At 63.9% G+C, this 111,196-nt stretch carries 103 protein-coding genes and 1 tRNA gene; 40 read left to right on the plus strand and 64 right to left on the minus strand.

Annotated elements, in window-relative coordinates; all coding sequences use genetic code 11:
- The first annotated feature begins 396 nt into the window (after nt 1-396).
- The 4 genes from AWB81_RS16500 (at nt 397) to AWB81_RS16515 (ending at nt 4,076) form a co-directional block, all read left to right on the plus strand.
- Nucleotides 397-1,611, plus strand: coding sequence for a DUF2863 family protein (locus AWB81_RS16500; protein WP_062637212.1), 1,215 nt, complete (start codon nt 397-399; stop codon nt 1,609-1,611).
- A gap of 216 nt (nt 1,612-1,827) precedes the next feature.
- Nucleotides 1,828-2,640: a LuxR C-terminal-related transcriptional regulator gene (locus tag AWB81_RS16505; RefSeq protein ID WP_062637215.1), complete on the plus strand. Its 813-nt coding sequence runs from the start codon at nt 1,828-1,830 to the stop codon at nt 2,638-2,640.
- A 78-nt stretch (nt 2,641-2,718) separates the two neighbouring features.
- On the plus strand, nt 2,719-3,393 hold the full coding sequence (locus AWB81_RS16510; RefSeq protein WP_062637401.1) for a hypothetical protein: 675 nt from the start codon (nt 2,719-2,721) through the stop codon (nt 3,391-3,393).
- 125 nt (nt 3,394-3,518) lie between these two features.
- Entirely contained in the window at nt 3,519-4,076 is a 558-nt protein-coding gene (locus AWB81_RS16515; RefSeq protein ID WP_062637217.1) for a BspC domain-containing protein, read from the plus strand.
- Between the two features lie 90 nt (nt 4,077-4,166).
- Here AWB81_RS16515 and AWB81_RS16520 read toward each other — a convergent pair whose 3' ends face one another.
- Nucleotides 4,167-5,321 carry a M14 family metallopeptidase gene (locus AWB81_RS16520; RefSeq protein WP_062637219.1) on the minus strand — a complete coding sequence of 385 codons (1,155 nt, stop codon included), beginning with the start codon at nt 5,319-5,321 and terminating at the stop codon, nt 4,167-4,169.
- Between the two features lie 133 nt (nt 5,322-5,454).
- Nucleotides 5,455-6,234, minus strand: coding sequence for a peroxide stress protein YaaA (gene yaaA / locus AWB81_RS16525; RefSeq protein ID WP_062637221.1), 780 nt, complete (start codon nt 6,232-6,234; stop codon nt 5,455-5,457).
- A 56-nt stretch (nt 6,235-6,290) separates the two neighbouring features.
- Here yaaA and AWB81_RS16530 point away from each other — a divergent pair, with 56 nt between their 5' ends.
- Entirely contained in the window at nt 6,291-6,806 is a 516-nt protein-coding gene (locus AWB81_RS16530) for a putative toxin-antitoxin system toxin component, PIN family (protein WP_062637223.1), read from the plus strand.
- A 41-nt stretch (nt 6,807-6,847) separates the two neighbouring features.
- Nucleotides 6,848-8,029: a pyridoxal phosphate-dependent aminotransferase gene (locus AWB81_RS16535; protein WP_062637225.1), complete on the plus strand. Its 1,182-nt coding sequence runs from the start codon at nt 6,848-6,850 to the stop codon at nt 8,027-8,029.
- A 42-nt stretch (nt 8,030-8,071) separates the two neighbouring features.
- Here the strand turns inward: AWB81_RS16535 and AWB81_RS16540 are convergent, their stop codons facing one another.
- On the minus strand, nt 8,072-8,719 hold the full coding sequence (locus AWB81_RS16540; RefSeq protein ID WP_062637228.1) for a glutathione S-transferase family protein: 648 nt from the start codon (nt 8,717-8,719) through the stop codon (nt 8,072-8,074).
- A gap of 108 nt (nt 8,720-8,827) precedes the next feature.
- Here AWB81_RS16540 and AWB81_RS16545 point away from each other — a divergent pair, with 108 nt between their 5' ends.
- The 6 genes from AWB81_RS16545 to AWB81_RS16570 all read left to right on the plus strand — a co-directional run bounded on the left by AWB81_RS16545 (nt 8,828) and on the right by AWB81_RS16570 (nt 15,116).
- Nucleotides 8,828-10,363: a 3-hydroxyacyl-CoA dehydrogenase gene (locus tag AWB81_RS16545; RefSeq protein ID WP_062637230.1), complete on the plus strand. Its 1,536-nt coding sequence runs from the start codon at nt 8,828-8,830 to the stop codon at nt 10,361-10,363.
- 3 nt (nt 10,364-10,366) lie between these two features.
- The gene (locus tag AWB81_RS16550) at nt 10,367-11,155 is read left to right on the plus strand and encodes an oxepin-CoA hydrolase, alternative type (RefSeq protein ID WP_062637232.1); all 789 of its coding nucleotides are present in this window, start codon (nt 10,367-10,369) and stop codon (nt 11,153-11,155) included.
- Nucleotides 11,152-11,877, plus strand: coding sequence for a histidine phosphatase family protein (locus AWB81_RS16555; RefSeq protein WP_062637235.1), 726 nt, complete (start codon nt 11,152-11,154; stop codon nt 11,875-11,877). The genes AWB81_RS16550 and AWB81_RS16555 overlap by 4 nt, the downstream gene beginning before the upstream one ends.
- 68 nt (nt 11,878-11,945) lie before the next feature.
- Entirely contained in the window at nt 11,946-13,052 is a 1,107-nt protein-coding gene (locus tag AWB81_RS16560) for a phosphotransferase (RefSeq protein WP_062637237.1), read from the plus strand.
- A gap of 24 nt (nt 13,053-13,076) precedes the next feature.
- On the plus strand, nt 13,077-14,303 hold the full coding sequence (locus AWB81_RS16565) for an acyl-CoA dehydrogenase family protein (RefSeq protein ID WP_062637239.1): 1,227 nt from the start codon (nt 13,077-13,079) through the stop codon (nt 14,301-14,303).
- Between the two features lie 123 nt (nt 14,304-14,426).
- Nucleotides 14,427-15,116: a glutathione binding-like protein gene (locus AWB81_RS16570; protein ID WP_062637241.1), complete on the plus strand. Its 690-nt coding sequence runs from the start codon at nt 14,427-14,429 to the stop codon at nt 15,114-15,116.
- Between the two features lie 22 nt (nt 15,117-15,138).
- On the opposite strand, the gene AWB81_RS16575 is transcribed toward AWB81_RS16570, so the two are convergent.
- From AWB81_RS16575 to AWB81_RS16710, 28 genes are all read right to left on the minus strand, one after another.
- A complete protein-coding gene (locus AWB81_RS16575; protein WP_062637243.1) occupies nt 15,139-15,600 on the minus strand; it encodes a MaoC family dehydratase in 462 nt (153 codons plus the stop codon).
- Nucleotides 15,597-16,055, minus strand: a complete 459-nt coding sequence (locus AWB81_RS16580; protein WP_062637245.1) for a MaoC family dehydratase — start codon at nt 16,053-16,055, stop codon at nt 15,597-15,599. Before AWB81_RS16580 ends, AWB81_RS16575 begins: the two co-directional genes overlap by 4 nt.
- A gap of 24 nt (nt 16,056-16,079) precedes the next feature.
- Nucleotides 16,080-17,198 (minus strand): acyl-CoA dehydrogenase family protein, encoded by a 1,119-nt coding sequence (locus AWB81_RS16585; RefSeq protein WP_062637247.1) that lies wholly within the window; start codon nt 17,196-17,198, stop codon nt 16,080-16,082.
- Between the two features lie 10 nt (nt 17,199-17,208).
- Nucleotides 17,209-18,405 (minus strand): acyl-CoA dehydrogenase family protein, encoded by a 1,197-nt coding sequence (locus tag AWB81_RS16590; RefSeq protein ID WP_062637249.1) that lies wholly within the window; start codon nt 18,403-18,405, stop codon nt 17,209-17,211.
- Between the two features lie 56 nt (nt 18,406-18,461).
- Nucleotides 18,462-18,914 (minus strand): DUF1178 family protein, encoded by a 453-nt coding sequence (locus AWB81_RS16595; protein ID WP_062637250.1) that lies wholly within the window; start codon nt 18,912-18,914, stop codon nt 18,462-18,464.
- 214 nt (nt 18,915-19,128) lie between these two features.
- Nucleotides 19,129-19,728: an NUDIX domain-containing protein gene (locus tag AWB81_RS16600; protein ID WP_062637251.1), complete on the minus strand. Its 600-nt coding sequence runs from the start codon at nt 19,726-19,728 to the stop codon at nt 19,129-19,131.
- Between the two features lie 39 nt (nt 19,729-19,767).
- Complete coding sequence (locus AWB81_RS16605) at nt 19,768-20,100, minus strand: DUF2818 family protein (protein ID WP_062637252.1); 333 nt, start codon at nt 20,098-20,100, stop codon at nt 19,768-19,770.
- On the minus strand, nt 20,100-21,572 hold the full coding sequence (nuoN, locus tag AWB81_RS16610; RefSeq protein ID WP_062637253.1) for an NADH-quinone oxidoreductase subunit NuoN: 1,473 nt from the start codon (nt 21,570-21,572) through the stop codon (nt 20,100-20,102). The genes AWB81_RS16605 and nuoN overlap by 1 nt, the downstream gene beginning before the upstream one ends.
- Nucleotides 21,573-21,597: 25 nt before the next feature.
- Complete coding sequence (locus AWB81_RS16615; protein ID WP_062637256.1) at nt 21,598-23,088, minus strand: NADH-quinone oxidoreductase subunit M; 1,491 nt, start codon at nt 23,086-23,088, stop codon at nt 21,598-21,600.
- A gap of 13 nt (nt 23,089-23,101) precedes the next feature.
- The gene (gene nuoL, locus AWB81_RS16620; protein ID WP_062637258.1) at nt 23,102-25,180 is read right to left on the minus strand and encodes an NADH-quinone oxidoreductase subunit L; all 2,079 of its coding nucleotides are present in this window, start codon (nt 25,178-25,180) and stop codon (nt 23,102-23,104) included.
- Nucleotides 25,181-25,197: 17 nt separating this feature from the next.
- Nucleotides 25,198-25,503 (minus strand): NADH-quinone oxidoreductase subunit NuoK, encoded by a 306-nt coding sequence (gene nuoK / locus AWB81_RS16625; RefSeq protein WP_007588140.1) that lies wholly within the window; start codon nt 25,501-25,503, stop codon nt 25,198-25,200.
- Between the two features lie 20 nt (nt 25,504-25,523).
- On the minus strand, nt 25,524-26,213 hold the full coding sequence (locus tag AWB81_RS16630) for an NADH-quinone oxidoreductase subunit J (protein ID WP_062637260.1): 690 nt from the start codon (nt 26,211-26,213) through the stop codon (nt 25,524-25,526).
- Nucleotides 26,214-26,413: 200 nt separating this feature from the next.
- Nucleotides 26,414-26,902: an NADH-quinone oxidoreductase subunit NuoI gene (gene nuoI, locus AWB81_RS16635; RefSeq protein WP_062637266.1), complete on the minus strand. Its 489-nt coding sequence runs from the start codon at nt 26,900-26,902 to the stop codon at nt 26,414-26,416.
- A gap of 18 nt (nt 26,903-26,920) precedes the next feature.
- Nucleotides 26,921-27,985 (minus strand): NADH-quinone oxidoreductase subunit NuoH, encoded by a 1,065-nt coding sequence (gene nuoH, locus AWB81_RS16640; protein ID WP_062637268.1) that lies wholly within the window; start codon nt 27,983-27,985, stop codon nt 26,921-26,923.
- Entirely contained in the window at nt 27,986-30,322 is a 2,337-nt protein-coding gene (gene nuoG / locus AWB81_RS16645; protein WP_062637269.1) for an NADH-quinone oxidoreductase subunit NuoG, read from the minus strand.
- A 33-nt stretch (nt 30,323-30,355) separates the two neighbouring features.
- The gene (nuoF, locus tag AWB81_RS16650) at nt 30,356-31,678 is read right to left on the minus strand and encodes an NADH-quinone oxidoreductase subunit NuoF (RefSeq protein WP_062637272.1); all 1,323 of its coding nucleotides are present in this window, start codon (nt 31,676-31,678) and stop codon (nt 30,356-30,358) included.
- Nucleotides 31,675-32,160, minus strand: a complete 486-nt coding sequence (gene nuoE, locus AWB81_RS16655; protein ID WP_062637273.1) for an NADH-quinone oxidoreductase subunit NuoE — start codon at nt 32,158-32,160, stop codon at nt 31,675-31,677. The genes nuoF and nuoE overlap by 4 nt, the downstream gene beginning before the upstream one ends.
- A 148-nt stretch (nt 32,161-32,308) precedes the next feature.
- Entirely contained in the window at nt 32,309-33,562 is a 1,254-nt protein-coding gene (locus AWB81_RS16660; RefSeq protein WP_062637276.1) for an NADH-quinone oxidoreductase subunit D, read from the minus strand.
- 9 nt (nt 33,563-33,571) lie between these two features.
- The gene (locus tag AWB81_RS16665; protein ID WP_062637278.1) at nt 33,572-34,174 is read right to left on the minus strand and encodes an NADH-quinone oxidoreductase subunit C; all 603 of its coding nucleotides are present in this window, start codon (nt 34,172-34,174) and stop codon (nt 33,572-33,574) included.
- Between the two features lie 19 nt (nt 34,175-34,193).
- Entirely contained in the window at nt 34,194-34,673 is a 480-nt protein-coding gene (locus tag AWB81_RS16670; RefSeq protein WP_006052903.1) for a NuoB/complex I 20 kDa subunit family protein, read from the minus strand.
- Nucleotides 34,674-34,734: 61 nt separating this feature from the next.
- Nucleotides 34,735-35,094 (minus strand): NADH-quinone oxidoreductase subunit A, encoded by a 360-nt coding sequence (locus AWB81_RS16675; protein ID WP_062637281.1) that lies wholly within the window; start codon nt 35,092-35,094, stop codon nt 34,735-34,737.
- Nucleotides 35,095-35,267: 173 nt separating this feature from the next.
- Nucleotides 35,268-35,352 (minus strand) — tRNA-Leu (locus tag AWB81_RS16680).
- Nucleotides 35,353-35,478: 126 nt separating this feature from the next.
- Complete coding sequence (secG, locus tag AWB81_RS16685; RefSeq protein ID WP_062637283.1) at nt 35,479-35,844, minus strand: preprotein translocase subunit SecG; 366 nt, start codon at nt 35,842-35,844, stop codon at nt 35,479-35,481.
- 77 nt (nt 35,845-35,921) lie between these two features.
- Nucleotides 35,922-36,695: a triose-phosphate isomerase gene (gene tpiA / locus AWB81_RS16690; protein WP_062637286.1), complete on the minus strand. Its 774-nt coding sequence runs from the start codon at nt 36,693-36,695 to the stop codon at nt 35,922-35,924.
- A 172-nt stretch (nt 36,696-36,867) separates the two neighbouring features.
- A complete protein-coding gene (locus AWB81_RS16695) occupies nt 36,868-37,893 on the minus strand; it encodes an NAD(P)H-quinone oxidoreductase (RefSeq protein WP_062637288.1) in 1,026 nt (341 codons plus the stop codon).
- A gap of 160 nt (nt 37,894-38,053) precedes the next feature.
- Complete coding sequence (pnp, locus tag AWB81_RS16700) at nt 38,054-40,192, minus strand: polyribonucleotide nucleotidyltransferase (RefSeq protein ID WP_062637290.1); 2,139 nt, start codon at nt 40,190-40,192, stop codon at nt 38,054-38,056.
- 323 nt (nt 40,193-40,515) lie between these two features.
- A complete protein-coding gene (gene rpsO, locus AWB81_RS16705) occupies nt 40,516-40,785 on the minus strand; it encodes a 30S ribosomal protein S15 (RefSeq protein ID WP_062637292.1) in 270 nt (89 codons plus the stop codon).
- A gap of 209 nt (nt 40,786-40,994) precedes the next feature.
- Nucleotides 40,995-42,212 (minus strand): branched-chain amino acid ABC transporter substrate-binding protein, encoded by a 1,218-nt coding sequence (locus AWB81_RS16710; protein ID WP_062637403.1) that lies wholly within the window; start codon nt 42,210-42,212, stop codon nt 40,995-40,997.
- 333 nt (nt 42,213-42,545) lie between these two features.
- Between AWB81_RS16710 and AWB81_RS16715 the strand changes: the two genes are divergently transcribed.
- The 3 genes from AWB81_RS16715 (at nt 42,546) to AWB81_RS16725 (ending at nt 45,589) form a co-directional block, all read left to right on the plus strand.
- Nucleotides 42,546-43,070, plus strand: coding sequence for a hypothetical protein (locus AWB81_RS16715; protein WP_062637294.1), 525 nt, complete (start codon nt 42,546-42,548; stop codon nt 43,068-43,070).
- A gap of 212 nt (nt 43,071-43,282) precedes the next feature.
- A complete protein-coding gene (locus tag AWB81_RS16720) occupies nt 43,283-43,942 on the plus strand; it encodes a carbonic anhydrase (protein ID WP_062637297.1) in 660 nt (219 codons plus the stop codon).
- A gap of 78 nt (nt 43,943-44,020) precedes the next feature.
- On the plus strand, nt 44,021-45,589 hold the full coding sequence (locus tag AWB81_RS16725) for a SulP family inorganic anion transporter (protein ID WP_062637298.1): 1,569 nt from the start codon (nt 44,021-44,023) through the stop codon (nt 45,587-45,589).
- Between the two features lie 48 nt (nt 45,590-45,637).
- Here the strand turns inward: AWB81_RS16725 and AWB81_RS16730 are convergent, their stop codons facing one another.
- From AWB81_RS16730 to AWB81_RS16755, 6 genes are all read right to left on the minus strand, one after another.
- Nucleotides 45,638-47,179 carry a 2-isopropylmalate synthase gene (locus tag AWB81_RS16730; protein WP_062637301.1) on the minus strand — a complete coding sequence of 514 codons (1,542 nt, stop codon included), beginning with the start codon at nt 47,177-47,179 and terminating at the stop codon, nt 45,638-45,640.
- Between the two features lie 342 nt (nt 47,180-47,521).
- The gene (pssA, locus tag AWB81_RS16735) at nt 47,522-48,388 is read right to left on the minus strand and encodes a CDP-diacylglycerol--serine O-phosphatidyltransferase (RefSeq protein WP_062637303.1); all 867 of its coding nucleotides are present in this window, start codon (nt 48,386-48,388) and stop codon (nt 47,522-47,524) included.
- A gap of 45 nt (nt 48,389-48,433) precedes the next feature.
- Complete coding sequence (locus AWB81_RS16740) at nt 48,434-49,078, minus strand: phosphatidylserine decarboxylase (protein WP_062637305.1); 645 nt, start codon at nt 49,076-49,078, stop codon at nt 48,434-48,436.
- 116 nt (nt 49,079-49,194) lie between these two features.
- Nucleotides 49,195-50,241 (minus strand): ketol-acid reductoisomerase, encoded by a 1,047-nt coding sequence (gene ilvC, locus AWB81_RS16745; RefSeq protein WP_268811753.1) that lies wholly within the window; start codon nt 50,239-50,241, stop codon nt 49,195-49,197.
- 39 nt (nt 50,242-50,280) lie between these two features.
- Nucleotides 50,281-50,772, minus strand: coding sequence for an acetolactate synthase small subunit (gene ilvN, locus AWB81_RS16750; protein ID WP_035939651.1), 492 nt, complete (start codon nt 50,770-50,772; stop codon nt 50,281-50,283).
- A 114-nt stretch (nt 50,773-50,886) separates the two neighbouring features.
- Entirely contained in the window at nt 50,887-52,650 is a 1,764-nt protein-coding gene (locus AWB81_RS16755) for an acetolactate synthase 3 catalytic subunit (RefSeq protein ID WP_062637309.1), read from the minus strand.
- A 386-nt stretch (nt 52,651-53,036) separates the two neighbouring features.
- Between AWB81_RS16755 and AWB81_RS16760 the strand changes: the two genes are divergently transcribed.
- The 10 genes from AWB81_RS16760 (at nt 53,037) to AWB81_RS16805 (ending at nt 60,527) form a co-directional block, all read left to right on the plus strand.
- Nucleotides 53,037-53,600 carry an RNA polymerase sigma factor gene (locus AWB81_RS16760; RefSeq protein ID WP_062637311.1) on the plus strand — a complete coding sequence of 188 codons (564 nt, stop codon included), beginning with the start codon at nt 53,037-53,039 and terminating at the stop codon, nt 53,598-53,600.
- Nucleotides 53,597-54,037: a DUF3619 family protein gene (locus AWB81_RS16765; protein ID WP_062637313.1), complete on the plus strand. Its 441-nt coding sequence runs from the start codon at nt 53,597-53,599 to the stop codon at nt 54,035-54,037. The genes AWB81_RS16760 and AWB81_RS16765 overlap by 4 nt, the downstream gene beginning before the upstream one ends.
- An 18-nt stretch (nt 54,038-54,055) precedes the next feature.
- Nucleotides 54,056-54,820: a DUF3106 domain-containing protein gene (locus AWB81_RS16770; protein ID WP_062637315.1), complete on the plus strand. Its 765-nt coding sequence runs from the start codon at nt 54,056-54,058 to the stop codon at nt 54,818-54,820.
- A gap of 5 nt (nt 54,821-54,825) precedes the next feature.
- Nucleotides 54,826-55,341, plus strand: a complete 516-nt coding sequence (locus AWB81_RS16775; protein WP_062637316.1) for an RDD family protein — start codon at nt 54,826-54,828, stop codon at nt 55,339-55,341.
- Nucleotides 55,342-55,464: 123 nt separating this feature from the next.
- Nucleotides 55,465-56,421: a UDP-2,3-diacylglucosamine diphosphatase gene (locus AWB81_RS16780; RefSeq protein WP_062637317.1), complete on the plus strand. Its 957-nt coding sequence runs from the start codon at nt 55,465-55,467 to the stop codon at nt 56,419-56,421.
- Nucleotides 56,422-56,483: 62 nt separating this feature from the next.
- On the plus strand, nt 56,484-57,515 hold the full coding sequence (locus tag AWB81_RS16785; protein ID WP_062637318.1) for a glycosyltransferase family 4 protein: 1,032 nt from the start codon (nt 56,484-56,486) through the stop codon (nt 57,513-57,515).
- Nucleotides 57,512-58,219, plus strand: a complete 708-nt coding sequence (locus AWB81_RS16790; RefSeq protein ID WP_235025818.1) for a diacylglycerol kinase — start codon at nt 57,512-57,514, stop codon at nt 58,217-58,219. Before AWB81_RS16785 ends, AWB81_RS16790 begins: the two co-directional genes overlap by 4 nt.
- 146 nt (nt 58,220-58,365) lie before the next feature.
- Nucleotides 58,366-59,097: a TetR/AcrR family transcriptional regulator gene (locus AWB81_RS16795; protein ID WP_062637319.1), complete on the plus strand. Its 732-nt coding sequence runs from the start codon at nt 58,366-58,368 to the stop codon at nt 59,095-59,097.
- Complete coding sequence (locus tag AWB81_RS16800) at nt 59,097-59,681, plus strand: LOG family protein (RefSeq protein WP_062637407.1); 585 nt, start codon at nt 59,097-59,099, stop codon at nt 59,679-59,681. The genes AWB81_RS16795 and AWB81_RS16800 overlap by 1 nt, the downstream gene beginning before the upstream one ends.
- Nucleotides 59,682-59,780: 99 nt before the next feature.
- On the plus strand, nt 59,781-60,527 hold the full coding sequence (locus AWB81_RS16805; protein WP_062637320.1) for an SDR family oxidoreductase: 747 nt from the start codon (nt 59,781-59,783) through the stop codon (nt 60,525-60,527).
- A 9-nt stretch (nt 60,528-60,536) separates the two neighbouring features.
- Here AWB81_RS16805 and AWB81_RS16810 read toward each other — a convergent pair whose 3' ends face one another.
- The 6 genes from AWB81_RS16810 to sugE form a co-directional block, all read right to left on the minus strand.
- Nucleotides 60,537-61,130 (minus strand): DUF924 family protein, encoded by a 594-nt coding sequence (locus tag AWB81_RS16810; protein ID WP_062637408.1) that lies wholly within the window; start codon nt 61,128-61,130, stop codon nt 60,537-60,539.
- Between the two features lie 14 nt (nt 61,131-61,144).
- Nucleotides 61,145-61,876 (minus strand): alanyl-tRNA editing protein, encoded by a 732-nt coding sequence (locus AWB81_RS16815; RefSeq protein ID WP_062637322.1) that lies wholly within the window; start codon nt 61,874-61,876, stop codon nt 61,145-61,147.
- An 82-nt stretch (nt 61,877-61,958) separates the two neighbouring features.
- Nucleotides 61,959-62,366, minus strand: coding sequence for a group II truncated hemoglobin (locus AWB81_RS16820; RefSeq protein ID WP_062637324.1), 408 nt, complete (start codon nt 62,364-62,366; stop codon nt 61,959-61,961).
- A 22-nt stretch (nt 62,367-62,388) separates the two neighbouring features.
- Nucleotides 62,389-64,896, minus strand: a complete 2,508-nt coding sequence (locus tag AWB81_RS16825) for an ABC transporter permease (protein ID WP_087135027.1) — start codon at nt 64,894-64,896, stop codon at nt 62,389-62,391.
- Nucleotides 64,897-64,967: 71 nt separating this feature from the next.
- Entirely contained in the window at nt 64,968-65,603 is a 636-nt protein-coding gene (locus tag AWB81_RS16830; RefSeq protein ID WP_062637328.1) for a DUF4126 domain-containing protein, read from the minus strand.
- Between the two features lie 242 nt (nt 65,604-65,845).
- On the minus strand, nt 65,846-66,166 hold the full coding sequence (gene sugE, locus AWB81_RS16835; RefSeq protein WP_062637329.1) for a quaternary ammonium compound efflux SMR transporter SugE: 321 nt from the start codon (nt 66,164-66,166) through the stop codon (nt 65,846-65,848).
- 475 nt (nt 66,167-66,641) lie between these two features.
- Between sugE and AWB81_RS16840 the strand changes: the two genes are divergently transcribed.
- Both AWB81_RS16840 and cydB read left to right on the plus strand, forming a co-directional pair.
- Nucleotides 66,642-68,084: a cytochrome ubiquinol oxidase subunit I gene (locus AWB81_RS16840; protein ID WP_062637331.1), complete on the plus strand. Its 1,443-nt coding sequence runs from the start codon at nt 66,642-66,644 to the stop codon at nt 68,082-68,084.
- A gap of 33 nt (nt 68,085-68,117) precedes the next feature.
- Nucleotides 68,118-69,122, plus strand: a complete 1,005-nt coding sequence (cydB, locus tag AWB81_RS16845; protein WP_062637333.1) for a cytochrome d ubiquinol oxidase subunit II — start codon at nt 68,118-68,120, stop codon at nt 69,120-69,122.
- A 19-nt stretch (nt 69,123-69,141) separates the two neighbouring features.
- On the opposite strand, the gene AWB81_RS16850 is transcribed toward cydB, so the two are convergent.
- From AWB81_RS16850 to AWB81_RS16860, 3 genes are all read right to left on the minus strand, one after another.
- Nucleotides 69,142-69,624 carry a hypothetical protein gene (locus AWB81_RS16850; protein ID WP_062637335.1) on the minus strand — a complete coding sequence of 161 codons (483 nt, stop codon included), beginning with the start codon at nt 69,622-69,624 and terminating at the stop codon, nt 69,142-69,144.
- A 38-nt stretch (nt 69,625-69,662) separates the two neighbouring features.
- A complete protein-coding gene (locus AWB81_RS16855) occupies nt 69,663-70,226 on the minus strand; it encodes a peroxiredoxin (protein WP_062637337.1) in 564 nt (187 codons plus the stop codon).
- 71 nt (nt 70,227-70,297) lie between these two features.
- A complete protein-coding gene (locus AWB81_RS16860) occupies nt 70,298-71,578 on the minus strand; it encodes an EAL and HDOD domain-containing protein (protein ID WP_062637339.1) in 1,281 nt (426 codons plus the stop codon).
- A 473-nt stretch (nt 71,579-72,051) separates the two neighbouring features.
- On the opposite strand from AWB81_RS16860, the gene AWB81_RS16865 reads away from it, so the two are divergent.
- Nucleotides 72,052-73,977: a putative bifunctional diguanylate cyclase/phosphodiesterase gene (locus tag AWB81_RS16865; RefSeq protein WP_062637341.1), complete on the plus strand. Its 1,926-nt coding sequence runs from the start codon at nt 72,052-72,054 to the stop codon at nt 73,975-73,977.
- A gap of 195 nt (nt 73,978-74,172) precedes the next feature.
- Nucleotides 74,173-75,645 (plus strand): HDOD domain-containing protein, encoded by a 1,473-nt coding sequence (locus AWB81_RS16870; RefSeq protein WP_062637343.1) that lies wholly within the window; start codon nt 74,173-74,175, stop codon nt 75,643-75,645.
- 686 nt (nt 75,646-76,331) lie between these two features.
- On the opposite strand, the gene AWB81_RS16875 is transcribed toward AWB81_RS16870, so the two are convergent.
- Nucleotides 76,332-77,999, minus strand: coding sequence for a methyl-accepting chemotaxis protein (locus AWB81_RS16875; protein WP_062637345.1), 1,668 nt, complete (start codon nt 77,997-77,999; stop codon nt 76,332-76,334).
- 363 nt (nt 78,000-78,362) lie between these two features.
- Here AWB81_RS16875 and AWB81_RS16880 point away from each other — a divergent pair, with 363 nt between their 5' ends.
- Nucleotides 78,363-79,604, plus strand: coding sequence for an MFS transporter (locus AWB81_RS16880; RefSeq protein WP_062637347.1), 1,242 nt, complete (start codon nt 78,363-78,365; stop codon nt 79,602-79,604).
- An 81-nt stretch (nt 79,605-79,685) separates the two neighbouring features.
- Here the strand turns inward: AWB81_RS16880 and AWB81_RS16885 are convergent, their stop codons facing one another.
- The 5 genes from AWB81_RS16885 to AWB81_RS16905 all read right to left on the minus strand — a co-directional run bounded on the left by AWB81_RS16885 (nt 79,686) and on the right by AWB81_RS16905 (nt 85,655).
- Nucleotides 79,686-81,584 carry a propionate--CoA ligase gene (locus AWB81_RS16885; RefSeq protein WP_062637350.1) on the minus strand — a complete coding sequence of 633 codons (1,899 nt, stop codon included), beginning with the start codon at nt 81,582-81,584 and terminating at the stop codon, nt 79,686-79,688.
- Nucleotides 81,585-81,646: 62 nt separating this feature from the next.
- On the minus strand, nt 81,647-82,147 hold the full coding sequence (locus AWB81_RS16890; protein WP_062637351.1) for a hypothetical protein: 501 nt from the start codon (nt 82,145-82,147) through the stop codon (nt 81,647-81,649).
- Nucleotides 82,144-82,395 (minus strand): hypothetical protein, encoded by a 252-nt coding sequence (locus AWB81_RS16895; RefSeq protein ID WP_062637354.1) that lies wholly within the window; start codon nt 82,393-82,395, stop codon nt 82,144-82,146. The genes AWB81_RS16890 and AWB81_RS16895 overlap by 4 nt, the downstream gene beginning before the upstream one ends.
- Nucleotides 82,396-82,536: 141 nt before the next feature.
- Nucleotides 82,537-83,283, minus strand: a complete 747-nt coding sequence (locus AWB81_RS16900) for a 5'-methylthioadenosine/adenosylhomocysteine nucleosidase (protein ID WP_062637356.1) — start codon at nt 83,281-83,283, stop codon at nt 82,537-82,539.
- A gap of 2 nt (nt 83,284-83,285) precedes the next feature.
- The gene (locus AWB81_RS16905) at nt 83,286-85,655 is read right to left on the minus strand and encodes a UvrD-helicase domain-containing protein (RefSeq protein ID WP_062637358.1); all 2,370 of its coding nucleotides are present in this window, start codon (nt 85,653-85,655) and stop codon (nt 83,286-83,288) included.
- 196 nt (nt 85,656-85,851) lie between these two features.
- Between AWB81_RS16905 and AWB81_RS16910 the strand changes: the two genes are divergently transcribed.
- A complete protein-coding gene (locus AWB81_RS16910; protein WP_062637360.1) occupies nt 85,852-88,719 on the plus strand; it encodes a valine--tRNA ligase in 2,868 nt (955 codons plus the stop codon).
- Nucleotides 88,720-88,784: 65 nt separating this feature from the next.
- On the plus strand, nt 88,785-89,666 hold the full coding sequence (gene galU, locus AWB81_RS16915; RefSeq protein WP_062637409.1) for a UTP--glucose-1-phosphate uridylyltransferase GalU: 882 nt from the start codon (nt 88,785-88,787) through the stop codon (nt 89,664-89,666).
- A gap of 83 nt (nt 89,667-89,749) precedes the next feature.
- Here the strand turns inward: galU and AWB81_RS16920 are convergent, their stop codons facing one another.
- The 4 genes from AWB81_RS16920 to AWB81_RS16935 are packed head-to-tail and all read right to left on the minus strand — an operon-like array spanning nt 89,750 to nt 92,929.
- Complete coding sequence (locus tag AWB81_RS16920) at nt 89,750-89,977, minus strand: sulfurtransferase TusA family protein (protein ID WP_062637362.1); 228 nt, start codon at nt 89,975-89,977, stop codon at nt 89,750-89,752.
- Between the two features lie 51 nt (nt 89,978-90,028).
- The gene (locus AWB81_RS16925) at nt 90,029-91,060 is read right to left on the minus strand and encodes a Gfo/Idh/MocA family protein (protein WP_062637364.1); all 1,032 of its coding nucleotides are present in this window, start codon (nt 91,058-91,060) and stop codon (nt 90,029-90,031) included.
- The gene (gene iolG, locus AWB81_RS16930) at nt 91,057-92,061 is read right to left on the minus strand and encodes an inositol 2-dehydrogenase (protein WP_062637366.1); all 1,005 of its coding nucleotides are present in this window, start codon (nt 92,059-92,061) and stop codon (nt 91,057-91,059) included. The genes AWB81_RS16925 and iolG overlap by 4 nt, the downstream gene beginning before the upstream one ends.
- Nucleotides 92,051-92,929: a MurR/RpiR family transcriptional regulator gene (locus tag AWB81_RS16935; RefSeq protein ID WP_062637369.1), complete on the minus strand. Its 879-nt coding sequence runs from the start codon at nt 92,927-92,929 to the stop codon at nt 92,051-92,053. Before AWB81_RS16935 ends, iolG begins: the two co-directional genes overlap by 11 nt.
- Nucleotides 92,930-93,135: 206 nt before the next feature.
- On the opposite strand from AWB81_RS16935, the gene AWB81_RS16940 reads away from it, so the two are divergent.
- The 7 genes from AWB81_RS16940 to iolB all read left to right on the plus strand — a co-directional run bounded on the left by AWB81_RS16940 (nt 93,136) and on the right by iolB (nt 101,923).
- Nucleotides 93,136-94,185, plus strand: a complete 1,050-nt coding sequence (locus AWB81_RS16940; protein WP_062637371.1) for a sugar ABC transporter substrate-binding protein — start codon at nt 93,136-93,138, stop codon at nt 94,183-94,185.
- 159 nt (nt 94,186-94,344) lie between these two features.
- Nucleotides 94,345-95,508, plus strand: coding sequence for an ABC transporter permease (locus tag AWB81_RS16945; RefSeq protein ID WP_062637373.1), 1,164 nt, complete (start codon nt 94,345-94,347; stop codon nt 95,506-95,508).
- 16 nt (nt 95,509-95,524) lie between these two features.
- Nucleotides 95,525-96,313, plus strand: a complete 789-nt coding sequence (locus AWB81_RS16950) for an ATP-binding cassette domain-containing protein (protein WP_062637375.1) — start codon at nt 95,525-95,527, stop codon at nt 96,311-96,313.
- Between the two features lie 10 nt (nt 96,314-96,323).
- Entirely contained in the window at nt 96,324-98,303 is a 1,980-nt protein-coding gene (locus tag AWB81_RS16955) for a bifunctional 5-dehydro-2-deoxygluconokinase/5-dehydro-2-deoxyphosphogluconate aldolase (RefSeq protein ID WP_062637377.1), read from the plus strand.
- The gene (gene iolD / locus AWB81_RS16960) at nt 98,300-100,204 is read left to right on the plus strand and encodes a 3D-(3,5/4)-trihydroxycyclohexane-1,2-dione acylhydrolase (decyclizing) (RefSeq protein WP_062637379.1); all 1,905 of its coding nucleotides are present in this window, start codon (nt 98,300-98,302) and stop codon (nt 100,202-100,204) included. Before AWB81_RS16955 ends, iolD begins: the two co-directional genes overlap by 4 nt.
- 10 nt (nt 100,205-100,214) lie before the next feature.
- A complete protein-coding gene (gene iolE / locus AWB81_RS16965) occupies nt 100,215-101,120 on the plus strand; it encodes a myo-inosose-2 dehydratase (protein WP_062637381.1) in 906 nt (301 codons plus the stop codon).
- Nucleotides 101,117-101,923 carry a 5-deoxy-glucuronate isomerase gene (gene iolB / locus AWB81_RS16970; protein WP_062637383.1) on the plus strand — a complete coding sequence of 269 codons (807 nt, stop codon included), beginning with the start codon at nt 101,117-101,119 and terminating at the stop codon, nt 101,921-101,923. The genes iolE and iolB overlap by 4 nt, the downstream gene beginning before the upstream one ends.
- 749 nt (nt 101,924-102,672) lie before the next feature.
- Here iolB and AWB81_RS16975 read toward each other — a convergent pair.
- The 8 genes from AWB81_RS16975 to AWB81_RS17010 all read right to left on the minus strand — a co-directional run bounded on the left by AWB81_RS16975 (nt 102,673) and on the right by AWB81_RS17010 (nt 109,946).
- Nucleotides 102,673-103,392, minus strand: coding sequence for an ABC transporter ATP-binding protein (locus tag AWB81_RS16975; RefSeq protein ID WP_062637411.1), 720 nt, complete (start codon nt 103,390-103,392; stop codon nt 102,673-102,675).
- Complete coding sequence (locus tag AWB81_RS16980) at nt 103,389-104,138, minus strand: ABC transporter ATP-binding protein (RefSeq protein ID WP_062637384.1); 750 nt, start codon at nt 104,136-104,138, stop codon at nt 103,389-103,391. The genes AWB81_RS16975 and AWB81_RS16980 overlap by 4 nt, the downstream gene beginning before the upstream one ends.
- Nucleotides 104,135-105,256 (minus strand): branched-chain amino acid ABC transporter permease, encoded by a 1,122-nt coding sequence (locus tag AWB81_RS16985; protein ID WP_062637386.1) that lies wholly within the window; start codon nt 105,254-105,256, stop codon nt 104,135-104,137. The genes AWB81_RS16980 and AWB81_RS16985 overlap by 4 nt, the downstream gene beginning before the upstream one ends.
- Nucleotides 105,249-106,172 (minus strand): branched-chain amino acid ABC transporter permease, encoded by a 924-nt coding sequence (locus AWB81_RS16990; protein ID WP_374730496.1) that lies wholly within the window; start codon nt 106,170-106,172, stop codon nt 105,249-105,251. The genes AWB81_RS16985 and AWB81_RS16990 overlap by 8 nt, the downstream gene beginning before the upstream one ends.
- A 29-nt stretch (nt 106,173-106,201) precedes the next feature.
- Nucleotides 106,202-106,639 (minus strand): acyl-CoA thioesterase, encoded by a 438-nt coding sequence (locus tag AWB81_RS16995; RefSeq protein WP_062637390.1) that lies wholly within the window; start codon nt 106,637-106,639, stop codon nt 106,202-106,204.
- A gap of 3 nt (nt 106,640-106,642) precedes the next feature.
- Nucleotides 106,643-107,791, minus strand: coding sequence for a 4-hydroxybutyrate dehydrogenase (gene gbd / locus AWB81_RS17000; RefSeq protein WP_062637393.1), 1,149 nt, complete (start codon nt 107,789-107,791; stop codon nt 106,643-106,645).
- 106 nt (nt 107,792-107,897) lie between these two features.
- Nucleotides 107,898-108,929 (minus strand): threonine aldolase family protein, encoded by a 1,032-nt coding sequence (locus AWB81_RS17005; RefSeq protein WP_062637395.1) that lies wholly within the window; start codon nt 108,927-108,929, stop codon nt 107,898-107,900.
- Between the two features lie 99 nt (nt 108,930-109,028).
- Entirely contained in the window at nt 109,029-109,946 is a 918-nt protein-coding gene (locus AWB81_RS17010) for a LysR family transcriptional regulator (RefSeq protein ID WP_062637397.1), read from the minus strand.
- A gap of 98 nt (nt 109,947-110,044) precedes the next feature.
- On the opposite strand from AWB81_RS17010, the gene AWB81_RS17015 reads away from it, so the two are divergent.
- A partial coding sequence (locus AWB81_RS17015; RefSeq protein ID WP_062637400.1) for a YbfB/YjiJ family MFS transporter occupies nt 110,045-111,196 on the plus strand: 1,152 nt, incomplete at its 3' end.

A 111,196-nucleotide genomic window follows, 5' to 3' on the forward strand; every position in this document is an offset into this window, starting at 1 on the left:
CAGCAGCTCAACTACCGCCACCACCGCTTCCGTTCTGCGTCGCTGCATCAGCAGCAGAGAAACGAGATTATGAAGAACGTTTCGCTTTTCGTCAACAGATTTTTTTAACTACCGAACCCGCCAACCTCGTCGCATCGCCCGTCCTGCAAGGCTCTGCGGCTCACGTACCGCGCTTCCTTCCCGCGTCCCTCGCCACTCATCGAGCAGCGAAGGAACGGAATTCTAGTGCCCACCTGCGCGTTGCGCAAGCGCTTTTTCAAAGAATTTTAACTTGCCCTCTCACCGCGGTACGAGCGGCCAGCCAATAGCTGGCCATGCCGGTCACGGCAGGCCGGTAAAAGCAGCCGCATAGCGACTACAATTAAAGGTTATCCGCCCCTGATCATTCCAATACATATGCGCTCGCGAATCGCCAAACGCCTTCCCCCGGATGCCGACAAGCTCGTCGGCCTCGCACTCGCATTGTTCGCGTCGGGCAGCCGCATCGAGGATCGTTTCTGGGAGACGCGTCTCGATGCGCTCCTCGCGAAGATCGTGCGCAACGGCAATCAGACGACGCTCGACGCCGCGCTCGACCATCTGCAGCAAAACCATCCCGATGCGTACGGCGCGCTCGCCGACATGGCCGAGACGCACAGCGAGTCGTTCGCGCTCGACCTCGACGGCGTGCCACACGAGGCGTTGCTGATCGCGGCGCCGGTGCTCGCCTGGACGCGCTATGCGATTCCGTCGGGGCCGCTAAAAAGCGATGTCGCCGATGCGCTGCGCACGCAGATGCAGGCGCACGTGCTGGCCGCCAGCGCGCGCGTCGCAGTGGCGCCGTACCTGTACAGCATCGATCAGTTGCCGCGCCATCACATCGACACCGCGCGGCTCGCGCAGCAACTCATGCAAACCGCGCTGGGCGGCCCCGCCGCGCGCCTGAACCTGTCCGATCTGCCCGAAACGTCGCCGATTCTCGCCGATCCGCGCTTCCTGCTCGCAGTCGCCGTCGTGCCGACGGGCGCGCCGCTCTTTCGCTGGCAGGAAGATGAAAACGGCGGCCGCATCGAGCGCGGTCAGTGTCTTGAACAATGGGCGGCGCAAGGCGGGCCGAACTTCGCCGCCATCCTCCCCGGCTGCGAATTCGAATGCCTGCTGCCGGACGCCTATTACTCCGCCTGCCGCGATGCCGACGAGCAAGTCCGCCCGCACACCGTGCGCACGGCCGTCCGCTACCTCTTCGACACGCTCGGCGCAGCGCCTCAGGAATTGCGCGCGGTAATCGCCGGCTTCGGCGAGCGGCGCATCGACGAATATCGCGTCGGCTTCACGCGCCGCGGCAGCAATGACGTGATCTACGGCGTGGTCTGGCCGCTCTATGGCCGCGAAAACGGCGAGATCGGCATGGAAGACGAGGCCGTGGACCTGGAAGGCGCCGACGGCCCGGTCGAGGAAATCGTTGCGTTGCTGAAGAAGGCGGGCGTGTCCGACGTGCGTCGTCACGCCGGCCGCTTCGAACCGGAATATTGCGATGACTGCGGCGTGCCGCTCTACGCCGATCCCCTCGGCGAGATCGTTCACGCCGAAATGCCCGAGGACGCCGAACCGGCGCAGCCGCACTTTCATTGACCTTCGAACACGGCCACGGCCGACTCGCTGTACGAAAAGCCCCGCGACCGCGGGGCTTTTCTTTTTCCGCCGCGGATGTGCATTTGGCCTATTCCTTCTGGACAGGGCGCCAAAACGGCCGCTTTTTGTCACCATTGATCCGGCGATGCGTTGATCGTCGCCGGACGGCCTTCTGAGAGCAGGTCGCGTGGAACCATAACCATAAAAGAGGCGCATATGAAAGTCACATTGATCAATTCCGACGCGGAGCGGCGCGCAGGGCTCAAGACGCTGCTGCGACACATCGACCGTCACGGCCACTTCAACGAAGCCAAGGACTGGCGACAGGCGCGGCACGCCATCGAGCGCCTCGATCCGGATCTGATCGTGATCGACTGGCAGGAGAACATGAAGCCCGCCGATCTGCATGACCTGCTGCGCAGTTGCCCGGGCATTCCGGCCGCCGTCGTGGTCGACGACGCCTCGGGCGGCCACGCGCGGCGGCTCCTCATGGCGGGAGCGCTCGGCGTGGTGCCGAGGAGTCTCGATCCGCAACTGCTGGTCCGGGCACTGGAGATGGTGTTGCTCGGCGGTCACTATGTGCCGGCGGGCGCGCTCGATCCGGATCTCGCCGTCGAATTCGCCCCGCGCCGCTTTCCCGAACCCGTGAAGCTGCTGCGAAGCGCCGGGCGCTGCACCACGCTTTCGCCGCGTCAGCAGCAGATCATGCGCTGCGTTCACATGGGCAATACGAACAAGGTCATCGCGAAGACACTCGGCATCAGCGAAGGCACAGTCAAGATCCATCTGGCAAGCATTTTCCAGCAGCTCGGCGCCGTGAACCGCGCTGCCGCGGTCGCGATCTACAACGGCTGGCAGAACGGCTGCCTCGAAGTCCTGCGTCCGGAAGACAACGGCCGGGTCCGTCCCGCACTCGGTGAACCCGGCCCGGTGCCGTTGCGCACCGCGAACGCGCGTTACTCCGATCCCGCCGAGAACGATTCGCAACTCCTGCTTGCAGCCGAGCCCGAGAAGCCCTTCGGACGATGACGCAGAGTGTGGCAGATCTGTCGCGACGAGCCCCTCGCAGGCGCACACGTTTCACGCGCAGCGAGTAATATGCGGTTCATGGGGTTCTTCTATACACCGCTTCCGCTTTGGCTTGCATCCGGTGGCTGGATCGTCGCCGCGGGGTTGCTCGCGCTCGCGTTCATGCAAAGGCCCTTCCGGCGCCTGCAGGACGCCACGCTCCAGCATGTGTGGCTCGGCATCATCGTGGCCGTGACCGTGCTGTGGGCGTGCAACGCCTGGTTCGATGACGGCCCCGTTATTCATCTGCTCGGCGCCACGCTGATGGTCACGCTGTTCGACTGGCAGCTCGCGCTCATCGGCATGGCGGCGACGACTGCGCTCGCCGCGGTCGTACTCGACGCCTCCTTGCTCACCGCGCCCATCACCTATTTGTTGTTCGGCGCATTGCCGGTCGGCATCTCGACGCTGCTCGAGCGCGCGAGCAACGCGTGGCTCCCGCGCAATCTCTTTACCTTCATCATCGGCCACGGCTTCATCGTTTCCGCGATTGCGGTCGCTGCCGCCTGTGGGGCGATGGTGCTGTTCGAGATGGGACTCGCGGGCAAGCCGTTCCCGATCCCGCCCGCCTTCATCCGCGGCTCGCTGTTGCTCTGTGCCGGCGAAGCCCTCTTCACCGGTCTGCTCACAATCCTGATCTCGGTTTACAAGCCCGCCTGGATCACGACCTACGACCTCCGGCGCTATCGTCTCGACCGCGGACCGCGCGTCTGAGCGGCTCCGTTGCAGCCTTTGCCCGCGCACTCCGCAGGCAGGGCGCTGCGCGAATTGCGATAAGATGGAACTCCTTCCCCTCGCAAGGCATCTTACGTGCCTGTGTCTCTCTTGCGCCTAACTTGATGGAAAGTAACCACGCACCGCGCCGACTGCTTCGGCTCGTCGGCCGGTTGGCGGTATGCGCATCGATCGCATGCACCGTCACCGCCTTTGCCGACACGCTCGACGAACGCAACGAACTCGTCCACCACTTCGTTACCGATTTCCAGGCCAACCCGCTGATCGCCGATTGCGCCGCGCACGGCAGCTTCGTCGCGAGCACGTCGACGGCGTTCGACCACGTCGAGTTCCCGGCCACTTCCTTCGATGCCTCGCATTCCACGCTCGTTCCATGGAACGATTCCTTCGACAACCACAAGCAGCGCGTGAAGGTCGACAATGTGGTGACGGTCGAAGGCCTCGGCGTGAGCAAGGGCGGTGACGGCGATCCGGCCACGCTGAAGTTCCGCTGCGGCTATGTGGGCAGCCAGATGCTCGCGTTCGGCTGGAACGATCCAGTGCCGCCGGCCAAGGCGCGCGCGGAGCCGCGCTCCTCGAAGGGCAAGCACGGCACGAAGGGCAAGTCCAAATCGAAGGCGGCGAGTTCGTCGAAGAAGACAACCGCCAAGAAGAAGAACTGAAGACAACAGCCGCGCAAAAGCGCAAGGGCGTGATCACCGTGCGGTGATCACGCCCTTTTCGCTGACGCTGCGGCTCGCTGCGCCGGAAGATCAGAACGCCTCGATGTGCCGCAGGATCGCATGCAACATCGACGCGCCCAGCGCCGCGCTGCGCTCGCCGTTCCAGCCGACGCGCTCGTCGGGCAGATTGGCATTGTCCTTGAACGGCATTTCGAGTGTCAGCGACAGGCATCCGTACTCGTTGCCGACGTACTTCGACGCGAGCTTCAGCGCATCCGTCTGATACTTGCTCGACTCGTAGCCGTGCACGTCCTGGAAATCCGGGCTCGCCTGCTTGAAGAATTCGATGAACGCCGCCTGTTCCTTCGCCTGCTTTTCGGTAAATCCCGGCAGCATCTCCGAACCCGCCACGAAGACGTATGGAATGGCTTCGTCGCCGTGGATATCGAAGAAGAGATCGCAGCCTATCGCCTCGATCGCCTCGCGCACGCACAGCACTTCCGGACTGCGCGCTGCGTCCGGCTCCATCCATTCGCGATTCAGGTTCGCGCCCGCCGAGTTGGTGCGCAGGTTGCCGAGCACGCTGCCGTCCGGGTTCATGTTCGGCACGATATGAAACACGGCCTGGTCGAAGAGCTTGCGCGCGACCGGGTCGCCGGCCCAGTCGCCCCAGCCCGCGAGCCGCTTGACCAGCCCTTCGACGAACCACTCCGCCATCGTCTCGCCCGGATGCTGGCGCGCGATGATCCAGATATTCTTCTTCGGCGCCGCAACGTCCGCGCCCGGCACGCCGAGCGTGAGCAGCGACATCGGCCGGCCCTGCACCGTCTGGCCGATCTCGGTGAGCGTCGCGTGGGGCATCTGCTGGACCGCGCCGAGAAACTCGGAGTGGCGCTCCTCGCTGTACGGCTCGAAATACGCGTAGTAGATGCGGTCGAAATCCGGCGTGTGATCGATCGTCATCACGCGGCCGTCGTAGCTCGTCGACACGCGGAACCAGTTCACACGATCGTAGCTCGCCACCGCCTGGTAGCCGCGCCAGCCCTCCGCGAACGCGCATTCTGCGGCGTTCTCGAAGGTCATCACGAGGCGCTCGTCACGCGCACCCGAGACGCGAAAGTAGAACCACTGCGCGAATTCGGCGTGGCTGTCGGGGCGCACGCGCAGGCGGATGTCGCCGGGATTGTCGGCGGACAGGACGACGATCGCGCCGGCGTCGAAGTTGCTCGTAATCGAAATACTCATGACTTTTCCTTTGTCGACCAGAGTTGGCACTTCAGTGCCTTACTCTGGTCCCATGCGAGTTGCGGTCGACCAGAGTTGGCACTTCAGTGCCTTACTCTGGTCCCATGCGAATTGCGGTTCGATGAATCGCCATTCACTCGGCGATACGCCGGCGAAACACATACGTCTCATCGTTCGACGCCTTCCGGTCGAACGCGTAGCCTTCGCTGTCGAAGGCCTTCAGCGCCTCGGGCTCGTCGATGCGATTTTCCACCGCATAGCGCGCCATCATCCCGCGCGCACGTTTCGCGTGGAAGCTGATGATCTTGTAGCGCCCGCCTTTCCAGTCCTCGAAGACGGGCGAAATCACGGGCGCGTCCAGCAGTTTCGGCTTCACCGACTTGAAGTATTCCTCCGACGCGCAGTTGATCAGCACGCGCGCGCCGCGCTGCTTCTTCAGTTGCGCATTGAGCGCTGCCGTGATCCGCTCGCCCCAGAACGCGTACAAATCGCGTCCGCGCGCGTTCGCGAATTTCGTGCCCATTTCCAGCCGATACGGCTGCAGCAAATCGAGCGGCCTCAGCAAGCCGTACAGCCCGGACAGCACCCGGACGTGACTCTGCGCATAATCGAGATCGCTCGCCGACAGCGTCTTCGCCGCGAACCCTTCGTACACGTCGCCGTTGAAGGCGAGCATGGCCTGCTTGGCGTTGTCCGTGCCAAAACGCGTCGACCAGTCCGCGTAACGCTGGAAGTTCAGAAGCGCGAGCGGGTCGGAAATGTGCATCATCGTGCCGATCTGCTGTGGCGAGAGCTTCCTCAGGCCATCGATCAGTTCGGCCGCATCGTCGATGAATTCGGGGAGCGTGTGCTTCTTGACATGCGGCGGGGTCTCGTAGTCGAGCGATTTGGCTGGCGAAAGAACGATTATCATGGAGGCTCGCCGGCGCACCGCCGACGATCAAGGACACAAACCCCAGATTGTATCGAATGGAAAATTCCCCCGCGCTGCCCGCGCTCCGCGAGATCGCGCCCGTCCCAGTCGTGCTGGATTCGAATGTGTGGATCGACATCCTCGTCTTCGACGATCCGGCCGCGCGGCCGATCCGCACCGCGCTCGAAGCGCGCACCATCGAAGCGCTGATCGACGCGCGCTGTCTCAACGAACTCACACGCGTGCTCGACTATCCGCAGTTCGTGCGCATGGCCGTCGACAAGGCCGCCGCGCTCGACACGATCGCGCGGCTGTCGCAACTCGTCGCGCCCGCGCCGCCCGCGGACGAACGGTCGCTGCCGAAGTGCCGCGACCGCGACGACCAGAAGTTCCTCGAACTCGCGCACGCGTCGAAGGCGGAATGGCTCGTCTCGAAGGATCGCGCGCTGCTGAAGCTCGCGCGTCGCACCGCGCGCGACTTCGGTTTTCAGATCGCCCAGCCCGCGCCGTTCGTCACAGCCCTTGCCGCCACGCTCGAAACGCAAGGACTCACCGAATCCGCCGCTGTTTAAAATAGACGCCGACCGCTCAAGCCCGCACACGCCAAGCCACCATGAACGCCACGCACGAACTTACGCAAACGCCCGCCGAACTGAGCTTCCCTTCGCGCCTGCCGCACGTCGGCACGACCATCTTCACCGTGATGAGCGCGCTCGCCACGCAAAAAGGTGCGGTCAATCTCGGTCAGGGCTTCCCCGATTTCGATTGCGATCCGCGCATCGTCGATGCCGTCGCCCATGCGATGCGCGACGGTCACAACCAGTATCCGCCGATGGCCGGCGCGGCGCCGCTGCGCCAGGCGATCGCCGCGAAGATCGACAGCCTCTATGGCCGCCAGTACGACGCCGACCGCGAAATCACCGTGACCGCCGGTGCGACGCAGGCGCTGCTTACCGCGATCCTCTGCTGCGTGCACCCGGGCGACGAAGTCATCGTGATCGAGCCGATGTACGACAGCTACGTGCCGTCGATCGAACTCGCGGGCGGCAAGCCGGTGTTCGTGTCGCTGGAAGCGCCGGACTACGCGCTGCCCTTCGACAAGATCGCCGCCGCGATCACGCCGAAGACGCGCCTTCTGATGATCAACACGCCGCACAATCCGACGGGCCGCGTCTGGCGCGAAGCCGACATGCGAAAGCTCGAGGAGATCGTGAGCGGCACGAACGTGCTGATCGTTTCCGACGAAGTCTACGAACACATGGTCTACGACAGCGCGCCGCACGAGAGCGTCTCGCGCTATCCGGAACTGGCGAAGCGCAGCTTCGTCGTGTCGAGCTTCGGCAAGACGTTTCATGTGACGGGCTGGAAGATCGGCTACGTGGCCGCGCCGACCGCGCTCACCGCCGAGTTCCGCAAGGTGCACCAGTTCAACGTGTTCACCGTGAATACGCCGATGCAGGTGGGCCTCGCGCAGTATCTCGGAGACCCGGCGCCCTACATGAATCTGCCCGCCTTCTACCAGAAGAAGCGCGATTTCTTCCGCGCGGGCCTCGCGAACACCCGCTTCAAGATGCTGCCCTGCGACGGCACCTACTTCCAGTGCGTCGACTATGCGGGGATCAGCGACCTGCCCGAGGCCGAGTTCGCCCAATGGCTCACGAGCGAGATCGGCGTCGCGGCGATTCCGGTGTCGGCGTTCTATCACGAGAGCCACGAATCCGGCGTCGTGCGCTTTTGCTTCGCGAAGAAGGAAGAGACGCTGCAACTCGCGCTCGACCGCCTCGCCAAGCTCTGACCCGAGGCGCCGATGATGCGGGTGTCGCAATCGAACGCTCCATCACCCGCGCTTCTGCGCCTCCATATAAGCGAGCCGGTCCGCCGTCACCTTCTGCGCGGCCGGCCGCTCACCGATCTTCTTGCCGTGCGTCTTCCAGTCGATGCCGGCATCGAGCAGGAAATCCCTTCCATACACTGCCTTCGTCGCCAGACCGACGAGCGGCAGGCTCACGAACCCGCACACATCGGCGATACTGAAGGCCGGACCCGCGACGTAAGGCGCGAATTTCGCGATCCGCGCGAAGCCGGCGATGTGCCGGTTGAGCAGCTTCTCGACGCGCGATTTCGTGTAGTCGGTCACGGTGCCGCCGAAGAACGCCTGCTTGTAGAGATCGCGCGCGACGAGTTCGAGATGCAAGTCGATGAACATGGCCAGTTCGCGCTCCTTCGCGGCCCGGTAAGGATCGGCGGCAAAGATGGGCGTGTCGGGATGCGCGCTCGCCAGGTACTCGACGATCACCTGCGATTCGCAAAGCGGCCCCGCGTCGGTTTCGATATAGGGCACCTTGCCAAGCGGCGAGCGCGCGAGCGTCGCTTCGTCCTGGGCAAAACCGGCGCCAACTTCCTCGAACGGAATGGCATGCTCCAGCAGGACAAACTTCACCTTGTTGAAGTAATTGGACAGCGGAAACCCGTACAGCCTGATCATGCGATATCTCCTTTGTTCGTCGCTCGCGTTCTACATCGCTGGACCTGAAACATCTCATAAAAATGCACGACCGTGCTAATCTAATCGCATCAGGAGTCGACCCGTACCATGAGCTTTCGCGATTTTCAGGTTGAGACAATCGGCATCGTCGGCAGCGGCGCGATGGGGCGCGGCATCGCGCAGATCGCGGCGCAAGGCGGCCTGACCGTGCGTCTCTTCGATACCAACCCGCAAGCCGTCGCCGCGGCCCGCGACCATCTCTCCGACACCCTGACCAAACTCGCCGCAAAAGGCAAGCTGAAGGAAGCGGACGCGCATGCCGCCCTCGCCCGCGTCCACGCCGCCGCGCAGACAAGCGACCTGGCGGACTGCGACGTGGTGATCGAGGCGATCGTCGAGAAGCTTGAAGTCAAGCGCGAACTCTTTCGCGAACTCGAAGCCGTGGTCGGCGAGCGCTGCATTCTGGCGTCGAATACGTCGTCGCTTTCCATCACCGCGATCGCCGCGGGCTGCGCGCATCCGGAGCGCGTCGCGGGCTTTCACTTCTTCAACCCGGTGCCGTTGATGAAGGTCGTCGAAGTGATCGACGGCCTGCGCGGCGATCCGGGCGCCGGCGACGCGCTGATGGAACTCGCGCGCCGCATGGGCCACACGCCGGTGCGCGCGAAGGACATGCCCGGCTTCATCGTGAATCACGCCGGACGCGGGATGAATACCGAAGGCCTGCGCATCGCGAGCGAGGGCGTGGCGAGTTTCGTCGACGTCGACCGCATCATGCGCGAGCAGGCGGGCTTCCGGCTCGGACCGTTCGAACTGCTCGATCTGACCGCGCTCGACGTCTCGCATCCGGTGATGGAGTCGATCTATCACCAGTTCTATGAAGAGCCGCGCTTCACGCCCTCGCCGATCACGGGCACCCGGCTCGCGGGCGGGCTGATCGGACGCAAGGCGGGTGAAGGCTTCTACAAGTACGTCGATGGCAACAAGCAGATGCCGGAAGAAGCGCCCGCGCCGACCGGACTGCCGCACCGCGTCTGGATCAGCCGTGTTTCGCACAGCGCGCGCGAGCAGGTGCTGAAGCTGATCGCGAAATCGGATGCAGCCGTTCACATCGACACCGGCAATACGCCCGCGCCGGATTCGCTGATCGTCGTGACGCCGCTCGGCTTCGATGCGACCACGGCCGCCGTCGCCGAGAATCTCGATGCGACGCGCGTCGTCGCCGTCGATACGCTGTTCCCGCTCGACTCCGTCGCGCGCCGCACGATCATGACGACGCCCGCGACCTCGCACGTCATGCGCGACGCCGCGCACGCGGTCTTCGCCGCCGACGGTGTGCCCGTCACGGTGATCCGCGATTCGACCGGCTTCGTCGCGCAACGCGTGGTGGCGACGATCGTCAACATCGGTTGCGACATCGCGCAACAGCGGATCGCGTCGCCGCAAGACATCGATCTCGCCGTGACGCTCGGCCTCGGCTATCCGAAAGGGCCGCTCGCACTCGGCGACGCGCTCGGCGCGAAGACGATCCTCGCGATCCTGCGCAACATTTACAGCGTGCTCGGCGATCCGCGCTACCGGCCCTCGCCGTGGCTCGCGCGCCGCGCGCAGCTCGGTCTTTCTCTCACCCACAGCGAGGATTAAGCGATGAGCGCCGAACTCCTGACCGATCGTCCCGCAGGCAGCGACACCACGCTGGTCCTCAAGCTGTCGAACCCCGGCGCGAAGAACGCGCTGCATCCCGACATGTACGCCGCCGGCATCGAGGCGCTCAACACCGCCGAGCGCGACTCGTCCGTGCGCGCGATCGTGCTGACGGGCGCCGACAACTTCTTCTGCGCGGGCGGCAACCTGAACCGGCTGCTGGAAAACCGCGCGAAGGACCCGTCCGTGCAGGCGGAGAGCATCGACCTGCTCGGCGAATGGATCAGCGCGATCCGGGCATCGTCGAAGCCGGTGATCGCGGCGGTCGAGGGCGCGGCGGCGGGAGCGGGCTTTTCGCTCGCGCTCGCGTGCGACCTGATCGTGTCTGCCGACGACGCCAAGTTCGTGATGTCCTACGCGCGCGTCGGCCTGACACCGGACGGCGGCGGCTCGTGGTTCCTCTCACGCGCGCTGCCGCGCGCGCTCGCAAGCGAAATCCTGCTGGAAGCGAAGCCAATCGGCGCGGTGCGTCTGCACGACGTCGGCGTGATCAACCGGCTGACGCGACGCGGCACCGCGCTCGATTCGGCTGTCGCCTGGGCCGACGATCTCGGCAGCATGTCGCCGAAAGCGCTTGCGCGCATCAAGTCGCTGATCGCCGCCGCCGACGTGCAGCCGCTCGCCGCGCATCTCGATGCCGAGCGCGACAGCTTCGTCGATTCGCTGCATCACGGCGATGCGCTCGAAGGCATCAGCGCGTTCCTCGAAAAGCGCCAGCCGAACTACAAATGAGCGTCTATCAATTGCCGAAACGCCGCCGCATCTTTCTGATGCGTCACGGCGACGTCACCTATTTCGACGACACCGGCCGCGCAATCGATCCGGTCAGCGTGCCCCTGAACGAACGCGGCCGCGAGGAGGCGAGCGCGGCCGGCCGCGAGTTCGCGGGAGAAGGCGTGCGGTTCGATCGCGTGATCGCGAGCGGCCTGCCGCGCACGGTCGAAACCGCGCGGCGCGTGCTGGATGAAACCGGCCAGTCCGTCGACATCGAAATCTGGCCAGAATGGGAAGAGATTCGCGGGGGTCATCTCAAGAATCTCTCGACCGAGGACATCGAGCGCGCGTTTCTCTCAGTGTTCGACGGCGTCGTACCGGAAGAGACGCAGTTTCTCGGCGGCGAGACGATCGGGCAACTGCTCGACCGCACGCTCCCCGCGATAACGCGCCTGCGCGAAGACACGCACTGGGACACCGTGTTGCTCGTGCTGCACGGCGGCGTGAACCGCGCGCTGCTTTCGCATGCAATCACGGCGGCCGGGCGCACGTTCTTCGGGCATCTGTCGCAGGCGACGGGCTGCATCAACGCGCTCGACGTCGGCGAGAAACCGGGCGACTGGGTCATCCACGCGATCAACCATTCGCCGCCCTCGCCGCTTCACACCGGCGTGCGCAACACGACGATGGAATTGCTCTATGCGCAGTTCCTCAAGTTCAAGACGAATCTCATGAAGTGATATCGGAAATTCGGTCTGCTCACACAGCATCCTGAAGATGCGGAGCGGATCGTCAAACGGAGGAGACAATGTCAGAAAGCGCCGGCCACGAGCCGCAGGATTACTCCGCGTTCGAAGGCACGCGGCCCGTCAACGAGCGTTCGGGCTTCGATGCCGATGCACTCACCGCGTGGCTCGCCGCGCACGTCGACGGTTTCGAAGGACCGCTCGCCATCGAGCAGTTCGCGGGCGGCCAGTCCAATCCCACCTACAAGCTGAACACGCCCGCGCGTAGTTATGTAATGCGCTCGAAGCCGGGGCCGGTCGCAAAGCTGCTGCCGTCCGCGCATGCGATCGAGCGCGAATATCGCGTGATGGATGCGCTGGCGCAAACCGATGTCCCCGTTGCGAAGATGGTCGCGCTTTGCGACGACGAAAGCGTGATCGGCCGCGCGTTCTACGTGATGGAGTTCATCGAGGGCCGCGTGCTGTGGGACCAGTCGCTGCCCGGCATGACGCCATCGGAGCGCGGCGCGATCTACGACGAGATGAATCGCGTGATCGCGGCGCTGCATTCGGTCGAGCCGGCCTCAGTGGGTCTCGCCGATTACGGCAAGCCCGGCAACTACTTCGAGCGTCAGATCGGGCGCTGGAGCAAACAGTACGTCGCCTCCGAAACGGAGCCGATCGAGGCGATGAACCGGCTCATCGACTGGCTGCCGAAGCATATTCCGCGCGGCTCGTCCGTGGCGAGCGAACGTGTCTCGGTCGTGCACGGCGACTATCGCCTCGACAACCTCATCTTCCATCCGACCGAGCCGCGCGTGCTCGCCGTACTCGACTGGGAACTGTCGACACTCGGCGATCCGCTCGCCGATTTCGCCTATCACTGCATGGCGTGGCACGTCGACCCGTCGCAGTTTCGCGGCATCGCCGGCCTCGACTGGGCCGCGCTCGGCATCCCCGACGAAAAGGCCTATGTCGCGCGGTATTGCGAGCGCACCGGCTTCACCATCGAAGGCGACTGGAATTTTTATCTCGCTTACAACATGTTCCGCATCGCCGCGATCCTGCAAGGGATCATGAAGCGCGTCACGGAAGGCACAGCATCGAGCGCGCAAGCCGTCGATGCCGGCCGGCGCGCGAAGCCGATGGCCGAACTCGCATGGGTTTATGCGCAGAAAGTCGGCGCCTGAGCGACATCAGAGACAAGGAATCGCATGAATTTCGACTACACACCGAAGGTTCAGGAATTGCGCGAGAAACTGCTGGCATTCTTCGATGCGCACATTTATCCGAACGAGCGCGTGTTCATCGACGAGATGGCGGCCAATCGCGCGAACGGCAACGCGTGGATTCCGACGGAACTCATCGAAACGCTGAAGGAAAAGGCGCGCGAAGCCGGACTGTGGAACCTGTTCCTGCCGGCATCCGGGCGCGGCGCGGGACTCACGAATCTGGAATACGCGCCTCTGTGCGAGATCATGGGGCGCGTGCCGTGGGCGCCCGAGGTGTTCAACTGCAATGCGCCCGATACGGGGAACATGGAAACCATCGAGCGCTACGGCAGTGAAGAACAAAAGCTGCAATGGCTCGAACCGCTCTTGCGCGGCGAGATCCGCTCGGCGTTCCTGATGACCGAGCCGGAAGTGGCTTCGTCGGATGCGACGAACATCCAGTGCAGCGTCACGCGAGATGGCGACAGCCATGTGATCAACGGCCACAAGTGGTGGTCGTCGGGCGCGGGCGATCCGCGTTGCAAGGTCTACATCGTGATGGGCAAGACCGACCCCGACGCGCCGAAACACCAACAGCAGTCGATGATCCTCGTTCCCGCCGATGCGAGCGGCATCACCGTGCGTCGGCCGCTGAACGTATTCGGCTATGACGACGCGCCGCACGGCCACATGGAGATCACGCTCGATAACGTGCGCGTACCGGCATCGAACATCCTGCTCGGCGAGGGACGCGGCTTCGAGATCGCGCAAGGCCGGCTCGGGCCGGGACGCATTCATCATTGCATGCGGCTGATCGGTCTCGCGGAACGCGCGCTCGAACTGATGGCGAAGCGCACGCTCGCGCGTGTCGCGTTCGGCAAGCCGCTCGCGCAGCACGGCGTGACGCAGGAGCGCATCGCCGAGGCGCGCATCATGATCGAGCAGGCGCGCCTCCTCACGCTGAAGGCGGCCTACATGATGGACACCGTCGGCAACAAGGGCGCGCGCGGCGAGATCGCGATGATCAAGGTAGTCGCGCCGAACGTCGCGTGCCAGGTGATCGACTGGGCGATTCAGGCGCACGGCGCGGCCGGCATCTGCGACGACTTTCCGCTCGCGTATGCGTATGCGTCGGCGCGCACGCTGCGTCTCGCCGACGGCCCGGACGAAGTGCATCGCAATGCCATCGCGAAGCTCGAACTCTCGCGGTACATGGAGCCGCATGGCTGAACGCGCTGGCGGGCCGGTTCTGCACGTCGCATCGAAACATGATCTAATTTTTCGCGTGCCTTTGCGGTGGCCGCGCATATAAGGCGGCCGCCCGAATCATCCAACGTGATTGAAGGAGCGGAAATGATCGACGTCTATAGCTGGGCCACGCCCAACGGCCACAAGATCCACATCATGCTTGAGGAGACGGGCCTCGAATACCAGGTGCACGCCGTCGATATCGGCGCGGGCGACCAGTTCGCGCCTGAATTTCTCGCGATCAGCCCGAACAACAAGATCCCGGCGATCATCGATAACGACGGCCCCGAAGGCAAGCCGCTCGCTCTGTTCGAATCGGGTGCGATTCTCGTCTATCTAGCTGAGAAGACCGGAAAGTTCCTGCCCGCCGATCCCGTCGGCCGGTACACGACGCTGCAATGGCTGATGTTCCAGATGGGCAGCATCGGACCGATGCTCGGACAGACGCACCACTTTCGCAATTACGCGCCGCAGCAGATCGAATACGCGGTGAACCGCTATACGAACGAGGCGAAGCGCCTGTACGGCGTGATGGACAAACAGTTGGGCGTCACGCGCTATCTCGCGGGCAACGAATACACGATCGCCGATATCGCCACGTTTCCGTGGACGCGCTCCTGGCAGAACCAGGGCATCGTGCTCGACGAATTCCCCAACGTGAAGCGCTGGTTCGATGCGATCGCGGAGCGTCCGGCGGTGAAACGCGGCGTCGAAGTGCTGGCGTCCGAACGCAAGCCGTTCACCGACAAGGAAAAGGAAGTCCTCTTCGGCGCAACGCAGTACGCCAAGCATTGAGCGCAGTCGGCGCGCGCTCCGTTCAGAAGTAGTGGCGCGTGATGAACTCCGCCACGCAGGCCGGACGCTCGGCACCCCGCCGCTCGACGGTCACGAGCCAGATCACCTGCACGCCGTCCTCCTCGACATCGACGACTTTATCGATGGCGAATGTCGCGCGCAGCATCGATCCCGCCGGCACCGGCGCCATGAATCGCACGCGGTTCATCCCATAGTTCACGCTCATTCGCGCGTCGAGCGGCACGCATCGGTCGAGCCACATCGGCACGAGTGCGAGCGTCAAAAAACCATGCGCGATGGCGCCGCCAAACGGCGATTCGCGCCGCGCGCGCTCCGGATCGACGTGGATCCATTGATGATCGCCGGTCGCATCAGCGAAAAGGTTCACGCGCGTCTGGTCGATCTCCGTCCACTCGCTCTCGTAGCGCGCGCTGCCGGTTGCTGCGTGAAAATCCGTGGCGCTGCAAAGGCGCGCTGGACTCATCGGCTCGCCGCCGGATTTCGCAATCCGAAGAGCGCTGCAGAATCGACGGTCAGCACGAGCTCGCCGTTCTGGTTGTGCGCTTCCCAGCGCGTCGAGACGATGCCGCGATCCGGCTTGCTCGCCGAGACGCGCTTGTCGAGCACGCGCACGGTGAGCCGCACCGTGTCGCCGACGCGCACCGGCTTGAGCCAGCGAATGTTGTCGAGGCCGGGCGAACCCATCGACGTGGAATCGCGCAGCATGTCGCGCACGAGAATGCCCATCATCGCAGAGCACGTGTTCCAGCCGCTCGCGACGAGGCCACCGAAATGCGACGCTTTTCCGGCTTCCTCCGAAACATGGAAAGGCTGCGGATCGTAGCGCTCCGCAAACTCGACGATCTCTTCGCGCGTGAAAGTATGCGCGGAGAGCGTCACCGCGGAGCCGACTTCGAAATCTTCATAGCTGTATGTCATGCATGTCTCCTCGTAAATCAAGGCTCAGATGTCAGTGTCCGCGAAAGACGGCAGCGACGCAAAGCGCGCGAGATGGTGATCGACGTCGCCGAGCGTCGTTTCGATGATCGACAGGCGCTTGAACCAGTGCGCCGCCGCGACTTCGTTCGTCACGCCCATGCCGCCGTGAAGCTGCACTGCCTGCTGGCCGACGAAGCGAGCCGCCTGTCCGACGCGCGCCTTCGCCGCAGAAATCGCCTGACGACGCACGTCCGGGTCCGGGCTCGCGTAACGCGCGGCCGCGAGATAGGTGATCGAGCGCGCCTGCTCGGCGTGGATCAGCATCTCGACCATGCGGTGCTGCAGCGCCTGAAAGCGCGCGATCGGCGTGCCGAACTGCTGGCGGTCTTTCGTGTAGTCGACGGTTGCCGCGTTCAGCGCGTCCAGTGCACCGAGCGCTTCCGCACATAGCAGAAATGTCGCGTAGTCGGCGATCTGCTCGAAGGTCGCCGCGCCAGTGTGTGCGTCGCCCAGGCGCGTGGCCGGGGTATCGGCAAACTTGAGCGTCGCGGCGCGCAGCCCGTCGATCGTACGGTAGCCGGTGACATCCGCGTTCGCGGCGTCGCGTGCGATCACGAAGAGCGCGACTTCGCCGTCGAGCCGTGCCGGCACGATCCAGAAGTCGGCCTCCGCGCCGTGTTGCACGATCGACTTTTCGCCCGTCAGCACAAACGCGTCGCCGTCCGGGCGCGCCGTCGCGCGGATGTCGAACAGGTCGTAGCGAGCGCGCGGCTCGTGGAACGCCACCGCCAATTTGATCTCGCCTTGCGCTGCGCGCTCCAGCAGGGCGTTCTCATTCGGCGCGGCCAGCCGCAGCGCCTCGATGCCCACCGCCGTCGCCCAAAATGGCTCGACGACGAGCGAACGCCCCAGTTCCTGCATGACGACGAGCATGTCGAAGGCGCCGCCGTCGAAACCACCCTGCGCTTCCGGCACCGGCAACGCGGTCAGTCCAAGCTCGGCAAACGCGCGCCAGTGTTTTCCATCGACGCCCGCCTCGGACGCGACGATCTTCTGCCGCGCATCGAAGCTGTATTCGTTGTCGAGATAGCGACGCAACGCATCGCGAAGCTGTTGCTGTTCGTCCGTGAAATTGAAGTCCATGCGCCGCTCCTCACAGTCCCAGCATCATCTGCGCGATGATGTTCTTTTGAATTTCGTTCGAGCCGCCGTAGATCGACGTCTTGCGGAAGTTGAAGTAGTACGCGGCGAGCGGCGCGGCATCGTCGTCGCCGGCTGCGCTGTGCGCGCGCTCGCCTTCGAGATACGCCGGATCGAACGCGGCCGCCTGCGGACCGACCGCCTCGACCATCAACTCGGTCAGCGCCTGCTGGACTTCGGTGCCCTTGATCTTGAGCATCGACGCTTCCGGGCCCGGTCCGCGCCCTTCTGCCTCGCTCGCGACGACCCGCTGCACCGTGACTTCCAGCGCCATGAGTTCGATGTCGAGCGCGGCGACCTTGGCGGCGAACACCGGATCGCGCAGCAGCGGCTTGCCGTTTTTCGTCTGGTCGAGCGCGAGGCGCTTGAGAAAGATCAGCTCGCGTTTCGACTGCCCGACGCGCGCGATACCCGTGCGCTCGTGGCCGAGCAGATACTTCGCGTAGGTCCAGCCGCGGTTCTCGTCGCCGACCAGGTTTTCGACCGGCACTTTCACGTCTTCGAAGAACACTTCGTTGACTTCGTGATCCTCGTCGAGCGTGATGATCGGGCGCACGGTGATGCCCGGCGTCTTCATGTCGATCAGCAGGAACGAGATGCCCTCCTGCTTTTTCGCGGACGGATCGGTGCGCACGAGGCAGAACATCATGTCGGCGTGCTGGCCGAGCGTCGTCCAGGTCTTCTGGCCGTTGACGATGTAGTGATCGCCGGCACGCTCCGCCCGCGTTCTCAGCGAGGCGAGATCGGAACCGGAACCGGGCTCCGAGTAGCCCTGGCACCACCAGTCGGAGCCATCGAGGATACGCGGCAGATACCGGGCCTTTTGCGCGGCGGTGCCGTATTTCATCAGGACCGGCGCGACCATCGACACGCCGAACGGCAACACGCCCGGCGCGCCGGCGCGGGCGCATTCCTCGTCCCAGATGTGGCGCTGGGTCGCGTCCCACCCAGGGCCGCCGTATTCTTCAGGCCACGCGATCACGGACCAGCCGCGCGCGCCGAGCAGCTTGTGCCAGCTCGCGTAGTCGTCGCGATTGAGTCGTTTGTGATTGAGTACCTTGTCCCGCAGCGGGTGCGGCAGGTTGGCTTCGAGCCAGTTGCGGATCTCGGCGCGAAAAGCGTCGTCCGCGGGGGAGTAGTTCAGGTCCATGCGCGTCTCCTTTCATGGCCCGCATGGGCCACGCGAGAGACACCGCGCGACGAACGTTACTGCAGCGGTTCTTTCAGTGCGGCCGGAACGGGCAGCGGCATCACATCAATGCCTTCTTCGAGCAACGCGTGCGCATCTTCGGGCGTGGCGACGCCCCGAATATTGCGCGCCGGCGCTTCGTTGTAATGCATGCGCCGCGCTTCCTCGGCAAAACGCTCGCCGACGTTCTCAGACTTTTCAAGGACCTCGCGCAAAAACCGCAGCGCACGGGCCTGGATTGCGTTTGCATCGGGCGCGGCGCTGTTCGCTTGCGGCTGCGAAGGCGCGCTCACATTCCGACTCGACGACAGATTCAGGCGGGGCGCCGACGGCATGCGGCTCACCTCGACTGTCGAGCAGACCGGACATGCGACCAGTCCGCGCGACAACTGCGATTCGAACTCTTCGGTTGAAGCAAACCAGCCTTCAAAACGATGTTCGTGTGAGCACTTTAAATCGAGGACCTTCATGCTGATCGGGAGCTTTGCTGGAGTTTATCGCAAAAACGCGCTTTGTGAACGATCGTTCGTTAAGCGCGAATCAGGGACGCCGCCTGTCATGAACCGGCAGGGTGAAGGAATGATTTTAGCCCTTCGGCCCTTTCCCTGCCGGCGTGCGACCTGAAGATAAAAAAACGGCCGGGAAAACCTGCCCCGGCCGCTTCTCGTTCACACATTCAAAAGCTCATCCGCCGATCGGATCGCCGAGCTTCCACTCGCCCGACAGGATCTTCTCCAGCCAGAACACGCCGATGATCGTCTTCACGTCGCTGATGCGACCGCTCTTCACCCAGTCAGCAAGTTGCGTCTGATCGGCAATGAAGGTTTCGAGGAACTCGCCGTCGTCGAGCTTGCGTTCGCCTTCGATCAGGCCGCGCGCGAGATAGAGATCGATGAATTCAGTCGAATACGAAATGACCGGGTGGATGCGAGTCAGGAAAAACCATTCGCGTGCTTCATATCCGGTCTCTTCCTGCAGTTCGCGCTTTGCACACGTCAGTTCGTCTTCGTTCGGATCGATCTTGCCGGCAGGGAATTCGACCAGCACCTTGCCGATCGGATAGCGGAACTGACGTTCAAGCAGCACGCGGCCGTCGTCGAAGAGCGGCAGGATCATCACCGCGCCCGGATGCTCGACGAATTCGCGCGTCGCGTGCTTGCCGTCGGGAAGTTCGACCGTGTCGCACTTGACCGTGAGGAATTTGCCTTCGTGCAGCGTGACGCTTTCGACCGTCTTTTCGATCAGGCCGTCGTCGCTATCGGGAAAGGAGGAATGATCAGCCATCGTGCGCCCTATGCATAAGAGCCGCGACAGCGTGCGCTGTCAGCGGTGTTTGACGAGGTATTGATACGTGAAGCCGGGAAACGCGAGCACGACGAACAGGCTGAAGGTGATGGCGTAAAACTGCCAGCCCTGTTCGAATCGATTGCCCGCGCGCGCCTCGAGCATAAAGCCGAGCGCGCCCACGACAAAATAAAGGACGATCAGCTCGGCGATACGTATCCACGCGCTCTTCTTCGCCGCCCTTCGCCGTGCCCTGCTGGCGGACTGGACAGCGAGCGGAATGGGTACGACGGCGAAAAGACGCTGGTTCAGGAACGGAACGTTGGCGCCCACGAGCGCCAACAACACGATAAACCAGCCCGCAGCCGACATCAGAACGAGAGCGTATGCGTAATGGCCGTCAGACACGCCGACATCAGCGGACCAGGAACGAGGCCGAGCACGAGCACGGCGAGGCCGTTGAATGCGAGCAGACCGCGATTCAATCCGCCGGCGACGATCGGCGATGCGTCCTGCGGTGCGTCAAAGTACATCAGCTTGACGATGCGCAGGTAGTAGAACGCGCCAACCAGCGACGTCATCACGGCCAGCACGGCAAGCCATGTGAGGCCGGCGTTCATCGTTGCTTCGAGCACGGCGAGCTTCGCGTAGAAACCGACCGTCGGCGGAATGCCGGCGAGCGAGAACATCATCACCATCATCACAAACGCAAACACCGGACTGCGCTGGTTGAGGCCCTTGAAGTCGTCGAGCGTTTCGGCTTCGAAGTCGCGGCGTGCCAGCAGCATCACCACGCCGAACGTGCCAAGCGTCGTCACCATGTAGATGATGCTGTAGAACATCGCCGAGCTGTACGCACCGGCTGCGCCCGTCAGCTTGCCGTCGACGACACCCGCGAGCAGGCCGAGCAGCACGAAGCCCATGTTCGAGATCGCCGAATACGCCAGCATCCGCTTGATGTTCTTCTGCACGATACCGGTGACGTTGCCGACGATCAGCGACAGCGCCGCGAGGATCACCAGCATCTCCTGCCAGTCCACAGCGAGCGGCAAGAGGCCCATCACCAGGAAGCGCAGGCCCCACGCAAACGCCGCGACCTTCGGGCCGCCGCCGGTGAGGAGCGTCATCGCGGTCGGCGCGCCCTGATAGACGTCCGGCACCCACATGTGGAACGGCACCGCGCCCATCTTGAACGCCACGCCGGCCACGACGAAGATCACGCCGAAGAGCAGCACTGCGTCGTTGATATGGCCCGAAGCGATCGCCTTCAGCACTTCGTTCAGATCGAGCGAACCGGTCGCGCCGTAGAGCATCGAGATGCCGTAGAGCAGGAAGCCCGATGCGAGCGCACCCAGCACGTAATACTTCATCGCCGATTCGTTCGACTGCGGCGCATCCTTGCGCAGCGCGATGACCGCATACAGCGACAGCGACATCAGTTCGAGGCCGAGATACAACATCAGGAAGTTGTTGCCCGAGATCATCACGCACTGGCCGAGCAGCGAAAACAGGCCAAGCAGGAAGAAGTCGCCGCGGAACAGGTCGCGGTCTTCCAGATACTTCTTCGAGTAGATGATCGACACCGCGTAGCCCAGGCACACCACCGCCTTCATCGCGCTCGCGAACGAATCGACGACGTACATGCGCGAGAAGAAGTAATGCGGCACCGGATCGAGGGCAACGAACGCGAACCACACGCCGACGACGAGCGTCGACACCACGGAAATCAGGTAAGTGACGCGACGGCTCGGCACGCCGAAGATCGTGTCGTTCAACCAGGCCATGACGATCGCCAGCATCAGGATCGTGTCGGGCAACAGGGCACTCATAGGGGCGTTTTGCATGATCTTTTAATTCCTCCGCACGACGTTACTGGGTGAGCGGCAGCTTCGACTGCGCGACGTGGGAGAGCAGGTTTGCCACGGATTCGTGCATCACATCGGTGAATGGCTTCGGATACAGGCCCATGTACAGCGTGAAGATGGCGAGCACGGCAAGCATCAGAATTTCGCGCTTGTTGATGTCCGTCAGCTTGGCAACGTGATCGTTCGCGATCGCGCCGAAGTGCACGCGCTTGTACATCCACAGCGTGTACGCCGCGCCGAGAATCAGCGTGAAGGTCGCGAGGAAACCGATCCAGAAGTTGTACTTCACCGCGGCCAGGATGACCATGAACTCGCCGACGAAACCCGAGGTGCCCGGCAGGCCGCAGTTGGCCATCGCGAAGAGCATCGAGAACGCGGCGAACTTCGGCATTGTGTTCACGACGCCGCCGTAATCCGCGATCTGGCGCGAGTGGACGCGGTCGTACAGCACGCCGATCGCAAGGAACATGGCGCCCGACACGAAGCCGTGCGAGATCATCTGAATGATCGCGCCTTCGACGCCGAGCTGGCTGAAGATGAAGAAGCCGAGCGTGACGAAGCCCATGTGCGCGATCGACGAATACGCCACCAGCTTCTTCATGTCCGTCTGCACGAGTGCGACGAGGCCGATGTAGATCACCGCGATCAGCGAGAGCGTGATGACGACAGGCGAAAGGAAGTGGCTAGCATCCGGCGCGATCGGCAGCGAGAAGCGCAGGAAACCGTAGGCGCCGAGCTTCAGCATGATCGCGGCCAGCACGACGGAGCCGCCCGTCGGCGCTTCCACGTGGGCGTCCGGCAGCCAGGTGTGAACCGGCCACATCGGCACCTTTACGGCAAACGCCAGGAAGAACGCGATGAACAGCAGCACCTGCGGCGTGAAGCCGATCTTCGCGGCCTGCCACGTGGCGAGGTCGAACGTGTGCGTCTGCATGTAGAGATACAGGAGCGCGATCAGCATCAGCAGCGAGCCCATCAGCGTGTACAGGAAGAACTTGAACGCCGCGTACACGCGGTTCGGCCCGCCCCACACGCCGATGATGATGTACATCGGGATCAGCGTCGCTTCGAAGAACACGTAGAACAGCATGCCGTCGGCGGTCGAGAACACGCCGACCATGATGCCCGACAGGATCAGGAACGAGGCGAAGTACTGCCCGACACGCTCGGTGATGACTTCCCAGCCGGCGATCACGACGATCACCGTGATCAGCGCGGTCAGCACGACAAACCACATCGAGATGCCGTCCACGCCGAGGTGGTAAGTGATGTTGAAGCGTTCGATCCAGTTCGCCTGTTCGACGAACTGGAGCGCGGCTGTCGACGAATCGAAGCCGGTGATGAGCGGAATCGTGACGAGCAGCCCGAGGATCGAGCCGATCAGCGCGATCCAGCGCGCGGGCGCCGGGTTTTTATCGGAGCCAACAGCCAGGACCAGGAGGCCGAATACAATCGGCAACCAAATCGCGACACTGAGAATCGGAAAAGAGTGCATAGGGTCCCTCGCCTTATTTGCCGCCGAGCGTTACAAACAGGGTCAAGAGCCCCAACATGCCGATAATCATGGCGAACGCGTAGTGATAGATGTAACCGGATTGAAGGAAGCGGATCACGCCGGCAAACCAGCCGACGAACCGCGCACTGCCGTTGACGATGCCGTCGATGACGGCCACGTCGCCCTCCTTCCAGAGGCCGCGGCCGATCACCACCGCGCCCTTCGCGAAGACGACTTCGTTGATCTTGTCGAAGTAGTACTTGTTGTCGAGCAGCGTGTAGATGCCCGAGAAGCGCTGGCGGATCTTGCCCGGCAAGTCCGTGCGCTTGAGATACAGGAACCACGAGACCACCACGCCCGCGAGCGCCAGCCAAACCGGCAGGCCCGACACGGAATGCACGCCCATCGCAGCCCAGCCGTGGAATTCCTCGGCCATCTCGTGCAGCGCCGGGTGGTTCTCGGCGATGTAGATCACCTTGTCGAACACCACGCCGTGCTGGAAGAAGTCACCGAACAGCATCGGACCGACCGCGATCGCGCCGATCACCACCGACGGAATCGCCAGCAGAACGAGCGGCAACCAGACTACCCACGGTGTTTCGTGCGGTTCGTGTGCGTGACCGTGGTCGTCGTGGCCATGGCCGTGATCGTCATGTCCGTGACCGTGGTCGTCGTGGCCGTGCGCCGCGGCTTCCGCGCCCATCGGCGATTCGGGATGCTTCGGACCGCGGAAGCGCTCTTCGCCGTGGAAGACCATGAAATACATGCGGAACGAGTACAGCGCCGTGACGAACACGCTCGCCACCACCGCAAAGTATGCGAAGCCCGAACCCGGCAGATGCGAGAGTTTCACCGCATCGATGATCGAGTCCTTCGAATAGAAGCCCGAGAAGAACGGCGTGCCGATCAGCGCAAGCGATCCGATCAGCGACGTGATCCACGTGATCGGCATGTACTTGCGCAGACCGCCCATGTTGCGCATGTCCTGGTCGTGGTGCATGCCGATGATGACCGAACCCGCGCCGAGGAACAGCAGCGCCTTGAAGAACGCGTGCGTCGCGAGGTGGAACACCGCGACCGGATACGCCGACACGCCGAGCGCGACCGTCATGTAGCCGAGCTGCGAGAGCGTCGAATAAGCCACTACGCGCTTGATGTCGTTCTGCACGACGCCGAGGAAACCCATGAACAGCGCCGTGATCGCGCCGATCACCGTGACGAACGAGAGAGCCGAATCCGAGAGTTCGAAGAGCGGCGACATGCGCGTCACCATGAAGATACCGGCCGTCACCATGGTCGCCGCGTGGATCAGCGCGGAGATCGGCGTCGGGCCTTCCATCGAATCCGGCAGCCAGACGTGCAGCGGAAACTGTGCCGACTTGCCCATCGCGCCGATGAAGAGGCAAATACAGGCTACCGTCAGGAGGCCCCAGTCCGTGCCGGGGAAGCTCATGCCCGCGAGCTTGGTGCCTTGCGCGAAGACATCGCCGTAGTTCAGCGAACCCGCGAACGCCAACAGGAGGCCGATGCCGAGCAGGAACCCGAAGTCGCCGACGCGGTTCACGATGAACGCCTTCATGTTCGCGTAGATCGCGCTTTCGCGGGTGTAGTAGAAGCCGATCAGCAGGTACGACACGAGACCCACTGCTTCCCAGCCGAAGAAGAGCTGCAGGAAGTTGTTGCTCATCACGAGCACCAGCATCGAGAACGTGAAGAGCGAGATGTACGAGAAGAAACGCTCGTAACCGTCGTCTTCGGCCATGTAGCCGATCGTGTAGATGTGCACCATCAGCGAGACGAAGGTCACGATGACCATCATCATCGCCGTCAGCGAGTCGACCAGGAAGCCAACTTCCATCTTCAGCGAGCCGACGTTCATCCATTCATAGATGGTGCCGTTGAAGCTCGCGCCGTGCATCACCTGCAAGAAGACCATCGCGGAGAGCACGAAGGAAATCGCAACGCCGAGAATGGTGACGCGGTGCGAGTTCATGCGCCCTACCGCTTTCCCGGCGAGCCCGGCGATCAGCGAACCGACTAGCGGTGCCAGCGGAATCGCGAGCAGCAGGTTTTCATTGAGTGTCGTGGACATAACAGCCTAGCCTGAATTTAACCTTTGAGCTGATCGAGATCCTCGACGTTGATCGTGTCGAGGCTGCGGAACAGGGTCACCAGAATCGCGAGACCGATCGCCGCTTCGGCGGCGGCCACGGTCAGCACGAAGAACACGAAGATCTGGCCGTGCACGTCGCCGAGATAGTGCGAGAAGGCGACGAAATTGGTGTTCACCGCGAGCAGCATCAGTTCGATCGCCATCAGGATGATGATCACGTTGCGGCGGTTCAGGAAAATCCCGACGATGCTGATCGCGAACAGGATCGCGCCGAGCACGAGGTAATGGGCAAGACTCAACATTTTCTTTCTCTCCTTCTCGCTCAGCCCTTGTTGTCGACCGTGCCCGCACCGGCGTTGCCGGTCACGGGAGGATTGGTCGACGCGTCGGGCGCTTCCTTTTCCGACTTCATCTTGACGATACGAACGCGATCCGAAGCGCGCACCTTGACCTGCTCGCTCACCGTCTGACGCTTGTTGTCCTTCTTTTCGCGGATGGTCAGCGCGATGGCCGCGATGATCGCCACCAGCAGGATCAGACCCGCGATTTCGAACGCGAAGATGTAGTCCGTGTAGATGACCTTGCCGATCAATCCGGTGTTCGACATCACCGCGCCGCCACCGACACCCGCGCCCGACGTCACGTCGTGCACCGGCGCGACCGTCGCGCCGTAGCCGTGCCACAGAATCAGCGCGGTCTCGATGATGATGATTGCGCCGACGATGCTCGCAATCGGCACGAACTTCCTAAAGTCGCGATGCAATTCGTCGAGGTTGATGTCGAGCATCATGACCACGAACAGGAAGAGCACCATCACGGCGCCGACGTAGACCAGAACCAGCAGGATCGCGAGGAATTCGGCCTGGAGCAGCATCCAGATCGCGGCCGCGTTAAAAAACGCGAGCACGAGGAACAGCGCGGATGCCACGGGATTGCGCGAAGTGATCACCTTCAGCGCCGACACGGTCAGCAGCAGCGCGAAGATATAGAACAGTACGGTCGTGAATTCCATGATTACCGGTTCATCGTTAGGCCATCATCAGGCATTGTGTTTGGACACGGGCGCTTCGTTGTTGCGTTGCTCGTTGCTTCGCCGCGATGCTTTGGAACGTGCAGGTGCAGACTCAGCGCGCGTGCCGGAACAGCAGGTGTATTCGATTCGAGCGGGGACTCGTTGTGATTCTTCCCCGCTCCATGCGCATCAACGCATCATCAGCGATAAGGCGCGTCTGCCGCCTTCGATGCCGCGATTTCCGTTTCGTAACGGTCGCCGACGGCCAGCAGCATGTCCTTCGTGAAATACAGGTCGCCGCGCTTCTCGCCGTGGTACTCGAGAATGTGCGTTTCGACGATCGAATCGACCGGGCAGCTTTCCTCGCAGAAGCCGCAGAAGATGCACTTGGTCAGGTCGATGTCGTAGCGCGTCGTGCGGCGCGTGTTGTCGGCGCGCGTTTCGGATTCGATCGTAATCGCGAGCGCCGGGCACACCGCTTCGCACAGCTTGCATGCGATACAGCGCTCTTCGCCGTTCTCGTAGCGGCGCAACGCGTGCAGGCCGCGAAAACGCGGGGAGATCGGCGTCTTCTCTTCCGGGAACTGCACGGTGATCTTGCGCTGGAACGTATAACGTCCGGTCAGCGCGAGGCCCTTGAGCAGTTCGGTCAGAAAGAAGGTCTTAAAAAAATTCTGAATTGCGGTCATGGTTATTTCATCCGCCCTTTATTTCCAGATGTTCAGCGGTGACATGATCCAGAAGCCGACCACCACCACCCACACCACCGACACCGGCAGGAACACCTTCCAGCCGAGACGCATGATCTGGTCGTAGCGGTAGCGCGGGAACGTCGCACGCGCCCAGATGAACACCGACAGCAGGAAGAAAATCTTCAGCACGAACCAGAACACGCCCGGGATGAAGTGCAGGAAGCCGAACGGCGCGTCCCAGCCGCCGAGGAACAGCGTCGTCGCGATCGCCGAAATCACGATCATGTTGATGTACTCGGCGAGGAAGAAGAGCGCGAACGCCATGCCCGAGTAATCGATCATGTGACCCGCGACGATTTCCGATTCGCCTTCCACCACGTCGAACGGGTGGCGGTTCGTTTCGGCGATGCCCGAGATGAAGTACACGACGAACATCGGCAGGAGCGGCAGCCAGTTCCACGACAGGAAGTTGACGCCGAAGCCCGCGAAAATGCCGCGCTGTTGCGACGTCACGATGTCCGACAGATTCAGCGAACCCGCGACCATCAGCACGACGACGAGTGCGAAACCCATCGAGATTTCGTACGACACCATCTGGGCCGCCGCACGCATCGCGCCGAGGAACGCGTATTTCGAATTTGACGCCCAGCCGGCAAGAATCACACCGTACACGCCGATCGACGAAATCGCCATCACATAGAGCAGGCCGGCGTTGATGTTGCCGAGCACGGCTTCGGCCTGGAACGGAATCACCGCCCACACGGCGAAAGCCGGGACCACGGTCATGACCGGCGCGATCAGGTAGATCCACTTGCTCGCCTGCAGCGGCTGAATCACTTCTTTCAGCAGCAGCTTCAGCACGTCGGCGATCGGCTGCAACAAGCCCATCGGACCGACGCGGTTCGGCCCGATACGCACGTGCATCCAGCCGATGAGCTTGCGTTCCCACAGGATCAGGTACGCCACGCACAGCAGGATGACGACGGAGACCACCAGGATGCGGACCAGCGCCCACACCGTCGGCCATGCGACGCCGAGAATCTGCGTGCCGCCCGCGTTGATCGTATCGAACAAGCCCATTTACGCCTTCTCCACTACCAGTTCACCGAACAAGCCGCCGAGCGCGGCGCCAGCCGTCGTACCCGCCGACACGCGGACCACCGTTTCCGCCAGATTCGCATCGCGAACCGCCGGCAGTACCACCGACAGGCCGCCTTGGGAGATGCGCACGGCATCGCCGTTTTTGAGGCCGAGCCGGTCGAAGAGCGACGTCGGCAGGCCGGCGACGTTCGCGTCGCGAGCCGCCGCCGTCAGATGCAGCGATTCGGCGCGGCGCGACAGCGCGTCGGCGTGATAGATCGGCACATCTGCGAGACGCTCGAACTGGCCTTGCCCTGCCGACACCGCCGTCTTGCGCTGCGGCGCGACGCTCGTCTTGTTCGACAGACGCACGCTCAGGTCGCCCGTACCGAGCGCGGCGTTGCGCACTTCTTCGGCCGTATCGAAGTCGAAACCCGGCAAACCGAGCACGCTGCCGAGCACGCGCAGCACCTTCCAGCCCGGACGCGCCTCGCCGAGCGGACGCACGACACCGTTGAACGACTGCGCAGTGCCTTCGGCATTGACGAACGTGCCGGACGTTTCCGTGAACGGCGCGATCGGCAGGAGCACGTCGGCGTATTCGGTGCCGTGCTTGAACGCCGACAACGCGACGACCATCTCCGCCTGCTTGAGCGCGGCGAGTGCCTGCGCGGGGTTCGCCGTATCGAATTCAGGTTCGACGTTGAAGAGCACGTAGCCCTTGCGCGGCTGTTCGAACACTTCGCGCGCGTTGAGACCGCCCTCACCCGGCAATGCATCGACGAGATGCGCGCCGACCGTGTTGGCCGCTTCCGTGAGGAAGCCGAGCGTGGCGCCGGTGCTGTCGGCAATCCACTGAGCCACCGCTTGAATCTGTGCGAAGTCGGGATGCTGCACGGCGCTGTTGCCGAGCAGGACAACGCGCTTTTCGCCGGCCGACAGCGATGCTGCCACGTCCTTCGCAGCCGCCGACACTTCGCGGCCCGCGAACGCTTCCGGCAACGCGACGCCGCGCGCTTCCGCGACAGCGGCCGCGATGGCTGCGAGCTGGTCGAGCCATGCCGACGGCGCGGCGACCATGCGATGCGCGGCCGGAATCAGCGAGTCGTCGTTGCTGGCGTGCAGGAACGTGAGCTTCGCGCCGCTCTTCGCGGCCTGACGCAGACGCGCGGCAAAGAGCGGATGATCGCGACGCAGGAACGAGCCGATGATGAACGCGGTATCGATCATCGACAGATCGGCGATCTTCACGCCGAGCCACGGCGCACCGACGCCGGCCGGCGCCGAAAAGTCGCTCTGACGCAGACGGAAATCGACGTTCGGCGAGCCGACGCCTTCAGCGAACTGCTTCAGCAGATGCAGTTCTTCGATCGAGCTATGCGGCGTCGCCAGAGCGGCGATCGCGTTCGCTCCGTGATCGGCCTTGATGCCCTTGATGCCCTTCGCTACGTATTCCAGCGCCGTCTGCCAGTCGGTTTCGATCCACTGGCCGCCCTGCTTCAACATGGGCGTGGTCAGGCGCTCGGCGCTGTTGAGCGCTTCGTACGAGAAGCGATCCTTGTCCGAAATCCAGCATTCGTTGATGGCTTCGTTTTCCATCGGGAGAACGCGCATCACGCGGTTGTTCTTCACCTGGACGACGAGATTTGCGCCAACCGAATCGTGCGGGCTCACCGACTTGCGGCGCGACAGCTCCCACGTCCGCGCGCTGTAGCGGAACGGCTTGCTCGTCAATGCGCCGACCGGGCACAGGTCGATCATGTTGCCCGACAGTTCCGAATCCACCGTCTTGCCGACGAACGACGTGATCTCCGAATGCTCGCCGCGGCCCAGCATACCGAGTTCCATCACGCCCGCGACTTCCTGGCCGAAGCGAACACAACGCGTGCAGTGAATGCAGCGCGTCATTTCTTCCATTGAGATGAGCGGGCCGACGTTCTTGTGGAACACGACGCGCTTTTCTTCGTTATAGCGCGACTGCGACTTGCCGTAGCCGACGGCCAGATCCTGCAACTGGCATTCGCCGCCCTGATCGCAGATCGGGCAGTCCAGCGGGTGATTGATCAGCAGGAATTCCATCACGGACTGCTGCGCCTTCACGGCCTTGTCGGACGTCGTGCGCACGATCATGCCGGCGGAAACCGGTGTCGCACAGGCGGGCACGGCCTTCGGCATCTTTTCGACTTCGACGAGGCACATCCGGCAGTTCGCCGCGATCGACAGCTTCTTGTGATAGCAGAAGTGAGGAATGTACGTATCGACCTTGTGCGCAGCCTGGATCACCATGCTGCCTTCAGGCACCTCTACTGTCTTGCCGTCAATTTCTAGTTCAACCATGATGGGGAATGGTCCTTAACCTTTATCGCGCCTTCACGCGGTAAGCGCTTCGGACGCCGCATGGTGCGCGTGTCCGCCGACGAGACAATGCTTGTGCTCGACGTGATATTCGAATTCGTTCCAGAAGTGCTTCAACATGCCGCGCACCGGCATGGCGGCTGCGTCACCGAGGGCGCAAATCGTGCGGCCCATGATGTTTTCGGCAACCGAGTTCAGCAGATCCAGATCTTCCTTGCGGCCGAGACCGTGTTCGATACGATGCACGACACGATAGAGCCACCCCGTACCCTCGCGGCACGGCGTGCACTGACCGCACGACTCCTCGTAATAGAAGTACGACAGGCGCAAGAGCGAACGCACCATGCAGCGCGTTTCGTTCATGACGATCACCGCGCCCGAGCCAAGCATCGAGCCGGCTTTCGCGATCGAATCGTAGTCCATGTCGGTGGCGAGCATCATGTCGCCCGGTACGACCGGCGCCGATGATCCACCCGGAATCACCGCCTTGACCGACTGCCCGCGCACGCCGCCGGCGAGTTCCATCAGAGTCGAGAACGGCGTGCCAAGCGGAATCTCGTAGTTGCCCGGACGATTCACGTCGCCAGAAACCGAGAAGATCTTCGTGCCGCCGTTGTTCGGCTTGCCCATCTCCAGATAATTCTGGGGACCCACTTCGAGCAGGAACGGAACGGCTGCGAACGTCTCGGTGTTGTTGATCGTGGTCGGCTTGCCGTACACGCCGAAGCTCGCCGGAAACGGCGGCTTGAAGCGCGGCTGACCCTTCTTGCCTTCGAGAGATTCGAGCAGCGCGGTTTCTTCGCCGCAGATGTAGGCGCCGTAGCCGTGATGCGCGTAAAGCTCGAACGAGAAACCCGAGCCCAGGATGTTCGCGCCGAGATACCCGGCCGCGCGCGCTTCTTCGAGCGCCGCTTCGAACACCTTGTAGACTTCCCAGATTTCGCCGTGGATGTAGTTGTAGCCAACGGAGATGCCCATCGCATATGCGCCGATGGCCATGCCTTCGATCAGCGAATGCGGGTTCCAGCGCAGGATGTCGCGGTCCTTGAACGTACCCGGCTCGCCCTCGTCCGAATTGCAGACGAGATACTTCTGCCCCGGAAACTGGCGCGGCATGAAGCTCCACTTGAGGCCGGTCGGGAAGCCCGCGCCGCCGCGGCCGCGCAGACCCGACGCCTTCACATCGGCGATCACCTGCTCGGGCGGAATTTTTTCTTCGAGGATGCGGCGCAACTGCTTGTAGCCGCCGCGCGCGACGTAGTCTTCGACATGCCAGTTCTCGCCGTTCAGGCCGGCCAGAATCAGCGGTTTGATGTGACGATCGTGGAGAGACGTCATTTCGAAAGTTCCTCGATCAACTGGTCGATCTTCTCGCGGCTCATGAAGCTGCACATGCGATGGTTGTTCACCAGCAGCACCGGCGCATCGCCGCACGAACCGAAGCACTCGCCTTCTTTCAGCGTGAACTTGCCGTCAGGCGTGGTTTCGCCGAAGTCGATGCCGAGCTTCTGCTTCAGATACTCGGCGGCGCTGTCGGAACCGCCGTCCGGACCGAGCTGGCACGGCAGGTTCGTGCAGAGCGTGATCTTGTGCTTGCCGACGGGCGAGGTCTCGTACATCGTGTAGAACGTCGCGACTTCCTGCACGGCGACCGCCGGCATGCCGAGATAGTCGGCGACGAACTGCATCAGTTCGGGCGACAGCCAGCCGTGCTCTTCCTGAGCGGTAGCCAGCGCCGACATCACGGCGGACTGCTTCTGCTCCGCAGGATATTTGGCGATCGCACGATCGATTTCTTTCAGGCCTTCAGCTGAGATCATTTTCAGACACGACTCTTTCAATTCCTACCGAACGGAAACCTGCCGCGCCCTTCTTGTTGCGGCAGACCTGGCGTCCTGCTGTTGCTTGTTCGCCTGGCACGCGCGGCGTTGGTATCAGCGCGCGTCTTGCCAGACGACCGAATGTGGATCAGCGATCGATCTCGCCGAACACGATGTCCTGCGTACCGATGATCGTCACTGCGTCGGCGATCATGTGGCCACGCGCCATTTCGTCGAGCGAAGCAAGGTGCGCGTAACCGGGAGCACGAATCTTCAGGCGATAAGGCTTGTTCGCCCCGTCCGACACGAGATAGATGCCGAACTCGCCCTTCGGATGCTCGACGGCGGCGTACGTTTCGCCTTCGGGCACGTGGAAGCCTTCCGTGAAGAGCTTGAAATGGTGAATCAGCTCTTCCATGTTGGTCTTCATGCCGACCCGCGACGGCGGCGCGACCTTGTGATTGTCGATCATCACGGGGCCGGGATTCTTGCGCAGCCACTCAATACACTGTTTGGCGATCCGCGTGGATTGACGCATTTCCTCGACACGCACGAGATAGCGGTCATAGCAATCGCCATTCACGCCGACCGGAATATCGAAATCCATCTGGTCATACACTTCGTACGGCTGCTTCTTGCGCAAATCCCACTCGATACCCGAGCCGCGCAGCATTGCGCCCGTCATGCCGAGCTGCATCGCGCGCTCCGGGCTGACCACGCCGATGCCCACGAGCCGTTGTTTCCAGATGCGATTGTCGGTAAGAAGCGTTTCGTATTCGTCGACGCAACCCGGGAAGCGCGCAAAGAAGTCGTCGAGGAAGTCGAGGAGCGAACCCTGGCGGGTTTCGTTCATCTTCGACAGCGCCTTCGCATTGCGGATTTTCGACGCCTTGTATTGCGGCATTGCGTCAGGCAGATCGCGATAGACGCCGCCCGGCCGATAGTACGCCGCGTGCATCCGCGCGCCGGACACTGCTTCGTACACGTCCATCAGGTCTTCGCGCTCGCGGAACGCGTACAGAAACACCGCCATCGCGCCGACGTCGAGTGCGTGCGAGCCGATCCACATCAGGTGGTTCAGCACGCGCGTGACTTCGTCGAACAGCACGCGGATGTATTTCGCGCGCACCGGCACGTCGATGCCGAGCAGCTTTTCGATTGCCAGCACATAGCCGTGCTCGTTCACCATCATTGACACGTAGTCGAGACGGTCCATGTAGGGCACGGACTGGATGAATGTCTTCGTTTCGGCGAGTTTTTCGGTCGCGCGATGCAACAGGCCGATGTGCGGATCGGCGCGCTGGATCACTTCGCCGTCGAGCTCGAGCACGAGGCGCAGCACGCCGTGCGCTGCCGGGTGCTGCGGGCCAAAATTGAGCGTGTAGTTCTTGATCTCTGCCATGGCGTTCTCTTAGTGTTTCAGACCGCCATAGCGATCTTCGCGAATCACGCGCGGCGTGATTTCGCGCGGTTCGATCGTCACTGGCTGGTAGACCACGCGCTTCTCTTCCGGGTCGTAGCGCATCTCGACATAGCCCGACACCGGGAAGTCCTTGCGGAACGGGTGACCGATAAAACCATAGTCGGTAAGAATGCGGCGCAGGTCGGGGTGGCCTTCGAACACGATGCCATACAGGTCGAACGCCTCGCGCTCGTACCAGTTCGCCGACGACCACACGTCGACGACCGACGGCACGATCGGCACTTCGTCGTCCGGCGCGAACACGCGCACGCGCACGCGCCAGTTGTTCGAGATCGAGAGAAGATGGAGCACGGCGGCGAAACGCGGGCCTTCGTAGGCGCCTTCACCGTAAGTCGAGTAATCGACGCCGCACAGGTCGACCATTTGTTCGAAGCCGAGCTTGCGATCGTCGCGCAACTGCAGCGCCACTTCCGCATAGTTGCTCGCCTTGACGACGATCGTCAGTTGCCCAAGCGCCTCGGTGATGCTCTGGAGACGGTCGCCAAACGCCGCCTCGAGGTTCGCTTTTAGGGTCTCGAGTTTGCTTGCCATAGTTGGGGAGGCTCAGGCCTTATTGACGGGCGATGGTGTTCGTGCGGCGAATCTTCGCTTGCAGCTGAATCACGCCGTACACCAGCGCTTCCGCCGTCGGCGGACAGCCCGGCACGTAGACGTCGACCGGAACAATCCGGTCGCAGCCGCGCACGACCGAATACGAATAGTGATAGTAGCCGCCGCCGTTCGCGCACGAACCCATCGAGATGACCCAGCGCGGCTCGGCCATCTGGTCGTAGACCTTGCGCAGCGCGGGCGCCATCTTGTTGCACAGCGTGCCAGCAACGATCATCACATCCGACTGGCGCGGGCTCGGACGAAACACTACGCCGAAACGGTCGAGGTCGTAGCGGGCAGCGCCCGCATGCATCATTTCGACCGCGCAGCACGCGAGACCAAACGTCATCGGCCAAAGGGAGCCGGTGCGCGTCCAGTTGATCAGCTTGTCAGCCGTGGTGGTGACAAACCCTTCCTTCAAGACCCCTTCGATACTCATTTGCTTTCCACTCCAGATGAGCAGCCAGCCAAAGCTGCCCATGAATCCGGTGATTTAACTGTCATTCCCAGTCGAGACCGCCCTTTCTCCAGATGTAGGCGAAGCCGAGCAAAAATTCGAGCAGAAAAATCATCATGGCCATGAAACCTGGCCATCCGATATCGCGCAGGGCGACGCCCCACGGGAACAGGAAAGCGGTTTCAAGGTCGAAAATAATGAACAGAATAGCCACGAGATAGTAACGCACATCAAATTTCATACGCGCGTCTTCGAAAGCTTCGAAGCCACATTCGTACGGTGCGTTCTTTTCGGTGTCAGGCTTGTTGGGACCGAGGATCTTGCCGATGCTGACCAACGCTATGCCTAAACCAGTGCCCACCAGGAGGAACAACAAGACGGGGTAATAGGGTGCGAGGTTCAAGGCTATCCTCAAATCGGTTGGGTCAGTTGATTGATACGGGTGCTTCAGCCGGGACAGACCACCCGGTCGAGAATTTCACTTCGGATCGCTCACGAACACAATCAGATCGTAAGCGTACTCCAGAAGTGACAATGCCAGCCGAAGCGATGCATGCGGCTGGCATTGGATAACTTTGGTGCCGACGGCGAGACTCGAACTCGCACAGCTTTCGCCACTACCCCCTCAAGATAGCGTGTCTACCAATTTCACCACGTCGGCACTGTCCTGCAATCCGGGAAAACAACCTCTAATTGCCGCGAATCGCTTCAAGACTTGAATTATAACTTGGTGCTACGGATTGTTCAACGCACAAAAAGCGAATTTCGCGAAAAATTTATTCTGGCCTTATTTCGGCACGTCCGCGCCCGGCGCCGACGAAGCAACAGGCGCCGATGCCGGTGCCGAAGCCGCAACGGAAGCAGAAGCGGGCGCAGTCGCCGCACCGCCCAAGACGCCTGCCGAAGCTTGCGGCTTGTAGCTGCCGAGGTAAGTCAGTGCCAGCGTCGAGATGAAAAACACGGCCGCGAGGACGGCTGTCGTGCGCGACAGAAAATTCGCCGAACCGGTTGCGCCGAACAGGCTGCCCGATGCACCGCTACCGAAAGCGGCGCCCATGTCCGCGCCCTTGCCATGCTGCAACAACACGAGGCCGATCACGCCCAACGCCGACAACAACTGGACGACGATGATCAAAGTCTTCAAATACAGCATTTCCACTCACCTGGATCTTTAATGTTGACGCGACACCGATGCGTCGCGCTTCCTGCATTCCCGCGTCTTGCGCCGGCTCAGTTGGACACATCCTGTGCCGCCTGGCAGATCGCCAGAAAATCTTTCGATTTCAACGACGCGCCGCCAATCAGCCCGCCGTCGATATCCTGCTGTGCGAACAATTCCTGAGCATTGTCCGGCTTCACGCTGCCGCCGTAGAGCAACGGGACGCCAACTGCCGAAACGCTCTTCTCCGCGAGCTTCGCGCGAATGAACGCGTGCACGGCCTGAGCTTCGTCGGCGCTTGCGCTCTTGCCCGTGCCGATCGCCCAAACCGGCTCGTAGGCGACCACGATCTTCGCCGCCTGCTCGTCGGACAGCACGAGAAGAACCGCTTCGAGTTGCGTGCCGACGATCTGCTCCGTCACGCCGGTTTCACGCTGCTCAAGCGTCTCGCCGACGCATACGATCGGCGTAAGTCCTGCTTCGAGCGCACGCTGCGCCTTCACGGCGACGAGATCCGAACTTTCGCGATGATACGCGCGACGCTCCGAATGACCGACGATCGCGTAACTCGCACCGAAGTCGGAAGCCATTTCCGCGGAGACCTCGCCGGTGTACGCGCCCGTCGCATAAGCCGACACGTCCTGCACACCCCACGCGACGACCGATCCGCTCAGCAATGCCTGCGACTGCGGCAAATACGGACACGGCACGCAAACTCCGACTCGCACGCCCTTCTGCAAAGCCGACGCACCGGATGCTACTTCGGTCAGCAGCGCGCCGTTCTGCGCGAGCCGGCCGTGCATTTTCCAGTTCCCGACTACCAGTTTCGCTCGTTGTTTCGACATAAGTCTCGCCGCTCGGCAGCGTCGCCGCTGCGTTCTTGGTATGGTTTTCGGTGTGCGCGCCAGTCCGACGAGGAAGGCGCGCCGCGCAAATCGCCTGCAGAACATGCGATTTTACTGTGTCGCGGCGAACCCGGTCAAACCGGCACGATTTTCGCCGGCTGTTCGCTGGCGCTTACGCGCTTTGACTCCAGTCGAGCACGATCTTGCCCACGTGCGTGCTGCCTTCCATCAACTCATGCGCCGCCGCGGCCTGATCGGCGGGAAAAACCTGATGGATGACCGGCTTGATGCGCCCCGCCTCGATTTCCGGCCAGACGCGCTCCTTCAGTTGCGCCGCGATCTTTCCCTTGAACGCGACCGGGCGCGGACGCAGCGTAGAACCGGTGATCACCAGACGCCGGCGCAGGACGTCATTCAGATTGATCTCGGCCTTCGCGCCGCCGAGCAGCGCTATCACGCAGACGCGTCCGCCATCGGCGAGCGCCTTCAGCTCGCGCGGCAGATAGTCGCCCGCGACCATGTCGAGAATCACGTCGACACCGCGATCGTTCGTCAGCGACTTCACCACTTCGACGAAATCTTCGGTCTTGTAGTTGATCGCACGCTCGGCGCCGAGCGCCTCGCATGCGCGGCACTTCTCGCCGGTGCCCGCCGTCACGAACACGCGATGACCGAGCGCCTTCGCGATCTGGATTGCCGTCACGCCGATCCCGCTCGATCCGCCCTGGATCAGGAGCGTCTCTTCCGCGCCGTTTTCGCCCGTGCCGAGATGCGCGCGCTCGAAGACATTGCTCCAGACGGTGAAGAAGGTTTCCGGCAGCGAAGCCGCTTCGATATCGGAAAGACCTTTCGGCGCCGGCAGGCATTGCTCGGTCGGCGCAACCGCGTATTCCGCATAGCCCCCGCCCGCGAGCAGCGCGCACACGCGATCGCCCTTCTTCAGGCCGAACGGATTGTGCTTCGGATCGAACGCGTCCTCGCCTGCATCGACGATTTCGCCCGCCACTTCCAGCCCCGGCAGATCCGAAGCGCCCGGCGGCGGCGCGTAGCCGCCCTTGCGCTGAAATACATCCGGGCGGTTCACGCCGGAGGCCGCGACCTTGATCAGCACCTCGCCCGACTTCGGCGCCGGCATCGGGCGCTCGCCCAGTTTCAATACTTCGGGTGCGCCAAATTCAGTGATTTCGATCGCCTTCATCTGCTTCCCCTGAGGTCGGATTCGTCGGTGGTTTCTTAACCGGATGGAACTGCGGACTCAAGCCAAGCTTAATCCACACTGCCATCGAGTCACGCAAAAAAACGAGGCAAAAAAACGGCCGGTTCGCGAAAACGCGACCGGCCGTCGAGACATTACCGCATCAGTGCTGCGGCTGCGTCGGTTCCGTTTGCGCGGCGCCTTCGTTCAGGAGCGCCTTCGCCGACAAACGCACGCGACCCTTCTCGTCCGTCTGGATGACCTTCACGCGCACGACCTGACCTTCCTTCAGATAGTCGTTGATGTCCTTCACGCGCTCGTTGACGATTTCCGAGATGTGCAGCAGACCGTCCTTGCCCGGCAGGATGTTCACGATCGCGCCGAAATCGAGCAGCTTGAGCACCGGACCTTCGTAGATCTGTCCGACTTCCACTTCCGCCGTGATGTTCTCGATGCGCTTCTTCGCTTCGGCCATGCCTTCGCTGCTCGTGCTCGCGATGGTCACGACGCCATCATCCGAAATGTCGATCGTCGTGTTCGTTTCTTCCGTCAGCGCGCGGATCACCGAACCGCCCTTGCCGATCACGTCGCGGATCTTTTCCGGGTTGATCTTGATCGTGATCATGCGCGGCGCGTAGTCCGACAGCACCGTGTTCGTGCCCGGCACAGCCGTGGTCATCTTGCCGAGGATGTGCATGCGGCCTTCCTTCGCCTGCGCGAGCGCAACCTGCATGATTTCCTTCGTGATGCCCTGGATCTTGATGTCCATCTGCAGCGCGGTCACGCCTTGCGCCGTGCCGGCCACCTTGAAGTCCATGTCGCCGAGGTGATCTTCGTCGCCGAGGATGTCGGTCAGAACCGCGAACTTGTTGCCTTCGAGGATCAGGCCCATCGCGATGCCCGCGACGTGCGCCTTCATCGGCACGCCCGCGTCCATCAGCGCGAGACAGCCGCCGCACACTGATGCCATCGACGAAGAACCGTTCGATTCCGTGATTTCCGACACCACGCGGATCGAGTAGCCGAATTCGTCGGCGGACGGCAGGCACGCGGCCAGCGCACGCTTCGCCAGACGGCCGTGGCCGATTTCACGGCGCTTCGGCGAACCGACGCGGCCCGTTTCGCCGGTCGCGAACGGAGGCATGTTGTAGTGGAGCATGAAACGCTCGCGGTACTCGCCTTCGAGCGCGTCGATGTTCTGTTCGTCGCCCTTCGTGCCGAGCGTCGCGACGACGAGCGCCTGCGTTTCGCCGCGCGTAAAGAGCGCCGAGCCGTGCGTACGCGGCAACACGCCCGTGCGGATTTCGATCGGGCGCACCGTGCGGGTGTCGCGGCCGTCGATACGCGGCTCGCCGTTCAGGATCTGCGAACGGACGATCTTTGCTTCGATGTCGAACAGCACGTTGCCGACCGTCGCCTTGTCGGCGGCGACCGTGCCCGATGCCGATGCGTCCTGCTCGAGCGCGGCGGAGGTCGCTGCGTACACTTCCTTCAGCTTGGCCGAACGTGCCTGCTTGTTGCGCAGCTGGTAAGCCGCGAGCAGTTCGTTTTGCGCGAGATCCGTTACGCGGGCGATCAGCGCTTCGTTCTTCGGCGCCGGCGTCCAGTCCCACTCGGGCTTGCCGCCGTCGCGCACGAGTTCGTGGATCGCGTCGATGGCCGTCTGCATCTGCTCGTGGCCGAACACGACGCCGCCGAGCATCACTTCTTCGGAGAGTTGCTTCGCTTCCGATTCCACCATCAGCACGGCGCGCTCGGTGCCGGCGACGATCAGGTCGAGCGCCGATTCCTTCATCTGCGGACGCGTCGGGTTGAGCACGTATTCGTTGTTGATGTACGCGACACGCGCAGCACCGACCGGGCCGTTGAACGGCAGTCCCGACACGGCGAGCGCAGCCGACGCGCCGATCAGAGCGGGAATGTCGGCGGGAATGTCCGGATTCAGCGACAGGACGTGGATCACGACCTGGACTTCGTTATAGAAGCCTTCCGGGAAGAGCGGGCGCAGCGGGCGGTCGATCAGGCGCGAAATCAGCGTCTCGCCTTCCGACGGGCGGCCTTCGCGGCGAAAGAAGCCGCCCGGGATCTTGCCGGCGGCATAGGTCTTTTCGAGGTAGTCGACGGTCAGCGGGAAGAAATCCTGACCGGGCTTCGCGGTCTTCGCGCCGACGACCGTCGCGAGCACGACGGTATCTTCGACGTCGACGATCACTGCGCCGCCTGCCTGACGCGCGATCTCACCCGTTTCCAGGCGGACGTTGTGTTGTCCCCACTTAAATTCTTTGACGATTTTATTGAACATTAGTCACTCCTTGTTCGTTACGCCGCGCCGCGCCGATCGGCATGGGCCGACCGGACGGCGCTAAGCCAGGCGACGGCCGAACCGCGCAAAAAGAGGTGTGTTATGCCATTCCAACGCAACACGACACGCAATGCGCATGACGCGCTGGAATGACACAAAGCTCTGCCGCGAGGCCCGGGCCGGATGTCGGGTCGCTTGATGACCCGGATGACACAGATGATGCGTTTGAAACACTTGCCGGCCAGCGGTCGTTCAAAAACAAAATGCCTGTATCAGCGGACTGACACAGGCACTTCGATGGAACGCTGGCCGCTTGTTGCCAATTACTTACGCAGGCCCAGCTTCTCGATCAGCGAGCGATAACGGTCTGCGTCTTTGCCCTTCAGGTAGTCGAGCAGCTTGCGACGACGGCTCACCATGCGCAGCAGACCGCGGCGGCTGTGGTGATCCTTCGTGTGAGCCTTGAAGTGCAGGGTCAGTTCGTTGATGCGGGTCGTCAGCAGTGCGACTTGCACTTCGGGCGAACCGGTGTCGTTGGCGGCGCGCGCGTATTCTGCGACGACGTCGGACTTCTTGATTTGTGCTGCGGACATTTGCTTTTCCTTTAAAACAGACAGGCGGTCACGGAAGAAAGGCCGTGCCGTGGGTTACTGCCACGAGTTTATTGCCAAGATTTTCGGCGATTTTTTCGCTTCGGACGGTTTCCGGCGGTTCCAGTTCGTCACTTTCACGACGGACCTCCCCAAAACGAAGCGCGAATTATAGCACAGCCCGCATTCGCTTTGAGGCCTCTCCGGACGGCCTAACGCACCGGACGCGCCATCTCGCAGGAACTGGGCTGGGCCGTCTTGCTCGCCGGCAGCGCGAGCAAGGTGCGAAAACCGTAACCCGAGCCCTCGTTGTCGAAACGCACGCCCGGCGTGCCCGCGCGGTCCATTTCCATTACGTAAAGGGGCTGGAACAGTTGATGATCCTGCGCGCGCATCGTCGATCCGTGGAAGCCGTTGTCGAACTTCATCCCTTCGAGCGCGCGTGCGACCGCGGTCGGATCGGCGCTGCCGGCGCGCGTCACGGCTTGCGCCAGCATCTCGATCATGAGCGGCATGCGCAGCACGAGATAATCGTCGGCGGCCGACGGATAGCGCGCGCGGAACGCCTCATAGTAGGCATCCGACGCCGCGCCGCCGACATTCGGATGCCAGTCCGCCACCGCCACCACGCGCTTCACGCCCGCGTCGCCGAGCGCCGCCGGGGCGCCGAGGCTGTTGCCGTAGAACGTATAGAACTTCGTGTTCAGCCCCTGCTCGCGCGCGGCCTTAACCAGGAGCGTCAGGTCATTGCCCCAGTTCCCGGTCACGACCGCGTCCGCGCCGCTCGCGCGAATCTTCGCGATATAGGGCGCGAAATCCTTCACGCGGCCGACCGGATGGAATTCGTCGCCGGCAATCGCGATGTCCGGACGCCGCTCCTTCAGCGCGCGCGCCGCCTCCCGGCTGACGTCGTGGCCGAAGCTGTAGTCCTGATTCAGCAGATAGACCTTCTTCACCGACCGGTCGTCGCGGATCACGTCCGCGAGCGCGTCCATGCGCATGCCGGCGTGCGCGTCGAAGCGGAAATGCCAGAAGCTGCACGACGCGTTGGTGAGCGCGGGATCGTCGGCGGAATAGTTGAGAAAGACGACGCGCGCATCGGGTTCGCGCGCGTTCTGCTTGTCGATGGCCGCGACGAGCGCCGCCGCCACCGCCGAACTGTTGCCCTGCATGACGAAGCCGATTTTCTGGTCGATCGCCGCACGCAGTTGCACGAGGCTCGCCTCGCTGCTGCCTTTGCCGTCGAGCACAACGAGTTGCAGCGGGTGCGCGCCATCGGCGAGCTTCACGCCGCCTCGCGCATTCACGCGCTCGACACCAAAGCGCAGATTGCGTTCGACCGCCGCGCCCGCGTTGGCGAACGGGCCGGACATGCCTTCGATCATCGCGACGCGGATCGGCTCGCCCTGTGCCGCGACGGCCGCCGCCATCGACCCAGCGATGCAAGCCGCGGCCACGAGCCGCAGCCAGCCGCGCTCGAACCGCAGTTCGGTTGATCTGTATTGTTTTCCCGCCTTCGACATCGCCGCCCCGCCGCAAATTCGTTCCGATGAGAGCGCGGATCATAGGCCGCGTCGCGCGCGGCGCGCAAGCGCGCGATGCATGCGCCATGCGGCACGGCAGTGCGAAAGCCCGCGAAAATGCGCGGCTTCTGCCCAAATTCGCGCACCCGGCAGGATGTTTTTCCCGCGCGCGTGTCAAAATCCCTGAACACCAGGGAAACCCGGCGGCAGTGCCGGGACATAAAGCTTCCGGAGGCCTCAATGTCGCTCAAACTCAACCGCGGCGGCCGCGCAGTCGCCGGCGCCGCGCTCGCCGGTCTCGCGCTCCTCCTTTCGGCCTGCGCGCAGCCGTGGCAGAACTACCAGACGGGCGCCGACGTATCCACCATCACCTCCCGCCTCGGCCCGCCGCGCGAAACCTACGACCTGCCGAATGGCGGCAAGCGGCTAATGTGGCCGACCCAGCCCCTCGGTGAAGTCACGACCGCCGCCGATATCGACGCCTCCGGGAAGATTGTCAGCGTGCGCCAAGTGCTCGACGCCAACGAGTTCTACAAGGCCGAGATCGGCACCTGGACCAAGAAGGATGTGCTCGTCAACTTCGGGCGACCGGTGGAAACGTCGTATTTCCCGCTGATGAAGCGAGAAGTCTGGACATACCGCTATATGGAATCGAATGTCTGGTACATGATGTACAGCTTCTATTTCGACGATCAGGGCATTCTCCGGCTGACGCAGAAGACACCCGACCCGCTGCACGACCCCGACCGGCGCAACATGTTCTGAAGCTTTCGCTTAATTAAATCGTCCACGACAGACTGCAAAAAGCCGCCCCCGACAGGGCGGCTTTTTTTATCAGTAGACGAATGTGAACTTTTTCTGCGAAAGTGTTTCGTAAGGTTTCCGCTGCGCTGCAACGAAGCGCGGCGATATCGAGATGGCTGCGCCAGCGCGGTGCATGGCGCATGCCTCTCCGAACCGTTTCCGGAGTCACATCGATGAATCGTCCCAAACGCATGCTTGTCGAAAACATCGCCTGGGCGTCTGAAACCGCCGACAGCGATACCCAGTTCTTCCCGCGCCTCACGCAAGGCCAGAATCCGCGAGTCCTGTGGATCGGCTGCTCGGATAGCCGTGTGCCCGCCGAAACCATCACCAACGCCAATCCCGGCGACCTTTTCGTGCACCGCAACATCGCGAACCTCTTTTGCGCCGCCGACGACAACGTGATGAGCGTCCTCGAATACGCCGTGCGCGTTCTTCAGGTCGACGACGTAATCGTTTGCGGGCACCACGGCTGCGGCGGCGTGCGTGCTTCGCTCTTGCCGCCGTCGCCCGATCTGCCGCACGTCAATCGCCGCATCGCGCCGCTTTGCGCCCTCGCCCGCGTGCATCGCGGCGAACTCGACGGCGTCGCCGATCCCGACGAGCGCGTGAACCGGCTCGCCGAATTGAGCGTGCTCGAACAGGTGCGCGCGCTGCGGGCGACACCGCTCGTGCGCGACGCCGCAACACCGCCGCGCGTGCATGGCTGGATCTACGGCCTGCACGACGGCCGCATCAAGGTGCTCGCGTCGGGCCATCGCGGCGACGATCCCGCCGCCGCGCCCGCGCCGGCACACACCCCCGAAGCCGTGCTCGAAACCGCCGGCCGCTAAGCGCCGCCCAAACTGACCCAGGCCACATGCAATGCGGCGTCGCAAGACGCCGCACGGCTCAACTCGCACCTGAAAATCATGAACCCAAGACAAACCTTCGCCACTTTTCCTCGCGACATGTTCGCCGGCACCGTCGTTTTTCTGGTCGCGATGCCGCTGTGTCTCGGCATCGCCAATGCTTCGGGCGTCGAGCCGTTCGCGGGCTTGCTGTCCGGCATTATCGGCGGGCTGGTCGTCGCGCTTCTGAGCGGCTCGCATCTGAGCGTGAGCGGGCCGGCCGCCGGGCTGATCGTGATCGTCGTTGACGGCATCGCGCGGCTCGGCAGCTTTTCCGCGTTCCTGCTCGCCGTGCAGCTGTCGGGCGCGCTGCAGTTCGGCTTCGGGATGCTGAAGGCCGGACGCTTCGCGGCTTACGTGCCCTCTTCGGTCATCAAGGGGATGCTCGCGGCGATCGGCCTGTTGCTGATCATCAAGCAGATTCCGCTCGCCGCCGGTTTTGCCAACGAGGGCGCGGCCGTCGCGGCAAACGGCCCTGGCATGATCGACACGCCGTTCGGCGCGATGTCGGTCGCGGCATGCGCGATCGCCGTGGCGTCGCTCGCGATCCTCGCCGGCTGGGAAACGAAAGCGATGCGGCGCTTCGCGCTCGTGCGTGCGATTCCCGCGCCGCTCGCCGTCGTGATGCTCGGCATCGGCGCGACGCTTTTGCTCGACTTTGTCGCGCCGGGCATCGCGCCGGGCGCTGAACTGCGGGTCGCGCTGCCGTCGATCGCCTCGTTCGCCGCGCTCTCGAATGCGCTTGAATGGCCCAACTTTGCGCAGCTCGCGAATCCCGACGTCTGGCGTCTGGCGATGACGCTGGCAATCGTCGCAAGCCTTGAAACGCTGCTGAGCCTCGAAGCGGTCGAACAGATCGATCCGAAGAAGCGCGCCACCCATCCCGATCGCGAACTGAAGGCGCAGGGAATCGGCAACATGGTGGCGGGCGCACTGGGCGGACTGCCGATCACGTCCGTCATCGTGCGCAGTTCCGCAAACGTTCACGCGGGCGCGCAGAGCCGCTGGTCGGCGTTCGTGCATGGCGTGCTGCTGCTCGCCAGCGTGTTTGCGCTTGCGAGCGTCATCAACCTGATTCCGCTCGCGTGTCTCGCCGCGATCCTGATCTTCACCGGACTGAAGCTCGCGAAACCTTCACTGTTCGCAGCAGTCGCGAAGCAGGGTTTCGAGCGCTTCGCGCCGTTCATCGTGACGATCGCCGGCGTTCTGCTGACCGATCTCCTGATCGGCATCCTGCTCGGCATCGCGTGCAGCATCGCGCTCGCGGTTCACGCGAACCTGCAACGCCCGATCACGATCGCGCAGCACGACGACCACTTCCTGCTGTCGTTCCGCAAGGACGTTTCATTTATCGGCAAGGTCGCGCTGAAACACCACCTGCGGCAGATTCCGGATCGCGCGACCGTGATCGTCGATGCGACGCGCGCCGATTTCATCGATCCCGACGTGCGCGAGCTGATCGACAAGTTCGTGGAAGACGCGCCCGCGCGCGGCATTCATGTCGAGTGCCGTCAACTGGAGCGGGCGGCACGCGAGCGGCCGTCGATGCGGGAACGGCTGCTGTTTTCGAGGCGGTCTGCGGCGGAGTAGAGGCAAAAAAAAGCCCTCGCTTCGGGCGAGGGCTTTTTTGCATGCTCATCAAAGCTGCGGGTTGAGCTTCTCAACTTTCGAATGGAGCTTGTTCAGCGCGGCGATATATGCTTTCGCCGAAGCGGCGACGATGTCCGGATCGGTGCCGACGCCGTTCACGATCCGGCCGCTCTTCGAGAGCCGCACCGTCACTTCGCCCTGCGCCTGCGTACCGGTCGTGATCGCGTTGACCGAGTACAGCACGAGTTCCGCGCCGCTCTCGACCTTCGATTCGATCGCGTGCAGCGTCGCATCGACGGGGCCGTTGCCGCGCGACTCGCCGGTCACTTCGGCGCCATCGACGGCGAACACCACGCGCGCTTGCGGCTGCTCGCCGGTCTCCGAATGCTGCGCCATCGACACGAAGCGGAAATGCTCCTTCGCCTGCGCCTCGGCCGACTCTTCCGAGACGATCGACATGATGTCCTCGTCGAAGATTTCGGACTTGCGGTCCGCGAGTTCCTTGAAGCGCGCGAACGCAGAATTCACGTCGCCTTCCGATTCCATCGTCACGCCGAGTTCTTGGAGGCGCTGCTTGAACGCGTTGCGGCCCGACAGCTTGCCGAGCACGATCTTGTTCGTGCTCCAGCCCACGTCTTCCGCGCGCATGATCTCGTAGGTGTCGCGCGCCTTCAGCACGCCGTCCTGGTGGATGCCCGACGCGTGCGCGAACGCGTTCGCGCCGACCACCGCCTTGTTCGGCTGTACGACGAAACCGGTGATCTGGGATACGAGCTTGGAAGTCGGCACGATCTGCGTCGTATCGATGCCGACGTCGAGGCCGAAATAATCCCTGCGCGTCTTGACCGCCATCACGATCTCTTCGAGCGACGTATTACCCGCGCGCTCGCCGAGACCGTTGATCGTGCATTCGACCTGCCGCGCGCCGCCGATCTGCACGCCGGCGAGCGAATTCGCGACCGCGAGCCCGAGGTCGTCGTGGCAATGCACCGAGAAAATCGCCTTGTCCGAGTTCGGAATACGCTCGCGCAGCGTCTTCACGAGATGGCCGTACATCTCCGGCACGCCGTAGCCAACCGTATCGGTGATGTTGATCGTGCGCGCGCCTTCGTCGATCACGGCTTCGAGCACGCGGCACAGAAAGTCGAGATCCGAGCGGCTGCCGTCTTCCGGCGAGAACTCGACGTCGTCGGTGAACTTGCGCGCGAAACGCACCGCAAGCCGCGCCTGTTCGTAGACCTGCTCCGGCGTCATGCGCAGCTTCTTCTCCATGTGCAGCGCGGAGGTCGCGATGAACGTGTGGATGCGGAACTGGTTGGCGGGCTTCAACGCATCGGCGGCGCGCTGGATGTCCTTGTCGTTCGCCCGGGCGAGCGAGCAGACCGTGCTGTCCTTGACCAGCGAGGCGATCGTCTGGATCGCGTCGAAGTCGCCGTTCGAACTCGCGGCGAAGCCCGCCTCGATCACGTCGACCTTCATGCGCTCCAGCTGCTTCGCGATGCGGATTTTCTCTTCCTTGGTCATCGACGCGCCGGGCGATTGTTCGCCGTCACGCAAGGTCGTGTCGAAAATGATCAGCTTGTCTGCCATGTCGGCCTCCAATGGGGAGTTTCTGGATTCTGGAAACGGTGGGGAAAAACTAAAACGGAATTCGGGTGTCCGCGCCACCGCTGGCGTCGAAAACCACGAACGAGCAGACGGGAGGCGAGACGGATTAGCGCGGTAGGCGCGCTAGTAGCGATAGCGCGCATAGCGGCGCACCAGCTAGAAGAGACGAGAGGGGGAACGTGAAAAAGTTCATCCGCAGACTATAGCGAGATTTCCGAATGCGTGCAATTGGGCTTTCCGATCGGCGCGATTGGGTCCGTTTCACCCGAATCGAGGGCCCGCAAAGAAAAAGGCGACCGAATGTGGCCGCCTTCAGGCTTAGCGTCAATGATCGCGCTGCGAACTGCGCGCGGGATTCGGTCTGCCGCGCATCGCCATATAGCCCCACCACGCGTAGCCCGAGAAGCCGTACAGCACGAAAAGACCGAATAGCATCAGCGGCGGATCGGACGAGACCAGCACGAACGCCACCACCACCAGCAGCACGCCCGCGAACGGCACGCGATAGCGCACGTCAAGCGCCTTGCCGCTGTAGAACGGCGCGTTCGACACCATCGTCACGCCCGCGTAGATCGTCAGCGCGAAGGCGACCCACGGCAACCACACGAGCTTGAGCGGCACGCGGTTGTCGGTCGCAAGCCAGACGAAACCGGCGATCAGCGCCGCCGCGGCCGGACTCGGCAAGCCCTGGAAATAGCGCTTGTCGACGACACCCACGTTGGTATTGAAGCGCGCGAGCCGCAGCGCCGCGCCCGAGCAGTACACGAACGCCGCGAGCCAGCCCCAGCGTCCCAGATCCTTCAGCACCCATTCGTACATTACGAGCGCGGGCGCGACGCCGAACGACACCATGTCCGACAGGCTGTCGAACTGCTCGCCGAACGCGCTTTGCGTGTGCGTCATGCGCGCGACGCGGCCGTCCATGCCGTCAAGCACCATCGCGACGAAGATCGCGATTGCCGCGATCTCGAAGCGCACGTTCATCGCCTGCACGACGGCGAAGAAGCCGCAGAAGAGCGCGGCGGTGGTGAATGCGTTCGGCAACAGATAAATGCCGCGCTTTCTCAGGAACTGCTGGCGTTGTGCGCGGCGCGTCTCCACGGCGCCGACGTCCTGCGAAGCCTTGTTGCGACGGAACGCCCGCGGAGGCGCTCCGTTCATCCGGGTACGGCGCGGTTTGAATGCCGCCATCGAGTTCTCCGTTATGCCGCTCGTTTGAACTGCTTATTCAACGAATTATTCGGCGAATTCGGCGAGGATCGTCGACGACGCCGACACTTTTTCACCGATCGACACGCGCGGCCGGCTTCCCACCGGCAGGTAGACGTCGACGCGCGAGCCGAAGCGGATGAAGCCGTAGCGCTGGCCGCGCGTGAGCGGTTCGCCGACATGCACGTAGCACAAAATGCGCCGCGCGATCAGCCCGGCGATCTGCACGGACGTCACGGTATGCCCTGACGCGGTCTGGATGACGATCGCGTTGCGTTCGTTTTCGGTCGAGGCCTTATCGACGGCCGCGTTCAGGTAGGCGCCGGGGAAGTATTCGACCTTGCTGATCGCGCCGTCGACGGGCGAACGTTGCGAGTGCACGTTGAACACATTCATGAACACGCTGATCTTGAGCGCTTCGCGGCCCGCGTACGGATCGTGGGCGGTTTCCACGGCGACGATGCGACCGTCGGCTGGACACAGCACGGCATTGGCCTGCGTCGGGATCGGGCGCTGCGGATCGCGGAAGAACTGCACGACGAAGATCACGATCAGCCAGAAGAGCCAGGCGAAACCGAAGCCGCCGATCGCCTGGATCACCAGGGCGACGACGACCGCGATGGCGATGAACGGCCAGCCTTCGCGGGCGATGATCGGATGTGGATAGTTCATGGATATGTTCTGTGTTTTTGTAAAGCCATAGGATAGCAAAAGCCGTCCGGGGTCTGCGACGCCCGGACGGCTCTTCGGTGCTGCAACTGCGAATGCGTTAAAAGCGCGTTACAAGCTTAGTTCTTCGACTGATCGACCAGCTTGTTTTTCGCGATCCACGGCATCATTGCGCGGAGCTTCGAACCGACCTGCTCGATCTCGTGCTCGGCCGTCAGACGGCGGCGCGATTGCAGCGTCGGCGCGCCGGCGCGGTTCTCGATAATGAAGCTCTTCGCGTACTCGCCCGTCTGGATATCCTTCAGGACAGCCTTCATCGCCTTCTTCGTTTCTTCCGTCACGATGCGCGGGCCCGTCACGTACTCGCCGTACTCGGCGTTGTTCGAGATCGAGTAGTTCATGTTCGCGATGCCGCCTTCGTAGATCAGGTCGACGATCAGCTTCAGTTCGTGCAGGCACTCGAAGTACGCCATTTCCGGCGCGTAGCCCGCTTCCACCAGCGTTTCGAAGCCGGCCTTGATCAGGTCGACGGTACCGCCGCACAGCACGGCCTGCTCGCCGAACAGGTCGGTTTCCGTTTCTTCGCGGAAGTTCGTTTCGATGATGCCGGCACGGCCGCCGCCGTTCGCCGCCGCGTACGACAGCGCGACGTCGCGTGCCGAGCCCGACTTGTCCTGCGCGACCGCGATCAGGTGCGGCACGCCGCCGCCTTGCTGGTACGTGTTGCGCACCGTGTGGCCCGGGGCCTTCGGCGCGATCATGATCACGTCAAGGTCCGCGCGCGGGATCACCTGGCCGTAGTGCACGTTGAAGCCGTGCGCGAATGCAAGCGCCGCGCCTTCCTTGGCGTTCGCGTGCACTTCGTTCTTGTACACCTCGGCGATCTGCTCGTCCGGCAAGAGCATCATCACGACGTCGGCGCCCTTCACGGCTTCCGCCACTTCCTTGACGGTCAGGCCGGCGTTCTCGGCCTTGCTCCACGATGCGCCACCCTTGCGCAGGCCAACCGTCACCTTCACGCCGCTTTCCTTCAGGTTCAGCGCGTGCGCATGGCCTTGCGAGCCATAGCCGATGATCGTGACTTGCTTGCCCTTGATGAGGGAGAGGTCGGCGTCCTTGTCGTAGAAAACTTTCATGGTGGTTCCTTGAGTCGTGCTTCGTTGAATTGGGTGTGTCTTGATGTGGCGTGGAACTGCTGGCGGCGCCTAAACCTTCAGGATGCGCTCGCCCCGGCCGATGCCGGAACTGCCCGTGCGAACCGTTTCCAGGATCGCCGTGGCGTCGAGGCCCTGAATGAACGCATCGAGTTTGTCGCTCGCGCCCGTCAGTTCCATCGTGTAGGTCTTCTCGGTCACGTCGATGATGCGGCCGCGGAAGATATCCGCCATCCGCTTCATTTCCTCGCGTTCCTTGCCGACCGCGCGAACCTTGATCAGCATCAACTCTCGCTCGATGTGGGCGCCCTCTGTCAGGTCGACCACTTTCACCACCTCGATCAGGCGGTTCAGGTGCTTCGTGATCTGTTCGATCACGTCGTCCGAGCCGATGGAAACGATGGTGAGCCGCGACAGCGAACTGTCTTCGGTCGGCGCCACCGTCAAGGTTTCAATGTTGTAGCCGCGTGCGGAAAAGAGCCCGACGACGCGCGATAACGCGCCCGGTTCGTTTTCGAGCAGCACGGAGATGATGTGTTTCATGATGTCAGCGTTCCCGATTTATCCAGTGTTCGAGCGTGGCCAGGTCCGGCTTGCGCGCCGCGAGCGTCCTTCGTGAAGACGTGCGCGCGCAAGCCTTTCAGCGGCCAGCCACCTTTACAGATCTTCCGATCCGAGCAGCATTTCCGTGATGCCCTTGCCTGCCTGGACCATCGGAAATACGTTTTCGGTGGGATCGGTCTGGAAGTCGAGAAATACCGTGCGATCCTTGAGACGCAGCGCTTCCTTCAGCGCCGGCTCGACGTCAACTGTCTTCTCGACGCGAATGCCGACGTGGCCGTACGCTTCGGCGAGCTTCACGAAATCGGGCAGCGCATCCATGTACGAGCTGGAATAGCGCTTCTTGTATTCGATCTGCTGCCACTGGCGCACCATGCCGAGGTAGCGGTTGTTGAGCGAGATGATCTTGACGGGCGTGTTGTACTGCTTGCACGTCGAGAGTTCCTGGATGCACATCTGGATCGAGCCTTCGCCCGTGATGCAGAGCACCTCGTCGTCCGGATGCGCCATCTTCACGCCCATCGCCGCAGGCAGGCCGAAGCCCATTGTGCCGAGGCCGCCCGAGTTGATCCAGCGGCGCGGCTTGTTGAAGCGATAGAACTGCGCCGCCCACATCTGGTGCTGGCCGACGTCGGAGCAGACGAACGCGTTGCCATCCGTCAGTTCCCACGCCTTTTCCACCACGTACTGCGGCTTGATGATTTCGCTCTGGCGGTCGTAGGCGAGGCAGTCCTTCGAACGCCAGGCTTCGATGTCCTTCCACCAGTCGGCGAGCGCCTTGGTGTCCGGGCCGTGGTCGGCAGTCTGGAGTTGCTCGATCAGTTCCTTCAGCACTTCCTTCACGTCGCCGACGATGGGGATATCCACCTTCACGCGCTTGGAAATGGACGACGGATCGACGTCGATATGGATGATCTTGCGCGGCGACGAAGCGAAATGCTTCGGGTCGCCGATCACGCGGTCGTCGAAGCGTGCGCCAATGGCGATCAGCACGTCGCAGTTCTGCATCGCCATGTTGGCTTCGTACGTGCCGTGCATGCCGAGCATGCCGAGGAACTTTTTGTCACTCGCGCGATAGCCGCCGAGGCCCATCAGCGTGTTGGTAACCGGGTAGCCGAGCAGGTCGACGAACTGGTTCAGTTCGCGCGATGCGTCCGCCAGGATGATGCCGCCGCCGGTGTAGACATACGGGCGTTTCGCCGACAGCAGCAATTGCACCGCCTTGCGAATCTGGCCCGAGTGGCCCTTCGTGACCGGGTTGTACGAGCGCAGCGAGACCGATTTCAGCGGTTCGTACTTGCACGGCGCCTTCGACACATCCTTCGGAATGTCGATCAGCACGGGACCGGGACGGCCGGTGCGGGCAATGTAGAACGCTTTCTTGACGGTGGCGGCGAGATCACGCACGTCCTTCACGAGGAAGTTGTGCTTCACGCACGGACGCGTGATGCCGACCGTATCGCACTCCTGGAACGCATCCAGACCGATCGCGGCAGTCGGCACCTGGCCGCTGATCACGACCATCGGGATCGAATCCATATAGGCAGTGGCGATGCCCGTCACCGCGTTGGTGACGCCGGGGCCGGAAGTCACGAGGCACACGCCGACGTTCCCGGTCGAGCGCGCGTAGGCGTCGGCGGCGTGAACCGCGGCCTGCTCGTGGCGCACGAGGATGTGCTGGATCTGGTCCTGCTTGTACAGCTCGTCGTAGATATAGAGTACCGAGCCGCCGGGATAGCCCCAGATGAACTCGACGTTCTCGTCCGCCAGCGCGCGCATGAGCACGGTGCCGCCGATGGATTCAGATTCGTGCGAGGGGGTCGTATCCGACGTGGAGAATTCCGCGCTGGGCATATTCATTAATCACCTTTCGAATTTTCGGCAAAAAATTGATCGGGTGCTCTCTGCCGGGCTTGTGGCTCGGGTTCAAGCGGCGCGTCTTGGTTTGACAGGCGTGCTTCTTGGGCTCGCCTCAAATTAGACATTCACTTTATGATGCGAGTCGGAAACGATAGCCCGGCGCGCCTTCGCGGTCAAGCGAAAAATTGCCGGTCCCCCGGCGCACAAGCCTTGCGCCGGGCGGTTCGGTGCGAAGCCGGCTCTCTAGATCCGAACATTGAGCGAGCCGATTCGGAGAATACGGTAATGCGTTTCTATCGGGGCGAGCAAAAGTTTGCTAGCATCCGCAGGTTTCTCAAAATCTCATAACCCCTTACGACGCACACTCGCTGCGCCGGCCCCCACGGATGGCATCAGACAAGGAACTCGCCGATTTTCTGGCGGGCGTCGAAAGACGCGCGTTCAAGCAGACCGTCTACACCGTGCGCGACGACGACTCGGCGCTCGACATCGTCCAGGAAGCGATGATCAAGCTCGCCGAAAAATACGGCGACCGTCCTCCGGCGGAGCTCCCGCTCTTGTTTCAGCGTATCCTCCAGAATGCGACGCACGACTACTTTCGCCGCCAGAAGGTGCGCAATACGTGGGTGAGTCTCTTCTCGTCCTTCGGCAACGCCGACGACGACGAATTCGACCCGCTCGAGACCTTCGAGTCCGAGGAAGGCTCGGTCGGTGCGGAGAGCAGCGAAAACAAGCTCGAGCGTGAACAGGTGCTCAACCTGATTGACGCGGAAATCCAGAAATTACCGACTCGTCAACGGGAAGCCTTTCTCATGCGTTACTGGGAAGATATGGATGTCGCCGAAACCGCCGCTGCAATGGGCTGCTCCGAGGGCAGCGTAAAAACGCATTGCTCGCGGGCCACGCACGCGCTGGCTCACGCACTGAAGGCGAAAGGGATCACGCTATGAGCTCCGCTCTTGAATCGAAGGAAAACGAATTCGCGCGCAAGGTAGTCCGGGCGCTCGACGAAAATGCATCGGGCCTGCCGGCCGCGGCCGTCGACCGCCTCGCGGCCGCGCGGCGCGCTGCGATCGCGCGCAAGAAGCCCGAGAAGGTCGCCGTCTCGGCACCCGTATTCGCGCCGACGCTCGCAGGCGCCTCGGGCGGACAGTTCGGCTCGCCCGAAGCCGGGCAGCCGCGCGGCCGGTTTGCACGCTTTGGCCGCTTCGGCCTCGCCTGGCCGCTGCTCGCGCTGGTCATCGGCCTGGCCGGAATCGCGTACTGGGAAGACCAGCAGCGCACCGCCGAACTCGCCGACATCGACGCCGCCATGCTGAGCGACAACCTGCCGCTCGACGCCTATCTCGATCACGGCTTCAACGCGTACCTGACGCGCAATCACTAAAACAGCAGGAGTTTCCGGGTGAGTTACAAGCGCGGTCTCGCGATTGTTTTTGGATGCGCGATTGCGGGCGTGGTCGCGTTCGCCGCGACGTATCCGCGCTTCTACTCGCCGACCGTCTCCCCGAGCGCCAGCGCCGCCGCGCCGAGCGCAGCGAGTACGAGTTCGTCCGGCGACCTGCTGCCGCTGTCGGCGTTGTCGTCGTCGAGTCCGCTCGCGTGGAACCGGCTCACCGAGGCGCAGCACGCCGCGCTCGCGCCATTCGCCGAGCAATGGGACCAGTTCAGCGACGAGCGCAAGCAAAAGTGGCTCAAGATCGCATCGCGTTATCACCGGATGTCGCCTGAAGCGCAAAAGCGCCTGCATCAGCGCATGGCCGAATGGGTGCGCATGACGCCCGACCAGCGCAAGGTCGCGCGCGAGAACTATCAGGTTTCCAAGTCGGTGCCGCTCGAAAAGCGTGAAAGCGCGTGGGATGCGTACCAGAAACTGTCCGAAGAGCAGAAGAAAAAACTCGCCGCCACCGAACACACGCGCCGGCCGAACATCGTCAGCGCGCCGCCGACCGGCAAGACCGAACTCAAGGACATCAACCGGATCGTGACGGCGCGCGAACAGGGCCATCTCGCCCAGCTCGAGGAACACGCGTCCGGCGCGGCTGGCGCAGCAAGCCAGCCGGCGCTCCAGCCGCTCACCCCGCCGATCCCGAGCGCCGGCAGCTTCGTCCCCGCGACGCCGATTCCCGTGTCGCCGCAGCAGGCGCCGTCCGTCTTCAACGGTTCGTGAGCCGCATGCGCGCACCGGATGCCTCCGCCGTTCCGACGATGCGCGCTCCCGCCCTGCGCCGCCGCCTCGCGACGATGATCTACGAAGGCGTGATCCTGTTCGGCATCGTGTTCATCGCCGGATATCTGTTCAGCACCCTCACCCAGCAACGCAACGGCCTCACGCATCACAATCTGCTGATGACGTGGATCGGCATCGTGCTCGCGGTGTATTTCGTCTGGTTCTGGACGCACGGCGGCCAGACCCTGCCCATGAAAACCTGGCGGCTGAAAGTGGTCGACGCGCGCGGCGAGCCCGTCCGGGCGATGCGCGCCTTCGCGCGCTATGTGCTCGCCTGGCTGTGGTTCCTGCCGCCGCTTGCGCTCCATCCGCTCCTCGGGCTGGCGGTACCTCAGACGCTCGTCGTCTTCGGTGTCTGGATCGCGCTCTGGGCCGCGGCCGTCTGGCTCGATCCGGCACGGCAGTTTCTGCACGACCGCCTCGCGGGCACGCGGATCGTCCCGGTGACGGCCGCGCGGTAAGCACGCCACCGCCCGTCCCGCCGGAAAGCAAGCGCCTCCCGTAATAAGAACTTCTCATGACTGTCATGCCGAAGTCACGGCTCTCTGGCGCAATGCGCATACCGCAACCCGACGCGCGAGCGCATGACATTCAAACCGGCATCCAAATCGTCCGCGACCTTCCGGCTGCGCCAGCCGGACCTGAGCGCTCCGCTCGCGTTTCTTCCGAACGCGAACCTGCCCGCCAACCCGATCCCTCCCGACGCCGAGCGCCTTGACGGCCAGCTCGCCGAAAGCGCGCACGAATCCGACTCCGCCGACACCCCGCAGCGCTACCGCACGATCTGGCTGTCCGACATCCACCTCGGCTCGGGTGGCTGCCAGGCGCCGTATCTGCTCGATTTCCTTCGGCATCACGAGTCGGAATACCTGTATCTCGTCGGCGACATCATCGACGGCTGGCAGCTTCGCAAAGGCTGGTTCTGGCCGCAGGCGCACAACGACGTCGTGCAGAAGATCCTGCGCAAGGCGCGAAAAGGCACGCAGGTCGTCTATATCCCCGGCAATCACGATGAAGCCGCGCGCCAGTTCTGCGACCTCGCGTTCGGCGATATCCACGTGCGCGGCGAAGCCTTCCACACGACGCTCGCGGGCAAGCGCCTGTGGATCGTGCACGGCGATCTCTTCGATGGCGTCATCCAGCATGCGAAGTGGCTCGCCTATCTCGGCGACACGCTCTACACGCTGATCCTGCTCCTCAACCGGTGGTTCAACCGCGCGCGCACGCGGCTCGGCCTGAATTACTGGTCGCTCTCGCAGTACCTCAAGCACCAGGTCAAGAACGCAGTCAACTTCATCTCGCAGTTCGAGCGCGTGATGACCGACGAAGCGCGCCGGCGCGGCTGCGACGGCGTCGTCTGCGGGCATATCCACAAGGCGGAGATCCGCGACATCGACGGCGTTCTCTATTGCAACGACGGCGACTGGGTCGAGAGCCTGTCGGCGCTCGTCGAAACGCTCGACGGAGAACTGAAGATCGTCTACTGGACCGTCATGCGTTCGCCTGAAGAACGAGCGCTGAAAGCCCGCGCGACAGCGTAAAGACCGCCTGAAGACCGTACCGCGCAGCACCACCGAAGCATCACCAAACTGGGCCGAATACGATGAAGATCATGATCGTCACCGATGCATGGGAACCGCAGGTCAACGGCGTCGTCCGCACGCTGAAGAACACGACTCGCGAACTGACTGCACTCGGGCATCGCGTGGAATTGCTGACGCCGCTCGAATTCAAAACGATCCCCTGCCCGACTTACCCGGAGATTCGCCTTTCGCTGATGCCGGGCCGCCGGGTCGCGCGACGCATCGAGGAATACGCGCCCGATGCGCTCCATATCGCAACGGAAGGCCCGCTCGGCATGGCCGCGCGCTCGTATGCGATCCGTCGTCAACTGCCGTTCACGACCGCCTATCACACGCGCTTTCCCGAGTACGTGAACGCGCGTTTCGGCATCCCGCTCGCGATGACGTATCGCTTCCTGCACTGGTTCCACAAGCGCTCGCAGGCAGTGATGGCGCCGACGCCCGTCGTCAAGAGCGATCTCGAGACGTATGGCTTCACGAACGTCGTGCTGTGGACGCGCGGCGTCGATCTCGACATCTTCCGGCCGATGGACTCGAAAGTGCTGAACACCGCGCGGCCGATCTTCCTGTACGTGGGGCGCGTGGCAGTCGAGAAGAACGTCGAGGCGTTCCTGAAGCTCGACTTGCCCGGTTCGAAGTGGGTCGCGGGCGAAGGTCCGGCGCTCGCCGAACTGAAGTCGCGCTATACGAACGTCAATTATCTCGGCGTGCTGTCGCAGCCGGAACTGGCGAAGGTCTACTCCGCCGCCGACGTCTTCGTGTTCCCGAGCCGCACCGATACGTTCGGCCTCGTGCTGCTCGAAGCGATGGCATGCGGCACGCCGGTCGCGGCCTATCCGGTGACGGGACCGATCGACGTGCTCGGCACCGAGGGCCCCGGCGCGCTCAACAACGACCTGCGCGAGGCGTGCCTGCAGGCGCTGAAGATCGAACGCGCCGACGCGCGCGCCTGGGCCGAGCGATTTTCGTGGCGCGCGGCATCGGAGCAGTTCGCCTCGCACCTGAGGCCGCTCGGCCCGCGCGAAGCGAGCACCAAGCGGGCGACCGCATGACGCGGCGCGCGGCGGCCGCGTCGGCCAAGGAAGCGCGGGTGGGCGGCGAGACGGACGGCGGCCCCGGGGGCGCGGCCCATCCGCGCGCCGCCCGGCACGACGAGCGCGCGGCGGCGCCCGCGCGTCATCCGCCTGACGTGGATACCGCACAACACGGCACGAGCCGCGCCGCCGCCCACCGCGCTACCATCGGCGCCATGCGCGATCCCTTCGACCAGGACGAACCCGAGCGCGACACGCCGGACGGCGAGCGCCCCGAGCCGCTCTCCCCCGACGATCCGCTCGCCCCGCTGCCCTTCAATCCGTACAAGGGCAATCGCGGGCTCACGCGCGCCTGGCATGCGCTCAAGAACTCGGTTTCCGGCATCCGCGTGGCGATCCGCGAGGAAAGCGCGTTCCGTCAGGAGCTCGCGCTCGCCGCGATCCTCGTGCCCTGCGGCATTTTCGTGCCGGTCGCGCCGGTCGAGCGCGCCGCGCTCCTGTCCACCGTGCTGCTCGTGCTGATCGTCGAGCTGCTGAATTCGAGCGTCGAAGCCGCCATCGACCGCATCTCGCTCGAACGCCACGAACTCTCGAAACGCGCGAAGGACTTCGGCAGCGCGGCCGTCCTGCTCGCGCTCGCCGTCTGCGTGATGACGTGGGCGCTGATCGTCGGGCCCGTGGTCGGGCCTTTCGTCTGGCAGTGGCTCACGCGCATCTCATGAACGCGCCTCGCACGAATCGCGCGCCCGCATCCGTCCTGCCGAACGAGCGGTTTATAATCGTCCGATATTCTCAAAAATAGGAACCGACCCGGGTCCGCGACGCTTTTCACGAGGCCGAAGCGCCCCGGCAACAAGGTACGGACGATATGGAAGCCAAACCTCCCCGCCGCACCCGCGAACGGATACTCGAGTTGTCGCTGAAGCTGTTCAACGATCTCGGCGAGCCAAACGTCACCACGACGACGATCGCCGAAGAGATGGAAATCAGTCCGGGAAACCTGTACTACCATTTCCGCAACAAAGACGACATCATCAACAGCATCTTCGCGCAGTTCGAGCAGCAGATCGAAAAGCGGCTGCGCTTCCCCGACGACCATCGTCCGACCATCGACGAGATGTGGTCGTACCTGCAGTACATGGCCGATTTTCTCTGGACGTACCGGTTCCTCTACCGCGACCTGAACGACCTGCTCGCGCGCAACCGCACGCTTGAAACGCACTTCAAGCAGATCATCACGCACAAGGTGCACTTCGCGCGCCAGTTGTGCGAGGCGCTCGTGGCCGATCAGGAAATGGTCGCGACACCGGACGAGATCAAGGTGATCGCGACGAACATCGGCGTGATAGCGACTTACTGGCTGTCGTACCAGTACGTGATGAACCCGCGCAAATACAACGATCAGGAAGCGATCCGTGCGGAACTGCATCAGGCGAGCCTGCATATCATTTCGGTGATGGCGCCGTATCTGCGCGGCCGCTCGCGGCAGCTCTTCGACGACCTGGCTTCCGGCCAGATGCCGATGCGCCAGTACGCCGACTTCCTGCCGCCGCGCGACGACGCCGCAGCGAAACCCGACACCCCAAAGGATTCCCGATGATCAAGTCGGTTTGTGTGTATTGCGGCTCCGCTTCAGGAGCCAAGCCAGTCTATGCCGAAGCCGCGAAGGCGTTCGGCCGCGCGCTGGTCGAGGCAAACATTTCGCTCGTGTATGGCGGCGGACGCGTGGGGCTGATGGGCCTCATCGCCGACGAAGTGCTCGCGCACGGCGGACGCGCGGTCGGCGTGATTCCCGAACTGCTCCTCAACAAGGAAGTGGGCCATACGGATCTGACCGAGTTGCACGTCGTTCCGGACATGCACGAGCGCAAGAAGAAGATGGCTGATCTTTCGGATGCGTTCGTCGCGATGCCGGGCGGCGTCGGCACATTCGAAGAGTTGTTCGAGGTCTATACCTGGGCGCAGCTCGGGTATCACCAGAAGCCGGTGGCGCTGCTCGATGTCGACGGGTATTACGATCCCCTGCTTGCGATGCTGCGGCATACCGTCGAGGAAGGGTTCATGCGCGAGGCTTATCTGAATATGCTGCTGGTCGCACGGGAGCCCGCCGAGATGATCGCGAAGCTCACGCGGTATGTGCCGCCCATGATCGACAAGTGGGCCGAGAAGCGCGATTCGGTCTGAGTTCTCGCCAGCATCCGGGGCCTGCGTGGGCGAACCGTCTGATCCCCATGTGCTTCTGGTGCTGAACAACCGCCCCACCCCCTCCGGGAGACGCGAACAATGTCAAAAGTCATCCTGATCACCGGCGGCAGCCGAGGCATCGGCCGCGCGGCGGCAATTCAGGCGGGCACGCGCGGCTGGTCCGTCGCGGTGAACTACGCGACCAACGCCTCCGCCGCCGACGAAACCGTCGCAAGGATCGAATCCTCCGGCGGCAAGGCTATCGCGATCCAGGCCGATGTCACCGACGAATCCGCGGTCATCGCGATGTTCGACGCGACGCAGGACGCCTTCGGCCCGATCGATGGGTTCGTGAATAACGCAGGCATCGTTGCCCCAGGCGCGGCCCTCGCGGACATGGACCTCGCGCGGCTGAAGCGCATCTTCGACACCAACGTGCTCGGCGCCTACCTCTGCGCACGCGAAGCGGCACGACGCATGTCGGTGACGCGCGGCGGCAAGGGCGGCTCGATCGTGAATCTGTCGTCGGCGGCGGCGCGGCTTGGCGCCCCGAACGAATACGTCGACTACGCCGGCTCCAAAGGCGCGATCGATACGCTCACCATCGGCCTCTCGAAAGAACTCGGCCCGCAAGGCGTGCGCGTGAACGCCATCCGCCCGGGCCTCATCGATACCGAAATCCACGCGAGCGGCGGCAAGCCGGATCGCGCGGCAGTGCTCGGCGTGCAGACGCCGCTCGGACGCCCGGGCACCGCCGACGAAGTCGGAGAAGCGATCGTTTGGTTGCTTTCGGACGCGTCTTCGTACGTGACGGGCGCGATCATCGACGTCACGGGCGGCCGCTAGAGCTGAACGCTAGAACCCGCCGTGCTTCGCCAGCCACGCCTCTTCTTCCGGACGCATCGCGCGTCCGAGAATGCGGTTGCGATGCGGAAAGCGCCCGAAGCGCTCGATGACTTCGGCGTGTTCCAGCGCATATTCCAGAAAACCGTCGTCGCCGGTTTCGTCGCGTAACGCGGTGAAAAGGCGCACCGCCTCGCGCTGGCTCTCGGGCGTTTCGTCGTGCTCGAACGGCAGGTACGCGAAATTGCGATGCTGCGCGCTCGGCAGGCGGAGATCGTCGCCGGCGGCGACCAGCGCCTTCGACAGGGCGAGCGCCATCGAGTCCCCGGCGAACGCGCGCGGCGTGCCGCGATAACAATTGCGGGAAAACTGGTCGAGCACCACGATCAGCGCCAGCGCGCCCAGCGGCGTGTCGGCCCAGTGCGCGAGCCGGCCCTCGTGCGCCTCTTCGAGCAGCGCGCCAAACCGCGCGGAAAGCTCGGCATCGAACGCGCGCTTCTTGATGAACCACGCCTTTTTCTCCTGCCCGAATTCAGGCGAGCCCGGCGCGCCGAACCACGCATCGAGCACGTCCTGCGCGCGTGGATCGAGCGGCTCGCCGTTCATGTCACGCTGCGCGCTCACACGAATTCGAGCACGAGCCGCCGCGTTCGCGCGCTCTTCTTTTCGAGCTTCGCGACGCGCAGCCGCCCGATCTCGCCCGTGTTGCGCACGTGCGTGCCGCCGCACGGCTGAAGATCGACGCTCTCGATACGCAGCAGGCGCACGCGCCCCAAACCGATCGGCGGCTTCACGCTCATGGTGCGCACGAGTTCGGGGCGCTCGGCCATCTCGTCGTCGGTGATCCATTCGGTCTCTACCGCGTGCGATCCGCCGACCAGTTCGGCCAGGCGCGCCTCGACGAACTCGCGCTCGATCGGCTCGACGGTCGCGAAGTCGAGCCGCGCGTAGTCTGTAGTGATGCTGCAGCCGTCGACGGGATACGGCAACACCGCGCACATCAGATGGCTTGCCGTATGCAGCCGCATGTGCCGGTAACGGCGCTCCCAGTCGATCTCGGCCGTCACGCGCTCGCCCGTTTTCAACCGCGCGAGCGCGTCTTCCTGTCCGGGCGACGGAACGTGAACGGCGTCGTCGGGTGTCGCGCCCTCGAACTTCGCCTTGCGCGTATCGGCGATGTCGATGCGCGTGCCGTCGGCGAAAGTCAGCGCGCCGGCATCACCCGCCTGCCCGCCGCCAAGCGGATAGAACACGGTCTGGTCGAGATGAATGCCCTGCTCGTCGATGGCGGTGACCGTCGCTTCGCAGCGCGTCAGGTAGGCGTCTTCGCGAAAGAGTGCGCGTGTGCTCATGGAATGGTGATGATCGGCAGATGACGAACGGCCATTATGCCGGGCGTTCGCGCGTCACACTGTCAACGATTCGTGACGATGCTCAGCCCGGACGATTGCGCATCCAGTCGGCGGTATCGAAGAACGAGGTAAGCAGGCGCTCGCGCAGCGACGAGTCCAGGCCGACGTCTTCCATCGCCCACGCCATGCAGCGCAGCCACTGGTCGCGCTCATCCGACGCAATCGCGAAAGGCAGATGCCGCGCGCGCAGCCGCGGATGCCCGAAGCGGCTGATGTAGTGATCCGGCCCGCCCATCCAGCCGCACAGGAACCAGAAGAACTTGTCACGCGAGCCGTCGAGCGTCGGCGGATGCAGCGCGCGGATGCCCGCGAATTCGGGTTCGAGGTCCATCAGGTCGTAGAAACGGTCGACGAGCGCACGCACGCGTTTCTCGCCGCCGACCAGTTCGAACGCCGTCGGTTGCGGCGCTTCAGTGTTCACTTCGCTCATACGTTTGATTGTCGATGAAAGTCTATGCGTCGCGCAGGGATTGCAGCGCCGGACGGGCCAGCACACGGCGCAGGCTCAGCCAGCCGCCGAGCCCGGCGCACGCCACGCCCGCGACGATGCCGACGGGCACGAGCCACGGATTGAAATCGATATGGAATTCGAACACGCGCGACGCCAGCACGTAGCCGATCGCCTGCGCGCCGAGCGCCGCCATCAGGCCCGACAGCGCGCCCACCGCGACGAATTCCGCCACCTGTACCGAGCGCACCTGCTTGTGCGACGCGCCTAGCGCGCGCAACAGCGCCGACTCGCGCATGCGCTCGTCGCGCGTGCCGGCGAGCGCCGCGTACAGCACGAGCACGCCCGCCGCCAGCGTGAAAATGAACAGGAACTGCACCGCGCCGATCACCTGCTGCAAGGTGCGCTGGATCTGCGCGAGGATCGGCGCGATATCGATGGCGGTGACGTTCGGATACAGGCCGACGAGCCCGTCGATCAGCGTCTGCTGCGTCGGCGGCAGATGAAAGCTCGTGATGAAGGTCGCCGGGAAATCGGCGAGCGCCGCCGGCGGCATCAGCACGAAGAAGTTGACCTTGAACGAATTCCAGTCGAGCTTGCGCATGCTCGTGACGGGCCCTTCCACCTGCAGGCCCGCGACATCGAAGCGCAGCGTATCGCCGAGCTTCACGCCGATCAGCTTCGCGAGGCCCTGCTCGATCGACACCTGCGGCTTCTCGCTCTGGCCGAACCAGTTGCCCTCTTCGACGCGGTTGTCGCCCGGCAGCTCGGTCGTGTACGACAGGTTGAATTCGCGGTCGACCAGCCGCTTCGCGTCCGCCTTCTCGTAGTTGTCTGGGTTCACCGGCTTGCCGTTGACCGCGACGAGCCGCCCGCGAACCATCGGCGAGAGCGCTGCGTCGGGCTGGCCGTGCTGCGTCAGATACTTCGCGACGCCCTCGCGCTGGTCCGGCTGGATGTCGATGAGGAACTGGTTCGGCGCGTCGGGCGGTGTGGCGTTGCGCCAGCCGGCGATCAGGTCGTTGCGCGTCATCGCGATCAGCAAGAGGCACATGAGGCCGATGCCGAGCGCCGTGATCTGCAGTGCGCTCGCGCCGCTCCTTCGCTCCAGCGACGCCAGCGCATAACGCCAGCCGACGCCCGCGCGGCCGCGCTCGCGCCTCACGAACCGTGCCGCCGCCCAGAGCGCCGCGCGCGCGATACCGCCGAACACCAGAAGCCCAAGTGCGAAGCCGCCCGCGACGATCCCGCCGAGTTTCCACTCGCCCGCCGCGACCACGAGCAGTAGCGCGAACAACAGCACGCCCGCGCCGTAGGCGGCATACGCGAGGCGCTCTTCGTCGCCGAGTTCGCGACGGATCACGTGCACGGGCGGCACGCGCGTGAGCGGCAGAAGCGGCGGCACGGCGAAGCCGAGCAGCAGCACCAGCCCCATCGCGATGCCCTGCAGCGCGGGCCAGACGCTCGCGTTCGGCAGTTCGACATCGACCAGCGTACCGAGCCAGTTCAGCAGCACGAGATGGCCGCCGAAGCCAAGCACGACGCCCACGACGCTGCCGAGCACGCCAACCGTCAGGAATTCGCCGATGAAGAGCGAGCGCAGCGTCCACTGGCTCACGCCGAGACAGCGCATCGCGGCGCAGCCATCGAGATGACGGCGCGCGAACCGGTGCGCCGCCATCGCGATCGCGACCGCTGCGAGGAGCGCGGTCAGGAGCGAAACGAGCGTGAGAAAGTGGCTCGCGCGGTCGATGGTCTGTCGCACTTGCGGCTGGCCGTCCTGCAACGATTCGAGGTTCACGCCGCGCAGCTTGCCGCCGTCGACGCGCGAGCGCGCCCACTTGGCAAACTGATCGACTTGCGCGTCGGGGCCGGCGACCAGCAGGCGGTACGTCACGCGGCTGCCATAGCCAATGAGCCCGGTGCTCGCGAGTTCGTCGGCGCGCATCATCAGGCGCGGCGAGAAGTTGACGAAGCCGAAGCCGCGGTCCAGCTCGCGCGTGATGACCGCCGCGACCGTGAAAACGCGCGTGCCGACCTTCACCGTGCCGCCCACGCGCGTCTTCAGCGCATCGAGCAACGGCGGATCGAGCCAGACGGTGCCGGGCGCGGGAATGGCGGCGGCGGGCGCATCGGCGGCACCGGGCGCCGGCGCGAGGCGCACCGCGCCGCGTAGCGGATAGCCGGGCGACACGCCCTTGATCGCTGCGAGCCGCGACGCGGGGCTGCTCGCCGCCGCAGCGGCGGGCGCAGTCGCGCTGATCATGCTGGGGAAGATGGTGGTCGTCGCGGTCGCGAGTTTGAGCGACGCGGCTTCCTGCGCGAACGCGGGATCAACCGGATGATCGGCGCGCACGACGAAGTCGGCGGCGATCATCTGGCGTCCGTCGCGCTCCAGGCCCTGGCGCATGCGGTCGGCGAGAAAGCCGACGCTCGCGAGCGCCGCCACGGCAAGCACGAGCGCGAGCAGCAGCATCGTGAGTTCGCCCGCGCGCCAGTCGCGCGCGGTCATTCTCAAAGACTGACGCGCAAGTTGGGAAAATCCGGGATTACGCCCTGTCGTCGCTGGTGTGGATGCCGCGCTCAATCGTGCTTGCTCCGCAGGCGATCGAGGTGTCTGAACCGGTCGACGCTCGGCACCATGTGCTTCGCCATGCGGCTCACGCCACCGTGCACGCCGCGCACGAGACGCGGCAGCGCCCAGCCGGCGAACACCAGAAACGCGATCACGAGCACAAGGAACAGGAGCGGGACGAAGAATGCGAGCGTGAGGCCGCCGAGCGCGCCGACGTCTTCGGTTGCGGAAGCCGCCCAGTTCGACACCGGCTCCGGCGAAAGATTGATAAGCGCGCGCGTGCCCGCCTTCGCGAAATGCGACGCGCCCGCGAGCGTGCCGCCTGCGAGCGCGGCGATGGTGACGAGCGCCGGATCGGCGTGGCCGAGCGAGGCGGCAGCGAGCACCGCGCCCGCCGGAATGCGGATCAGCGTGTGAACGGCGTCCCAGAGGGAATCGAAGGCGGGGATCTTGTCGGCGAGAAATTCGACGACCGCGAGAAACGCGGCCACGCCGATCACCCACGGTGACGACAGTACCGCGAGCGTGTCCGGCAGATGCACGAGCCCCATGCGCTCGAAGACGCCTGCCACGAAGATCGTCAGGTACAGGCGCAGTCCGCTGGCCCACGAAAGGCCCGCTGCGAGCGAAAGTGCTTCCAGCATTGCCGCCTCCTTGCGTGCTGCACGCGCCGCGCGCCCGGCTTGGGATCCAAGCGAGCGCTGGCGTCGGCCGCTTCCGCCGGAGATGCCGGAAGAAGCCACCCGTATCATGGAAGATGCGGGAAAAATAGAAACGAACGCGGCTCGATACTGCAAATTCGAGATGACTTCAGACCATTATAGCCATGCGGCGCCAGGCCTTGCACGCCAAGGTTGAGCAGTTGATGTTGCAGTTTAGCCGCTGCTCAATGGCCCGAGGACAGTTTCAGTCCGATGAGTCCGATCACGATCAGCGCCGCGCTCGCGACGCGCGCCACGGTGAGCGCCTCGCCCATTATCACGATGCCGAAGATGAACGCGCCGACCGCGCCGATGCCCGTCCAGACGGCGTAGGCGGTGCCGAGCGGCAACTGGCGCATTGCGATCGCGAGCAGCACGAAGCTGCCGGTGGCAGTCACGAGCGTGAACACGGACGGCCAGAGCCGCGTGAAGCCTTCGGACGATTTGAGACCAGCCGCCCATGCGACTTCCAGCAGACCGGCGATGAAAAGAAGAATCCAGGACATCGGAATGACTCCATCGAAAAATATGGGGCCGTCCCCTGTCGGCCAGAGTTGGCGCTTTAGCGCTTACTCTGGTACCTGCAACGTAGTTGCTGTGATTCGGAAGCGCGCGCGGTCGTCCGCGCGGCTGTAGGTGAACTGTAATTGTACCAAAACGGTGCAAAAGCTTGCATGCACGGTTCGCGCAAAGCGATTTTTCCATGACGACCATTCGTTCATCGGTCACATATGCGTCCTGGTGAATCCGCTAAAACTATTCGACAACGCGCCATCATTTCCGCGGACAAAAGCAATTCAACGCAGAAATATCGAATAAAGAGCGCGTCACGTGAAAAACGTGTATTAAGCTGAATGGCACGATTAAGATTATTCGCGTTTGATGCCGACGCCAGGTTTGAGCCCGGCCGACGCCGCCAGACAAGAAAGCAGCGCCATTACGATTCGCCGTTCGATTGAAAATTCTCGACGCGGAGTGCTCATGGAGTTCGATGCCGTCCTGCTATCCCGCTTCCAGTTCGCCTGGGTCGTCGCTTTTCACATTCTTTTGCCGGCATTCACCGTCGGCTTGTCGTGCTTTATTGCCACGCTCGAATTCAACTGGTGGATTACCAAGCGCGATGTCTATCGGCGGCTTTCCGCGTTCTGGCTGAAGATTTTCGCGGTGTCGTTCGGCATGGGGGTCGTCTCGGGCATCGTGATGCCGTTCCAGTTCGGCACCAACTGGAGCCGCTTCTCCGATATCGCCGCCAACGTCATCGGCCCGCTGATGGGCTATGAAGTCATCACCGCGTTCTTCCTCGAAGCCGCGTTCCTCGGCGTGCTGCTCTTCGGGCGCAAGCTCGTGCCGCAGTGGGCGCACGTGATGTCGGCGATCTTCGTGGCGACGGGCACCGTGATCTCGTCGTTCTGGATTCTCGCCGTCAACAGCTGGATGCAGACGCCGCAAGGCCACCGGATCCTGCCGGACGGCCGCTTCGAAGTCGTCAGCTTCTTCGACGTGATCTTCACGCCGTCGTTTCCGTACCGGCTCGGGCATACGGTCAGCGCGTTTCTCGTGACGGCGGCCTTCGTGATCCTCGGCGTCGGCGCGATGTACGTGCTGCAGCGGCGCGCGCTGGAGGAAAGCCGCGTGATGCTCAAGATGTCGCTGATCTTTCTCGTCATCATGGTGCCGGTGCAGATGGTGATCGGCGACATGCACGGTCTCAACACGCTCAAGCACCAGCCGGCGAAGATCGCCGCGATGGAAGGCCTCTGGGAAACCGGCTCGCGCGTGCCGGCCAATCTCTTCGCGATTCCCGATCAGGACGCGGAGATGAACCACTTCGAAATCGCGATCCCGGTGCTCGGCAGCATCTATCTGACGCACGATCCGAACGGCACGGTGCAGGGCCTCAAGGCGTTCCCCCGCGAGGACCGGCCGCCGGTGGCGGTCGTGTTCTTCGCGTTCCGGATCATGGTCGGCATCGCGCTCCTGATGTTCGCGCTCGTGCTGTCCGGCATCGTCCTGTTCGCGCGCGGGCGGCTCGAACAAAGCCGCACATGGCTGCGTTGCGCCACGCTCGGCATGCCGCTCGGGTTCATCGCCGTCATCGCCGGGTGGACGACGACCGAAGCCGGCCGCCAGCCGTGGACCATCTATGGCCTCCTGCGCACGAAGGATTCGGTGACGCCGTCGCTCACCGCGGCGAATGTCGGGCTGTCGTGGCTGCTCTACGTGCTCGCGTATCTCGTGATCTTCGGCGCCGGTTTCACGCTGCTGCGGCGGCTCGTGCGCGTCGGGCCGTCCGAGGCGACGCAAGGACATGAAGGCGATCAGCTGGAGCCCGAGAAGCGTGCCGCGCGGCCGCTTTCCGCGCTTTCGAACAAGACCGTTGCGGCGGCGGGCGCGAAGAGCAACGAACCGCCGCCGCGCGCTTGACCGCAACCTGCATGGTCGACAGGAGACTTTGCGATGCTCGATCTCGTGCCGCTCTGGGCCGCCATTCTCGCGCTGGCGGTGTTCATGTACGTGCTGCTCGACGGCTTCGATCTCGGCGTCGGCATGGTGTTTCTGTTGCGGCGCGACCCGCACGACCGCGACATGATGATCAATTCGGTCGCGCCCGTCTGGGACTTCAATGAAACCTGGCTGATTCTGGGCGGCGGCGGGTTGCTGGCGGTGTTTCCGCTCGCGTTCGCGATCATCGTGCCGGCCGTCTATTTCCCGATTCTCTTCATGCTGCTCGGGCTGATCTTTCGCGGCGTCGCGTTCGAGTTCCGCGAAGTGGTCGGCGCGCGCAAATGGCTCTGGGACGGCGCGTTCGGCTACGGCTCGCTCGTCGCGACGTTCTCGCAAGGGATCGTCCTCGGCATGTTCATCCAGGGTTTCCCGATCGAGGGACGCGTGTTTTCCGGGACGAGCTGGGACTGGGTCGCGCCGTTTCCGCTTTTGACGGGTGCGGGGCTCGTGTTCGGCTATGCGCTGCAAGGCACGACGTGGCTTGTGCTCAAGACCGAGGGCGACCTGCAGGCGTGGGGACGCCGGATGGCGCGTTTCGCGCTTATCGGCGTGATTGCGTTCATCTTGCTGATCAGCATCTCGACGCCCCTCAAGGACGCGCGAATCGCCGCGCGCTGGTTCGATTTCCCGGTGAGCTTCCTGTTCGCGCCGGTGCCCGTGCTGACGGCGCTGCTGACGTGGACGCTCTGGTCGAGCCTCGACAAGGATCGCGACGTCGTGCCGTTTCTGTGTTCGATCGGATTGTTCTTCCTGGCGTTCACCGGGCTCGTGATCAGCCTGTGGCCGTTCATCGCGCCGCCTTCGGTGACGTTGTGGGACGCGTCGGCGGCGCCGCTTTCACAGCAGTTCCTGCTGATCGGGACGATGTTCCTGCTGCCGATCATCGTGTTGTACGTGATCTGGTCGTACTGGGTGTTTCGCGGGAAAGTGCGGGGGGATATGGGGTATCACGGGTGAGCTTGCGTTTCGCCCGTCCTTACAACCGCTGCTCCACCGCCCGCTTCAGAATGCGCGTCCACTTGAGCGCCTCGCGCTTGTCGCGCATCGGCAGGCGCCATTCGCCGCGCTTCGCGTCCTTGACGTCAAGCAGAACCTGCCACGCGCCGTCCGGGCCCGCAGCCGGTTCCATCCGCGCGCCGCGCAGGTCCGCGAAAATATAGCCGCCGCGTTCGTCGCCAACGCGCAAGTCGCACAGCCGCTTGCCCGCCGCGAGGCGCACGCCGCCCCAATCGCGCCTCAGTTCGTGGGTCCAGTCGCCGTCCTGGCCGCGCGCGATGTTCGGGGCGACTTCGCGTCTGCGATGCAGCCAGTAGAGGATTCCCGCGACAACCAGCGCCGCGGCCACGACCGCCACGCCCGTCGCGACGCCGAGCCCGAAGTGCGCCGACAGTGCGTGGAACGACCACACCGCGCCGTAGATCAGCGCGACGAGGACGGCGAGCGCGACGACGATCGGCATCCGCGCGACTCAGCCGGCGTGAACGAAGACGGCGGACGTCATTGCGTGTGGTGCTTCGCGTTCCACTCGCGCAGCGCCTGCAGCGTGTTCGCGACGTGCTTCTCCGGCGAGAGGCTCGTGTACTCGTAGATGACCGTGCCGTCCGGCGCGATCACATACGACACGCGATTGGCCATCGACGCCTTCATCGGCATCGACGCGTCGTAGGACTTGATGATCTCCGAACCCGCGTCAGCCGCTACCGGGAACTTGCTGCGGCATTCGCTCACGGAGAAGCGCTTGAGCGTGTCGATGTCGTCGTGCGACACGCCGATCACGGTCGCGCCCTCGGCCTTGTACTGGTCGACGGCTTCGGCGAATTCGTGCGCCTCGATCGTGCAGCCCTTGGTGAAGGCCGCCGGATAGAAGTACAGCACAACGGGGCCCTTCTTCAGCTCGTCGGCGAGCGAGTAGTTGTACACGTTGCCGCCGAGCGATGCCTGCGCGACGAACGACGGCGCACGGTCGCCCGGCTTGAGCGTCGCAAACGCGACGAGCGCGTACGCCGCGAGTCCGGCGCCCAGCACGCCTGCCAGCATCCTGCCTGCAAAGTTGCGTTTCATGTGTCTCCCAGCCTTTCGCGTGATGACGGATATCGGGCGCCGTCTGGCGTCCGGGCGAAACACCGCACGTCTCATTCCAGCCGATGCGCGGCAAACCAGGTCGCCGCGTCGACCTGAAGCTTCGCGAGCACCGCCGGCGTGAGCCGTGCGAACGCGGCGTCGGCAAGGCTCGCATCAACTTCGGGGATGTCGCCCCGGTCGGCCGCCTGCGAAATCCGCAGCAGCACGCCGAGCGGCCCGCGTCCGTCGACGATCGCCTCGCGGATCGCCTCGGACAGGCTCAGCCGCGTCAGCGCCTCGGCAGCCGGCATGTCGAGCACGACATGCACCAGCGAGAAAATGCCGGTCATGAACGCGGAATCGGCGAACGAATCATCCGATGGACGCAACACACGCGCCGCAAGTTCCATGAATCGCGCCCGCGTGCCGACCAGTTGCACGAGCGGGTCCGAGCGCCACGGCAGGCCGCGTCCGTCGGCGTAGAGCAGGAGCTGCGTCCAGCGCGTGATCTGCCGGGTGCCGATCGCCGCGATGGCATCGCGCAGCGACGAAACATGCCGGCTCAATCCGAACGCGCTCGAATTGGCGACGCGCAGCAGTTGCACGACCACTTCGGGATTGCGCTTCAACTCTGCTTCGAGGCTGCGCATCGCGGGGTCATCGGCCAGCAGCGACAGAAGCCGCATCAGCGCGACGCGCGATGCGCTCGGGCGCCGCGTCGCGAGCACTTGCGGACGCGCGAAGAAATAACCCTGGAAGTAGTCGAAGCCGAGATCGCGGGCGCGCTGGAAATGCTCGTGCGTCTCGACCTTCTCGGCGACAAGCGCCTTGCCGCGACGCTTGACCTCCGCCGCGAGCGCCGGCAGCGCCTTCTGATCGGTGGCGAGGAAATCGATCTTCACCGTATCGACGTAGGGGAGCGCCGCGAGCAGCGTGTCGTCGAGCTTCACGACGTCGTCGAGGGCGAGCTGGAAGCCCGCATCGCGCAACTGCGAGCAGCGCCGGAACAGCGCGGCGTCGAAGGTGACGGTTTCGAGCACTTCGAGCACGAACCGGTCGGGCGGCATGATGTGGACGATGTCGTCGAACAGCAGCGCCCGGTTCATGTTCACGTAGCCGCGATAGTCGCCGAGCACGGCCGATACACCGATCTCCCCGACCGTGCGCGCCACGACATGCGCGGTCGCCTGCACGTCGTCATGGACGGGCGCGCGGTTGTCCGGACTGTCGCGGAACAACAGCTCATAGGCGTGGAGCGCACCGGAGCGATCGAGAATCGGCTGGCGTCCGAGAAAGACGCTTTCCGGTTCGCGCGCATCGTCCGGCTCGGTCGGCTGCAACGAATCGTCCATGGATCAAAAGTATGCGCTCGACCGGGACACCCTGACGCGTCGCATGGGACGCGCCTGTGTTCCGGTCAGCGATGGCCGAACTGAACTCGTATCACACATGGGCGGGCAAGTCGAGGAAGTGGTTCGTAATCGGTAAAAGAAACGCAAATTTGCGTTTCTGTAAGGTGTATTCAATCAAATTCCGGTAGGAAATGCCGCAATCGCCGCGACACTTTAACCCAAAACCATGGGTCCTCACAGGAATCAAAGGGCCGACAAAAATTAAACATCGGTCGGGAGCGGCCGTCCGTGGTGGCGGCCCGGGGCCGGCGCGCCCATTAAAGTAATTCGTGACATAGCCGATAACCTGCCTGATAGGGCGTGTACCTGTTGCGCGAAAAACGCGCGAGAAATTTGCGCGGGCAATCTCTCAAGAGCACGTGCCGCCACGCGTCCACCGACAGGTCACGCAACCAGAAGGCCATCACGAGAACATGCAAGCGAACCGGAACACTGTCCCCCGCCGCCTCTGGCGCGCCGCACTCGACACCGCGCTCGGTCTCATCGGCGCGTCGAGGCGGCACGCGCACGCGCCGGCCGCGGGCGACGCAGACGAACGCAGCGCGGCATCGGACCTTCCCAGCCCCGCATCCGCCGACACGACCGAAGCGCCGGCGCCGGCGGCAGCCGTCGAGCGGTCGTTGCCTGCGCATCTCGAGACGACGCTCGGCACGGTCGACTTCCTCGCTCAACTCGATGATTCATTGCGCTTCGTCTACGTGTCGGATGCGAGCATCAGCTTCATCGGCTATCACCGCGACTATCTCGGCATGCTGACGCTCCACGACCTCGTGGCGTCGAACGAAGCCGACGAGCTGAACGCGCTCGTGGGGCGCGCGCAGGCAAGCGGCAAGCTCGAATCCGCGACGCTTTCGCTCGTCAAGTCGCTGACTTATCCGATCACGGTCGAACTGCGCCTCCTTTCGACCGTCGCGCAGGGCGTGCCGGGCTTCGCGCTCGCGGCGTTCGAGGTCTCGCGCTGGCGCGACAACGAGGCGCGGCTCATGCACGCGCTCCACCACGACCCGCTGACCGGCCTGGAGAACCTCACGGCGCTGATCGCCGCGGTCAACGCCGTGCAGGCGGAAGCCGAGCACACGCGCACGCAGGCGGCGCTCGTGCTCGTCGACATCGACGACTATCAGCGCATCAACCGCGCGCTCGGCTACGATGCCGGCGACGACATGCTGCGCGAGACCGCGCGTCGCATCCAGCACGCGGCGGCGCACGGCGAGCGCGTGGCGCGCGTCGCGAGCGACGAGTTCGCGGTCCTGCTGCCGGCGGGCACGACAGCCGAAGCCGCCGAAAGTCTCGGCCGGCGCGTGCTGACGGCGATCGCGCAGCCGTATCGCTATCGCGGGCAGCACACGCATCTTTCCGCGAGCGTCGGCGTCGCGCTCTATCCCGATCACGCCGATCCGGCGACGGGCGCCGACGCGGCCGGCGGCCCGGGCAGCACGGCCGGCGCGCATCTGCTGCGCATGGCCGATCATGCGCTCGCCGAGGCGAAGTCGTCGGGCGGCAATACGGTCGTCTTCCACATGGTCGACGACGACCCGACCGACGCCGAGCGGCTGAAGCTCGAAGCCGATCTCTACGAAGCCGTGCGCAACGGCGAGTTTTCGCTGCACTTCCAGCCGATCACGAGCAGCCACTCCGGCGGCGTGGTGGGCGTGGAGGCGCTGATGCGCTGGCAGCATCCGGTGCACGGGCTCGTGCCACCGTCGACTTTCATTCCGCTCGCCGAATCGATCGGGCTCATCAACTATCTCGGCAACTGGGTGCTGAAGGCCGCGTGCATGCAGCTCGTGCAATGGGATGCGATCGGTATCCGGCTCGACTACGTGTCGGTGAACGTGTCGCCGCAGCAGTTCCGCGACAAGCGTTTCACCTTCGCGGTGCAGGAAGCGCTCACGCTGACAGGGCTCGATCCGCGGCGGCTCGTGTTCGAGATCACCGAAAGCCTCCTGATGCACGATCCCGAGGAAGCGACGCGGCTCCTGCAGAAGCTGAGGGCGTTCGGCATCCGCTTCGCCGTCGACGACTTCGGCACCGGCTATTCCAGCCTCGCCTATTTGCAGCGCTTTCCGCTTTCGAAGCTCAAGATCGACCGGAGTTTTGTCGAAAACCTGCTTACCTCCCGCAATAACCGCGCAATCGTGAGCGCGGTGGTGGGGCTGGCCCAGTCGCTCGGGCTGGAACTCGTCGCGGAAGGCGTCGAAACGGAAGCGCAGCGCGAGCTTCTGACCGAAATGGGCTGCGATCACATCCAGGGCTGGCTCATCAGCCACGCGCTGCCTTCGGAAGAGCTCGCACGGTCGTTCCAGTCGAACTCGCTCTTCCTTCACGAGGCATTATGAGATAGGGCACGTTCGTGTTTTAATCCGGGAGCGTGCCGCGCAAACCGCCTCTCATCGTCGTATCGCCGTATCACTGCAGCACCGTATATCGTTCCGGCCTGTTTCTCCGCTTTTCCGTTCGACGGGGAACGGGCCGAAGATTGACGCCGCGCCGGCCCGCCGCCGCGGCACCAGCAGGGCTTTCTCACAATACGCATGGCAAGCACCGTCAAGGCCGAATTACTGGACAAGCTGTGGCAGCGCATGAGCGAGCGCGGGGACTTCCCGATGCTCTCTCAGGCGCTGCGCACAACCGTGTCCGCGATGAGCGACGACGACCTCGACTTCACTGCCCTCGTGCAAGTCGTGCTGTCGGATTTCGGCCTCACGCAGAAGGTGCTGCGCCTCGCCAATTCGGCGATGTACATGGCGTTCGGCGGCAACATCACGACCGTCACGCGCGCGCTGATGGTGCTCGGCATGGATGCGGTCGGGCACCTCGTCGTCGGGCTGAAGCTCGTCGACCACTTTCATGCGAGCGTGCCGCGCCGCATCGACGCCAAGCTCGAACTGAACCGCACGCTGCTCTCGGGCGCGGTCGCGCGCCAGATCACCGAGCACACCGACCTGCGTTCGGCGGAGGAAGCGGTCGTCTGCACGCTGATGCGGCAGATCGGCAAGCTGCTCGTCGCGTTCTATCTGGAAAGCGAGTGGGACCAGTTGCGCCGCAAGGCGGCCGCCGAGAACATCAGCGACAGCAGCGCGTGTTCGGAGCTCCTTGGCGTCTCGTTCGAGGAGATCGGCATCGAGGCTGCGGACCGCTGGCGGCTGCCGGAGACGATCCGCGCGGGCATGCGCGCGAGCGACCCGCAGGCGCCCGATCAGACCGTGCCGCGCCACGTCGCCTGGCTGCAGGCCGTGACGAACTATTCGACCGAAGTCGCCGATGCGCTGACCGCGCAGAACATGGCGGGCGAAAATCGCGAGTCGCTGCTCGTCGACATTGCGAACCGTTACAGCGGCGCGCTGAACACCGACGCCGAGACGCTCGCCGCGATGAGCATCGCGCTTGCGAACGAAGAGAGCGGCGAAGGCGTGATGCGCGAGATCGTCGAATTGCGTGCGAACGCCGATGCGATCGCGCGCGCGGGGGTGTCGGCGGAAGCGCGGATCGGTGCGGGACTGGACGATTTGCGCGCGTTGCCGTCGAAGAATGCGCTTGGGCCGGTGCTCGCGCTGGCTTCGGAAGCAGTGCTGGCAGGCCTGGGCTTTTCGCGGACGGTGGTTTTCGTGCGCCAGGCCAACGACGAATTCCACGCACGGCTCGGGCTCGGGCCGAACGTGGAGAGAATGCTCCCGACGCTACAGTTCGCGGCGGCTTTCCAGCCGGACGTGTTTCATCTTGCGATCTCGAATCCGGTGGGCATCTTCATCGAGAATGCGCACGATCCGCGGATCGAGGCGCGTTTGCCGCGCTGGTTCAAGCAGGCATTCGGCGATGCCAAGGCGTTCGTGCTGCTGCCCGTGAAGGCCAACGACTCGACAGTCGCGCTCGTTTATGGCGACTGGACGCTTTCGCCGCAGGTGCGCAAGATCACGCCGCCGGAGATGAGTGCGCTCAATGAGCTCACACGGGAACTCAGCCGGTTCTTTTCCAGTGCGGATTGGAAGGAAGTCGAGCTGCTCTAGGGGGGTGCTGGCGCTTTGGGGTATGCGCTTCTATGGAACTTGCTTTCTTATCGGTCTATTAGCACTGCCCCTGTCCGGGGCGGGACTTACTTTCTTTGCTGCGGCAAAGAAAGTAAGCAAAGAAAGCAGCTTTTTATTCAGCAGTCACAACACGTCAACGCGATTGAAGTACTGAGTGGACATCCCGCCTAAGTGTCGCCCTCAAGCATCCACCCGGCTAGGCGCGCGCACGCACTGACACCTCCTGCACTCACGCGAAGTGGTAAGCGCTCCGTTCAGCTCCGTCCGCGCTTCGCGCGGACGACGGGCACAACAAAAACCAGCGGACTACCACCTCAACCGCGAAGCTCAAGCGCGCGACCGATGTATCCCTCGTTAGCGAAGCGGAAACGGATGAATGATTGCTGTGCCAGTTTGTTCACTGTGCGATGACACAGTGGTTAATCGCACCAATCCCCTTTAGTCCTTTGAGGGCGACACTTAGGCGGTATGACCACTCAGTACTTCAAGAGCGTTGCCGCCTCAAGACTGTTGCCTAGAAAAGCTGCTTTCTTTGCTTACTTTCTTTGCCGCAGCAAAGAAAGTAAGTCCCGCCCCGGACAGGGGCAATGCTAATAGACCGCTAAGAAAGCAGGTTCCATAGAAGCGGAAGAACATCGAACGGCGTTCGAACAGCAACCGCTCAATCAGCCCAACTGAAACTTCCCGACTAACCCCTTGAGCGCCCTCGCCTGATCATCGAGCGACTGCGCGGCGGCAGCCGCCTGCTCCACGAGCGCTGCATTCTGCTGAGTCCCGGCGTCCATCTGCGTGACCGCGCGGCTGATCTCCTCGATGCCGCTCTTCTGCTCCGCCGACGCCGCCGATATCTCGCCCATGATGTCGGTCACGCGCTTGACCGCCTTCACCACTTCGTCCATCGTGGCGCCAGCCTCTTGCGCGTAGGTCGAGCCGTCCGTCACGCGCGATACCGACGCGTGAATCAAGCCCTTGATCTCCTTCGCTGCAGCCGACGAACGCTGCGCGAGCGATCGCACCTCGCCCGCCACCACCGCGAAGCCGCGCCCCTCCTCGCCCGCGCGCGCCGCTTCGACCGCCGCGTTCAGCGCGAGAATGTTCGTCTGGAACGCAATGCCCTCGATCACGCCGATGATGTCGCCGATACTCTTCGCGCTCGCGTTGATCTGCTCCATCGTCGCGACCACGCGTCCGACCACTTCGCCGCCCTTCTCCGCGATATCGGATGCGTTGTGCGCCAGCATGCTCGCCTGCTGCGCGTTGTCGGCGTTCTGACGCACCGTCGACGTCAGCTGCTCCATACTCGTCGCCGTCTTTTCGAGCGCGACCGCCTGCTCCTCCGTGCGATGCGAGAGGTCGACATTGCCCGTCGAAATCTCGCTCGAGGCCGAAGCGATCGCCTCCGCGCTCGCCGCAATCTCGCCGACCGTCGACGACAGGCCGGACTGCATGTCCGACAGCGCCCGCAGCATGCTCGCGTGGTCGCGCGTCGAGATGTCGATGCGGTTCGACAGATCACCCGCCGCAATGCGGCTCGCAATCTCCTTCGCATAGCCCGGCTCGCCGCCGAGCTGTCCCGCAAGGCGCCGCACGACCCATTCACTCACGACGATCGCAAGCACGAAGAGCGCGACCGTCAGCGCAGAGACCATCACGAACGACGACTGATAGATGAACGCGGCGGCATCGATGGTCGCCTTGGCGGCGGCGCCCCGGCGCGCGACGAGATCGTCGACCATCTTTTCGAGCTTGCCTGTTTCGACCAGCAGCGACACATCCTGGATGCCCACCTGCCAGTTCATCTGCGAAAGATCGAGCGGCTGCTCCTTCACGAGCTTGAGGAAGGTGCGCAGGTTCTCGCTCCACTTCGTGACCGCCGCGGCGAAGCGCTTCTGCTGCGCGAGCGCATCCTGGTCGGAAGCGTCGATGTACTGCTGCAACTGCGCCTGTTCCTTGCCGATCTCCGCAAGCGCCTGTTCGATCTGCGCGCCGAGTTCGTCGCGTTCCTTGGCCGTGGTCGCGGTGAGCAGCATCTTTTGCGAGCGGCTCGCGCGCAGCAGATAGCCGCGGGTTTCCTCGGCGGCCCGGCTCGCGACATAGCCTTGTGTGTAGATCGATCCGGTAGAGCCGTTCAGACGGCTGATCTGCGTGAGCGCGATCGCGCCGATCACGAGCGTGCCCGCCAGCACGAGCGCGAAGGCGAGCCTGAGCGACACCTTCACGGACAGCCCGCCACGGCCGGCGGCCGTGCGGCCCGTTCTTGATGCACTTGAACCCTTTGAAGCTTGCGAGACGGAGCCCGCGCCGGCATGGCCGCGCAGCGAAAACGGTTTCATCGATTCATTCCCCGAATGATTCTGGTTGCAGGCCGCGTCGTCGAAAGACGCACGCCTTTGTCACTGGTCTACGGCAGTTCCGTCGCAAGTCTTGAGTAGGTGTTTCCCGCGCCCCGGTTCCGGGAATCCGCGCGCCGCTTGCGATCCTGCCGCCGTCGTCGCGTTATAACCGGCCAAAAAAAACGTGCGTGCGCAAATCTCGCTGCGTCCGGCTTGCCTGCCCGATTCGCGACAAAGGTTGGCAGGACAACGCGTACCGGACAAACTAAACTACGACCTATTCGACCTGCTCATGAATCGCCTAATACAGCGAGCGGGGCTGAAAAAAGATCCAAGAGACAACCTTTCGGCAGACTTTTCACCATGCAAACAAGCATCGACAAAGCCGCGCTGAGTGCGGCGCCGTCCGCATCGGCGCCTCCGGCCGCCGCGCAACGCACGGTCTATTCGGTTCTGGGTGCGATCAGCTTCTCGCACTTGCTGAATGACATGATCCAGTCGCTGATCCTCGCGATCTATCCGATGTTCAAGAGCGAATTCGCGCTGTCGTTCGCGCAGATCGGACTCATCACGCTGACCTACCAGATCACGGCGTCGCTGCTGCAGCCGCTGGTCGGCCTCTATACCGACAAGCATCCGAAACCCTGGTCGCTGCCCGTCGGCATGGGCTTCACGCTCGCCGGACTGCTCCTGATGTCGGTCGCGGCCAACTTTCCGACGCTGCTCGTCGCGGCGGCGCTCGTTGGCTGCGGGTCGTCGGTATTTCACCCGGAGTCCTCGCGGGTGGCGCGCATGGCCTCCGGCGGCAAGCACGGCCTCGCGCAGTCGCTTTTCCAGGTGGGCGGCAACGCCGGCTCGTCGCTCGGGCCGCTGCTCGCCGCGCTGATCGTGATTCCGCACGGACAGAAGAGCATCGCGTGGTTCTCGGCGGCGGCGCTCGTCGCGATCGTCGTGCTGGCGAACATCGGCCGCTGGTACAAGCGCCATCCCGCGACGAAGAAGGGCCGCGCGCAGGTCGCGCACGCCACCCTGCCGCGCAACAAGGTGATCGTCTCGATGAGCGTGCTCGTGCTGCTCGTGTTCTCCAAGTACTTCTACATGGCGAGCATCATGAGCTACTTCACGTTCTATCTGATCAGCAAGTTCGGGCTGTCGGTGCAAAGCGCGCAGGTGCATCTGTTCGTGTTCCTCGCGGCGGTCGCGGCGGGCACGATCATCGGCGGCCCGGTCGGCGACCGCATCGGGCGCAAGGTCGTGATCTGGGTGTCGATTCTCGGCGTCGCACCGTTCACGCTGCTTTTGCCCTATGCAAACCTTTTCTGGACCGGCGTGTTGTCGGTGATCATCGGGCTCGTGCTGGCGTCGGCGTTCTCGGCGATCCTGGTCTATGCGCAGGAATTGATTCCGGGCAAGGTCGGGATGGTCGCGGGACTGTTCTTCGGCTTCGCGTTCGGCATGGGCGGCGTGGGCGCCGCGGTGCTCGGTCATCTCGCCGATACGACCAGCATCGACTACGTGTACAAGCTCTGTTCGTTCCTGCCGCTGATCGGCATGCTGGCGGTGCTGCTGCCGCGCACGTCCGAGCTGAAGCCGAAGACAGCCTGACGACGCGCGTCACGCCTCAAAAAAAAGCCCGCTTCGACGACGTCGAAGCGGGCGTTTTCCTTGGTACGCCTGATGCGCGTATCAGCTTCCCGCGCCGAGCGCCGCCTTCACCTGCTGCAACGCGCCGATGTCCTCGATGGTCGGCAGGTCGCCCGGTTCGCGCCCTTCGGCGAGCGCGGCGATCGCGCGGCGCAGGAGCTTGCCCGAGCGCGTCTTCGGCAGCATCGATACGAAATGCACGCGCGCCGGCCGTGCGATCGCGCCCAGTTGCGTATCGACGGTATGCGCGAGTTCAGCTTCCAGCCCTTCGCGCACGCCCGGTGCGTTCAGGCGATCCGCGTCGCGCAGCACGACGAAGGCGAGCGCGGCCTGTCCCTTCACCGGATCCGCGACGCCGACGACCGCCACTTCCGCAACCGCCGGATGGCTCGACAGCGCCTCCTCGATCTCGCGCGTACCGAGCCGGTGCCCCGCGACATTGATGACATCGTCCGTGCGCCCGAGGATCGAGACGTAACCGTCGTCGTCCTGCACGCCCCAGTCGAAGGTCGAATAAATCTGCTGGTTCGGCACGCTCTTCCAGTAGGTATCGACGAAACGCCGGTCGTCGCCCCACACGGTCTGCATGCAGCCGGGCGGCAGCGGATAGTCGAGCGCGATCACGCCCTTCTCGCCCGGCGCGCAGATCTCGCCCGTCTGCTCGTCGCGCAGGGTGAGGTTGAAGCCCATCGACGGCACGCCCGGCGAGCCGAGCTTCGGCGGCAGGTCTTCGATGCCGTGCGGGATCGCGATCATCGGCCAGCCGGTCTCCGTCTGCCAGTAATTGTCGACGACGGGTTTTCTGAGCGCGCTCTGGATCCATTGCGCGGTCGGTTCGTCGAGCGGCTCGCCCGCGAGAAAGAGCGTACGCAGGCTCGACAGGTCCGCCTGCTGCATCAGTTGCGGGTCCTGCTTCTTGAGCACGCGGATCGCGGTCGGCGCGGTGAACATCAGGTTGATCCCGTACTGCTCGACAAGCCGCCACCAGACGCCGCCGTCCGGTCGCACGGGCGTGCCTTCGTACATGACGGTCGTGAGCCCCGCGATCAGCGGCGCATAGATGATGTAGCTGTGGCCGACCACCCAGCCGATGTCCGATGCGGTGAACATCACATCGCCCGCCGAGCCCTGGAAAATGTGCTCCATCGATGCCGCGAGCGCGACCGCATAGCCGCCTACATCGCGCTGCACGCCCTTTGGCCGCCCGGTCGTGCCTGACGTGTAGAGCACATACGACGGTTCGTTCGATTCGAGCCATTCGCACGGCACGTAGGCATCGAAGAACTGTTCGCGCAGCGGTTCGTAGGCGACCAGATATGGCGCCTGCAGGCGCTCGGGTGCGAGCTGGCGGTCGATCAGGAGCACCTGCGGCACCTTGTATTCGGCGCGGGAGAGCGCTTCGTCGACGAGCGGCGTGTAGTCGATCACCTTGCCCGCGCGCGCGCCGGCATCGGCGGTGATGATGAGCGCGGGCTTCGCATCGTCGATGCGGGCCGCGAGGTTCGGCGCCGCGAAGCCGCCGAACACGACCGAATGAATCGCGCCGAGCCGCGCGCAGGCGAGCATCGCGAAGAGCGCTTCGGCAATCATCGGCAGATAGATCAGCACGCGATCGCCCTTTTTCACGTGCAGGGAGCGCATCACGGCCGCCATACGGTTCACTTCGGCATGCAGTTCCGCATACGTGTAGCGGCGCTCGATGCCCGTCTCCGTCGAGACATAGATCAGCGCGTCCTGCTGTGCGCGCGACGCGAGATGACGGTCGACCGCGTTGTAGCAGAGATTCGTGCGCCCGCCGACGAACCAGCGAGCGAACGGCGGATTGCTGTCGTCGAGCACCTGGTCGAACGGCGTCTCCCAGTGGATGCGGCGCGCCTGTTCGCCCCAGAACGCTTCGGGCGCTTCGATCGAACGGCGAAACTCCTCACGATAAGTCGTCATTCGCTCCCTCTGATAGCAGTGTGCTGGTTGCTTCAGAGCATAGAGCAGCCCGACAGGCCGTGCTAGAGAGGGGCCGCCCTATGAGCGCGGCGGCCGGCGGGCCCCGCGGCCTCGCGCTGTTCGGCGGCCGAGTGCTTGAGCAGCACGGGCGCGAGGTCGACGGCCACGCGCATGCTCGACACCACGACCGTGCGCACGCCGCTGTCCTGCGTGACGATGCGCCACGCTTCGCGGGTCGTCGCGCGTGCTTCGATGCGCGGCTCGATCACGATGAAGCCGCGGCAGTACGCGTACAGCGTCGCCGACTGCGAGCGCAGCCACGCGGTGCGCAGGCGGGTGTCGTCGATGGTTTCGACGGCGCCGTGCTCCGACACGATGACGAACGGCGTCTTCAGCGCGAGCAGGCGCTGCATTTCGACGCGCCACGCAAACGCATAGCCCGGCTTCACCGCGCGGCGGCGCAGCCGCACGAGCGGAAAGCGGCTCGCGTCGTGCATCGGCTGTTCGGGGGGCTGGATGGCCGTAGCCGTCGCGGAGGTCGGAGTGAGATCGGAAGCAATCACAGCGGTTTCGGGCTCCAGTAGTTCAATGCGGCGACGAGGTTGCCCCACTGCGACCGACGCGCGTTTACTCGCTTTTTCGACGCTGCCTGCTGTGCGGCTCGCTCGCTTTGAACGGGCGCGCAGGCCGCGCTCGTCTCCCACGCGCGACGCGTGGTGTCGAGCACCTTCGCCGCGTTCACGGAGATCGTGGGCGCGGCGTTGTAGGCATCGCCGGTAGGTAGATCGCTGTCGATTGGCGCGTTAGTCATGTCGGGCCTCCTGTCGACCAGAGTGGCAGTGCACCGCCTTACTCGGGTCCCATGCAAGAAATTTGCTGTCGTCCGAACCCATTGTATTGAGAATCATTCTCAACTACAAGCGGGTTTTTGCGGATGGAAGCCGGAAGCGATTCAGGAGCGGGAACGCAGAAAGCGCGACAGGATGCCAGACGAATACGTCCCGGCGATCGCCGTGAGGAATTCGGCAAAGGAAGCGGGAGCGGCGGCGTCGGCGGTATCGGAGATCGTGCGCACGACCGCGCACGGCACACCGTACTCGTAGCAGACCTGCGCGAGCGCGGCGCCTTCCATCTCGACGGCGAGCGCGTCCGGCAAGACTTCGCGCAATGCGAGCACCGCATCGTGGCTCGCGATGAAGCGGTCGCCGCTGACGATCAGACCGCGATGCACGCGTGGGCGCGTCACCGTGAAGCGCTCCTGCAGCGCATCGCCGGCTTGTTCGAGAAACTCCTCGCACGCGGCCACGAGCGGCGCACTCAGCTCGGCGGAGGTCTCGAAGCGCGCCTTGTCGAGCAGCGGCACTTCGAAGCGCGGAAAGAGCGGCGATGCGTCGAGGTCGTGCTGCATGAGCGCATCCGCCACGACGATGTCGCCCACCTGCACGTCCGCGTGTAAGCCGCCCGCGACGCCCGTGAATACGATCGCGTCGGCCCCGAACTCGTGGATGAGCGCGGTAGCCGTCGTCGCGGCGGCGACCTTGCCGATGCGCGCGAGCGTCGCGACAGCGCGCACGCCGTGCACCTCGCCCACGTGATATTCGCGCTGGCCGAGCGTGATCGTTTCGACTTCGCCGGCGGCGCGCATATCGGCGATCAGGTCACCGAGTTCCTGCGGCAGCGCCGCCATGATGCCGAGCATCGTCACTCCACGGCCTGCAGTTTCGCGACCGCGAGCGCGAGCCATTTCTCGCCGTGCCGCTTGAAGCGAACCTGCGCGCGGGCGTCGGCGCCCGAGCCTTCGAGCGCCGTGACCGTTCCTTCACCGAACTTCGTATGAAAGACCGCCTGGCCGACCTTGAAGCCGGTTTCCGCGGCGCGTTGCTGGTTGGCGAACGCGGGCACAGGCGCGCCGGCGTCCGGATTCACATAATCCGACGACGATGACCGCTCACGTCCCGGCCGCGCGAACCAGTCGCGGCCCCAGCCGGCATTGTCCGACCGTCCGCCCCAGCGCGCGCCCGCTTCCACCTTCGGCGTGAGCCATTTGAGCGAGCCTTCGGGCAGTTCGTCGAAGAAGCGCGAGCGGATGTTGTAGCGTGTCTGACCATGCAGCATGCGGCTCTGCGCAAAGGAGAGATAAAGCCGCTCCTTCGCCCGCGTGATCGCCACGTAGGCGAGCCGCCGCTCTTCCTCCAGGCCATCGGTCTCCTGCGCGCTGTTCTCGTGCGGAAACAGGCCCTCTTCCAGCCCGGTGATGAAGACCGCCGTGAATTCGAGCCCCTTCGCCGCGTGGACCGTCATCAGTTGCACCGCGTCCTGGCCCGCCTGCGCCTGGTTGTCGCCCGCTTCGAGCGACGCGTGCGACAAAAAGCCCGCGAGCGGCGTCATCGTGTCGGGGTTTTGCGCGGGATCGGCGGGACTCGCGGGATCGAGCACGTCGACGGAAGGATCGTCGGTTGCGAGCGCGATTTCCGGCGCCGCCGTCGCGCCCGGGCGCAGCGGAATCGAGCGCGCGGGCGTGTCGAGCCCGTAGCCCTCTTCGCTCACGAACGCCGCTGCCGCGTTGACCAGTTCCTGCAGGTTTTCCAGCCGGTCCTGTCCTTCGCGCTCGGTTTCGTAGTGGGCGGCGAGACCGCTCGCGCGAATCACGTATTCGACCGTCTCCGGCAGGCTCATCTGCTGCGTCTCGGCGCGCATTTTCGCGATCAGCGTCGCGAACGCCCCGAGACTCGAACCCGCCTTGCCCGCGACATAAGGCACGGCGGCAGCCATCGAACAGTTGTAGAGGCGCGCCGCATCGGCGAGTTGCTCGATCGAGCGCGCCCCGATTCCGCGCGTCGGGAAATTCACGACGCGCGCGAACGCGGTGTCGTCGTTGGGGTTGTCGATCAGGCGCAGATACGCGAGCGCATGCTTCACTTCCTGCCGCTCGAAGAACCGCAGGCCGCCATACACGCGATACGGAATGCCCGCGTTCACGAGCGTGTGCTCGATCGTGCGCGACTGCGCGTTGCTCCGGTACAGCACCGCGACTTCGCCGCGCGACAGGCCCGTGTTGATCAGCGCCTTGATTTCCTCGACGATCCAGCCCGCTTCCTGCGAATCCGTCGCCGCCTCGTAGACGCGCACCGGCTCGCCGTGTCCAGCGTCCGTGCGCAGATTCTTGCCGAGCCGCCGGGAGTTGTTCGCGATCAGGAAGTTGGCCGTATCGAGGATATGGCCGTGCGAGCGGTAGTTCTGCTCCAGCTTGATCAGATTGCGCACGCGGAATTCGCGCTCGAAGTCATGCATGTTGCCGACGTTCGCGCCGCGAAACGCGTAAATCGACTGGTCGTCGTCACCGACGGCGAAGATCGCGTTGTGTTCGCCCGCCAGCAGCTTGAGCCACGCGTACTGGAGCTTGTTGGTGTCCTGGAACTCGTCGACGAGAATCTGCCTGAAGCGCGCCTGATAGTGCGCCCGAAGCGGCGGATTGTGTGCGAGCAGTTCGTAGCAGCGCAGCAGCAGCTCCGGGAAATCGACGACGCCCTCGCGCTGGCACTGCTGGTCGTAGGCTTCGTACAACTCGACGAACTTGCGGTTGAATGCATCGGTCGCATCGACGTCCTTGGGACGCAGGCCCTGCTCTTTCGCGTTGTTGATGAAGTACTGGAGGTTCTTCGCCGGATACTTTTCGTCGTCGATGTTGAGGCCTTTCATCAGACGTTTGATCGCGGAAAGCTGGTCGGCGGTGTCGAGGATCTGGAACGTCTGCGGCAGGCCGGCGTCGCGGAAATGCGCGCGCAGCATGCGGTTGCACAGGCCGTGGAACGTGCCGATCCACATGCCGCGCGTATCGATCGGCACGAGTGCGGACAGCCGCGACATCATCTCCCGCGCGGCCTTGTTCGTGAACGTGACGGCGAGAACGGTCGGCGGCGACGCATAACCCTGCTGGATGAGCCACGCGATGCGCGTGATGAGAACACGCGTCTTGCCGCTGCCGGCGCCCGCGAGGATCATCGCCGGCTCGTTTGGCAGCGTGACGGCGGCGAGTTGTTCGGGATTCAGGTTGGCAAGCAGATCGGGCATGAGGAAAGTCTTCCGGTGGGTCGAACATTATAAGACCGCTCCGATGGGCCCGTTCGACGATACCGCTCGCAATCGATGCACGCCGCTCACGGCACCATGGCCGCCGCGCCGGCCGCTTTCGTCCGACCGTCGGCGCGAAACCTTATAATTCGCTGTCCATCCGCATTTTTTCACGCATTTTTCGGCAGATTCCACAATGAGCGACAGCACGCTTGCGAAGAGCTTCGAGCCCCAAGATATCGAGTCCCAATGGGGCCCGGAATGGGAAAAACGCGGTTATGCCGCCCCTGATTTCAAGCCGGGCGCTACGAATTTCTCGATCCAGCTGCCGCCGCCGAACGTCACCGGCACGCTGCATATGGGTCACGCGTTCAACCAGACCATCATGGACGGCCTCACGCGCTATCACCGCATGCTCGGCGACAACACGCTGTGGGTGCCGGGGACGGATCACGCGGGCATCGCGACGCAGATCGTCGTCGAGCGACAACTCGATGCAAAAGGCATCTCGCGCCACGATCTCGGCCGCGAGGAGTTCCTGAAACGCGTCTGGGCGTGGAAGCAGGAATCCGGCTCGACCATCACGAACCAGGTCCGGCGCCTGGGCGCCTCGATCGACTGGTCGCGCGAATACTTCACGATGGACGACAAGATGTCGGCCGCCGTGCGCGACGTGTTCGTCACGCTCTCCAGGCAGGGCCTGATCTATCGCGGCAAGCGGCTCGTGAACTGGGACCCGGTGCTCGGCACCGCAGTGTCCGATCTCGAAGTGGTCAGCGAGGAAGAAAACGGCAGCCTCTGGCACATCAGCTATCCGCTGCCGGACGGCTCGGGCCACCTGACGGTCGCGACCACGCGTCCCGAAACGATGCTCGGCGACGTCGCCGTGATGGTGCATCCGGAAGACGAGCGCTATGCGCACCTGATCGGCAAGACAGTCGTCCTGCCGCTCTGCGACCGCGAAATCCCCGTCATCGCCGACGATTACGTCGACCGCGAATTCGGCACCGGCGTGGTGAAGGTCACGCCCGCGCACGATTTCAACGACTATCAGGTCGGCCAGCGCCACAAGCTGCCGCAGATCGAAATCCTCACGCTCGACGCGAAGATCAACGACAACGCGCCCGCGAAATATCGCGGCATGGATCGTTTCGAGGCGCGCAAGCAAGTGGTCGCCGACCTCGAAGCGCTCGGCCTGCTCGATTCGGTCAAGCCCCACAAGCTGATGGTGCCGCGCGGCGACCGCACGGGCGTCGTGATCGAACCGATGCTCACGGATCAGTGGTTCGTCGCGATGAGCAAGCCGGCGCCGGAAGGCACGTTCAATCCGGGCAAGTCGATCGCCGAAACGGCGCTCGATGTCGTGAGGAACGGCCAGATCAGGTTCGTGCCGGAGAACTGGACGACCACGTACTACCAGTGGCTCGAAAACATCCAGGACTGGTGCATCTCGCGTCAGTTGTGGTGGGGCCACCAGATTCCCGCGTGGTACGGCGAAAACGGCGAGATCTTCGTCGCGAAGACGGAAGACGAAGCCCGCGCCGAAGCGCAGTCGCAAGGCTACACAGGCCCGCTCAGGCGTGACGACGATGTCCTCGACACCTGGTTCTCGTCCGCGCTCGTGCCTTTCTCGTCGCTCGGCTGGCCGAACGAGACGAAGGAACTGCAGGCGTTCTTGCCGTCGTCGGTGCTGGTGACGGGCTTCGACATCATCTTCTTCTGGGTCGCCCGGATGGTGATGATGACCACGCATTTCACCGGCAAGGTGCCGTTCGACACCGTCTATGTGCACGGCCTCGTTCGCGACGCGGAAGGCCAGAAGATGTCGAAGAGCAAGGGCAACACGCTCGACCCGATCGATATCGTCGATGGCATCGGGCTCGATGCGCTCGTCGCCAAGCGCACGACCGGCCTCATGAACCCGAAGCAGGCCGCGCAGATCGAGAAGAAGACGCGCAAGGAATTCCCCGAAGGCATTCCCGCGTTCGGCACCGACGCACTGCGTTTCACGATGGCGTCGATGGCAACGCTCGGTCGCAACGTGAATTTTGATCTGGCACGCTGTGAGGGCTACCGCAATTTCTGCAACAAGCTCTGGAATGCCACGCGCTTCGTGCTGATGAATACCGAAGGCCACGATTGCGGCTTCGGGCATCCGGAAGGCTGCGCGCCGGGCGACTGCGGCCCGGGCGGCTACACCCATTTCTCGCAGGCCGACTTCTGGATCGTTTCGCTGCTCCAGCGCGTGGAAGCGGAAGTCGAAAAGGGTTTCGCGGACTATCGCTTCGACAACGTAGCAAGCGCAATTTACAAGTTCGTGTGGGACGAATACTGCGACTGGTATCTCGAACTCGCGAAGGTGCAGATCCAGACCGGCACGCCGGAACAGCAGCGCGCCACGCGCCGCACGTTGTTGCGCGTGCTGGAAACGGTGCTGCGCCTAGCGCACCCGGTGATTCCGTTCATCACCGAGGCGCTGTGGCAGAAGGTGGCGCCGCTTACCGATTCTTACCCGAAAGGCGCCAAGGAGGGCGAAGCATCGATCATGGTGCAGCGTTTCCCGCAGGCGCAGCCGGAAAAAATCGATGAATCGGCCGAACAGTGGTGCGCCGAACTGAAAGCAATCATCGATGCATGCCGTAATCTGCGCGGGGAGATGAATTTGTCGCCGGCCGTGAAGGTGCCAATGCTCGCCACCGGCGACGCCGCGCGTCTCGCCACGTTCGCGCCCTATGTCCAGGCGCTGGCGCGCTTGTCGGAAGTGCAGATCATCGCCGACGAGGCGACGCTCGACAGCCAGGCGCACGGCGCACCGGTTGCGATCGTCGGGGCGAACAAGCTGGTGCTCAAGGTCGAGATCGACGTCGCGGCGGAACGCGAGCGTTTGTCGAAGGAAGTGGACCGTCTCACGCAAGAAGTTTCCAAATGCAGTGCGAAGCTTGGAAACGAGAGTTTTGTCGCAAAGGCGCCGGCCGCCGTCGTTGAACAGGAGCGCAAAAGGCTGGCAGAATACGAAACCACTATCGCGAAGCTTCAGGCGCAATTATTGCGTCTTCCCGCTTGATCGAGCGCCAGAAGTACTGACATTGCTCGATGTTTCAATACGATTACGAGGATCAGGGTCATCACATGCTAAAAGTTACTAAGGCGGTTTTTCCCGTTGCAGGTCTCGGCACCCGATTCCTCCCGGCGACCAAGGCAAGCCCGAAGGAAATGCTGCCCGTCGTCGACAAGCCGCTGATTCAGTACGCGGTGGAAGAAGCGATGGCGGCCGGCATCACCGAAATGATCTTTGTCACGGGCCGCAGCAAGCGCGCGATCGAAGACCATTTCGACAAGTCCTATGAGATCGAGGCCGAGCTCGAAGCGCGCGGCAAGGACAAGCTGCTCGAACTCGTGCGCAGCATCAAGCCGAGCCACGTCGACTGCTTCTACGTGCGTCAGGCCGAAGCGCTCGGTCTCGGCCACGCGGTGCTGTGCGCCGAGAAGCTGGTCGGCGACAACCCGTTCGCCGTGATCCTCGCGGACGACTTGCTGTACGGCAAGCCGCCCGTGATGACGCAGATGATCGAAGTGTTCGATCACTATCACAGCTCGGTGATCGGCGTCGAAGAGATTCCGGCGCAGGATTCGAAGTCCTACGGCGTGATCGACGGCAAGGAATGGGAAAGCAACATCTTCAAGCTCGCGGGCATCGTCGAGAAGCCGGAGCCGGAAGTGGCGCCGTCGAATCTGGGCGTGGTCGGCCGTTACGTGCTCAAGCCGCGCATCTTCGATCACATCCGTGCGTTGAAGCCCGGCGCGGGCGGCGAACTGCAACTGACGGACGCGATCCAGTCGCTTCTCGCCGACGAACAAGTGCTCGCGTACAAGTATCACGGCACGCGTTTCGACTGCGGCAGCAAGCTCGGCTACCTGAAGGCGACCGTGGAATTCGCGCTGCGCCATCCGGAAGTCGCGGCGGATTTCGAAGAGTATCTGAAGACGCGTTCGCCGATTCTCGAAGGCTGATCGTTCGGTCGCTACTGCAAGCCGGAAGCAAAAATGCCCGCGATTCGCATCGCGGGCATTTTTTTGGCACTTCGGTGAAGACTTCAGCGGCGGCGCATCAGAAACACAAACGTCTTGTCCTGCGCCGTCGATTCGACGATTTCATTGCCGGTCTGTTTCGCGAACGCCGCGAAATCGCGTTGCGAGCCCGGATCGGTGGCCAGAACCTTCAGGATCTGGCCGCTCTCCATGTCGGCCAGCGCCTTCTTGGCCCGCAAAATGGGCAGCGGGCAATTGAGCCCGCGCGCATCGACTTCCTTGTGAACTTGCATCGGTGAACCTTCGGGTTGAGCCTTCACTATGCTTATCGAGACGCCTTGATTCTACCGCAGCGTCTGCAAGTTCACCGGCTGGCCGCTCTGGAAAGCCTCGCGCAACGCGATGCCGATGCGCGTCGCCTCGCGCGCGTCGGCGAGCGTGAGGCCGGTCGGCGCCCCGCCCTGCAACGCGTCGATGAATGCACGCGCCTCGTGCAGGAACGCCTCCTCGAAGCGCTCGAAGAAGGTCGGAGTGCATTCGTTGCGCACGCCGCTCGCGTCGGCGATCTCCACGCGATTCGCACGCGGATTGCGCCCGACCGAGAGCGTGCCGCCCGTGCCGATCACTTCGGTCTGCGTGTCGTGGCCGTGCGCCACCGTCCGCGACGCATAGAACACCGCGAGCCGCCCGTCCTCGAATTCGCAAATGCCGACGCCATTGTCGATGTCGCCGCATTCGCGCAAGCCTTCGTGAATCGCGATCGTTCCGCTTGCGAACACGCGCTTCGGTTGCGGATTGCCGAGCAGCCATCGCGCGAGGTCAATGTCGTGCACGCTGCAATCGAGAAAGAGCCCGCCCGAGGTCGGCGCGAAACGCACGAAGAAGCCATCGGGATCGTTCTTGTCGCAGGTCTGGGAGCGCACCATGAACGGCCGGCCGATCGAGCCCTTCGCAATTTTGTCGAACGCGTCGCGGTAGCTCGGATCGAAGCGCCGCACGAAACCGATCATCACCTGCTGCTCCGGACGACGCGCGCTCTCTTCGATCACGAGATCGCACTCGGCCAGATCGAGCGAAAGCGGCTTCTCGCAGAACACGTGCTTGCCTGCGCGCAGCGCGGCGATGATCTGCGCAGGATGCAGCGAAGTGGGCGTGACGAGCCACACGGCGTCGATCGACTGGTCTGCGAGGAGCGCGCCATAGTCGTCGTAAAGCGCGAGTTCGGGCAGGCTCACGCGCGCCCAGTTGCGCTCTTCCGCGACCGGACTGCACGCGGCCGCGAGCACGGCGCCCGGCACGCGCCACGCGAGATTCTCCGCATGCTTGCGCCCGAGCCGCCCCAGCCCGACGATGCCGATGCGAACCGGCGCGCTCATGCGACATTCTCCCCGAGCTTCACGGCCCGCCCTTCGCGCCATGAACGCGTCGCAGCTTCCGCGAGTTCGAGCGCCTTGAGTCCGTCAGCGACTGTAGTGCGAACGGGTTTGCCGTTGATCACGGCATCGAAGAAATGCGCGATTTCCAGCGCATACGCCGCGCGATAGCGTTCCAGGAAAAACGCCTCCGGCACGTCGCTCGATACCGCCGTCTTTGAATACGCGGTGACTTCGGTCGGCCGCACGTTGCCCGCCTGCAGCATGCCCGCGCTGCCGAGCAGTTCGAAGCGCTGGTCGTAGCCATACGCCGCGCGCCGCGCCGTGTTGATCTGGCAAAGGCGCCCGCGCTTCGTGCGGATCGTGACTGCCGTCGAATCGATGTCGCCGGCCTCCGCGATCGCCGGGTCGGAAAGACAGCTGCCCGTCGCGTGCAGCGTGTCGGCTTCGTCGTCGAGCATCCAGCGGAAGATGTCGAAGTCGTGGATCAGCATGTCCTTGAAGATGCCGCCCGAGTGCTTAATGTACTCGACAGGCGGCGCACCCGGATCGCGGCTCGTCACGATCAGCATCTCCGGCTCGCCGATCTCGCCCGCATCGACGCGCCCCTTCACCGCCGAGAACGTCGGATCGAAGCGCCGCTGAAAGCCGATCATGCAGACGACGCCCGCCTTCGCAACCGCATCGGCGCAGGCACGCGCGCGTTCGAGCGTGAGATCGACAGGCTTCTCGCAGAACACATGCTTCTTCTGTGCCGCGGATTGCAGGATCAGGTCGGCGTGCGTATCGGTGCTGGAACACACGACAGTCGCGCCGACCGACGCATCGCCCATCGCGCCGTCGACGTCCGCGACCTTTGCGCCGTACTGCGCGGCAAGCGCGGCGGCTGCCTCGCGGTTCACATCGACGACATACTTGAGCCGCACGCCCGGCTGACGCGCGAGGTTGGCCGCATGGATCTTGCCGATCCGTCCCGCTCCGAATACCGCCACATCAATCGTCATAGCCACCTGTCTCCTTGGATTCTTCGACGTTCAATTCCAGCCGGTACGCGAGCGCGATGAAAAGCGCCTGGCACAGGCAAATGGTGCTCGTGAGCGAGCGGAACGCGAATGCGCTGCCCTCCTTCACGAACAGATGTGCGCTCGCGTGACGCGCGAGCGGAGAAAGTTGGCTGTCGGTGATGACGAGCGTCTTCGCGCCGTGATGCTGCGCGGCGCGCACGCAGTACTGCGTCTCCTTGCCGTACGGCGCGAAGCTGATCGCGACGACGACATCGCCCTTCCTCACGCTGCGAATCTGCTCGCGATACATCCCGCCGAAACCCGACACGAGATGCACGCGCTTGGGCGTGTGCTGCAACGCATACACGATGTAGCTCGCGACCGCGAACGAACGCCGCACGCCGATCACGTAGATGTTTTCCGCCTGCTGCAGCATCTTCACGGCGGCTTCGAAGTGCTCGTCGTCGAGGCCGGCTTCGAGTTCGTCGAGACCGGTGCGGCTCGCCGCGATGAACTCTCGCGCCACCGACACGCCCGACACCTTCCCCGCCTTTTCGTCGATCAGCTTCCTGATGCGCTGCTGATAGCTCTGGGGCGAACTCTGGCCGGTATACGCCTGCCTGAACACCGCCTGAAGGTCCGAGAAGCCGGAAAAACCGAAGCGCTGCGCAAACCGCACCACCGCCGACGGATGCACGCCGCATGCGCTCGCGATGTCGCTCGTGCGATCCATCATCACGTTCGAGCGATGCTGCTCGATATAGGTGGCGACGCTTTTCAGCTGGCGCGGCAGCGTTTCGTAGGCTTCGGTGATCCGCTGCATCAGTTCATCGACGTTCTGCACGTCGGCGCTGGTTTCTTCCTGCATGGCTCGCTCTTCTTTGCACGCTTCGATGGTGATGATTATAGGGACCGGATTTACAAAATGGAATGTATTTTCCATTTGATCGTCGGTTGAAATTTCTATTGCAGAGCACCGGATCTTGTCCTAATCTTGGTCGTGAGCAGCGGCATCCTCATCCGCAACCGAGTGCAGCGCTCGCAGAAAACAACAACCTAGATAGGTGGAGACAAATGAAACTACGTAAAGGCCGGACCGCGCTTACGGCGCTGGCGGCTGCGGTCGCCTTGTGCGGCGCAGCAGCGATGACCTCGACGGCAGCGATCGCCGCCGATGCCAAATTCGTCCTGATCAGCCACGCGCCGGATTCGGACTCATGGTGGAACACGATCAAGAACGCGATCAAGCAGGCGGACGAGGATTTCAACGTCGAAACGGACTACCGCAATCCGCCCAACGGCGACATCGCGGACATGTCGCGGCTGATCGAACAGGCGGCCGCGCGCAATTACGACGGCGTCATCACCACCATCGCGGACTTCGACGTGTTGAAGAGTTCGCTGAACAAGGTGACGGCGAAGAAGATTCCGCTCGTCACGATCAACTCGGGCACCGAGGAACAGAGCGCGCAGCTCGGCGCGATCATGCACATCGGCCAGCCGGAATACGTGGCGGGCAAGGCGGCCGGCGAAAAGGCGAAGGCTGCGGGCGTGAAGTCGTTCCTGTGCGTGAACCATATCGCGACCAACACGGTTTCGTTCGACCGCTGCCGCGGCTTCGCGGACGCGCTCGGCGTCGACTACAAGGCCGCGACGCTCGACTCCGGACAGGACCCGACCGAGATTCAATCGAAGGTCGGCGCGTATCTGCGCAACCATCCGAAGACCGATGCGATCCTGACGCTCGGGCCGACGCCCGCTTCCGCGACGCTCAAGACCGTCACGCAGATGGGCCTGCAAAACAAGATCTACTTCGTGACGTTCGACTTCTCCGACGACATCGCGAAGGCAATCAAGGACGGCACCATCAAGTTCGCGATCGATCAGCAGCCGTACCTGCAAGGCTATATCCCGGTTGCGGTGCTCGCGATCGTGAAGAAGGAGCACACCACCGATCCGGCGAAGATCCGGCAGATCCTGGAAGCGAATCCGAAGTTCAAGGCACGCCTTGAAACTTACGGGCTGCAGCCGTCGTACGGTCCGAAGAACATCCGCTCGGGCCCGGGATTCATCACCAAGGAAAATCTCGACAAGGTCATGAAGTACGCGGGGCAGTATCGCTAAGCCCCTGCGCTGACCCTCTTCGCGCGGCGGCGTTGCATTTCGCCGCCCGCGTTCATCTCTCGGTTCACTACTGCGCTGTTGCGTTGTCCATCGACGCGGCACGCGCTCGCGCATTCGAAGTGCGTCAATTCATGCCTTAAATCGCATCAAGGAGCAATCATGGGCGTAGCCGGCAAGCACTATCCGCAACATGCAGATCCACAGGAAGCCGCCGACGCGGCAGACAAGGCCCGGCCCTCCGACGAACGCGTGAGGCGCGAATCGTGGTTCGGTCATCTGCTGAACCGCCCCGAGTTCGCGGCGATCTCGGGCACTGTGCTCGTCTTTGCCGTGTTCGGCTTCAGTGCCGGCTCGTCGGGCATGTTCAACCTCGATGGCGTGATGAACTGGTCGCAGGTCGCGGCCTACCTCGGACTGCTTGCGGTGGGCGCGTGCCTCCTGATGATCGCCGGCGAGTTCGACCTCTCGATCGGTTCGATGATCGGCTTCGCGGGCATGATGGTCGCGCTGCCTTCCGTGTATTTTCACTGGCCGATCTGGCTCGCGATTCTCTTCGCATTCGCAACCTCGATGCTGCTCGGCGCGCTGAACGGTTATCTCGTGATGAAAACGCGGCTGCCGTCGTTCATCGTGACGCTCGCGTTCCTCTTTATCCTGCGCGGCCTCACGCTCGCACTCTCGATCATGTTCGCGGACCGCACGATCATCTCCGGTGTCGGCGATATCGCGCAAAACGACTGGATCACGAACACGCTCTTTCATGGCGTCGCGTTTCACGGCTTCTTCACCTGGCTCGGACACATGGGTATCGGCAAGCTGCTCGACAGCGGCGAACCGCTCGTGCCGGGCATTCCGAAAGTCATCCTCTGGTGGTTCGCGCTTGCGGCGGTCAGCGCATTCGTTCTTGCCAAGACGCGCTACGGCAACTGGATTCTCGCGGTCGGCGGCGATGCGAATGCCGCGAAGAACGTCGGCGTGCCCGTCAAGCGTGTGAAGATTTCCCTCTTTGTTCTTACCGCCTTCTGCTCGTGCCTCTTCGCCGTGCTGCAGGTTTGCGACATCGGCTCGGCAGCAGCGGATCGCGGCTTGCAGAAGGAATTCGAAGCGATCATCGCGGCGGTCATCGGCGGGACGTTGCTGACGGGTGGTTATGGCTCGGTGATCGGCGCATGCTTCGGCGCCTTGATCTTCGGCGTCGTGCAGATCGGCATCACCTATACCAATGTCAGTTCCGACTGGTTCCGAGTGTTCCTCGGCGTGATGCTCCTGCTCGCCGTACTTTTCAATCACTACGTGCGTCGTCGCGTGTCACAGGCTCAATGAGCAGAGGACGAACATCATGAACGAAGACATCATCCTCGCGCTCGAAAACGTCAGCAAGTTTTTCGGCAAGGTCATCGCACTGAACGGCGTCACACTGCACCTGAAGCGCGGCGAAGTGCACTGTCTGCTGGGCGACAACGGCGCAGGCAAATCCACGCTCATCAAGACGCTGGCGGGCGTGCACACGCCCTCCTCCGGCGAATATCTCGTCGACGGCAAACCGGTCCATTTCGAGTCGCCGAAGGACGCGCTCGATCTTGGCATCGCGACCGTCTACCAGGATCTCGCGCTCGTGCCGCTCTTGTCCGTCGCGCGCAATTTCTTCATGGGGCGCGAGCCGCAAAAGAAGCGCTTCGGCCTCTTCAACACGATGGATCTCGACCTTGCCGCCGAAACCTCGCGGGCCAAACTCGCGGAGATGGGCATCAACGTACGCGATCCGCATCAGCCGATCGGCACGATGTCCGGCGGCGAGAAGCAATGCCTCGCGATTGCGCGGGCGATCCACTTCGGCGCGCGCGTGCTGATTCTCGACGAACCGACCGCCGCGCTCGGCGTGAAGCAGAGCTTCAACGTTCTGCGGCTCATTCACACGGCGCGCGCCAAGGGCATCTCGGTGATCTTCATCACGCACAACGTGCACCACGCGTACCCGATCGGTGATTCGTTCACGCTGCTCAATCGCGGCAAGTCGATGGGCACGTACACGAAGGACACGATCAGCAAGAACGAAGTGCTCGACATGATGGCGGGGGGTGCCGAAATGCAGAAGATGATCGGCGAACTCGAAGGCGCGACGATCTAAGGAAGAGACCATGCCAGTCAAAACTCGTTTTGCTCCCGGCCGCGCGCGCGACATCGTGTGCCTTGGCCGACTTGCGGTCGATCTCTACGCGCAGCAGGTCGGCGCGCGGCTCGAAGACGTATCGAGCTTCGCGAAGTATCTCGGCGGATCGTCGGCGAACATCGCGTTCGGAAGCGCGCGGCTCGGCCTCAGGTCGTCGATGCTCTCACGCGTCGGCAACGATCACATGGGCCGCTTTCTCACCGAGACGCTCGAACGCGAAGGCTGCGACGTGAGCCATGTACGAATCGACCCCGACCGGCTGACCGCACTCGTGCTGCTCGGCATCGAAGACCGCGATACGTTCCCGCTCGTCTTTTACCGGGACGATTGCGCGGATATGGCCGTTGACGAAAGCGATTTCGACGAGGCGTATATCGCTTCATCGAAGGCGCTGCTCATCACCGGCACGCACTTCTCGACCGAGCAGGTCAACCGCACGAGCCGCCGCGCGCTCGAATACGCGCGGCGCAACCAGGTCCTCACGGTGCTCGACATCGACTATCGTCCCGTGCTCTGGGGCCTCACCGGTAAGGCCGACGGCGAAACGCGCTTCATCGCGAATGAAAGCGTGACCGCTCACCTCCAGCGCATCCTGCCCCTGATCGACCTCGTGATCGGCACGGAGGAAGAGTTCCGTATCGCGGGCGGCAAGGACCAGTTGATCGATGCGCTAACGATGGTGCGCGCGGTGACGAGCGCGACGCTCGTCGTGAAGCGCGGGCCGCTCGGCTGCTCGATCATCGAAGGCGCGGTGCCCGCTTCGATCGACGATGCGCCGATCCATGGCGGCGTCGAAGTGGAAGTGCTGAACGTGCTCGGCGCGGGCGATGCGTTCGCCTCCGGCTTTCTTTCCGGCTGGCTGCGCGACGAACCGCTCGAAGCCTGCGCGCGCACGGCGAACGCGAGCGGCGCGCTCGTCGTATCACGGCACGGCTGCGCTCCGGCGATGCCGACACCCGCCGAACTCGACTACTTCCTCGATGCCGCGAAGAAAGGCCCCGCGCGCATGCGTCGCCCGGACCGCGACGCGACGCTCGCGCGCCTGCATCGCGTGACGCCCAATCGCAAGCAATGGGATGAGGTGCTCGGTTTCGCATTCGATCATCGCAACCAGTTCTTCGATCTCGCGCAGCAGACCGGCGCCGATGAAGCGCGCATTGCGAAGCTGAAGGGCCTTTTCGTCGAAGCGGTCGCGCAGACGGAGCAGCAACTCGGTCTCGAAGGCCGCATCGGCGTGCTGATCGACGACCGCTATGGCCAGGACGCGCTCAATGCAGCAACCGGGCGCGGCTGGTGGATCGGCCGGCCGGTCGAGTTGCCCGGCTCGCTGCCGCTCGTCTTCGATCACGGGCGCTCGATCGGAACGACGCTGATCGAATGGCCACGCGAACACGTGGCGAAGTGCCTCGTGCAATATCACCCTGATCATCCGCATGAACTGCGTCTCGAACAGGAGGCGCAGATTCGCGCGCTCTATGACGCGACGCAGGCAAGCGGACACGAGCTGCTGCTCGAAGTGATCGTGCCGAAGAACGGCCCGGCAGTCGCCGACGACACGGTGTATCGTGCTCTCAAGCGCCTCTATAACCTCGGCATCTACCCGGAATGGTGGAAGCTCGAACCGATGTCAGCGAAGCAATGGCACGCCGTCGATGCGCTGATCGCCGAACGCGATCCGGCATGTCGGGGGGTCGTGCTGCTGGGGTTGTCGGCGGCGGTCGATCAGCTGTGCGACGGCTTCAAGGCGGCAGCGGAATCGGCGACCTGCCGTGGCTTCACGGTCGGCCGCACGATCTTCCACGAGCCGAGCCATGCATGGCTCGCGGGCCAGATCGACGACGCCGAACTGATCGCGCGCGTGCGCCGCACGTTCGAAACGCTGATCGACGCGTGGCGCAAGGCGCGCACCGAGACCGCCGGTCACGCGAGACAGGAGCAGGCAGCATGAACCAGCGTGATATGACTACCAGTACGCAGTCGCAAGCCTCGTCGACAACGGTGCGTCTCACCACCGCGCAAGCGCTCGTCCGATATCTCGCCGCCCAGCGCACACCGTCGGGCGAGCCGCTCTTCGGCGGCGTGTTCGCGATCTTCGGCCACGGCAACGTGGCTGGGATCGGCGAGGCGCTCTATCAGCATCGCGAGGAACTGCCGACGTTTCGCGCCCACAACGAGCAGGCGATGGCGCACAGCGCGATCGCGTATGCGAAGGCGAACTTCAGGCGGCGCATGATGGCGGTCACGACATCGATCGGCCCGGGTGCGACAAATCTCGTGACGGCCGCGGCGCTCGCGCACGTCAACCGGTTGCCGGTGCTGCTTTTGCCCGGCGACATCTTCGTCTCGCGCGCGCCCGATCCGGTCTTGCAGCAAGTCGAAGACCTGCACGATGGCGGGCTTTCCGCCAACGACGCGCTCAAGCCCGTCTCGCGCTACTTCGATCGCATCGTGCATCCCGCGCAATTGCTAAGCGCGTTGCCGCGCGCGATCCGCGTGCTGACCGATGCGGCGCTGTGCGGCCCGGTCACGCTCGCGCTGCCGCAGGACGTGCAGGCAATGGCCTACGACTACCCCGCTTCGTTCTTCGAGCCGCGCGTCGTCTCGTTCCATGCGCCTGCGCCCGTCGCGCATGAAATCGAACAGGCGGCCGCTGCGCTACGCGAGGCGCGCGAACCGCTGATCGTCTCGGGCGGCGGCGTGCTCTACGGCGAAGCGAGCGATGCGCTGCGAACCTTCGCCGAGCGGCACGGTATCCCGGTTGCGGAGACGCAGGCCGGCAAGAGCGCGCTGCCGTGGGATCATCCGCTGAACGTCGGCGGCATCGGCGTGACCGGTTCGTCGTCGGCGAACGAGCTCGCGAACGCAGCCGATTGCGTGCTTGCCGTCGGCACGCGGCTGCAGGACTTCACCACGGGCTCGAATACGCTCTTCACGCAGGCGCGGCTCATCTGCGTCAATGCAAACGCGTTCGATGCGCTGAAGCAGAACAGCATCGCAGTCGAATCGGATTCGCGGCTTGCGCTCGAAGCGCTGAGCGACGCGCTCGGTGACTGGCGCGCAGCCCCGCAATGGACGACGCGCGCACATCATCTCGCCGACGACTGGCGCACCGCCGTTGCAGACGTGACGAACACGCCACCGCATGACGGGCTGCTGCCGCGAGAAGCCGACGTGATCGGCGCGGTGCAGCGCTCGGATCCGCAGTCGGCTGCGAACGACATCGTCGTGTGCGCGGCCGGCACGCTGCCCGCCGACTTGCAGAAGCTCTGGAAGAGCGGCACACCGGGCGGCTATCACGTCGAATATGGCTATTCGTGCATGGGCTACGAGATCGCGGGCGGCCTCGGCGCAAAGCTCGCGAAGCCGGAACGCGAAGTGATCGTGATCGTCGGCGATGGCAGCTATCTGATGATGAACAGCGAGCTCGCCACTTCGGTGATGCTCGGTGCGAAGCTGATCGTCGTGCTGCTAGACAATCGCGGCTACGGCTGCATCAACCGCTTGCAGCAATCGTGTGGCGGTGCGCCGTTCAACAACCTCATCGACGATTGCAGGCAAGGTCCGCAAGGCGCACCCGCGATCGACTTCGCGATGCATGCGCGCTCGCTCGGCGCCACGGCCGAGCATGTCGCGAACATCGTCGAACTCGAAGCCGCGATGCAGCGCGCCCGCGCCTCGGACCGCAGCTATCTCATCAGCATCGACACCGACCCGGCGCGACCGACCGAGGAAGGCGGATGGTGGTGGGAAGTCGCGGTGCCCGAAGTATCGGAACGCGCAGCGGTGCAGCGCGCACACGCGGGTTATGAACGCGCGCTCGCCGCACGCTCGAAGAGCACCAGCCAATAAGGAATCTTCCATGACGACTTTCGATGTACGCATCGGCATCAACCCGCTTTCGTGGATGAACGACGACCTGCCCTCGCTCGGCGGCGAAACGCCGCTCGAACTCGCACTGACCGAAGGACGCCGCATCGGGTATGAAGGCTTCGAGCTCGGCAACAAGTTTCCGCGCGAGCCGCAGGCGTTGAAGACGCTGCTCGCGCAATACGATCTCGCGCTGGTTTCGGGCTGGTACTCGGGACGGCTCGCCACGCGCAGCGTCGAAGACGAGATCGCTGCCGTCGTGCCGCATCTCGATCTGCTCGCGAAGAACGGCGCGACGGTCATGGTGTACGGCGAAGTGGCGGATTCGATCCAGGGTTCGCCGCAGCCGCTTTATCAGCGTCCGCGATTCTTTTCGGATGCGCGCTGGAACGAATACGCCGGGCGCCTGAACAAGTTTGCCGAGTACACGCGCTCGCGCGGCGTGCGCGTGGCGTACCATCATCACATGGGCGCTTATGTCGAGACGCAAGCCGATGTCGATCGCCTCATGAGCCTGACGAACGACGACGTGGGCCTGCTCTTCGATGCGGGCCATATCACCTTCGCGGGCGGCGATCCGCTCACTCTGCTCGACAAGCACATCGCCCGCGTATGTCACGTGCATTGCAAGGACGTGCGGCCGGAGATCATCCGCCTCGCACGCAATCGCAACTGGAGCTTCCTCGATGCGGTGATCAACGGTGCGTTCACCGTGCCCGGCGACGGCACGGTCGACTTCCCGTCAATCATCGCGCGCCTCAAGCGCCACGGCTATCGTGGCTGGCTCGTCGTGGAAGCCGAACAGGACCCCGTCATCGCGCCGAGCTATGCATATGCCGACAAGGGCTATCGCACGCTGCGCTCGCTCGTTGACGCACCATTGAAGGAGGCAGCATGAGTCTGCTAGTCAAGGCATCGCGCGAAGGCCAGACGATCGCGCGCGTCACGCCGGAATCGGCCGGCTGGAAGCATGTGGGATTTGCCGCCTATCGCATGGATGGCGGCGACGTCGTGCATGTCTACGAAGCCGAGCGCGAGGTGTGCATCGTCGTGCTCTCGGGCACGGTCACGATCGAAGCGGGCGATTTGCGCTATGAATCGATCGGCAAGCGCGACAGCGTCTTCGAGGACACGGCGCCGTATGCGGTCTATCTGCCGCCGAAGCTCGCGGCCATCGTGCATGCGCAACGCGAGGCGGAGATCGGCGTGGCGAGCGCACCCGCGACAGGCAAATATCCGGCGCGTCTCATCGAGCCCTCGCAGATGGAACGCTCGACGCGCGGCAAGGGTGCGAATACACGCTACGTCTGCGATATTCTTCCGCAGACCGAGGCCGCCGAGGGACTGCTCGTGGTCGAGGTGAAGACGCCGGGCGGTCACGCGTCGAGCTATCCGCCGCACAAGCACGACAAGGACAACGTGCCCGTCGAGAGTTCGCTGGAAGAGACTTACTACCACCGGCTGAATCCACCGCAGGGCTTCGCGTTCCAGCGTGTCTATACGGACGAGCGCGATCTCGACGAGACGATGGCCGTGGAGGACCACGATGTCGTGATGGTGCCGCGCGGTTATCATCCGGTGGTTGTGCCGTATGGCTACGACAACTACTACCTGAACGTGATGGCCGGTGACAAGCGGACCTGGCACTTCAAGAACGATCCGAAGCACGAATGGATCGTCGAGCGAGACAGCAAGGTTTAGGACGGGGGTTTCTGCTGGCGCTCGGGGGCGGTGGTTGTTCAACACCGTTTGATGCTTCTGCGCTTCCGGGGAACTTGCTTTCTTAGTGGTCTATTAGCTCTGCCCCGGTCCGGGGCGGGACTTACTTTCTTTGCTGCTGCAAAGAAAGTAAGCAAAGAAAGCAGCTAGGAGGCCAACGGTGTTAGGACGTGACCACACTTGCACTACTGAGTGGCCCAGCGCCTAAGTGTCGCCCTCGAAGGACCCGCCGGGCTTGGCGCGCGCACGCATTGACAGCCCTGAAACTCCACCGGAGTGGTATGCGCTACGTTCCGGTCCGTCCGCGCTTCGCTCGGACGAAAGGCCCAACTGAACACCAGCGGATTGCAACCTCGACCGCGAACCTAAACCGCGAGACTAATGCACCTCTCGTCCAGCGAAGCGAAAACGGATGAATGACTGCTGTGCCAGTTCGTTCACTGTGCGATTTCACAGTGCGTGCCGCGCACCAAGTCCGGTAGGTCCTTTGAGGGCGACACTTAGGCGCTGCGCCACTCCGTAGTGCTAGTGCGTTGACGTGCTGCGACTGCTGCCTGAAAAAGCTGCTTTCTTTGGTTACTTTCTTTGCAGCAGCAAAGAAAGTAACTGCCGCCCCGCACAGGGGCAGAGCTAATAGACCACAAAGAAAGCAAGTTCCATAGAAGCGCAGAAGCATCAAACGGTGTGCAACACAACACCACACAACACAACACAACAGCCCAACCCCGACCTCAAGCGCCAGCGCATCCCCCCCCGACCGAGAGCCATTCCCTGCTAACGCGCTCATCGGCAGCGAGCGCATCGAACGTGCCGTCGAAGACGATCCGTCCGTGGCCCATCACCGCGACGCGATCGCCGAGCGCGCGGGCGATGGTCATGCGCTGCTCGATCAGCAGCATCGCGACGCCGCGTTGCTTGAGCGTCGAGAGACAATCGGCGAGCTGTCGCACCACTTGCGGCGCGAGGCCTTCGGCGGGCTCGTCGACGATCACGAGCTCAGGGTCGCCGACAAGCGTTCTCGCGAGCGCCAGCATCTGCTGCTCGCCGCCTGACAGCACGCCCGCCCTCACCGACATTCTCTCCCGCAGCTCAGGAAAAATTCGATACGCATCGTCGATGGTGAAGCGCCATGCCTGCTCGTTCATCCCGAGCACGAGATTCTCGCGCACGGTCAGCGCGGGAAAGATGTCGCGCTGTTCGGGCACGTAGCCGATCCCGCGCCGCGCGACGCGAAACGGCCGCAGCCCCGCGAGCGACGCGCCCCGAAAGCTCACGCCGCCCTTCGTTTGCACGAGTCCCATGATCGCCTTCGCGAGCGTCGAGCGGCCCGAGCCATTGCGTCCGCTCAACGCGAGCACTTCGCCCTCGCGTATCGACAGATCGACGCCGTGCAGCACGTGGCTCGCGCCGTACCACGCATGCAATCCGACGACATTGAGCAGCGCGCTCATCGCCATGCCTCATCGTCGCCGAGATAGGCTTCTCGCACCGCCTCGTTCACGCGAATCTCAGCGGGTGTGCCGGTCGCGATCACCTCGCCGCGCACAAGCACCGAGATACGATCCGCGAGCGCGAACACGGCCTGCATGTCGTGCTCGACGATCAGCAAGGTCCGGCCTTTGGTCGTCGAGCGGATCAGATCGAGGGCACGCGCGCTTTCCGCGCGATTCATGCCGGCGGTCGGCTCGTCGAGCAAGAGGATCGGCGCGTCGGTGGCAAGCGCGATGCCGAGGTCGAGCGCGCGCTGCCCGGCGTAGCCCAGCGACGCCGCTCGTTCATCGCGCCGCTTCGCGAGGCCGACCGATTCGAGAATCTCTTCGGCCTTGCGGTCGATTGCGCGCGAACGGAACCAGCGATCGACCACCCGCGCCGCGGGCGCGCCAAGCAATGCGCAACGCACGTTGTCGAAGACGGAGAGGCCGCCGAACACGCTCGTCGTCTGGAAGCTGCGCGCAAGCCCGCGCCGCGCGACGCGATGGGCCGGCATGCCCGACACGTCGACGCCGCCCACGACGACACGTCCGCCGCTCGCGCGCGTGCGGCCCGATACGAGATCGAAGAGCGTCGACTTGCCCGCGCCGTTCGGACCGATCAGCGCATGACGCTCGCCGCGCACGATCGCGAGATCGACGCCGCGCAGGATCTCGGTGGCACCGAAGCGTTTCGTGACGCGATGCAGTTCGAGCGCGGCGGTCATCGCTTCGCCCCGCGCGTGAGGAGCGCGGCCAGCACAGCGCAGCCGAAGGCCGCGAGCCACGGCATCAGCGTTCGTCCGTCGAGTGTGATGCTGCCTAAGCGCGTCACGCCGTCGCCGTTGCCATCGAACTGCATCGCGTAGGCGGTTTCGCTCGCGATGACGACCGCAAGTCCCCATGCCGCAGCGGCCAGTGCGAGGCGTGGCGTGCGGCGTGTGGCCGAGAGTCCGCACAGGCCATCGGGCGCCGCCACCACGATCCACACGAAGACGAGACCGAGGTACATGAGCCACGCGGGCGACACGCTCGCCACCGCCACACTGAAGAACGTCAGCAACGCGGCGCCCGCGACCGGTCCGAAAAAGGACGACGTCCCGCCGATCACCGTCGCGATCAGCACGCTGCCCGACCGCGCGAGCCCGACGCCTTCGGCCGAAGCCAGTTCCACGTTGATCAGCGACATCGCGCCCGCGATGCCCGCGAAGAACGCTGACACGACCGACATCGTGAAGCGCACGCGCCGCGGGTCGAAGCCGATCGATGCCACGCGCGTGGCGTTGTCGCGCACGGCGTTGGCGAGGCGCACCGTCGGCGTGCGCGAGAACGCGTACATCGCGATGCACGCAATGACGCACCACACCGCGATCAGCGCATACGCCTCGCGCGCGGGACCGAAAGTCCATGTGAAGAACGGGGGGCCGCTCGCGCGATCCACGGACACGCCGCCCTCCCCGCCGAACCACCCCGGCACGAGCCACACGCAGGCCGCAACGAGTTCACCGATGCCGAGCGTGATCATCGCGTAAGGGGTGCCGGAGCGGCGTGTCGAGACGAAGCCGAACAGCACGCCCGCACACGCGCCGGCCGCGCCGCCGATCAGCGGCACGAGCGGCAGCGCCACACCATATCGGTTGAAGGCATGCGCGGCGGCGAACGCGCCGAGGCCCGCGTAAGCCGCGTGGCCGAACGAAAGCAGCCCCGTCTCGCCGAGCAGCAGGTTGTACGAGAGCGCGAAGACGATCATCGTCGCGGTTTGGGCGAGATAGGCGAGCAGCCAGCTTTGCGGCGCGAAGGCAAGTGGCAGGAACAGCGCGACGATCAACGCAATCCACTTAAGCATCGTCGCCACCCTCGCCGAAGAGTCCGCGCGGCCGCACGCTCAGCATCGCGACGAGCAAGAGATACGGCAACACCGGTGCGATCTGCGCGATCGTCAGCGATGCCCACGCCGGCGGCACCGACGCCCCGAACATCGCCGCGATGCTGCCGAGCGACGCGGACGTCGCGACGGCGAACGTCTGCACGCAGCCGATCAAGATCGATGCGACGAGCGCGCCGCCGAGCGACCCCAGCCCGCCGATCACGACAACGACGAACACGATCGGCCCCATGGCATCGGCCATCGCGGGTTCGATCACGGCGAGCGGCGCGCCGATCACGCCCGCGAGCGCCGCGAGCGCGGTGCCGACGGCGAAGACCGTCGTGAAGACGCGCGGCACGTCGTGGCCGAGCGTCTCGACCATCGCCGGATGCGTGAGCGCGGCGCGCACGACGAGGCCTGTCTTCGAGACGCGCAGCACGGCGTACAGCACGGCGAGCATTGCGACCGAGAGCAGCATCATGAACGCACGATAACGCGGGAACGCGGCGCCGTAGAGCGTAAAGAGCGGGCCGTCGAGCGAAGAAGGAACCGGTGCGGCAAGCGGCGCGAGCCCCCAGACGAGCTTCACCGCTTCGGCGATCAGGTATGCCGCGCCGAAGGTCAGCAGCAGTTCCGCGAGCGCCCCGCGCGCATGCACGCGGCGCAGCAGGAACCGCTCGAAGAGCGCACCCAGCGCGCCGACGATCAGGGGCGCCGCGACCAGAGCGAACCAGAATCCGCCGTGCGCGGCGAGCGCGTACCCGACGTAGGCGCCGAGCATGTAGAAGCTTGCGTGCGCGAAGTTGAGCACGCCGAGCATGCTGAAGATGAGCGTGAGTCCCGCCGACAGCATGAAGAGCAGCAGACCCACGCTCACGCCATTGACGAGGCTCACTGCGAACCACGGAACGAACGACTGCACGCCTAGCCGATGACGAGCGGCTTGAGCGCCGCGACGAACGCCTCGGGCAGCTTCACGGGCCGGCGCGTCTCGCGGTCCACGTAGACATGCACGAAATGCCCTTGCGCCGCGGCTTGCTCACCGCCTTCGCTGAAGATCGCCACTTCATAGCGGACGCTCGTCGTGCCTAGCTTCGCCACGCGCAAGCCCGCATCGATCCGCTCCGGAAACACGATCGACGCGAAGTAGTTGCACTGCGTCTCGACTACAAGGCCGATGGTCTCGCCATGTTCGAAGTCGAGCACACCGGAGCGCATCAGATACTCGTTCACCACGGTATCGAAGTAGCTGTAGTAGACGACGTTGTTCACGTGGCCGTAGACGTCGTTATCGGACCAGCGCGTCGGGATCGTCAGGAAGTGCGGATAGTCCGCGCGGGTCTTGGGGGACGGTTTGCTCATCGTTCAGAGCGACTCCTCGAGCATGCGCCGGTAGTCGTCCGCGCTGGCCTCGCGCGGATTCGTCTTGTGGCAGTGATCCGCGAGTGCGCCCTTCACGACCTTGTCGAACATGCTCGAATCGACGCCCATCTGCGAAAGACGCGTCGGCAGTCCGAGCCGCGCGGTCATGTCGTGCAGCGCCTGTGCGAGGTCGGCGTCCGACGGCAGGTTCATTACGCGGCGCATGCGCGCGTAGCGGTTGTCGGCGACCACCGTCGGCGCCGATTCGTTGAAGCGCAGCACGGCGGGCAGCACGACCGCGTTCAGCGTGCCGTGATGCAGCGACGTGCGCCCGTCCACCGCGAGGCCGCCCAGCGGATGCGAGAGCGAATGCACACAGCCGAGGCCTTTCTGGAACGCCATCGCGCCTTGCATCGATGCGCTCATCATCGCGAGGCGCGCGTCGCGGTCCTGGCCGTCCTTCGTCGCGCGCTCGATGTGCGCCCACGCGCGCTCCAGACCGTCGAGCGCGATGCCGTCGGCGGGCGGATTGAACGCAGGCGCGAGGAAGGTCTCGATGCAGTGCGCGATCGCGTCCATGCCGGTCGCGGCGGTGAGTCCCGAAGGCAGGCCGAACGTGAGCGACGGATCGCAGATCGCCGATTTCGGCAGCAGATGCCACGAGTGAAAGCCGAGCTTGCGGCCATCGTTCAGGATGATGATCGCGCCGCGTGCCACTTCGCTACCGGTGCCCGAGGTCGTCGGAATGGCGATCAGCGGCGCGGCCTGTTCCGTGATCTTGCCGCTGCCGCCTTCGATGGTCGCGTATTCGGTGAGCGTGCCCGGATGCGTCGCCGCAATCGCGACGCCCTTCGCGAGATCGATCGACGAACCGCCGCCCACCGCGATCAGTCCGTCGCAATCTTCGCGGCGATACATCTCGGCGGCCTTGAGCACCATCGCCTCGGTCGGGTTCGACGGCGTTTCGTCGAATACCGGCAGATCGCCAAGCTTCGCACTTTCGACCGCGCGCCCGGCGAGGCCTGCGGCGGCCACGCCCTTGTCGGTGATGACGAGCGGGCGCTTGACGCCAACGCGCGCGCATTCGCTGCCGAGCATGGCGAGCGCGTCGTAGCCGAGGTGAATGTGGGTCAGATAGAAGATGAAGGCCATGGCGTGTCCTGCTCGATGGAGTGGGCGTGCGGGCATGGTAGGAGCCGCGCGCACAAGGTGTCAATCGGCGCTGGCGCGGGGCCCCCGTCGAGCGGAGCTGGCTCCCTCAGGAAGCGCACAGCGCGCGGATCTCGTCGGTGAACTGCTCGACGGTCTCGCGCTTCGTGTCCCATGCGCACATCAGCCGGCAGCCGCCCGAGCCAATGAACTGATAAAACTTCCACCCATTGTTGCGCAGCGCGAGCGCGACGCGCGGCGGCAGTTCGGCGAACACCGCGTTCGACTGCGGCTCGAACATCACCTTCACGTCCGGAATGCTGGCGAGACGCTCCGCCATCAGCTTCGCCATCGCGTTCGCATGACGCGCGTTGCGCAGCCACACGTCGTTGTCGAGGAGGCCGAGCCACGGCGCCGAAATGAAGCGCATCTTCGAGGCGAGCTGTCCCGCCTGCTTCAACCGGTACGCGAAGTCGGCGGCGAGCGCCTTGTCGAAGAACACCACCGCCTCGCCCACCGGCAGGCCGTTCTTGGTGCCGCCGAAGCACAGCACGTCGACGCCCGCGCGCCATGTGATCTCGGACGGATGCACGTCGAGAGCCGCCACAGCATTCGCGAAACGCGCGCCGTCCATGTGCACGGTCAGATGCCGGCGCTTGGCGATCGCCGCGATTGCGCGCACTTCCTCGACCGTGTAGACCGTGCCGACTTCCGTCGACTGCGTGAGCGTGACGACCTTCGGCTTCGGATAGTGGATGTCGGCGCGGCGCGTGACGATCGCCTCGATCGCGTCCGGTGTGAGCTTTCCGTTCGCGCCCGTCGCGGTGAGGAGCTTCGAGCCGCCGGAGAAGAATTCGGGGCCGCCGCATTCGTCGGTTTCGACGTGCGCGAGTTCGTGGCAGATCACCGAGTGATACGACTGGCACAGCGACGCGAGCGCGAGCGAGTTGGCCGCCGTGCCGTTGAACACGAAGAAGACTTCGCAGTCGGTCTGGAACAGGTCGCGGATGCGGTCGCAGACCTGGCTCGTCCAGGAGTCGTCGCCGTAGGACGGCTCGTGGCCGCTGTTGTTGGCGTCGATCAGCGCGGCGAGCGCTTCCGGACAAATGCCGGCATAGTTGTCGGAGGCGAAATGTTGCATGCAGTTTTTTCTTGTCGGCGTGGTGTATGCGCGCGGGCGCGCCGGGATCGGTGCCGGACATTCTATCCGCTACCAAATTCGTCCGCGCTCAGTCCGCGCTCAGTCCGCGATGAGCGCCGCAGGCGCCTGTGCGCAAGCGTCGGACGGCGCCGCATCCGTCGTGAGCATGTCGCGAAGCACGTTCAGCGCCGCCGAGAAGTGCCCGCGACGCCAGACGAGCAGCGTATCGATCGGGCCGATCGCCGGCAGCGCATGCACCGCGACGTCTTCGCTCGGCGTGCACGCGAGCACCGCGCGCGGCGCGATCGCGACGCCCGCGCCCGCGGCGACGCACGCGACGATCGCATGATAGGAGCCGAGTTCCAGCACGCGCGCGATCCGCACGCCGTCGCGTTCGAACCAGCGCTCGGCATACGCGCGATACTCGCAGCCGCGCTCGAACGCGACGAGCGTCGACAGCGCGACGTCGCGCGCACTCCCGATCGGCCGATGCCCGCTCGGCGTCAGCAACACGAGTTCCTCGCGATAGACGGGCACGTAGTCGAAAGTATCGGCCGGCGTGCTCGCCGCATCGATCGACTTCGCGACGAGCGCCGCATCGACTTCGAAATTGCGCACGCTGTCGATCAGATCGCGCGTTACGCCCGTGACGAGTTCGAGCGTCACTTCCGGCCAGCGCCGGTGATATTCGGCGAGTGCGCGCGGCAGGCGGCTCGCGGCGGTACTTTCCATCGTGCCAAGCCGCAGCCGCCCGCGCGGACGGTTCTCCGCGACGGCGTGGCGCGCCTCGTCGGCGAGGGCGAGCAGGCGTTCGGCGTAAGGCAGCAGTGTTTCGCCCGCGGGCGTCAGGATGAGCCGGCGGCCATCGCGCGTGAAAAGCTCCGCGCCGAGCTGCTCTTCGAGCTGCCTGATGCGCGTCGTCACGTTCGACTGCACGCGATTGAGCTTCGTCGCGGCGCGCGTCACACCGTTTTCCCGCACGACCGTCCGGAAGATATTCAGCGCCGCGAGATCCATTTGAATCTCCCTTTGAGATGCATCGAATCTCGATTATTCATTTTTCAGGATGGATCGGTCAAGGTAGGATCTTTCGCATCGTCTTCTGTTGAATCAACATGTCCGCCTCCATGCCGCTTCGTTTGCCTGCCCGCCGTCCCGCCCGCGATGCCGCGCTCGGCTGCGCGGTCGTGCTTGCTGTCGCGCTCGGCGTCGGGCGCTTTGCCTTCACGCCGCTCCTGCCGATGATGCTCGCGAGCGGCGCCATCGACATCCGGCACGGCGGCTGGCTCGCCTCGTGCAATTACGCGGGCTATTTTGTCGGCGCGCTTTCCTGCGCGGCGATTCCCGCAGATCACGCCCGAATGGTCCGCTTCGGGCTCATCGCCACGGTGGTGCTAACGTTCGCGATGGGCGTGATCGATGCGTTCTGGCTGTGGGCCGTCGTGCGCTTCATCGCGGGGGCCGTGAGCGCGTGGACGTTCGTGTTCGCGTCGCAATGGGGGCTGCGACGACTCACGGAACTCGGCGCGTCCGCGTGGGCCGGCGTGATCTATACGGGGCCGGGCGTCGGGATCATCGTGACGGGGCTCATCGGCGCGGCGGCGGCATCGTTGAACGCGAATGCCGTCTGGATCGGGTTCGCCGCGCTGTCGGCGGTGGCGTGCGCGTTCGTCTGGCGGATTTTTCGAAGCGATCCGCGCGATGCGGCGCCATCGGCGCGTCCTCGCGAACCGGAACGCGCCGCCGTCTCGACGCGCCGTGCGGAGGCCGCCTGGCTCATCGTCCTGTACGGCCTGCCGGGATTCGGCTACATCATCACGGCGACGTTCCTGCCGGTGATCGCCCGCCACGCGCTGCCGGGTTCGGCGTGGCCGGACCTGTTCTGGCCGGTCTTTGGCGCAGCGCTGGTCGTCGGCGCGCTTTGCGCCTCACGCCTGCCGCTTCACTGGGACAACCGCGCGCTGCTCGCCGGCTCGTATGTGTTGCAGGCGGTCGGCATCGCGCTTGGCATCGTTTTCCCGACGACAGCCGGCTTCGCGCTCGGCAGCGTGCTGATCGGCCTGCCGTTCACCGCGATCACCCTGTTCGCGATGCGCGAGGCGCGTCGGCTGCGCGGTGAGCGCGCAGCCGGGCTGATGGGTTATGCGACCGCGGCGTATGGGCTTGGACAAATCGCCGGACCGCTCGTCGCCGCGCCGATCGCCGCGCATACCGGCTCGTTTTCCATAGCGTTGTGGCTCGCGGCGGGTGCGCTCGTGGTCGGCAGC

The organism is Caballeronia arationis (genome assembly GCF_001544975.2).
Lineage (GTDB): Bacteria > Pseudomonadota > Gammaproteobacteria > Burkholderiales > Burkholderiaceae > Caballeronia > Caballeronia arationis.

Bases quoted from the DNA above. Each gene is read 5' to 3' on its own strand.
- AWB81_RS16580 (WP_062637245.1), bottom strand. From the start codon at position 16,055: ATGACATACAGCTATGAAGATTTCGAAGTCGGCTCCGCGGTGACGCTC.
- AWB81_RS16515 (WP_062637217.1), top strand. From the start codon at position 3,519: ATGGAAAGTAACCACGCACCGCGCCGACTGCTTCGGCTCGTCGGCCGG.
- AWB81_RS16740 (WP_062637305.1), bottom strand. From the start codon at position 49,078: ATGAACTATCCACATCCGATCATCGCCCGCGAAGGCTGGCCGTTCATC.
- AWB81_RS17010 (WP_062637397.1), bottom strand. From the start codon at position 109,946: ATGGATCTCGCGGCGCTGAATATCTTCCGGACGGTCGTGCGGGAAAAC.
- sugE (WP_062637329.1), bottom strand. From the start codon at position 66,166: ATGTCCTGGATTCTTCTTTTCATCGCCGGTCTGCTGGAAGTCGCATGG.
- AWB81_RS16870 (WP_062637343.1), top strand. From the start codon at position 74,173: ATGGCAAGCACCGTCAAGGCCGAATTACTGGACAAGCTGTGGCAGCGC.
- AWB81_RS16790 (WP_235025818.1), top strand. From the start codon at position 57,512: ATGACGCGGCGCGCGGCGGCCGCGTCGGCCAAGGAAGCGCGGGTGGGC.
- nuoG (WP_062637269.1), bottom strand. From the start codon at position 30,322: ATGGTTGAACTAGAAATTGACGGCAAGACAGTAGAGGTGCCTGAAGGC.
- AWB81_RS16780 (WP_062637317.1), top strand. From the start codon at position 55,465: ATGACATTCAAACCGGCATCCAAATCGTCCGCGACCTTCCGGCTGCGC.
- AWB81_RS16550 (WP_062637232.1), top strand. From the start codon at position 10,367: ATGAGCGCCGAACTCCTGACCGATCGTCCCGCAGGCAGCGACACCACG.
- AWB81_RS16820 (WP_062637324.1), bottom strand. From the start codon at position 62,366: ATGAGCGAAGTGAACACTGAAGCGCCGCAACCGACGGCGTTCGAACTG.
- AWB81_RS16995 (WP_062637390.1), bottom strand. From the start codon at position 106,639: ATGAGCAAACCGTCCCCCAAGACCCGCGCGGACTATCCGCACTTCCTG.
- AWB81_RS16520 (WP_062637219.1), bottom strand. From the start codon at position 5,321: ATGAGTATTTCGATTACGAGCAACTTCGACGCCGGCGCGATCGTCGTC.
- AWB81_RS16940 (WP_062637371.1), top strand. From the start codon at position 93,136: ATGAAACTACGTAAAGGCCGGACCGCGCTTACGGCGCTGGCGGCTGCG.
- AWB81_RS17005 (WP_062637395.1), bottom strand. From the start codon at position 108,929: ATGCAACATTTCGCCTCCGACAACTATGCCGGCATTTGTCCGGAAGCG.
- AWB81_RS16785 (WP_062637318.1), top strand. From the start codon at position 56,484: ATGAAGATCATGATCGTCACCGATGCATGGGAACCGCAGGTCAACGGC.
- AWB81_RS16545 (WP_062637230.1), top strand. From the start codon at position 8,828: ATGAGCTTTCGCGATTTTCAGGTTGAGACAATCGGCATCGTCGGCAGC.
- AWB81_RS16840 (WP_062637331.1), top strand. From the start codon at position 66,642: ATGGAGTTCGATGCCGTCCTGCTATCCCGCTTCCAGTTCGCCTGGGTC.
- gbd (WP_062637393.1), bottom strand. From the start codon at position 107,791: ATGGCCTTCATCTTCTATCTGACCCACATTCACCTCGGCTACGACGCG.
- AWB81_RS16955 (WP_062637377.1), top strand. From the start codon at position 96,324: ATGCCAGTCAAAACTCGTTTTGCTCCCGGCCGCGCGCGCGACATCGTG.
- iolG (WP_062637366.1), bottom strand. From the start codon at position 92,061: ATGACGATTGATGTGGCGGTATTCGGAGCGGGACGGATCGGCAAGATC.
- AWB81_RS16925 (WP_062637364.1), bottom strand. From the start codon at position 91,060: ATGAGCGCGCCGGTTCGCATCGGCATCGTCGGGCTGGGGCGGCTCGGG.
- AWB81_RS16615 (WP_062637256.1), bottom strand. From the start codon at position 23,088: ATGCACTCTTTTCCGATTCTCAGTGTCGCGATTTGGTTGCCGATTGTA.
- AWB81_RS16600 (WP_062637251.1), bottom strand. From the start codon at position 19,728: ATGGCTGATCATTCCTCCTTTCCCGATAGCGACGACGGCCTGATCGAA.
- AWB81_RS16805 (WP_062637320.1), top strand. From the start codon at position 59,781: ATGTCAAAAGTCATCCTGATCACCGGCGGCAGCCGAGGCATCGGCCGC.
- AWB81_RS16810 (WP_062637408.1), bottom strand. From the start codon at position 61,130: ATGAACGGCGAGCCGCTCGATCCACGCGCGCAGGACGTGCTCGATGCG.
- iolE (WP_062637381.1), top strand. From the start codon at position 100,215: ATGACGACTTTCGATGTACGCATCGGCATCAACCCGCTTTCGTGGATG.
- AWB81_RS16710 (WP_062637403.1), bottom strand. From the start codon at position 42,212: ATGGCGGCGGCCGTCGCGGCACAGGGCGAGCCGATCCGCGTCGCGATG.
- AWB81_RS16570 (WP_062637241.1), top strand. From the start codon at position 14,427: ATGATCGACGTCTATAGCTGGGCCACGCCCAACGGCCACAAGATCCAC.
- AWB81_RS16920 (WP_062637362.1), bottom strand. From the start codon at position 89,977: ATGCAAGTTCACAAGGAAGTCGATGCGCGCGGGCTCAATTGCCCGCTG.
- nuoN (WP_062637253.1), bottom strand. From the start codon at position 21,572: ATGCAAAACGCCCCTATGAGTGCCCTGTTGCCCGACACGATCCTGATG.
- AWB81_RS16725 (WP_062637298.1), top strand. From the start codon at position 44,021: ATGAACCCAAGACAAACCTTCGCCACTTTTCCTCGCGACATGTTCGCC.
- nuoL (WP_062637258.1), bottom strand. From the start codon at position 25,180: ATGTCCACGACACTCAATGAAAACCTGCTGCTCGCGATTCCGCTGGCA.
- AWB81_RS16775 (WP_062637316.1), top strand. From the start codon at position 54,826: ATGCGCGCACCGGATGCCTCCGCCGTTCCGACGATGCGCGCTCCCGCC.
- secG (WP_062637283.1), bottom strand. From the start codon at position 35,844: ATGCTGTATTTGAAGACTTTGATCATCGTCGTCCAGTTGTTGTCGGCG.
- AWB81_RS16865 (WP_062637341.1), top strand. From the start codon at position 72,052: ATGCAAGCGAACCGGAACACTGTCCCCCGCCGCCTCTGGCGCGCCGCA.
- AWB81_RS16755 (WP_062637309.1), bottom strand. From the start codon at position 52,650: ATGAATATGCCCAGCGCGGAATTCTCCACGTCGGATACGACCCCCTCG.
- AWB81_RS16975 (WP_062637411.1), bottom strand. From the start codon at position 103,392: ATGAGCGCGCTGCTCAATGTCGTCGGATTGCATGCGTGGTACGGCGCG.
- AWB81_RS16855 (WP_062637337.1), bottom strand. From the start codon at position 70,226: ATGAAACGCAACTTTGCAGGCAGGATGCTGGCAGGCGTGCTGGGCGCC.
- AWB81_RS16505 (WP_062637215.1), top strand. From the start codon at position 1,828: ATGAAAGTCACATTGATCAATTCCGACGCGGAGCGGCGCGCAGGGCTC.
- AWB81_RS16565 (WP_062637239.1), top strand. From the start codon at position 13,077: ATGAATTTCGACTACACACCGAAGGTTCAGGAATTGCGCGAGAAACTG.
- cydB (WP_062637333.1), top strand. From the start codon at position 68,118: ATGCTCGATCTCGTGCCGCTCTGGGCCGCCATTCTCGCGCTGGCGGTG.
- AWB81_RS16660 (WP_062637276.1), bottom strand. From the start codon at position 33,562: ATGGCAGAGATCAAGAACTACACGCTCAATTTTGGCCCGCAGCACCCG.
- ilvN (WP_035939651.1), bottom strand. From the start codon at position 50,772: ATGAAACACATCATCTCCGTGCTGCTCGAAAACGAACCGGGCGCGTTA.
- AWB81_RS16510 (WP_062637401.1), top strand. From the start codon at position 2,719: ATGGGGTTCTTCTATACACCGCTTCCGCTTTGGCTTGCATCCGGTGGC.
- AWB81_RS16850 (WP_062637335.1), bottom strand. From the start codon at position 69,624: ATGCCGATCGTCGTCGCGCTCGCCGTCCTCGTCGCGCTGATCTACGGC.
- AWB81_RS16885 (WP_062637350.1), bottom strand. From the start codon at position 81,584: ATGACGACTTATCGTGAGGAGTTTCGCCGTTCGATCGAAGCGCCCGAA.
- nuoK (WP_007588140.1), bottom strand. From the start codon at position 25,503: ATGTTGAGTCTTGCCCATTACCTCGTGCTCGGCGCGATCCTGTTCGCG.
- AWB81_RS16715 (WP_062637294.1), top strand. From the start codon at position 42,546: ATGTCGCTCAAACTCAACCGCGGCGGCCGCGCAGTCGCCGGCGCCGCG.
- AWB81_RS16900 (WP_062637356.1), bottom strand. From the start codon at position 83,283: ATGCTCGGCATCATGGCGGCGCTGCCGCAGGAACTCGGTGACCTGATC.
- nuoF (WP_062637272.1), bottom strand. From the start codon at position 31,678: ATGACGTCTCTCCACGATCGTCACATCAAACCGCTGATTCTGGCCGGC.
- tpiA (WP_062637286.1), bottom strand. From the start codon at position 36,695: ATGTCGAAACAACGAGCGAAACTGGTAGTCGGGAACTGGAAAATGCAC.
- AWB81_RS16910 (WP_062637360.1), top strand. From the start codon at position 85,852: ATGAGCGACAGCACGCTTGCGAAGAGCTTCGAGCCCCAAGATATCGAG.
- AWB81_RS16575 (WP_062637243.1), bottom strand. From the start codon at position 15,600: ATGAGTCCAGCGCGCCTTTGCAGCGCCACGGATTTTCACGCAGCAACC.
- AWB81_RS16765 (WP_062637313.1), top strand. From the start codon at position 53,597: ATGAGCTCCGCTCTTGAATCGAAGGAAAACGAATTCGCGCGCAAGGTA.
- AWB81_RS16665 (WP_062637278.1), bottom strand. From the start codon at position 34,174: ATGGCAAGCAAACTCGAGACCCTAAAAGCGAACCTCGAGGCGGCGTTT.
- AWB81_RS16895 (WP_062637354.1), bottom strand. From the start codon at position 82,395: ATGACTAACGCGCCAATCGACAGCGATCTACCTACCGGCGATGCCTAC.
- AWB81_RS16720 (WP_062637297.1), top strand. From the start codon at position 43,283: ATGAATCGTCCCAAACGCATGCTTGTCGAAAACATCGCCTGGGCGTCT.
- AWB81_RS16605 (WP_062637252.1), bottom strand. From the start codon at position 20,100: ATGTCGGCTGCGGGCTGGTTTATCGTGTTGTTGGCGCTCGTGGGCGCC.
- AWB81_RS16815 (WP_062637322.1), bottom strand. From the start codon at position 61,876: ATGAGCACACGCGCACTCTTTCGCGAAGACGCCTACCTGACGCGCTGC.
- AWB81_RS16905 (WP_062637358.1), bottom strand. From the start codon at position 85,655: ATGCCCGATCTGCTTGCCAACCTGAATCCCGAACAACTCGCCGCCGTC.
- AWB81_RS16730 (WP_062637301.1), bottom strand. From the start codon at position 47,179: ATGGCAGACAAGCTGATCATTTTCGACACGACCTTGCGTGACGGCGAA.
- AWB81_RS16695 (WP_062637288.1), bottom strand. From the start codon at position 37,893: ATGAAGGCGATCGAAATCACTGAATTTGGCGCACCCGAAGTATTGAAA.
- yaaA (WP_062637221.1), bottom strand. From the start codon at position 6,234: ATGATAATCGTTCTTTCGCCAGCCAAATCGCTCGACTACGAGACCCCG.
- AWB81_RS16860 (WP_062637339.1), bottom strand. From the start codon at position 71,578: ATGGACGATTCGTTGCAGCCGACCGAGCCGGACGATGCGCGCGAACCG.
- rpsO (WP_062637292.1), bottom strand. From the start codon at position 40,785: ATGTCCGCAGCACAAATCAAGAAGTCCGACGTCGTCGCAGAATACGCG.
- AWB81_RS16585 (WP_062637247.1), bottom strand. From the start codon at position 17,198: ATGGACTTCAATTTCACGGACGAACAGCAACAGCTTCGCGATGCGTTG.
- AWB81_RS16875 (WP_062637345.1), bottom strand. From the start codon at position 77,999: ATGAAACCGTTTTCGCTGCGCGGCCATGCCGGCGCGGGCTCCGTCTCG.
- AWB81_RS16535 (WP_062637225.1), top strand. From the start codon at position 6,848: ATGAACGCCACGCACGAACTTACGCAAACGCCCGCCGAACTGAGCTTC.
- pssA (WP_062637303.1), bottom strand. From the start codon at position 48,388: ATGGCGGCATTCAAACCGCGCCGTACCCGGATGAACGGAGCGCCTCCG.
- nuoI (WP_062637266.1), bottom strand. From the start codon at position 26,902: ATGACCGCAATTCAGAATTTTTTTAAGACCTTCTTTCTGACCGAACTG.
- AWB81_RS16980 (WP_062637384.1), bottom strand. From the start codon at position 104,138: ATGACCGCCGCGCTCGAACTGCATCGCGTCACGAAACGCTTCGGTGCC.
- AWB81_RS16530 (WP_062637223.1), top strand. From the start codon at position 6,291: ATGGAAAATTCCCCCGCGCTGCCCGCGCTCCGCGAGATCGCGCCCGTC.
- AWB81_RS16935 (WP_062637369.1), bottom strand. From the start codon at position 92,929: ATGCAGGAAGAAACCAGCGCCGACGTGCAGAACGTCGATGAACTGATG.
- galU (WP_062637409.1), top strand. From the start codon at position 88,785: ATGCTAAAAGTTACTAAGGCGGTTTTTCCCGTTGCAGGTCTCGGCACC.
- AWB81_RS16560 (WP_062637237.1), top strand. From the start codon at position 11,946: ATGTCAGAAAGCGCCGGCCACGAGCCGCAGGATTACTCCGCGTTCGAA.
- AWB81_RS16880 (WP_062637347.1), top strand. From the start codon at position 78,363: ATGCAAACAAGCATCGACAAAGCCGCGCTGAGTGCGGCGCCGTCCGCA.
- iolD (WP_062637379.1), top strand. From the start codon at position 98,300: ATGAACCAGCGTGATATGACTACCAGTACGCAGTCGCAAGCCTCGTCG.
- AWB81_RS16945 (WP_062637373.1), top strand. From the start codon at position 94,345: ATGGGCGTAGCCGGCAAGCACTATCCGCAACATGCAGATCCACAGGAA.
- AWB81_RS16985 (WP_062637386.1), bottom strand. From the start codon at position 105,256: ATGCTTAAGTGGATTGCGTTGATCGTCGCGCTGTTCCTGCCACTTGCC.
- AWB81_RS16825 (WP_087135027.1), bottom strand. From the start codon at position 64,896: ATGACCGCGCGCGACTGGCGCGCGGGCGAACTCACGATGCTGCTGCTC.
- AWB81_RS16630 (WP_062637260.1), bottom strand. From the start codon at position 26,213: ATGGAATTCACGACCGTACTGTTCTATATCTTCGCGCTGCTGCTGACC.
- AWB81_RS16950 (WP_062637375.1), top strand. From the start codon at position 95,525: ATGAACGAAGACATCATCCTCGCGCTCGAAAACGTCAGCAAGTTTTTC.
- AWB81_RS16595 (WP_062637250.1), bottom strand. From the start codon at position 18,914: ATGAAGGTCCTCGATTTAAAGTGCTCACACGAACATCGTTTTGAAGGC.
- iolB (WP_062637383.1), top strand. From the start codon at position 101,117: ATGAGTCTGCTAGTCAAGGCATCGCGCGAAGGCCAGACGATCGCGCGC.
- AWB81_RS16760 (WP_062637311.1), top strand. From the start codon at position 53,037: ATGGCATCAGACAAGGAACTCGCCGATTTTCTGGCGGGCGTCGAAAGA.
- AWB81_RS16555 (WP_062637235.1), top strand. From the start codon at position 11,152: ATGAGCGTCTATCAATTGCCGAAACGCCGCCGCATCTTTCTGATGCGT.
- nuoH (WP_062637268.1), bottom strand. From the start codon at position 27,985: ATGGGCTTGTTCGATACGATCAACGCGGGCGGCACGCAGATTCTCGGC.
- nuoE (WP_062637273.1), bottom strand. From the start codon at position 32,160: ATGATCTCAGCTGAAGGCCTGAAAGAAATCGATCGTGCGATCGCCAAA.
- AWB81_RS16670 (WP_006052903.1), bottom strand. From the start codon at position 34,673: ATGAGTATCGAAGGGGTCTTGAAGGAAGGGTTTGTCACCACCACGGCT.
- AWB81_RS16795 (WP_062637319.1), top strand. From the start codon at position 58,366: ATGGAAGCCAAACCTCCCCGCCGCACCCGCGAACGGATACTCGAGTTG.
- AWB81_RS16540 (WP_062637228.1), bottom strand. From the start codon at position 8,719: ATGATCAGGCTGTACGGGTTTCCGCTGTCCAATTACTTCAACAAGGTG.
- AWB81_RS16500 (WP_062637212.1), top strand. From the start codon at position 397: ATGCGCTCGCGAATCGCCAAACGCCTTCCCCCGGATGCCGACAAGCTC.
- AWB81_RS16590 (WP_062637249.1), bottom strand. From the start codon at position 18,405: ATGGACCTGAACTACTCCCCCGCGGACGACGCTTTTCGCGCCGAGATC.
- AWB81_RS16830 (WP_062637328.1), bottom strand. From the start codon at position 65,603: ATGCTGGAAGCACTTTCGCTCGCAGCGGGCCTTTCGTGGGCCAGCGGA.
- pnp (WP_062637290.1), bottom strand. From the start codon at position 40,192: ATGTTCAATAAAATCGTCAAAGAATTTAAGTGGGGACAACACAACGTC.